The organism is Nonomuraea purpurea (assembly GCF_042650645.1).
Classification (GTDB): Bacteria; Actinomycetota; Actinomycetes; order Streptosporangiales; family Streptosporangiaceae; genus Nonomuraea; species Nonomuraea purpurea.
Genome location: NZ_JBHSBI010000033.1, coordinates 1 through 112,908, shown reverse-complemented (window position 1 = coordinate 112,908; position 112,908 = coordinate 1). Strand labels below are relative to the sequence as shown.

Genomic DNA, 112,908 nt, shown 5'->3' with positions numbered 1-112,908 from the left:
GCCCGAGCGCCTCCAGCATCCCGGCGATGTGGGCGCGCCCGATGCCCTCCTTGACCTTGCGGTGGAGCACGACCATGCGGTCGGGACGCTCCTCGTTCGCCCGCTTGGCCAGATCGTCGGCCAGCGCGCCGGTGCCGTCCGGGGAGTCGTCGTCTGCGATGATCAACCGCAGGTTCGGCAGGTCCAGCGCGAAGATCCGCTCCACCAGTTCGCCGAGGTTGCCTGCCTCGTTGTACGTCGGCACGACGACCGCGACCCGCGCCTCCCGCCACGGTGACGGCAGGAACCAGGCGCCGGCGGCTTCGTCGTTCAAAGCACTCTCCTTCTCGACCGAGCAACGACAGTCGATCATCCTGACACGGACGAGGGATCGGCGCGACGCCTCACGGTCATCGTGCGGTGCGTCGGCCGGGGTGACAGATGTCAGTGGGTTAGTAAATCGTTTCACCCCGGGTAGGGCTCGGTACGTTATGATCGCCAAGGTGACATGGTGGCGACCAGGGGTGATTCACCACTCCAGGTGTTGACACGATTCAACGCCACACGTCATGCCGCTCTGCGCACCCCAGAGGAACGGATGTCGAGCATCAAAGAGGTCGCCCGGCTGGCCGGAGTCTCCGTCGGCACCGTGAGCAACGTGCTCAACCGGCCCGACATGGTCGCGCCCGAGACCAGGATGCGGGTGCGGGCCGCGATCGCGCAACTCGGCTACGTGCGCAACGGCTCGGCCAGGCAGTTGCGCGCCGGACGCAGCCGCACCATCGGCGTGGTCGCGCTCGACCTGGGCAACCCGTTCTTCATCGACGTGCTGCGCGGCGTCGAGGCGGCCGCACAGGACGCCGGGCTCACCGTGATGGTCTTCAACAGCGACAAGGACGCCTCCCGCGAGGCCAGGCTGCTGGAGACGTTCGAGGAGCAGCGTCCCCTAGGGGTTCTGATCACGCCCGTGAACGCCGCCGGCCAGGACGAGCGGCTGGGCAGGCTTGTCGCGCGGGGCATCCCGGTGGTGGTGTTCGACAGCTCCGGCAGGCACAACCGCGGCTGCGCGGTCGCCGTCGACGACGTGCTCGGCGGCCGGCTGGCGGGCCGGCACCTGCGCGAACGCGGGCACCGCCACATCGCCTTCGCCGGCGGCCCGTTCAGCGTCCGGCAGGTGCAGGAGCGCCACGACGGGCTGGTCAGCGTGCTCACCCCCGCCGACGAACTGACCGTCATCCCCCTGCCCGACCTCACCGTCGACACCGGCCGCACCGCCGCCAAGGAGATCGCCGGCCTGCCGCCCGCCGACAGGCCCACCGCGATGTTCTGCGCGAACGACCTGGTCGCGCTCGGGGCGCTGCAGGAGCTGACGCAGCGCGGCCTGCGCGTCCCCGGTGACGTGGCGATCCTCGGCTACGACGACATCGACTACGCCGCCGCGGCCGCCGTGCCGCTGTCGTCCATCCGGCAGCCGCGCGAACAGCTCGGCAGGACGGCGGCGCTGATGCTGTTCGAGGAGGCCGACGAGTTCGCCGGACACGAGCACCGCCACGTGATCTTCCAACCCCAGTTGGTGGAACGCTCCTCCACCAACCCGCAGGGCGCCGCCGCTTTCTAAGGGGTTTCTCAGGGGGCGTCCCGGAGGTTCGCCCCGGGATCATGTTCCAGACTTGGGCGTCATGAGGATGAAGAGAACGGCCATGGCCGCAGGCATCCTGGGGCTCGCCGCGGTCTCGACCGGGTGCGGGCTGGCCGGCCCCGAGTCGGAGGACACCGTCTCCTACGACGTCACCGACAAGGTCGCGGCGGTGAAAGTCGAAGCCGACGCCGGCAGCGTCGAGGTGGTGGAGTCGGAGCGGCAGGGCATTCGCGTCACGGAGCGGCTCGTCTGGCGCAAGAACAAGCCGGAGACCAGCCACCCGGTGCAGGGCGACACGCTGGCCCTGTCCTTCAAGTGCCCCACCACGTGGGGATTGGGAGCTCCCGGGGTGTCGTGCGAGGTGAGCTACCAGGTCGAGGTCCCCAAGGGGCTGAGCGTCAAGGCGAGCACCGACTCCGGGAAGGTGACGCTGAAGAACCTCTCGGGCCCCCTTGAGGCCGAGAGCGACTCAGGGGCGATCGAGGCCAGCGGGCTGAGCGGCAAGCGGGTGGTCACGCGGACCGACTCCGGCAACATGACGGTGGCCTTCACCGGGCAGCCGGACAAGGTCGAGTCCTCCACCGACTCGGGCAGAACCGTGATCCACGTGCCGCAGGGGCCGTACCGCATCGAGGCCCAGAGCAGCTCCGGCAACCAGAACATCACCGCGGCCCGCGACCCCGCCTCCCAGCGGGTGATCGCGCTGTCCAGCGACTCCGGCGACCTGGAGGTCGTCACCCCCTAAGGGCCTCCGCCTGGCCGGGTGGTTGCGCCGCAGACGACAGGCGGGTCCACTGGTGGGGATGATATTGATCCGCCACGCCATGCCCGCCTTCGGCCCCGACGTACCGCCGCACGCATGGGACCTCGGCGCCGAAGGCCACGCCGCGGCCCGGCGCCTGATCGCCGCGCTGCCCCCGCACGCATACCTGGTGTCCAGCGCGGAGCCGAAAGCCTGGCAGAGCCTGGGCGGCGGTGACGACGTGGTACGCGACCGCCGGTTCAACGAGGTCGCCCGGGTGGAACCGTGGGACGGGGGCTTCAGGGAACTACGCCGGGCGTACGTGGAAGGCGCGGATCATCCGCAGTGGGAGCCGCGATCAGAGGTCGTCGAACGCTTCGACGCCGGGATCGCCGACCACCTCGAACGCGCCGAAGGCCGCCCCCTCGTGGTCGCCACGCACGGCATGGCGATGACGCTCTGGTTGACGACGCGGATCGGGCTGGGTGACCCGGGAGCGTTCTGGGCGGACCTTCGCTTTCCCGACAAGCTCGTCGTCGACCTGGACGCGCACACCGTCCGGCGGGCACGTTAGGGTGACCGCCGTGCCACGACACCTCGCGTTCGACAACCTGCACAACTTCCGGGACCTCGGCGGCTATCAGGGCGCCGACGGCCGCACCGTACGGTGGGGCCGCCTGTTCCGGTCCGACTCCCTGGCAGGGCTCCGGGGCGAGGACTGGGAGCGCTTCCTCGCTCTGGGCATCCGCACCGTGATCGACCTGAGGTACCCGTGGGAGATCCGGGCCAAGGGCCGGGTGCCGCACCACGACGGGCTGGCCTACGTCAACCTCAGCATCGAACACCGCCCCTACGACCAGGCCGAGATCGACCCGGACGCCGACCCCTGGCGTTTCCTCGCCGACCGGTACGCGGAGGTCGCCCTCGACGGGGTCGAAGAACTCCGGCAGACGTTGGAGACCATCGCCGCCGCAGACGGGCCGCTGGTGTTCCACTGCGCGTCGGGCAAGGACAGGACGGGGCTGGTGGCGGCCCTCGTCCTTGCCCTCCTGGAAGTATCCGAGGACGACATCGTCGCCGACTTCGCCCTCACCGAGTTGGCCACCGACCGGCTGATCGCCAAATGGAAGGCCGCCAACCCCGGCCGTGAGCTGCGCTGGCCCGGGTATGGCCGCGCTCCCGCCGAGGTCATGCGTCTCGTCCTGGCCGACCTGACGGCCGCCCACGGGTCCGTACGCTCCTACGTCACCGACGTACTCGCCATGGACGCGAAGCTGATCGCCCAGCTCCGCGACCGGCTCCTGGAGGCATAGATGGGTTCGGTGACCCGCCACCGCGGCGCGGTACTCGTGCTGATCGCCTGGTGGGTGTTCGGCAACCTCTACGAGGCGATCGTGGTGATGCCGTGGTTGTGGCGGCTGCCGCCCGGGTCGCTGCCCGCCGAATTCGAGCCGGGCAGCCCCGTGTTCTACTTCGTTCCGGCCGGCGTCGTCATGCTCGTGCTCATCTGGACGCTGGTCTTCCGCGTGCGCCGGAACGGCGCGGGGCCGGTGCTGCGTGCCGCCGTTCTCGTCACGATCGCGGCGGCGGGCACGGGCATCCTGGTCGTCGGCGTCAACCCGACGTTCCGCGATCCGGCGGCGAGCGTGGCCAGTGTCCATGACGCGGTGCTGATGTGGGAGGCGGGCAACGCGGTGCGCATGGCCCTCGCGGTCGCGGCGGCCGTCAGCCTGATCCGCTGGCGGGCCAGGCCGTCAGGCTAGGCACGACCATGCTCCTCTACGATCAGTAGTACTACTAAATGTAGAGGGTGTGGTGGGCATGCGCGTTCTCGTCGTGGGGGCCGGACTCGCCGGGGTGGCGGCCGCCAGAGGATTACTCGCCGCCGGGCACACGGTGACCGTGCTCGAACGGGCGCCCGCGCTACGCGAGAGCGGATGCGCGATCGTGCTCTGGAGCAACGGCACCACGGTGCTCAACGATCTCGGCGTGCGGACGGACGGGGCGGGGGAGCGCATCGACGCCATCGACGTCCGCAGCGCCCGAGGACGCCCGTTGATGGTCGTCGACACCGAACGGCTGGCGACCAGGTTCGGCGCCCCGGTACTGGGGATCCCGCGCCCGGTGCTGCTCACCCGCCTCGCCGAGGGGCTGCCCGAGGAGATCTTCCGCTTCGGCGCCCGCTTCACCCGCCTCCACGACGACGGCCGGTCCGTACGGATCGAGACCGAGGACGGCACGCAGTACTCCGGCGACCTGCTCATCGGCGCAGACGGCGTGAACTCCCAGGTGCGCACGGCGCTCTTCGGCCCCGGCTCGCACGCCAGGCCGACCGGTTCGGCCACCTGGCAGGGCCTGATCCCGGCGCCCTTCGACCTCGGCTCCCGCTCCCTGCTGTTCCTCGGCCGCCAGGGCGACGTCGGGCTGAACCCCGCGGGCGACGGCCTCGTGCAGTGGCTCATCGACCTGCGCCGGCGGCCGGGCGACGACTCGGAAGGACCGAACCGGGCGCTGGCCACCCTCCGGCGCCAGTACGGCTCGTGGGCCTCGCCCGTCCGCGACCTGCTGGCGGCGCTGTCGGACAAGGACCTCGAACTCTTCCCGCACCGCCGGCATCGCCCCCCGCTGCGCTGGTGGCGCGGCCGGAGCGTCCTGATCGGCGACGCCGCGCACGCGATGCCCCCCATGCTGGCGCAGGGCGCCGGCCAGGCCCTGGAAGACGTCTCGGCACTGCTGCCAACCCTCACCGACCTGCCCGCCTACGAGCGGAGTCGCAGGCGGCAGGCCATGCTGGCCTCCACGGTGGCCACTCAGGGCGTCGCGATCTCCGGGCCGCGAACCCTGTTCCAGAGCGAGGCCGCGCTGCGCGGCGCCACACTCCTGCCGCAGCACCTGGCGACCTGGTCGTTCGGGATGCTGATGCGAGGGGTCAGCGCAAGGCTGTGACGGGCCGTTGCCTCCTGCTCTTCGGACGCGGGCGTTTGGGTGAGCTCGAACGAGCGCCGCAACCGTCAGCGCACGCCGTCCAGCTCGAACGCGGCATTGCTGAAGTCGCCCGGTGGCCGGCGCGTCGGGCGGGACCATCGCCCGGTTGAACCCGTTGCCGTTCCAACCCGGGTCGGCGCCGACGATCACACCGCCGACCAAGGTGCGCCGAAACTACAGCCGCAGGCGCGCGGCCGCCGCCTCCGCGCTCGTGACGACGTCGAGGCGGCCCCAGCGGACGGGCCAGGAGAAGCGGCGGTCGACGGTCCAGGACACGACGGCGTCGAGATCGTCCAGACGTTCCTCGTCGGCGATCACCAGGGCCGCGGCAGGCCCGATGGCGGGGTCGGCGATGGCACACCACGAGGAGTCCGCCAGCGGGAAGGCGTCCGACTGGAACATCCCGTGCAGAGGTTCGTCCTCGTCGTCGAGCGGACTGCGCTCACCGTCGAAGTGACGGCCGAACACGAAGTCGCCGCTGACGGCGCCGGTCAAGGCGTCGACGAAGCGGAGCGTCTGCGCGCCGATCAGCGCGAGCACGCCGCCGGCGCCCCACAGCACCGCCTCCGTCCCCTCGGGCGTCTGGATCGAACCGGCCCTGGCCGGTTCGTCACCCAGCGACCACACCTCCGCCCGCCCGTCGGCGGTCAGACACGCGCCGAACTCTCCCGCGGGCTCCCAGGCCCAGGGGCGCTCCTGGCCGTTGTAGAAGGATCGGCCGTTGCGGTCGGTGGTGGCGATGGGCAGGTGATACCGGTGACGACCGTTCTCGTCGTAGACGTCGACGCCGCCGCCATCGTCGACCACGACCGCCAGCCGGGCCTCGGCCCCGCGCATGCCCCAGTGCAGCGTCCCCTCCGCCTGGTCCGCGGGGTCGCCCGCCGGTTGCCCGGTGCCGGCGTCGAGGACGGTCAGCCGGGGCGAGCGGCCCGACGTCAACGCTGCCGCGCGCCGGTCGTCCGGGCTCCACGCGACATCGCCGACGGTCAGCGTCAGCCAGCGCATGCGCCCGCTCGGGACGTCGACGGCGGTGGCCCATGGCCCGTTGTGCCCGAGCAGCCGCCCGCCGTCGCGGGACCACCGCACGCGGCGGAAGGCGAACTCGTCGCTCTTGAGCCTCTCCTTCATCTCCTCCGGCAGCGGAGCGGTCAGCATGTCGGGCTCGGGGCCCCTGTTGTGCAGACGGTAGTCGTTGTAAAAGACCTCGCCCTGGTCCAGCGCCGCGACGCAGCCCGCCATCTCGTGCTCGCTGCCCATCGAGATGTAGGCCCGGCGGCCGTCGGGAGCCAGGGCGAACGTCGCCGCGGCGTCGAACCCGTCCGTCACGTCCGCCCTCCCGTACGGGTTGAGGCGTGCGCCGAACGGGTCCCACAATCCGACGTTGTTCGTGCAGAACGCCAGCGCGACCCGGGTTCCGTCCACCGACCACTGCACCGTGTCGCGGTAGCCGCGCCAGCCGACACCGTACTGGACGTCGACCCCGTTGACGACGCGCCCCGTGGCCATCTCCCACACCTGCAACGGGCCTGTGCCGTCGTAATTCCCTTTCTTGGTGGCCCGGCCCGTGGCCAGGTAGCGGCCGCATGGGCTGAGCGCGTAGTCCTGGAAGTCGCCCCCGAACATGGTGTACGGGTGACGCAGCCGCGCGCCGCGCTCGCGGAGGCGGTCGGTGGCCACACGGTGCGCGCCGGTGATGCCGTGCCGCTCTTCCACCTCGGCCAGCAGGGCGCGCAGCGCAGGCAGATCCCGCTCCGGCCGGAACGCCGACCAGTCGGCGTCCTCCAGCATCGTGAGCAGGGCCCCGGGGTCATCCCGCGCCGCTTCCAGGGCGGCGCGCCCGGGAAAGTCCCCGGACCCGTTCGGCTTCCCGCGCCGCACGGCCAGCAGTTCCTCCACCGGCAGCACCGGCACGCCCAGCCGTTCCGCGGCGCGGACGTGCTCGTTCGGGTAGGAGTTGCCGTACCCGTTGAACACGGCGTCCACGGAAGGCGACACCTCATCCACGACGTTCGCCCCGGCGCCCTGAAGCCGCATCTTCAGCTTCGCGACGGGCTCGGTGCGGAAGCTGCCCGCCAGGACGATGGTTTTGCCACGAAGATCCATAGCTAGGGAGGATAGGCGTACCGTGTCTCATCCGGTGAGGGCGGCGGCGGTGGCGACCAAGCCGCCATCGATGATCAAATCCTGTCCGTTGACGTATGAGGCCTCACCTGAGGCGAGGAAGGCCACCGCGTCGGCGACGTCCTCGCTCGTACCGGTTCGAGCGGTGGGCACCGAGGCCACGACGGCGGTTTTGGCCTCGGCGGAGATGTTGTCGTGGAACATCGGGGTCTCGATGTAACCGGGACTGACGGAATTCACCCGAATCCTTCTGGGCCCCAGGTCGGCCGCGAGGGTGTGCGCCAGGTTGTGCACCGCGGCCTTGGTCGCCGCGTAGACCGAGGCCCCCGCAAGGCCACGGTGCAGCGTCCACGACGCGTTGATCACGATCGCCGCGCCCTCGGACAGCAGCGGCATCGTTTTCTGGACGGTGAAGAACACGCCCTTGAAATTGACGTCCACGATGTGGTCGAACTCGGCCTCGGTGACGTCACCGCTGTGCTGGAACGAGGCCACGCCGGCGTTGGCGAAGAGCACGTCCAGACGTCCGTGCCGGTCCCGGATCGTGGCCGTCAGCGCGTCCAGGTCGGGCAGGCTCGACACGTCACCGCGCACCGCGAGCACCCGCTGTCCGCCGTCCAGCGCTTTGACCGCCGCCTCCAGGCGGGTTCGGTCGCGTCCGGTGATGACCACCTGCGCGCCCTCGGCGAGCAACCGTCGCGCGGTGGACAGGCCCATCCCGCTCGTGCCGCCGGTGATGAGCGCGATCTTGTCGTCGAATCGGGAAATCGTCATGGGATCCAGCCTGCCGACCGGCGCCCGGACCATACAGTGCGTGCTCAACGTGGGAGTGGCACCACCACCTTGGCCGACGGTCATGCCGGGAAGGCGAGCCGGGCGGGCGAAAGGCGTTCTTCGGTTCCGGGCAGCGGGTTGTACAGCTCCAGATACCAGCCAGGGTGATCGGTCACCGTCAGGGTCGTCACGTCGAAGAACAGATCTCCCGCGTCGGGATGGCGTACCGCCTTCACCGCCTGCGCGGGAGCGCCCACCTCGTGGCGCGCCCACAACTCGGCGAACTCGGGGCTCACGGCGCTCAGACCGCCCACCACCCGGCCGAACTCCGGGTCATCGGGAGAATGCGCCGCATCAGCGCGGAAGGCGGCGACCACGGCCGGGGCGACCGAGGCCCACTGCACGTGCATGCTGCGGTAGCGGGCGTTGGTGAAGAACGAGGTCAGGCAGTTGCGGTCGGTGTCGTCGTAGCCGAACACCACCCGGGTCGCCTCGTTGATCGCGAGCAGATTCCAGTACCGGTCCCGCAGGATCGCCGGGCGCGGCATCCAGGCGTCCAGCAGGCGCCGCAGCTCCGGGGTGATCGCGTCGCCGCGCCGCCGGCCGACCTGTGGCGGCGGGTTGAGCCCCGCCAGCAGATACAGGTGCACGCGTTCTGGTTCGGTCAGACGCAGAGCCCCGCTGATCGCGTCGAGCACCTCGGACGAGACGTTGATGTCGCGGCCCTGCTCCAACCAGGTGTACCAGGACACCCCGACCCCGGCCAGCACGGCGACCTCCTCACGCCGCAGCCCCGGCGTCCTGCGCCTGCCCACCGCCGCCATGCCGACATCATCGGGCGTGAGCCTCGCCCGGCAGGCGCGCAGAAAGTCGCGCAGCTGCTCGCGCCGCCGCCGGGCTCCGAAGGGTTCGCTGGTCATACGCCATGGAACAACGACGTCGAGCCCGCGCTTCCATGGGGGGTCGGCGCCTCGTCGCAGCCTATGACCGGGACGTCCTGGCGCGGGTCCTGGAGCCTGGTCGCGCTCTCCACTATCCGCCGGTTGGGGGAAGTCGTCCGTTGTGCACCGCATGAGGTGTTCAATCAGCGCTTTGGAGGCCGAGATCTCCTGAAGCCGGTGTTCGAGCGGCGACGGCCGCTGACCCTGGCGGCGGGGACCAGCAGACCCCATGGCCTCCCAGTGGCGCAGAACGTGCGGGGCGAGGCCGAACCCGCGCTGCTCGGCGGATCGATCGTCTACCTGCCCACTTGCCTGCAGGGGGGTCTTCTCCCGAACGTGTCCCCAGCCCCAAAGTAGCTCTGGGTAATCGCCGTGACGCTTCGTGTACGAATTCCGCGCATAGATGCCATGACTGTCGTCACGGAGCCGGCGATGTCGGGGAGTGGATGCGCGATTCCAGCCCGGCCAGAACTGTGTGGAGTCCGAACTCGAACGGGTCCCCGGGCGGGGTTATGGCGGCGGAGTCGATGCGGGCCCGCAGTCGGGGGAGGGCCTGGGCGATCGCGAGCATCTCAGCGGTGATCCCATGGAACTCTTTGTCGGCGTCGGCACCGTTTCGTCGTAGGTGCGCCTGCCAGGCTGCCTGTGCCGCCTGGCCCTGCGCGGCGCCGATCACGAACATGAGCACGGTAGCGGCTGCCTGGTCGGCCTCTGCCTGGGTGAACCCCGCCGACTCGTAGATCGTCAGGGATTGTTCGTCGAAGCGGGCCTTGTTGGGGCCGTAGATGAGGTGCGTGCTCATTGCCGGGATCAACCAGTAGTGCCGCACGATCATGGAATAGGCTCCACGCGCCAGCGACGCGGCGGCGTCCTGCCACCCGGCTGTGGCGGTGTCGGGCAGCGGGATCTCGCCGAACACGTGGTCGGCAGCGAGGACTACCAACTTGTCCTTGCTCTTGACGTAGTAGTACATCGCCGATGCGGCCGACCCGAGGTGTGTGCCCAGGCGGCGGATGTTCAGCCCGTTCACGCCTTCGGCGTCGAGTACCTCGACGGCTGCCCGGACGATCTGCTCCTTGGTCAGCATGTCGCCCAGCCTAGCGAGAGTTGAACTTAGATCAAAACGTGCGTACGTTGTCGAACAAAGTTCAAAAGTCTGCTTGAGGAGATCCCTGTGTTCCTCGTTGTCGCCCTGCAAGGCCTGCTGGCCCTGACGTACCTGGTCGTCCCGTTGGCCGGCCACAGGTACGGCGCCGCCGCCCAGAAAGCAGCCGATGCCGAGATCCACCGACAGGGCCACAGCACCGCCGTATTGGCTAAGCATGGCCTCGACTTCACCGCCGGCACCGCCGGCGTGACGGTGTCCGTGGCGATCGCCGCGGGTCTGGCAGCGCTTGCCGTGCTGAATCTGTTCGATCAGCCAATGCTCACCTGGATCCTTCAGCCCATCCTGCTGATCGCCGGCGGTTTCGTCACCACCTCCCAGGTTTTCGTCATCCGCTATGTGGAGACTGCCTTGCGCAAGTCCGGCACCACCGACATCGACGCCAAGGCATTGATTGAGGCGGCGAAGGCGGCGTTCCCCGGCTGGTTCCATCCGCTCGTCCTGGCGCGGTTCCTCCTCACGACCGCGGGCTCGCTGGTCATCCTGCTCTTGCTTGCTGTTTCCTGACCGGGTTGAGGACCCTGTCATCAACCCGGGCGCTCTCGTGAACAACCAGTACGGCGACGCAAGGGTGAGGCTCTACAACGCTTCACAAGAGGAGATCGTGTCCTACGGAAACGGCAGGCACGGCATTCCTGAACCGGCCTCCTTGAAACGACGACCTACCTTCAGGATGCTCGCGGAGCGCTAAGTTGCCGGTGTCGATGGTGGTCGCGAGCCCGGGCAGCAGGTCGGCGACGAGTTGCGCCATCTGGCGGGCGTGCGGCGCCAGCGCGGTGGCCGGCACCTGGTGCCGTGCCGCGAGCGCGAACGAGTGCATCAACCCGGTGATCGAGCTCCAGAACAGGTTCAGCAGGGCCACATCGAAGCTCGCCGCTCTGCCGGGGTCCGCGCCGAGGTTCTCGGCCACGCCGCCCAGCGCGCCGAGGACCTGCCGGTGGCGGTCGAACAGAGAGGATGGCGTCGATCGCGTCGGCGTCGATGACGCACACGACGGTCAACGTACCGGCATCGAGCGCCGCCAGCGGACTGCCCGCCCAGGTGGCCCCACGTTCGAGAAGTTCATCGGCTTTGTCCGCAGTCCGATTCCACACGGTCGTCGGATGGCCTGCGGCCAGGAACGCCATGGCGATGGCGCGTCCCATGGGGCCCAATCCGATCACCGACACCTGTTCCATCATCAACACTCCCGCACGTTGTGGTCACGTCCGCCGGCTCCGATCCGGCGGACGTATGTGCCGTACGCTAAAGCTTCACGTTGACGTGAAGGTCAAGGCGGAGGTGATCAGAGGTGAGAATCGGCACGTTCGCCGACCAGGCCGGAGTGAGCACCCGCGCACTGCGCTACTACGAGGAGAAGGGCCTGCTGCATCCCGAACGGACGTCGGCCGGATACCGCCTCTACACCGACGAGGACATCGAGACGGTCCGCCGCATCCGGATCCTGCTCGCGGCCGGACTCAACTCCGACCTGGTCAGAGAGATCCTTCCCTGCATGGTCGACGACGGGGAATTCCTCGCGCCCGGATGCGACGACCTCATTGCCGCCTTCGAAGGGGAACTCCAGCGCATCGACAGTCAGATCGCCGAACTCCACAATGTCCGCTCCGCCCTCACCGGCATCATCAAGGCCGGCCGCACCCGTGATCTTCGCTCCACCGAGTCGCAGCCCAGAAGATGAGCGCCTTGTTCAGTCCGCGCGCAATCTGAGGTGGCAAACGAGGGCGCCGATCGCGAGGACGGGCACGCCCGCCAGGATCGGCGCGGTCAGTCCCCACTCGGCCGCGAGGAGCCCGCCGGCGAGTGCGCCCAAAGGTGCCGCGCCCATCACGGTGGTCATCGACGCGCTGCTGACCCGGCCGAGGAGTTCGGAAGGGGTGAGCCGTTGACGGAGGGTGCGGGCCACGACCGCCCATACCCCGAACGCGCCGCTCGTGATGGCCAGCCCCAAGGCGGCGACGAAGGCTGAGGTGGTGAGTCCGAGCATCAACTGTCCCGCCGCGGCGCACGCGAGACAACTCGTCAGCGCCGCAGCGGATCCGATCGAGCGGGTGATGCGTGCCGCGAAGTAGCCGCCGGCCAGACCTAGAACGGCGCCCACCCCCAGCAACGCGCCATAACCCCACGCGGGCAGCCCCAGAACCTGGGGGACGTAAAGGACAAGGATCGCGAACCAGGCGCTGTCCATCAGCGCGAACACACCACCGAGGATGACCAGTACGCGTAGCCGCCGGTGACGCGCCAGCCAGCGCAGACCCGCGAGCGTGTCACTCCAGATCCGCCCCTTGCGGGCAACGGGGCCGGTCTTGGGGGCGAACACGTTCGGCAAGCTGAAGATCAGGGCCGCCGCGACCGCCAGCGTGCCGCCGTTGACCGCGAACGGAAGCACCATCGCGACACCAAACAGATACCCGCCGATCGGCGGCCCCACCAGTTCGTTGCCCGCGACTTCGGCGTTGACCAAGCCGCCGTTGGCCCGGTCGAGGTCGGCGTCGCCGACCAAGGGTGGAAGGAGAGTGGCCGTGGCCGTGTCGCGCAAGGTCTCGCCTACGCCGCAGGCGAACGCCACCGCGTACACCAGCACGATTCCGGCGATGCCGAAAGACAGCGCGGCAACGAGGACGACCAGCAGCAGCACACGCACGACGTCGACGAGAACCGTCAGGCGACGCCGGTCGAAACGATCGACGACGGCTCCCGCGAACAAACCGAATATCAACCAGGGGCTCTGCCCGGCGATGGCGACGCCGGCCACCGCGACAGGATCCGACGTCATGGCCGCTGCCAGCAACGGTAAGGCCGCCATACGAATGCCATCGCCGAGATTGGACAGTGCCGTCGCCAGCCAGAGCCGTTGGTAGGCCGGTCCCAAAGAGGTCGAAGCCACCATCACCCTCCATCGCGTGATCTCTACCAACTTTTACCTGATCAGAAGAGACGACCGCCGACCAGCGGCCGCACTTCCTGGCGTTGATGGTTGGATCCGTCAGGTCGCGGGCCGACTCGCATCCCGCAACGCCGATCCATCGTGGGCGGGAGTTTCGCGGCTAGGCCATGCGATGTCGTCAACCGCCAGAAACGGCTCACCTGCCACACTCGCCGGGGTCACTCCGGTGAATGCCATGACGTCCCGATGCAGGTGCGACTGGTCGGCGTAACCACCCTCCACCGCGACTCTGGCCGCGCCCTCACCCGCGACCAGGCGGTGGGCGACATGGTCGAAGCGGACCAGCTTCGCAGCCCGCTTGGGCGGCAGTCCGAGCTGCGACCGGAACCGGGACCACAGGCGCTTACGGCTCCATCCGACCTCGGCCGCCACGCCGTCGACCCGGACCAGGCCGCGTCCGCCGACGATCCGGTGCCAGGCCCAGGCCACCTCCGGGTCTACGGGCGGCCCCGCCTCATGCAGGCGGCTGACCAGCGCGTCCGCCAACGCGAAGCGATCCTCCCAGGAGGAGGCATCGCTCAGCTGCTCACGGATCCGTGACGCCTTCCGGCCCCACAGGTCGCCCAGGGGAACTGCGGCGCCGCCGAGGTCGGCGGGGGAGGCGCCCAGAACCGCGCGTGCGATCACCGGGGACAGACGTACCTGCACGCATTCGACGTTTTCGCCCCGCGCCCAGACCGCGCCTCCGGACCCGAGCCCGGGCCCGGCGACGATGCTTCCCCGCTCCTGCCGCCCGGCGGCGTGGTCCAGGACGGGCGAACCGGTGCCGAAGTCCAGAAGCAGTGTCACGGCCGGGTGCGGGACCATCCGGAGCGCGTTCAGGTCACGGACGCGGAACCCGGCCATGGTGACACCGGCCACCCGGCTGGGCCGTCGCGGGCATGCGACGTCCCACACAGCCGCACCGTGCACGAACGTCCGCACGGCCCTCATGCTACGCGAGCCGGCTGAGGGAACATTCGTTCAAGACACTGTCGCGCACCAGCGGCAACAGTGGGTTCATGACTGTTTCTGACGGCGGCCCGCACGTGAAGATCACGCAGACGCTGCTCCTGGACGACGGCGACATCCACGTGTGCCAGGACGGCCCCCGCGACGCCCCCGCGCTCCTGCTCATCCACGGGTCCGCCTCCTCGGCCCGCTCATGGGACTCGCTGGTTCCGATGCTGACCAAATCCCATCGCGTCATCCGGATCGACCTGCTCGGGCACGGCCGATCAGCCAAACCGGACGACCGCAGCTACGCGACGCCGGACCAGGCACGCAGGGCCGGCGCAGTACTGGACCGGCTCGGCGTCGAGCACGCCATCGTCGTCGGCCACTCCAGCGGCGGCGTGGTCGCCACCGCCCTCGCCGAACAGCGACCCGACCTGGTGACCGCGCTCGTGCTCATCAACACAGGACCCAGCCTGGACGCCTTCATCGCGCAGGACTCCGCGGCGATCGACCCCTCGCAGTGGCCGCCGACCGACGAGCAGATCCGCCAGTTCGCGAGCACCGGCTTCAGCCGCCCCGGCTACCGGCTCCCACAAGAGCTCCTGGACGAGATGCGCGGCATGACCTACCACACGCTCACCACGACGATGCGGGCCACCAGCGAGTACCTGATGCGGCAGGCGCTCCCGGATCGGCTGACGACCCTCGGCAAGCCGCTGCTGGTGATCTTCGGCGAGGACGACCGCAGATGGCGGTCCTCGTCCGCCGCCGGCTACCGCGCCGTTCCTGGCGCGAAAGTCGAGTTGCTGCCCGGTCTCGGGCACACCCCCATACTCGAGGATCCGCCGCGGACCGCCGTCCCCCTCCTGGCCTTCACCGCCATCCACGCCCGGCGGGCATGACCATTCGCCGGTATCAACCCGAGAGATGCGCCCATTGCTCAGGGTTGGGCAGACTCGTCCCATGCACAATGGACGGATCTTCACCCTCGTCGGCGGGATCTTCGGTCTGATCGGACTGGTGCTGCTCTGTGTCGGCATCACGCTGGCCGCCTCCACGGCGAGCTTCCTGTCCTCGGCCGAACGGACCGACGGTACCGTGGTCGCGCTGACCGAGCGGACGACCACGACACGGAATTCCGACGGCAACGCCCGGAGCAGCACGGCCTGGTACCCGACCGTGGAGTTCACCGTCAACGGCCGGCGGTACTCGTTCCAGGGCTCCAGTGGCACCAACCCGCCCTCCTTCGAGAAAGGCGAGAGCGTACCTGTCTCGTACGACCCGGACGATCCATCCGACGCGCGAATCTCCTCATTCTGGACGGCGTTCCTCGCCCCGATGATTGTCGGCGGACTCGGCGTGGTGTTCACCCCGATCGGTGCGGTCCTGTTCGTCAAGGGACGACGAATCACCCGGCTGCGAGCCTGGCTACGGGACCAGGGTCAGCAGGTGTGGGCGGAGATCGAGCACATAGGACGCGACTTCGCCGTACGGGTGAACAACCGGCACCCCTACGTGGTCCATGCGACGTGGCAGGACGAGGGAACGGGCCGGACATACACCGCGACCAGCGACTACTTCCGCCACGATCCGGGCCCTGATCTGCACGGCCGGACCCACGTCCGCGTGCTGTACGACCCCGCGGACCCGGATCGCAACCTGGTCGACCTGGACGCTCGCCATCCCTGACGTACCGCCTGCCCGCCCGCGCCCAGTCGCCCGAGGAGCCGGTACGGCCCCACGGCGGCGGGATCGCCCTCCCGGAGGGGGTCGGCGGACGGCATGACACTCCAACGTCGGGAACTATGGATCTTCAGCACCATAGCGGGAATGTCGTTATTGCGTCCGCCATATGGTCATGGCACCCGGTCCACGAGAACCCTTCTCAACGCCGCAAAGTGGTCTCCCGCTCCATACGCGACAACTTCTCGGGATTGCGCACGGCGTAGAGCCCGGCGATGAGGCCGTCGTCGATGCGCACCGCCATGACGGTGTCGATCTCGCCGTCGCTCCGGAAAACCAGCGCCGGGTGGCCGTTGACCTGCGCCGGCCGCAGCGACCCCCTGACGGAGATCCTGCCCAGCACCTGGGCCACCTGGTCGGCCCCCACGACAGGCGCCAGCGCGGCCGGCACGACTCCGCCGCCGTCACCCAGGAGAACGACATTCGGCGCGAGGATGTCGAGCAGGCGTTGCAGATCGCCCGTTTCGACCGCCCGCTGGAACGCTTCGAGCGCGCCGCGGGTCTCGGCAGGGGAGACGACCCCGCGCGGCCGGCGCTCGGCGACGTGCGCCCGCGCCCGGTGGGCGATCTGGCGGACCGCGGCCGGGCTCTTGTCGACGGCTTCGGCGATCTCGTCGTAGGCCAGATCGAACACCTCACGCAGCACGAACACCGCCCGCTCGGTCGGCGTGAGCGTCTCCAGCACCAGCAACATCGCCATCGAGACGCTGTCGGCCAACTCGACGTCCTCGGCCACGTCGGGCGCGGTCAGCAGCGGCTCGGGCAACCAGGGGCCGACGTAGGACTCCTTGCGGCGGCCGAGCGTACGCAGCCGGACGAGCGCCTGACGCGTGGTGATCCGCACCAGGTAGGCACGCTGATCCCGCACGGTGCCCAGGTCGACCCCTGCCCACCGCAACCAGGTCTCCTGCAGGACGTCCTCGGCGTCGGCGGCCGAGCCGAGCATCTCGTAGGCGACGGTGAAAAGCAGGTTGCGGTGGGCGAGGAACGCCTCGGTGGCGGAGTCGGCGTGGCTCATCCCACCGCCGCCATCTTCGGGCGACGACGTGCCGGTCATGGACGACTCCTGTTCATGTGTCACACCCACCAGACACCGCCCCCCGCCGTTTTGTGACACCGCGACGGGTGTGGCGCAGGTCACCTGATCGCGCTGTCACAAGGATCAGGCCGTCGGCATCTTGTGTTCGTTCGGCCCAGCACACGAAGACACGAGGAAACACGTCATGGAAGCGCGTTTGAACCTCTCCGCCAGCCCGCTTGCGGCCAAGTCCATGCGCTACCTCGCCTCGGCCAGCAGAGTGATCGTCAAGGACTCGACGCTGCCGGCCACGACCCAGGACCTGGTGATGCTCCGCGCCAGCCAGATCAACGGCTGCGGCTTCTGCACCGATATGCACACCAAGGACCTCGCGCACGCGGGCGAGACCTCGGCGCGCATCAACCTGGTCGCGGCCTGGCGCGAGGCCACGGTGTTCACCGACGCCGAGCGCGCCGCCCTGGTGTCGCTCATCGCCCTCATCAACGCCGCCAACCGCCTGAACGTCATCGTCCAGCAGCCCGCCGGCGACCACCAACCCGGCCAGTTCGGATAACGAGCATTCTCCTGTGTGGAAGGAACGTCATGAATTCAGCGCTTGAAACCCTTCGCCGCGACTTCGGCGGCGACATCATCGAACCGGGCGGAGCGGAGTACGACTCGGCCAGTCGCTCGGTATTGACTTCGGGAAGTCCAGCCTATGTTCTGCGGCCCAAGAGCGTCGAGGACGTGCGGGCAGCGGTCGGATTCGCCGCCGGTGCGGGGCTGCCGCTGTCCGTGCGGGGCGGCGGCCACGGCTTTCCTGGCTTCGGCACCAACGACGACGGTGTCGTGATCGACCTCAGCGAGCTTGCGAACGTGGAGATCACCGACAAAGAACGTCATCATGTACGGATCGGCGGCGGTGCCACCTGGGGTCAGGTCGCGGCCGCCCTGGCCCCGCATGGCCTGGCCATCTCCTCAGGCGACACCAAGAGTGTCGGCGTCGGCGGGCTGACGTTGACCGGCGGCATCGGCTGGAAGGTCAGGAAGTACGGCCTGACCCTGGACAACGTGGTCGCCGCGGAGGTGGTCACGGCCAGCGGAGAGGTCGTGCGGGCGAGCGAGGGGGAGAACGCCGAGCTGTTCTGGGCGATTCGCGGTGGCGGCGGCAATTTCGGGATCGTGACCGCCTTCGAGTTCGTGGCACACCCGACGACGGACGTCTTCCACGGCAAGATCACCTTTCCGGCATCGGAGGCGGCCGGCGTGCTCCAGGGGTGGGCGGACCACCTGCGCACCGCACCCGAAGAGCTCACATCCATCGCGAACCTCGCCAACCCACTCGCCGGCGGCCCCAACGCGCCGGTCGAGATCCACATCACCTTCGACGGCGACGACCCGGAACTCGCGGCCCAGGCGATCGACCCGATCCGCCGGCTCGGCACAGTGATCGACGACGACATCGCGCTGAGACCCTATACCGACACCCTCGTCGATGGCGCTACACCGCCATCTGGCATCAAGCTCGTCACCCGGAGCGCATTCGCCGACAAGGAATCGGTGCCCGAGGTCCTTCGCATCCTCGCCGAGGTCGGGGCATCGGAGCGGCCGCCGTTCATCGCCGTTCGCAGCGTCGGCGGCGCGGTATCCCGTGTCCCCGACGACGCCACCGCCTACGCGCACCGCCAGGCGGAACTGATGTTCGTGACCACCATCGCAGGCCCGGAACCGGTGATCGAGGCCGCTCGTCCCGCCCTGGAAACGATCTGGGGGAGACTCGCGCCTCACGTCAACGGCGCCTACGCGAACTTCCTCACCTCCACCACCGAGGGGGACGTCGCCGCGGTCTATCCAACGCACACCTACAAGCGCCTCGCGGCGGTCAAACGTCAGTACGACCCCGGCAACCTGTTCGCCCGCAACCACAACGTCCGGCCCAAGTAGACCTCGCGGACAAGCAGCCGTCAGGGGGTCTGCGAAGGATTGGCGGCCCGCGGTTGACGCCCCGTACGATGCCGGTCATGGCTTGTCGCATTTCCGAACTGATAATCCCTTGCCAGGATCCGCAACGGCTGGCGGCGTTCTGGTGCGAGGTGCTGGGCTTCATCGTGCTCGACACCGAGGATGACGGGTCGGTGGAGATCGGGCCTCAGGAAGGGTTCGGCGGATTGCAGCCCACTCTGATCTTCAGCCCCACCACCGAGCCCAAGGTGGGCGAGCTGCGGCTGCACTTCGACGTCAACGCCACCGACCGCGATCAGGACGCCGAACTCGAACGCCTCATGAAGCTCGGGGCGCGCCCGGCCGACGTCGGCCAGACCGGCGAGGAGCCATGGCATGTCCTGGCCGATCCCGAAGGCAATGAATTCTGCCTTCTGCGAGCCCGCCTGAACTGACCACCGGAACCGCTGCGCGCCTGGCCTGCTCTGAGCCGGCCAGGCGCGAGGTCATTCGTCGTCTGGATCTGCCGGCGCCAGGGGCGGTGCGATCTGCAATGGTGGAGCAGCCCCACCAGCGATCTCGCGCCCGTGATTCAGCGTGTAGTCAAGCTGCCTGGCCAGGAGCGGGAGGGTCGCCGGAGGCAGATACCCATCAGCGCCGGCGTCGAGCAGACGTCGGACCGGGCCGTGATACTGAACTCCGAGCTCGTGGTCCTCGATTTCGGTGACGATGACGCGAGCTTTCGGGAACATCGACCGGAGCGCCGCAATCAGCTGCGGGCTGCCTGGGGGTACCAGCAACACATCGGTTGTCGCGGGAGCCGCATGCATGTCGAGCACTACGTAGTCCGCCCCGAGCTGTGTCGACAGCGCAACCCGAGCCGCGGTCGACAGCTCCATCGCGGTGGCCACGACTGTCACGCTCTCGTAGTCCATCGGTGCTTGATCGTCGGCCTCATCTGACGCGTCGCGATCGACGATGGCGCCTTGGACCACATCAATGGTGCTGGAGATCGTCGCTATCGACGCGCCGTCACGCGTGACGACCAAGTTCTCATCAGGTCCGAGGGCGTCGATGAGCGCCACGACGTCTTCGGGAAGGCGGGCCACATCGATTCGCCGCATCGAGCGTGGGGCGCGTTTGCGGATCACCATGCCTGGGACACGCTCACGGCTGCGAGGGCGCCCTGCGTCATGAGCAGCCCCGATCGCCTGTCGAAAGGCCCATCCGCGGTGAGGTGGTTGCCGCCTCGGAGGTGCCGTCCAACCTGATGATCACATGAGACCCTTCAGATGCTGTGATCTTGTTGGATGCCGCTGAATGCTCATTGGTTCGAGCCGCGCCGGAGATTTCTTCATCGACGTGCCCGTCACCGGCAGGCTAACTGCGATTTGAGTTCGCCTATAGGCGAACTTCTAGCGTCGGTGCCATGACAGAAAGCAACATCGAGGGCCGGCTCCGGATCGTGGACCGGCGAGATTCAGCCGCGAAGGCGAGAGGTGTGCCATGACCATCAGCGACCACCCCGGCTTCGAGACGGGCCGGGCCTCGCTCACGGTCGGGCAGGTGGCCAGGGCCGCCGGGGTGACGGCCAATGCCGTCCGCTTCTACGAGCGCTACGGTGTGATCACCGCTCACCGCAACAGCGGCAACGCCCGCCGCTTCACCGTCGACGCGATCTGCCGGATCAAACTCGCCCTCGCCGCGCAACGGGTCGGCATCACCCTCAAGGAGAGCGCCGACATTCTCGCCGGCATCCCACCGCTCTCCCACGATCTCGACCAGTGGGTCGCCGCGGGTGAAGAACTCGTCCGGATCGGCCGTGTCCGCGTCGATCAGCTTCAGGCGACCGTGAACGAACTGGCCACCCTGGACTTCCTCCAGGACACCCCGCAAGACCGGCCTCAAGCTTGATCGCCCTCCAGACCCGCACACCGCCGGCAGGCGACTTCATCTCCACCTCACACCGCAGGAAGACAGCATGCACACCCTCCATGGCAAGACCGCCCTCGTCACCGGCGCGAGCAGGGGAATCGGCCGGGCCATCGCCCAGCGCCTGGCCGGTGACGGCGCTCGCGTCGCCGTCCACTACGGCGGCAACGAGCAGGCCGCCAAGGAAACCGTCGCCGCCATCGAGGCGGCAGGCGGGCAGGCCTTCGCCCTGCAGGCCGAACTGGGCACGCCCGGCGACGCCGAACGCCTGTGGGCCGCCTTCGACACACGCGCCGACAAGCTGGACATTCTGGTCAACAACGCCGGCATCCTCAACGACGAGCCCGGCATCGAGCACGTCACCAGAGCACAGTTCGAGCGGATCTTCGCGATCAACGCCACCGCCCCGTTCTTCATCACCCAACTCGCGCTGCCCCGGCTGCGCGACGGCGGCCGGATCATCAACATCTCCACGATGCTGACCCGCGGCTCGGCCATGCCGCAGTCCATCAGCTACGCCATGTCCAAAGGCGCGCTCGACGTGCTCACCTCGACGCTCGCCAAGCAACTCGGCCCACGCGCGATCACCGTCAACACCGTGGCGCCCGGCGTCATCGACACCGACATGCACCAGGGCAGACTCGTCGGGGACGCGCTGGCCTGGCTGTCGTCCCTGTCTCCCATGGGCCGTGTGGGCACCCCTGTGGACGTGGCCGACGCGGTGGCCTTCCTGGCCGGCGACGACAGCCGCTGGGTGACCGGCCACTGGCTGGACGCCTCAGGGGGAACCCTGCTCTGACGGTCCTGAACATCCGAGCCCACGATGAGCCGTAAGAGAGGTCAGGGTGGGCTGAGGATGCCGAGGGCGATGGCGGTGGTCACGGCGGCGGTGCGGTCGGCGACTCCGAGCTTGCCGAAAATGCGCATCATGTGGCTCTTCACGGTCGCCTCGCTGATGAACAGCCCCCGGCCGATCTCCGGGTTCGACAGGCCGCGGGCCGCGCGCTCCAGCACCTGGATCTCCCGGGTCGTGAGGGCGGGAGCCTCACCTCGCATGCGGGTGGCCAGCTTGGCCGCGACCGGAGCGGCCAGCACGGTGCCACCCGCCGCAGCCGTGCGGATCCCCGCGACCAGTTCCTCTCCCGAGGCGTCCTTCAGCAGGTAACCGGTCGCTCCCGCGGCGACGGCGCGCAGGATGTCCCCGTCGGAGTCGTAGGTGGTGAGTACGACGACCGCCGTCGCGGTCCCGGCCGCGACGATCTGCTCGGTCGCCTCGACCCCGCCCAGGCCAGGCAGGCGCAGGTCCATCAGCACCACGTCGGGCACGATGGCCGCCGCCAGCGCGACCGCCTCCTCGCCGGTGCCGCATTCGGCGACGACCGTGAGGCCCGGCTGAGCGGCCAGCACGGCACACAGCCCCTGCCGGACGATGGGGTGGTCGTCGACGATGAGTACGCGGACGGTCACGACGGCAGCTCCACCTGGAGCAGAGTTCCCGAGGGCCGGGCGGGGCCGATGGTCAGGATCCCCCCGACCTCGGTGACCCGGTCGCGCATGCCGCCGATCCCGAATCCGGTGCCGGCATCGCCGGGGTCGAAGCCTTCGCCGTCGTCGCTGATCCGCAAGGTCACGCCCGCGGTCCCGTACGCCAGCACGCCCTCCAGCCGGCCTGCGCCGGACGCGTGCTTGCGGACGTTGGCCAGGGCTTCCTGGGTGACGCGCAACAGCACCACCTCCTCGTTCGGGGTGAGCCGGCGGGGCGTGCCCGTCACCGTGAAGCCGGCGTCGAGCGCGGTCTCCGCCTCGAACCGCTCGATGAGCCCGCCCAGGGCGTCCGGTAGCGAGGCGTCGCGGAGCTGGGGCGGCGGCAGCGCCGCGACCAGGGCGCGGGCCTCGGCCAGATTGTCCATGGCGGTGCGGCGGGCCTGGTCGAGGTGGGCGCGAGCGGCCTGGTCGCGCTCGCACGTACCGGCCTTGGCCGCTTCGAGCAGGAGCAGCACGCTGGTGAAACCCTGCGCGAGCGTGTCGTGGATCTCCCTGGCCAGTCGCTCGCGCTCGGCCAGCGCCCCGGCCTCCCGGCTGACCTCGGCCAGCTCGGCCCGCGTCGCGGCCAGCTCCTCGACGAGCCTGGCCCGCTGCCGGCTCTGCTCGATGATCCGGGTGATCCAGACACCGAGCACGAGGGCGGCGACCAGCGCCACTGCCGCCACGAGGATCACCGAGGGCAGCTCCTGCCCGTACGCATCGCTGCGGACGATCATGACCGCGGCCATCGACACCACGCTCGCGACCGTCACGGCGATGGCTCTGCGCAGCGGGAGCAGCGCCCAGATATGCGGATACAGCATGAACGACATGAGCGCGCCCGAAGGCGCCGCCGCGAACAGCGCCGCCGACAGGGGGACGGCGCCGGCCAGATAGACGACGCCGAGCCGGTTGTGGTCGCGATGCAGGGCGCGAGCGCCGGTGGCGCCATACCAGCCGCACAGCAGCACGAGCACGAACAGCGCGGTACGTCGCTCGGCGGTGGGAGGGCCGGCGTCGCCGGTGACGACGAGACCGGCGGTCAGCACGGCCAACGTGGCGAAGGCGAGATGCCAGCCGGGAACGGTCCGATGCCAGTCGTCCTGCCCGGCATCGACCGGGTCTGTGAGGGAACCGCCAGCCATCTCGCCAGTATGGACGGCCGTCGCGGTCGCCCGGTATCCACCTTTCGTCGGAATCAGCGTCCCATCTCCCGGTGACTGTCGCTGTGCGGTCGCGCTCGGGCAGGCTCAGCAGCCATGAACCCGAGACTCTCCGCACGAATCCTCGTCGCCCTGTCCATCGTCTACGCCCTGACGATCGGCCTCCTGTCCATCCTCAACGTCGCCCAGAACACCCTGACGACCTTCCTGATCGCCGGCGCCGTGGTGCTCGGCGGCCTGTGGGTGGTGCGCGGCCTGTTCACCGGACGCGGCTGACCGCAGCCTCTCCACTCCCTCCGGCCGATGCGTGAGGGTCCCACGCACACACCGGCCTACAAGGGCAGCCTTCGACGATGCACGGCGGTGCGGACCATGGGCGATGACAGCGCCTCGCTCGCCTGATGGCGGCGAAATACACTCGCTCGCTCTACCGGGAGGCCGTTAGTGTCGCGCGGATGAGCAACGTTTCTCTGCCTCTGCTCTGGCTGTCGGGGCCCACGGGTGTCGGAAAGTCCACGGTCGGCTGGGAGGTGTTCGAGCAGCTGAGCCGTAGTGGCGTCAAGACGGCGTTCGTCGATGCTGACCAGATCAGCCTGTGTCATCCCATGCCGGAGGGCATGACGCATCGCATCCGCGCGCGGAGCCTGGCTGCGATGTGGCCGCACTTTCGGCAGGAAGGGGTGCAGTGTCTGATCCTTGCGGGCTTTGTCGACACTGCGGAGGAGGTTCGCGAGTACACCGCTCTTGTGCCCGAGGCCGCGTTCACGTTGTGCCGACTGCGCGTCGACGATGCTGAGCTCAAGGAACGGTTCCTCGCGCGGGGGTGGCGTCCGGACCTGGTGGAGGATGCGGTCGCTGAGGCGAAGGCCCTGGACCGCAGCGACTACGCCGACGTGTGCGTGGATACCGGCGGCTTCACGGTTTCCGAGACGGCCCGGCTGGTCTGTGACCGGGCCGGAAGATGGCCGGGCACCCTTCCCGCCGCCACGCTCCAGAGTTTCGTTGACCGGCAGAGCCATCCGCCGGCACCACAGGAGGATGCGGCCGTACCCGTGCTGTGGCTCTGCGGTGCTACGGCGGTCGGGAAGTCGACGGTCGGCTACGAGATCTTCATGCAGGTCTACAGGACCGGCGTGCGAGCTGCCTACATCGATGTGAAGCAGATCGGGGCGCTGCGCCCCGTCGCGGACGACGACGTGGGCAGCCACGGCCTCAAGGCGCGCAACCTCGCGGCCATCTGGGCCGGATATCGCTCGGTGGGTGCCCAGTGCCTGGTCGTCTCCGGGGAAGCCGACTCCGACGACATCGTCCGCGACTACGCCGAGTTGCTGCCCGGAGCGGCATTGACCGTGTGTCGCCTCCATGCCGGGCCGGCAACGCTGGCCGAGCGCGTCGCGCAGCGTGGCGGGGGAGGCGGGCCGGCCATACCGGGCGATGAGCTGAGAGGGCTGGACTCGGACGTCCTGCACCGCATCGCCGAACGAGCGGCGCGCGAGGCCCAAGCGCTCGACCGCGCCGGGGCAGGCCATCTGCGCATCGACACCGACGGCCGGTCGGTGCAAGAGGTGGCCGCGGATGTCCGGGTTCGCAGCGGCAATTGGCCGGATCTCTTCGACTGAAAGCCGTCATCTTGAGCAGGGCAGCGGGAGCCACAGCCACCCCAACACCGTGCTCAAGGCCTACCGTGAGCTGGAACGCGACGGGCTGGTCGAAGGGCGGCCGGGCATGGGGACGTTCGTGCGGCAGGGCGTCACGGGTGCGACCCTCGCCGCTCACACCCGGTTGCGGCGCGACCTGGACCGGTGGGTACGCGAGGCCCGCGAGGCCGGGCTCGACCAGGAGGACTTGAGAGCGTTGTTCACCGTGGTCCTCACAGAATCCCAGAAGAGCGGCCCCGAGAAGGGCGCGAAGGAAGGAGCGGCGTGAGGCCGGCACTGGAGACAGACGGACTGGGTGTGCGGTATCGCCGCTCCTGGGCGTTGCGTGACTGCTCGCTGTCCATCCCGGCCGGACGCGTGGTCGCGCTCGTAGGGCCGAACGGCGCGGGCAAGACCACGCTCATGCACGCCGTCGTCGGCATGCTCAAACCCACGTGCGGCAGCGTCGTGGTGCACGGCGAGGCGGCGTTCGTGGCCCAGGACAGGCCGCTGTCCGAGAGGTTCACGGTCGCCGAGATGCTCACCTTCGGCCGCCAGGTGAACTCCGGATTCGACGACGGCGCCGCCCGCGACCGGCTCGGCCGGCTGGGCGTGCCGCTGGATCGGAAGGTGGGCGTTCTGTCGGGTGGGCAGCGGGCGCAGGTGGCGATCACGCTGGCGATGGCCCGGCGGACCGACCTTCTCATGCTGGACGAGCCGCTGGCCAACCTCGACCCCCTCGCCAGGCACGACGTGATGCGCTCGATCATGGTTGATCAACCAGTTCGCGCAGGAGGAAACCGACCCTGACCGGCAGCTGACAGCCTGAGGGTGCCCGGCTCCAAGCATCCATGAAACAGCACGTGCGGAAAATTCGCTACGAGACTGTCCCTGTCGTCAGCCGCTCCGCTTCATCGTGCAGGAACTCCAGAGGCAGGTCCTCCAGCTCGTTATGGCATCCGCCCCGGTCGGCGGGCCGCCGTGCTGAAAAGACCGATAGCGCCGCCCGGTTCACGAGTCGTGCACGGCGTCCCGGAAGCCCTCGAAGTCCCCTTCGACGGGATCTGCCTGCGGCATGGCCGCCAGGATCGCCTCCGTGCGGGCGGTGATGAGGTCGATGCCGGTACGGTCGGTGAGCACGTACAGGCGGTTGGCCTTGATGGCCTCGGCCACCAGCTCGCCGACGCCGTCGGCGGGGACGCCGAACCGTCTCAGCGCCGATTCGATCTTCGGCGTCAGCTCCTCGGCCCGTGCCTGGGCCCGCCGCAGCTCCGCGCCGCCCCGCTGGGCGGCGACCAGGGTGCGGGAGGAGCGGGCCATGTTCGTGGCGACGCCGCCGGGGCACAGCACAGTGACGCCGACCTTGTGGCCGGCCGCCTCCAGTTGGTGGCGCAGCGCCTCGGACAATCCGACCACGGCGAACTTGGACGAGGTGTACATCGGCCCGACCCCGGCGCCGATGAGGCCGGCGGCGGAGGCGGTGTTGACGATGTGCGCGGGCCCGCCGCGGCGCAGCATCCGGGGCAGGAAGGTCTGCACTCCGTTGACGACGCCGCCGAGGTTGATGTCCACGGCCAGGTCCCACAGTTCGTACGTCATGTCGGCGGGCTGTTCGGGGAACGCGACGCCGGCGTTGTTGCACAGCACCGAGACCGGACCCAGGCGCCGCTCGGCCTCGTCGGCGGCGCGGGCGTAGGCGTCGCGGTCGCGGACGTCGAGCGGGAACGCCGTCACCTCGGTGACCCCGGCCAGCTCGGCGGCGGCCGTGCCGAGCGCGTCCTCGTCGAGGTCGGCCAGGGCGATCCTGCTGCCCTGGCGGGCCAGCGCGCGGGCGATGCCCAGGCGAGAACAGCGCAAACTGCGCACCCGCCGCGCGCTGGTGGAGTCGGCGCTGCGGCTGTTCATGGCGAAGGGGTACGAGAGCACCACGGTGGCCGAGATCGCCGCCGCCGCCGAGGTGTCACCCGCCACGTTCTTCAACTACTTCCCCGGCAAGGAAGAGGTGATCTTCGCGGACCGCCTGGCCCAGGCCGAGGCGCTGGCCCAGGCCCTCGGCGAGAGCCGCGCCGGGGAGACCCCGGCCCAGGCGCTCCTGCGCGCGCTGCACCGGATGCTGGACTCACCGGAGTGGACGATGGATCCCGAGGCCGGTGACCTCGTGCTGGCGCGGATCCGCCTGATCGCCACCGTGCCCGCGCTCAGCGCCCGCGCGCTGCGTACCGGCGTGCCCGCGCGACCGCTGCCGGATCTCATCAGGGACGCAGCCGCGGCCGCCCTGAGCCCATCCCGCCCGGAGGCGACCTGAGCAGGACCCAGGCCAACCCGAGGTCGTCACTCAGCGGGCACGGCCTCGCCTGAACCCGCTCCCCGCCCCGTGCCCCGTGCCCTCTGGCTGCACGAAGCGGGAGCATGAGCGGCGCCCGGTTACGGACGCCCCACACTGATGTATGTGAAGCCGAGGCCGCGCATTGCGGCCGGATCGAGCAGGTTCCGGCCGTCATAAAGCACCGGCCGTCGCATCGCCGTGACGACCCGCGCCCAGTCGACCTCTTTGAGCTGCGGCCACTCCGTCACCACGATCGCCGCGTCCGCACCCTCGACGGCCAGTTCGGGGCTCACATGACGGCTCGTCGATGTCCACGGCTCGACCTCGGCAGGGCGGGCCATCGGGTCCCAGCAGCTCACCTCGGCGCCTTCGGCCAGCAGCCGGGCGGCCAACACCGTGCTCGGCGCCTCCCGCATGTCGTCCGTCCCCGGCTTGAACGTCAGTCCGAGCAGCGCCACCCGCGCACCCATCAACGTGCCGAGTTCGTCCTTGAGCTTCTGGACGGCGCGGCGCTTTTGCAGGTTGTTGACCTCGATCACCGCCGACAGCAACTGCAGGTGGTAACCGGTGTTGTTGGCAAGCTGCCGCAACGCCTCGGAGTCTTTCGGGAAGCAAGAGCCGCCCCAGCCGATCCCGGGACGCAGGAAGTGCCGGCCGAGACGGTGGTCCAGGCCGACGGCGTCCGCGACGTGCTCGATGTCGGCGCCGGTCTTCTCGCACAAGGTGGCGATCTCGTTGATGAAGCTGATCTTCGTGGCGAGCAGGGCGTTCGAGGCGAGTTTCACCATCTCGGCGGACCGCACGTCCATCACGACGACCGGTCCGTCCACACCCTCGTGCAGCTCCGAGATCAGGCGGGCGGTCGCCTCGTCTGACACCCCCACCACGACGCGATCGGGGTGGAGGAAGTCGCGCACCGCGGTCCCCTCGGCGGTGAACTCCGGATTGGAGGCGTACCCCACATGCTGGAGTCCGACCGTATCCAGCGCGGCACGCACGCGAGCGCCGGTGCCCACCGGGACGGTGGACTTGACGACCACCGCCCGCAGATACGATGCCCCCTCCAGCGACTGCACGACCGACCAGACCCGGGACAGGTCCGCATCGCCAGATGCCGACGGCGGCGTGTCCACGCACACGTAGGCGATCTCGGCGCCGTTCAGGGCCTGCTGAAGATCCAGGGTGAACGTCAGCCGCTCCTTGTTCCGGGCGATCAACTCACCCAGCCCGGGCTCGTAGATCGGCACCTCACCAGACTGCAGCAGCCTGATCTTCTCCGGGTCGATGTCCCGGACCACCACCTGGTTGCCGAGCTGGGCGAGGCAGGCACCGGTCACCAGACCGATGTAGCCGGCACCGAACACGACAATGCGCCGCTCTGGCTTGTCATCCATGCTGACGATCCATCCCCTGGTCGAACCCGGCAGAGTCCACGCCATCGGCCGACGTCAATGCCGAGCCTGGAAGAACGCACCACCTCAACGCGCCCCACCCCTTTCTGGAGTTATTTCTCCGACATGCCGGGGATCATGGTGTACTGACACGTTGAACGCAAGAGCGTGTGCGTCTACAGTCAGGTGACCTCCGCCACCGCCTCCGAGTCGCCATCATCCCTTGGCCATTGAGTCGAGCAACCAGTTGTATCTCAGGCGCAGTGCGCGCTCCCAGCCGGCCGCTGCCGCACCGAGCGTGAGCGTGAGGTTGAGCCATCCCGGCAATTGGATGGGTGAGGTGAATGTCCCGAAGCGCTGAGTTACGGGGGGAAGCTTAAAGACCACTTCGATGAGCTGCGGGATGAGGAGAAGGAGAGGGATGACGAGCAAGATCAGTGAGCAGTAACTGATCAAGCGGCTCAGTGCGGGGTGCTCGCGGTCGAGGTGCGCGCGGCGGCCTTCGCTGGAGCTCCGATCCGGGATGAGCTGGTGTTCGGCCCCCTCGGTGGTGACGTAGTGGCAGCGTTTGAGGCCGAAGGCTGTGGGTGCCACTTCGATCGTGCTGCCCCGGAGGGGAAAGGCGGCAGGGAGTTCGGACTCGGCGTGATGCTTGCCGTCGAGGTATAGGTGGGCTTTACCTTTGCCGTTTTCGGACAGAAACCGCTGCACATGGTTGACGTCGACGGCGTAGACCACCTGCCGGCCGTCATCGTTCCGCAGCGGAAGATAGAACAAAGTACGGGAAAACGGCTGCCACCAGCGGAAACGCTTGAGTGTACGCCCATTCCCGGGCTGGACTCGTTGCACGGCTCGGCGTCTCTGCCATTCCTTGAAAATCTCAGGCTCCTTATCATCATGCGGAAACGCCTTCGTCGGCATGGGCCCAATGGCTGCGCCGCACGTGGCTTTGTCCGATGCATGCGGGGCTCGGCGAGTGCGTGGCCGTCGCCAAAGCCGAGGACCGCCTCTGCGGCCAGAAGCCCGGCTCAGAGCCGCGATTCGTGGACGGCGCCGTGTCGGAGTGTGTTGTCGTTCGCGTCCGCTGCCTGTTCGAGGAGGACGTTCAGGCGCTGCAGAACGCGTAGCTGTGCGGGGTTGTAGAGCTCCACCGCCGCGTGCCCCATCACGTTTTCGGCCAGTTCCGCTCCTCGCGGCGAATCCGCCACCGGGTCGTTCGACCACGGGTGCTCTGCCCGCATTCTACGGACCAGCGGCAGAATTCGTTCGGCGATTCGCTCGACCGTGGCATCGTCGGCGTCCGGGGGAAGGGCATCGAACTCTTCACCGGCGTCGTCGCGCACGGAGACGATCCGACGGAATTCCTCCATGCCCTCCTCGCTGAAAACCGTCGAAAAGACCATGAACAAGGACTGGTGGGTGTCGGAGAGGTCGTGAGAAATGGGAGCGAATTCGGGCGGCACATGCATCGGTGCGCGATGACGCAGGATGACAGCCAGCTCCGCGCGCACGCGATTGAGCCGTTCGATCGTCGCCGCCAGTTCGGCGTCCAGCACACGGATCGCCTCGTCCGGCTCCTCATCGGCCCGACCCAGCGCCGCGATCTGCGACAGCGGCACTCCCAGATCGCGCAACCGCTTGATCTGCAGCAGCCGGATCAGATGCGCGACCTTGTACTGCTTGTAACCGTTGGCCGCGCGCTCGGGCACATCCAGCAACCCGATCTCGTGGTAATGCCGGATGGCCTTCACCGTCGAGCCCGTGAGTTCGGCAAGTTGCCGGGTGCTCCACGCCATTTCTCTGCCTCCCCCTTCGTCTGCGGCTGCGGGTGCTCCCCACCACGCGTCCCTTACTTCAAGTCCACACCATGCCCCAAGGGCACAGTCAAACGGGGGCTCGAGGCCTGTATTCCGCCCTCTGAAGGCCGACAAGGCGCCGAAGCGACCTCTCGCACCTCCAGGAGCGGCAGGCCCGCCGCGTACCGGCGGAAGAAGCCGGCTGTCGGGGTGTCCGCCGTCGCGACGGCGTCCGGGGTGCCCTCCGCGATCACCGCGCCCCCGTCCGGACCGGCTCCCGGCCCCAGGTCGATCACCCAGTCCGCGGACGCGGCGACGGGGATGTCGTGTTCGGCCACGACGACGGTGTTGCCCGAGTCGAGCAACACATCGAGCGCGTCCACCACCCGCTGGATGTCAGACGGGTGCAGGCCCGAGACGGGCTCGTCGAGAACGACGAGGCCGGCTTTGCGGCTCGCGGCACCGCGCTGGATCGCGGAGGCCAGCTTCAGCCGCTGTGCCTCGCCGCCGGACAACTCTGTGGCGCTCTGGCCGAGTTGGAGGTAGCCAAGCCCGACCTGGTTCAAGGCTCCCAGGGTCTCCGCGAGCTGCCGGGGCTCGGAGAACTGCTCCACGGCCTCGGCGACGGTCAGCTCCAGTACCTGGTCGATGGCCAGCCCTTGATACCTGATTTCCAGGGCCTCCGGCTTGTAGCGCCGCCCCTCGCACGCGTCGCAGACGACCCACACATCCGGCAGAAAGTGCATGTCAACCAGCTTGCGGCCATAACCGGTGCAGGTCTCGCAGCGGCCGCCACCCGCGGTGTTGAAGCTGAACCAGGAGGCGTTGACCCCGCGCCCGCGCGCCATGTCGGTTTCGGCGAACAGCTTGCGGACGATGTCGAATGCCTTGCTGTAGGTGGCCGGGTTGGACCGCGGAGTCCGCCCGAGCGGTTCCTGATCGACGACGGCGACCCAGCCGAATCTTTCGAGGCCGCTCACCTCCCGCACCGTGTCGGTCGCCGCCCCGTTGAGGGCGGCCTCCACGCTCGTCCCGAGCACGCCGAGCAGGCTGCTCTTGCCGCTGCCGCTCACTCCCGTCAGGCAGGTGAGCCGACCGGTGGGGAACCGCACCAGGTCCGCGGTCACGTTGTGCGCACGCAGGCCGTGCAGTTCCACCCAGCCGGTGTCGTCCCCGATCGGGCGGCGGGTCCGGCGCAGCCGCGGCCCTGCACCGGTCAGATAGCGCCCGGTCAGCGACTTCGGATGGGCGGCCGCGTCGGCGGGCGGCCCCGACACCAGAACCTCACCGCCGAGACGGCCCGCGCCCGGCCCCATATCGATCACCCAGTCGGCCCGGGCGATCAGCTCAGGGTCATGCTCGACCAGGAGCACCGTGTTGCCGGCCGCGCGTAGTTCCAGGGCGATGTCGAGCAGGTGTGCCTTGTCCGCCGGATGCAGCCCGGCCCCGGGCTCGTCCAGGACGAAGATGATGCCGCTCAGTTCGGTGCTGAGCTGCGCGGCGAGCCGGGTCCGCTGCAACTCACCTCCGGACAGCGTCGCCGCACTCCGGGACAACTGGAGATGGGCCAGGCCGAGCCGGTCAAGGATTCCAAGCCTGCGCCCCAGGTCCTGCAGCAGCGGCTCGCCCACCTCGCGCTGCCGGGAGCCCAGGTCGTCCGCCACGCGCTTCGCCCAGTTGCGAACCTCCCGTACTTCCACCTCGAGCAGGTCCGGATAGGTCAGCCCGCCGAGCCGCACGGACAGGGCCACCTGGTCGTACCCGCTGCCGCCGCAGGTGCCGCAGGGCTGCTTGCGCATGTACGGCAGGTAGCGCTGTTTGGCGTTGGAGGTCTGTGCGTTCACGAACACCCGCTCCACCTCGGCGAGCGCGCCCCGCAGCGGCTGGCTCAAGGTGTAGGTCACCAGGGCCGTCTCATTCTTGTTCGTCATGTCGACGGTCGCCTCGATCTTCTCGTCACCCGTGCCGTACAGCACGCAGTGACGGAACTCCTCAGGCAGCGACTGCCACGGCCGGCCGAGATCCGCACCCCGCTTCTCGGCAAGCGCCGGTATGAACGCGTGCTCTCCCGACCGCCACTTCGCGTACCAGGGCGAGGCCCCCTCGAACAGCGGAAGCTCCGGGTGGGTGATGATCAGGTCTTCCTGCGCCTGCCAGCGTCCGCCCACCCCGTGGCAGTCCGCACAACTCCCTTCCGGCGTATTGCGGTCGAAGTGAGCGGTCGTCAGATGCCCGTCCCCGCTCTCCGCCGCCGGGTCCGCGCCGATCCCGGGAAGGCGCGAGTACAGCAGCCCCAGGTGCCCGTCGATTCCGGTGATCGTCGCGACCGTGGAGCGGGGGTTGCGGTTCAGGCGGCGTTGGTCGACCGCGAGCGTCGCGCCGAGTCCCAGGATGCGGTCGACCTTCGGACGATTGCGCTGGGTGATGTACTGCCGTACGAACGGCGAAAGCCCTTCCAGATACCGCAGCTGGGCCTCGTTGTGCAGCGTGTCGATGGCCAGCGAGGTCTTGCCGCTGCCGCTCACTCCCGTAAAAGCGACGAGCTGCCCTTTGGGGATGCTCACCGACACGTCCCGCAGATTGTTGGTGCGAGCCCCCACCACGTCGATGGTCTCGCGCCCCATACCGGTCAACCTTCGTCCATCCTCTCGAAATGCAGCAGGCCAGCGGATCAGGACCGGGACATCGCGGTGAGCTTGGCGATGTCGGGGGCGTAGACGGTCATCCAGTGCGGATGCAGCCGGTAGTAGACCACGTCGTTGTCCCAGTCGAAGAAGTCGTCGTCGTAGAAGTCCTTGAGGTAGGCGAGCAGGTAGGGCCAGTCCTCGGCCGGCTCGCCGTCTGGGGGGTTGAGGATCTCCACCGTGCCGTGCGTGAACACGCCCAGGTCCTCACCGCGCATGTGCGCGGCGCTGACGGCGGGGCGGGCGGCCAGATGGCGTGCCTTGGCGGCCTCGCGCGCCGTTCCGAAGTGCCACTTACCGTGCAGGAAGTGCCCGTCCACTCCGCTGATCCGCGGCTCGCCCTTGGCCGTCACGGTGGAAAGGGCCAGGGTGCACATTCCGGTGAGGACGCCAGTGAGCTGCTCTGCGGTCAGCGTTCTCTCGGTATTGATGATCGAGCGGAGATGCGAGGTGGAAAGGGAGAGAGATGCATCCAGCAGGGCCTGCAGCTCTTTGAGATCTTCTGGGGTTTCGCGCATTGCGGTCCTTGTCTATCCGTAGGGCTCGGCCCACGTCCTTCATCAGCGCCTACCGGCGAAACCATGCTGACCCCAAAACCCGACATCTGCTGTCATGTTTTATCTCCGTCTGCACCGTCATCAACGTCGGCGCCGGCGCGGGCTCCTACGAATCGTCGGACATCCGTGAGTTGCCAGGCGGCAAGCAATCTCCTGATCGACGTTGGCGAGCGAGCAGCGCGGATGGTCGCGCACGGCCTATGACCAGGCCGGTTGAGGGACGGCCAGGGCCCGGACCGCGTCCTCGTCGACCTCCACGCCCAGGCCGGGGCCGGAGGGCACCTGAGCGGTGCCGTTGCTGATCACAACGTTCGGACCGCGTAGGTAAGGTGATCGGACGAGCGTGGGCGGCGACCAAGCCCCGAAGGCCCGCCGGCGCGACGATCCAGCCTCGCGGGCCAGAGCCGCCGAACTCGGCCTCGACAGCGTGGACCGGTTGCCGGGATGGTTCCTGGGCCGCATCGGCCGTCACCTGGCCGGGCACGGCCGCCGCATGCTCGGCTGGGACGACCTGCTCGAAGACGACCTGCCGGCCGGGGCGACGCTCCTGTCCTGGCGCGGCATGTCCGGCGCCGTCGTCGCGGCCCGCCGGGGCCACGACGTGATCAGCTGCCCCGACAACTACGCCTACCTCGACTACCGGCAATCCGGCCTGGACACCGAGCCGATACCGCAGTCCGTCGTCCTGGACCTCGACCGCGTCTACGCCTTCGAGCCGGTACCCGCGGAGCTTTCTCCCGAGGAAGCCGCCCATGTGGTCGGGGGCCAGGCCAACATCTGGACGGAGTACATGGACTCCGGACGTGTGGTCGACTATTTCGCCTTCCCCCGCCTGGCGGCGATCGCGGAAGTCCTGTGGACTCCGGCCTGCCTGCGTGACCTGCCCGGTTTCCGCGAGCGCATGGAAACTCACCTGCTGCGCCTGGAAGCCATGGGGATCGAGTTCCGCCGGCCGCAGGGCCCGAAACCGTGGCAACAACGACCCGGGATCGCCGGCCGCCCCAGTACCGAGGAGGAACGCGACGCCCACATCGCCCGCATCACATGGCACGCACTGTAGCGTTACCGAGGAGTAACCAGGCTTGGGCCGGGGTTGTCGCCATCACTCTAACCTTGATCAGCTCCGGGGATGGGCGTTCTCGGAAGTCAGCGCGGCACGTGCTGGACGCCCGCCGTAGTAACCCTTTTGTAGCTGTCATCCAGTTTCGTGCGGGTGGCGTCGCCGGGTGCCGTCGGCGATTATCGACGAGACGTGACCGTGCTGCGAAAGGATCGGGTATGACGTGGCATCCGTGGAGACGGGCGTTCCTCACGGCCGTGGTCGGCTTCGACCCGTCCACGCGCACGTGGGTCACCGACGCCGCCCAGTCTCAGGGGATGGTCGACCTGCCGCCGCTGAAGGGCAAGGTGGTGACCGATCCCGCCTCGCGCGGCCAGGCGGCCGACGACTTCGGGCACCTGGTCCATCGGACCCCCGGAGCCGTGCTGGAGCCCGGCGCCGTGTCGGACATCATGGTGATGATGAAGTACTGCCGGACGCACAACCTGCAGGTGGCCGCACGCGGCCAGGGACACGCCACCTTCGGTCAGGGCCAGGTCGCGGGCGGTCTGATCATCGACATGGCCCCGCTCAACGCGGTTGAGGTGCGGGGGAACACGGCCGTCGTGGAGGCGGGCGCGCTCTGGAGCAGCTTGGCGCAGGCGACCCTGGCCCACGGCCTGACCCCTCCGGTCTTCACCGACTACCTGGAGCTCTCGGTCGGCGGCACGCTCTCGGTGGGCGGTGTCGGCGGCCAGACCCACCACCACGGATCCCAGGCGGACAGCGTCGTGGAGCTGGAGGTCGTCACGGGGGAGGCCAACCTGAGGAGGTGTTCCGCGCAGCTGCACCCCGACCTCTTCCACGCGGCGCTGGCTGGAAGAGGACAGTGCGGTATCATCACCAAGGCCACCGTGCGCCTGCTGCCCGCCCCCGCGACGGTCCGCCACTACCTGCTCTCCTACCCGAGCGTCGCCGCGCTGACCGCCGACCAGCGGCGCGTGGTCAACGACGGCCGCTTCGCCTACGTGGAGGGAGAGCTCGGGCTGCCGGCCGACTCCACCGGCTGGAGTTACCAGCTTGAAGCGGCCGCCTTCTTCAACGGCACGACCCCGCCCGACGACGCCAGGCTTCTCGACGGTCTGGGCGACCAGCCCGGCGACCGGCAGATCCAGGACATGTCCTACTTCGACTTCCTCAACCGGCTCGCCGCGGGCGTCGCCTATCTGAAGTCCACAGGCGAGTGGTACCGTCCGCACCCCTGGTGGAACATGTTCCTGCCCGCGAGCCGCACCGACGCCTTCGTGGAGGCCGTCATCAAGGACCTGACCGAGACCGAGGTCGGCGCCAGCGGCGTAGTCCTGCTCTATCCCTTCCCCCGCGCCCGCCTGAACCTGCCCTTGCTGCGCATACCCGACGAGGAGACGGTCTTCCTTTTCACCCTGCTCAGAACCGCCTCGCACGGAGCCGAGAGCCCGCAGGACATGGTGGAGGCCAACCGTTCCCTCTACCTGCGCGCCCAAGCCGTCGGGGGTTACCAGTACCCGGTCGGCTCCATACCCACCACGCCTGAGGAGTGGCGCACCCACTACGGCCCCGCATGGGCCGCCTTCGAGGCGGCCCATGAACGCTACGACCCCGACGGAATCCTCACTCCGGGCCAGGGCGTCTTCCCTCCGGGACCGTGAAGTCCGCAGCCGGATCACCCGTGCCGAGTTTCGCCGCCAGGCGAAGGGCGCGGTGTCGCAGGACCTGCGCGTCCGAGTGCCCCGTTCCGCGACGCTGCTTCCTGTCCAGTGCGTGACCGGCTACAAACGATGTGTGCAGCATCTCTACTTTGACCTCGGCTCCACCGCAGGCGGCGCCTGCTTCGAGGTGGAGCTGCGTGGCTCGACCGCCCGGGTGTGTCTCATGGACGCCGAGGACTACCAGGCCTACCTCGACAACGATGAGTACGAGTTTTACGGCGGCTTCTACGACGTCAGCCCCGTCGTCCTGGAGGTGCCCTACGACGACCATTGGTATCTCGTCATCGACAGCTATCCCCGGCGGATCAAGGTCTCGATCGCCCAGGTCTTCGACTGACCGCGTCCGCAGCCACGTCATGCCTGGGAGGCCGGCACCGGCGACCCCGCGGCTCTGGCCGCGTCGGTCGCCGCGCGAGCCGCTCAGCCCTGCCGCATAAGTACCAGGAGGGCCAGGAAGATCAACTAGGGGTGTTGGGGCTGATGACGAACGGCTGCATTCTGTGGAACACGATCTACACGGCGAGGGCGCCGGAGCGGATCCGCGCCAAGGGCAAGAAGATCGCCACCGCCGACATTGCCCGCATGTTCCCGCTCGGATTCGAGTGGCTGAACTTCCTGGGCCGCTACAACTTCTCCCTGCCCGAGGCCGGACGTGAGGGGAACTTCCGGCCGCTGCGCACCCCCGGCCCTCTCGTGCGCCGCAGGTGGATGAGAGCGGCGATCGGGTCGTCGTCGATGCGCCCCTGTCCAGGTGTGTCGGCGATGACTGCGATACGGGCGAGGTCGTCGTAGCGCGGCCAGGACCTGTCCGCGGTCGGTGCGCCGTCGCGGGCGAAGGCGACCCAGTGCGCCTGGATGCGGGCTGATACCTGCTGGTCTACGTCGTCGTAGCCGTCGGTGGTCAAGGTGCCGAACAGGTAGCGCAGTTCGGCGGTGTGCTGCACCCGGACGTCGGACTTCTCGGCTCCGGGTGAGACGCGGTCGAAGCGGTAGCAGTAGAACTCGTGGCCGGACGACAGCAGGCGCTCGGTGGTGGCGAGCAACGGCTCGGCGAAGACGGCAGCGGTGTAGGCGCGGTCGAATCTGTCGTACAGGGACCCTGCGCTCGTGGCGAGCTCGGAGCGTACGGCCCGGGCCTGGGGGCCGGCGAGGGCTTTGGTGAGGACCCAGAGGAGGAGGCGGTTGTAGGGGAGCATGCCCGGCTTGATGAAGTACCTGGCCTCGTTGTGTGTGTAGCCCAGCAGCAACGGCACCGGCGCCGGCGGACGCGTGCCCGCGTCGGCGGGCACGATGTCGCCGTCGGTCACCGGCATCCACGCCAGGTTCGCCGGCGTGTGCACCCGCCCGCGTTTGGGGATTACCCCGCTGAACAGATGCGAGGCCTGCTTGACCATTTCGGTGGGTATCTGCCGTAGCTGCTGCGGACCGCCGCCGCCCAGGTGGGCGATGAATGCCTGGCTGGCGGCGTAGGTCCGCTCGCCGGGCTGCTTGGCGTCGAAGGTGAACCGCTCGCCGCCGCCGCTTTGCAGGATCGCCCGGTGGAACAGGCCCGCTGCTGATGGGCTGCTCAACAGGGTGCGTACGGAGTGAGCGCCGGCGGACTGGCCGAAGACGGTCACGCGCTCGGGGTCGCCGCCGAACTGCGTGATGTGCTGCTGCACCCACTGCAAAGCCGCGATCTGGTCCTGCAGACCGAAGTTGCTGCCGAAGTCAGGATGGGCGAGGTACCCGAACGCCCCCAACCGATAGTTGAAGCTGACGACCGTGACGCCCAGCCCGGCCAGAGCCGAGCCGTCCGTGCCGTCCTCGCAGCCGCCGCCACCGAGATACCCGCCGCCGTGAATCCAGACCATCACCGGCTGTTTGGCCTGCGGGTCCACGGTGGCGGTCCACACGTTCAGGTACAGGCAGTCCTCATCCTGCCGGGACGCGCGGGGCGTGAACACCGCACCTGCGGTCTGCGGGCAGATCGGACCGAACTCGGTCGCCTGTCTCACTCGCGTCCAGCCGGGCGCGGGATCAGGCGGGCGCCACCGCAACGCGCCCACAGGCGGCGCGGCATAAGGGATGCCGAAGAACCTGCCGATGCCGTCCTCGGCGCACCCCTGGATCGGGCCTTGCCGGGTCTCCACGATCGTGTGCATCACCGGCTATCCCTTCGCCGCCTGAGCCGGTCGAGCGTCCTCCGGCTCCGCCTGCGTCGGCGTGAGGAGAACGGTCACGTTGCCGCGCAGGACCTGCTGAACGCGGGCGATGCGGGCATCGTCGATCTCGCCCCAGCCCACATGGCGCATGAAACCCGCATGGCCGGAGCGGAGCACCACAAGCTGACCCATGATCGTGGCCGCGAGCACCCGGTTCGCGGTCTCGTCCTGGTCGACGCGCAGCCTTCGCGCCACCTTGGTGATCGCCGCGGCGATGCGGCCCATGAAGCCGTCGTACAGGGAATCGAGCGCGGATGTCGGCATCTGCTGCTCGCGCAGGATCAGTTGCATCCACTCGACCGAATCGTCGTGCAACAGCAACGCCGCCACGGCGTCGGTGAGTTCGAGAAGCGCGGGAAGCAGGCGATCTTGAAGCTCGGCCGGCTTCGTCTCCGCCCGAGTCTGCTCGAGCGCGGACTCGATGCGCCCGAGCAACGGTCCGGTGTGGGCGCCGATCTGGGTGGCGACACGTTCGACGACCGCTGCGTACAGCCCTTCCTTGCCACCGAAGTGATAACCGATCAGCGCCTGATTCACGTGCGCGAGATCGGCGATCTGCCGCGTGGTCACCGCGTGAAAGCCATCCCGTGCGAAGGCTGTCGTTGCTGCCACGAGCAGAGACTCTCGCGTCTGGTCGCCACGCGACTCAGCCGCCCGAGCTGTTGTGATGGCCATGCTTCCAGCGTACTTGATCGGGTGATTAAATCAAATGACTAAGTATTCCTCGGGGGCCGCGCAGCGACACACAGAAGACCCTTTCGCCCGGGCCCCTGTCCTCGCCGGCGGGATGCGTGGGAGTACCGCCGGGCTGGAGTCGGGAGGCCGCGGGCTTGAGCGGCTGGGAGGCGCAGAAATGCCGCAGGGCGTGCGGGGTGACAGTCCGTTAGGTGAGTTGCGGCGGCCCTGGCCAGCGCGGAGCGGATTGTCCCGTCGGCGTTTTCCGCTCAGAGGGCAGCAACGGAACACCAGGCCGGGGGTGGTCGTCACCGAGCTGGCCCCAGACGTCCTCGACGAACCAGCGCAGCGTCCCGCCCGCGTTGTTGATCAGCGGGACCATCCGTTCCCTCGGGCCCGAGCCGCGAGCACCCTTGCCGAACCGGCCGAGATCCCACTTGAGGTTCCGCCTGTCGCTGCCGCTCAGCGTCGGGGGATCGTCCGTTTGGGGCTCCAGCCGGGGGACACTCACGCCCATTGCATTAACCAGAAAGACCAAGCTACGCTTCTTGGTATAACTGGTCCATAAAGGAGTTGAGTCTGTGCGCGTGCCGCCAACCGTGTTCCCCGATCCCCAGGTTCTGGGGCGCGCCCTCGCCGCAGAGATCGCGACGGAGATCGAGGACGCCGCCCGCGACGGCCGGCCATACGTTCTCGGCTGCCCCGGCGGACGCAGCGCGCGCAGCACCTACTCGGCGCTCGCGAACGAGGTCGCGAGCCGGAGGCTGGACCTGGCTCATGTGGTGATCGTCATGATGGACGAGTACGTCGTCCGAGGCGAGCACACCGGCCTGTTCTGTCGTATCGCCCCCGACCTGCCACACAGCTGCGTGCGCTTCGGCAGGACGGAGATCGTCGAGGCGCTCAACGCGGCGGCCCCCAGCCGGGGCATCACCCCCGACAGGTTCTGGGTGCCCGATCCCGCCGACCCCGACGAGTACGACCGCCGGATCGCCGCCATCGGCGGCGTCGACCTGTTCATCCTGGCCTCCGGCTCGAGCGACGGGCACGTCGCCTTCAACCCGCCCGGCACCGGCGTGGACACGCGCACCCGCGTCGTGACGCTGGCCGAACGCACCCGCCGCGACAACCTCGTCACCTTCCCGACGTTCGGCGGGCTGGACGAGGTCCCCGCGTACGGCGTGACCGTGGGCGTCGGGACCATCCGTGAGCACTCCAAGCGCGTCGTGATGGTGGTGCACGGCGCGGACAAGGCCGAGGCGGCGCGCCGGCTCACCGCGGCCCGGAGCTACGACCCCGACTGGCCCGCCACCGTCCTGAGCGACTGCGCCCGGCCTCGCCTGCTCGCCGACGAGGCGACCGGCCTGGTGGCCGGGCAGCCCGCGTAGCAACGTCCCTGACCGGCCCCCACCCTCTATCGAGACCCTGAAGGAGACAGATGGCCCGCATCAAGATCGCGTACCTCGGCGGAGGTTCGTCGCGCGCTCCCGGGACGATGGCGTCGTTCATGCACCACGGCGCGGAGTTCGACGGCTCGGAGTTCGTGCTGATCGATCTCGACCTTGCACATCTGGAGATCGTCAAGACGATCACCGAGAAGATGGCACGCAACGCCGGTCTCGACATCACCGTGACCGCCACCACCGACCAGCGCGAAGGGCTCCGTGACGTCGACGCGGTGCTGTCCAGCTTCCGCCCGGGCGGATTCGCGGCCCGGGCGATCGACGAGCGGATCCCGCTGAAGCACGGCGTCATCGGCCAGGAGACCCAAGGACCCGGCGGAATGATGATGGCACTGCGCTCGGTGCAGGTGATCAAGGAGTTGTGCGCGAACCTCGCCGACGTCGCGCCGAAGGCGCGGATCTTCAACTACACCAACCCCGTCAACATCGTCTCCCAGGCCGTGGCCGACAACACCGGCATCCCGATCGTGTCGTTCTGCGAGGGCCCGATCGTCTTCCCGCCCGTCGTGGCCAAGGCGGCGGGTCTCGACCCGGACAAGCTGGTCGCCAACATGACCGGGGTCAACCACAACTGCTGGTCGAACGAGGCGACCTACGACGGCCAGGACGCCTTCCCGATTCTGCGCGAACGCTGGGAGGCGCTGCGGGACCGGCCGAGCGAGAACGTCAACGGCATGCGCGCGCTGCACCTCGCCGTGGCCATGGAGTCGATCCCGTCGGACTACTTCACCTACTACTACTTCAAGGACGAGATCCTGCGCGAGCGGCAGCTCGCGCCGATGACCCGCTCGGAGGTCATCATGAGCTCGCTGGACGACTACTGGGCGCACTACCGCGAGCAGGCCGAGTCCGACGCGCCGCAGCTCGACCCGGCACGCTCACGTGGCGGCATCCACGAGCTGGAACTGGCGATCGAGGCGATCAGCGCGTTCTACAACGACACCGGCGCGCGGCTGCCGTTCAACATCCCCAACACCGGCGGTGCGCTCCCCGGGTTCGACGAGCGAACGGTGGTCGAACTGTGGGGGACCGTCGACGCGAAGGGCTTCCACCCTGAGCCGCAGCAGCCGCTGCCCCGCTCTGTCCTCGGCCTCACCCGCCAACTCGCCGACTACCAGATCCTCACGGCCAAGGCGGCCTGGGACGGCACGATCGCCGACGCGGTACGCGCCATGGCCGCCAACCCGCTGGTCCCCTCGCTCACGGTCGCCGAGGCGCTTTACGGCGAGCTCGCCACGGCCCAGGCCACCTGGCTGCCCGAGCGGCTGATCCCCTGAGGTGAACGCGCTCTACCTCGGCATCGACGCGGGCAACAGCAAGACCGCCGCGCTCGTCAGCGACGCGACCGGGACGATCGCCGGGGCAGGCCGGTCCGGCTGCGGCGACATCTACGGGGCGGTCAGTCCGGAGGCGGCGGTGGCGGAGGTGCTGGCCGCGATCGACGCCGCCCTCGCCCAGGCGGGGGCGAGCCGCGCCGACGTCGCCTGGGCGGCCTTCCGGCTGGCCGGAGTCGACTGGCAGGAGGACCGGACCTACTGGGAGAAGGCCCTGGCCGGACGCTTCCCGTCCCGCTCGATCCGCAACGACGGATACGCCGCGATCCGCTGCGGTGAGCCGTCCGGCGTCGGCGTCGCGGTCGCGGCCGGCACCGCCGCGGCCATCGCGGCGCGCGGCCCCGACGGAACCCTGTGGGACATGGGCTGGTGGGGCCAGCACGCGATGGGCGCGCTCGGCCTGGCGATCGAGGCGTTCCGTGCCGTGAATCTGGCCGAGCTCGGCCTCGGCCGGGAAACGGCGCTGACGACGGCATTGCCGGCGCACTACGACCTGTCCTCGGTGGCCGAGCTGAACCACTGGTTCACCCGTCGCGAGGGTGCCGCCACCCAGACGCAGAAGGCCGGGTGCGCGCGGGTGGTCACCGCCGCGGCGACGGCCGGCGACCCGGTCGCGGTGGAGATCGTCCAGGCGCAGGGCCGTCACCTCGCCACGTACGCCGGCGTGGCCGCCCGCCGCACCGGCCTGACCGCCGCCGGAGGACCGGTGAGCGTGGTGCTGTCCGGGTCGGTGCTCATGGCCGACGCCTCTCCGGTCGCCGAGGCGATGCTGGCGGAGCTGCCCGCGCGGATCCCCGGCGCGGTGCCGCACCGCAGCACGCTCCCTCCTGTCGCCGGGGCGACTCTGGACGCTCTCGACGAGGGCGGCATATCCCTGACGGAAGCGGTCCTGGACCGCCTGGCGGGTACGCTCCCGCCAAAGACGTTCCTCGAAACCTGATCGAGGACGGGAGCGTCACCGGCGCACTGGAGCCGTGTCGGGCGGGTCAGATGGGGCGGAACAAGTCGGCCTGGAAGCGGTAGGCGTCGCTGCGATAGATCATGCGGCCGGCGAGGATGGGAGTGCCGTCGTCGGCGTAGGTGACCTCCTCGCCGACCAGCACCGGGGCGCCAGGCTCGATCTGGAGCAACCGCGCGATCTCCTCGTCGGCGGCGTCCGCGCGCACGGTGTAGGAACTGCGTGCGATGCGCAGGCCGCATTCGCGCTCAAGCGTCTCGTACAGAGAGCGGTCGGTGAGGTCGATGCCGGCCAGCGTTGCCGCCTGGGACAACACGACCACGCTCGTGTCGAGACAGACGGGCACCCCGTCGAGGCTGCGCAGCCGGCGCAACTCCAGGACACGCGCCGCCGGGGCGATGCCGAGTTGCTCGGCCTCCTCGAAGCCGGCCGGCCGCGCACGCCGCAGCAGGATCTTCGAGGTCGGGGTGAGGCCGCGGGCCCTGGCCATCTCCGAGAAGCTCTGGAGGGTGCTCGGCGGCTCACCGACGACGCTGCGGGCGACGAACCAGCCTCGCTGGGCGGAGCGCTCGAGTTTGCCCTCTTCGGCGAGGCGAGCGAGTGCATGACGCAGAGTCGAGCGGCTGACGCCGAGGCTTCCGGCCAGATCGCGTTCCCCCGGGAGCCGGCCGCCCGCAGGGAACAGGCCCCGGCGCAGAGCGTCGCTGAGCTTCCGGTAGGTCTCCATGACGGCGCTGCTGCCCGCCTCCGTATCCGCACCGGTGCTCATGGCGGTCACGGTAGCACGCGAGAGCGAACCAGACATACCGGAATAGCGGTCTAGTCCGTTTGGTGGGGTCTGGTGAACATGACGTTTCTATTCGGAAGGCCGAATAAACCATTTGATGGCATCTGGACTAACTGGTCTACCAGTCCTATGCTCGTCGATACCCGAGAGTCCGTCGGCGGCCGCCATCCTCCGACGGCGCGCGCTCCCCTTGAGGACAGGAGACACCGTGGTCACGCTCAGAAGAACAAGGCGGCTCGCCGCCGTGGCGATGCCACTCGCGGCGGCGGGGCTTCTCACGGCATGCGTGCCCGGGACCTCCGGCAAGGAGATGGCACAGACAGCGGCGGCCGGACCGGTCGTCACCGACCCGGCGAAGATGGGCCAGGCCCGCATCCGGCTGCTCGACTACTTCACCGGCGGGGCCGACCTCACCTGGATCAACGACGTCGTCGCGGCGTTCGAGAAGAAGTACCCCAACATCACGGTCGAACGCTCCTCCATGCCGTGGGACGACGTGATGAAGGCGCTGCCGCTGCGGCTGCGGTCCGCGAATCCACCAGACATCGTGCCCGCCAACAACGGGTGGCAGTCGCTCGGCACCCTGGTGCAGGGCGGGCTCGTACGCAATCTCGACGGCTACGCCAGCGCGTACGGCTGGAGCACGAAGTTCCCGGCGTCGATCCTGCGCCAGCACCAGTTCTCCGCCGACGGCAGGCAGATGGGCACCGGGTCGGTGTTCGGCGCCCCGGTGGCACGGGCGTCGGCCATCCAGGTGTACTACAACCGCACGTTGCTCAGCCGGATCGGCACGACCGTGCCGAAGACCTTCGCCGACTTCGAGGCCGCTCTGGCCAAGGCGAAGTCGGCCGGCATCACCCCGATCTCCATGGGGAACCTGGAGCAGGTGGGCATCACCGGCCCCCTGTTCGCCACGATGGACGCCCTCGGCCGGCAGAGCCGGATCTCTGACTTCGTCTACTCCCAGAACGCCGTGAAGGTGGCCGACACAGGCTTCCCCCAGGCCGGCGCCGCGATGAAGCAGTGGGCCGACAAGGATTACTTCACCAAGGACTTCTCCGCCGTCCCCGGCCAGGACGCGGCGCAGGCGTTCGTCGACGGCAAGGCGCTCTTCCGGTTCGACTACTCCGGCTCGCTGCCGCTCAAGAAAGGGCAGAGCACGAACTTCGGGTCGTTCCTGATGCCCCGCGCGGACGGCGGCCACGCGGTCGCGACCGCGTCGTCGGCCACCAACTTCTCCATCTCCGCCAAGAGCGCGCACCCGGACGCCGCCGCGGCGTTCATGAACTTCGCGGCAGGCCCGGAGGCCGCGCAGATCGCCGCGGACAACACCACGATGCCGCTGCTCGCCACCGTCAAACCGGCCGGTGACGACCCGTTGTTCGCCGACGACGTCGATGCCGCGGCCCAGCTCTCGGCCAACGACGCCTCCGTTCCGTACCTCGACTGGGCCACGCCGACCCTGCTCACCACGATCCAGACGCAGATGCAGGACATGCTCGCCGGCAAGGTAGCGCCGGACGCGGTCGTCCAATCGGCGCAGGCCGACTACGACAAGTTCCAAAAGACGCTGGGAAAGTAGCCCCGCCATGGCGACCGTGAAGCAACTCCCGGCCGGCGGCGTGTCCGCGCGGGCCACGCCACACGCGAACCCGCCGTCCAACCACCGCCGCAAGCGACGGTGGTTGGGGCTGGCCTACCTGGCGCCCGCCCTCGTCGTGTACGGGTTCGTCGTGCTCGTCCCCGCGGTCCAGGGCGTGTGGCTGTCCTTCTTCCACTGGAACGGCATCACCGCGGCGTCATGGGCGGGACTGGCCAACTACACCGGCTTCCTCCAGGACCCGGCGCTGCGGCAGGCGATCGAGCACACCCTGTTCTTCATCGTGTTCTTCTCGCTGCTGCCGATCACGCTCGGCCTGGCCAGCGCCGCGCTCACTGCCCGCAAGGACGTCAAGGGCGCCGCCGTCTACCGCTGGATCATCTTCCTGCCGCAGGTGCTCACTCCGGCGGTCACCGCGGTCGCGTGGAAGCGCGTCTACGCGCCTGACGGACCGATCAACTCGGTGCTGCGCGCCCTCGGCCTCGACTCCCTGGCCCACGGCTGGCTCGGGGACTACGACTGGGCGCTGCCCGCGATCGGCCTCGCCGGCACGTGGGCGGCGTTCGGCCTGTGCATGGTGCTGTTCGTGGCCGGCACGCAGGCCATCCCGGCCGAGTTGTACGACGCGGCGCGCGTGGACGGCGCGGGCCCGATCCGCGAGTTTCTCACCGTGACCCTTCCCGGGCTGCGGGGGCAACTCGCGATCGCCGTGACTCTCACGGTGCTCGGTGCGATCCGGGTGTTCGACATCGTGTGGCTCACCACCCGCGGCGGCCCCGGGACGTCGACCATCACCCCGACCATCGTGATGTACCAGCGCGCCTTCGCCAATCCCGACGTCGGCGCGGCGTCCGCCATCGGGGTCGTCCTGGCACTCGTCTCGCTCGTCATCGCGCTCGTCGTGGTACGGCTCTCCGAGAACGGAAACCGATGATCTCCACCCGGGAAAAGATCTTCAACTACGCGTTCCTGACGCTCCTCGCCGTCAGCGTGCTGTTCCCGATCGTGTACATCCTCGGCGTGGCGATCAGCCCGAGTACGAGCGGCACACTCGACCTCGGACATCCGCAGTGGTCCAACTTCGCCACCGCGTGGCACCAGGCCGGCTTCACCCACTACCTGCGCTCCAGCGTGATCATCACCGGCACCGTCGTGGTGGTCTCCACCGCGCTGGCGGTGATGAGCGGGTACGCCTTCGGTGTGCTCGGCGTGGTCGGGGAGAAGGCGCTCTTCCCGCTCATGCTCTTCGGGATCATGATCCCCATGGAGTCGATCATCGTGCCGCTGTACTACGACTTCCTGGCCTTCGACCTCACCGACGGCTATCAGGGCATCATCCTCGCGCACATCGGCACGGGCGTGAGCTTCGGCGCGTTCTGGATGCGTGCGGCCTTCCGCGCAGTACCGGCGAGCATCGCCGAGTCCGCCGAGATCGACGGCGCCGGCTCCTGGACGCGGCTATGGCGCATCTACCTGCCGATCTCCCGGCCGGCCATCCTGACGTTCGTCGTGCTCAGCTTCATGTGGACCTGGAACGACTACTTCCTGTCCCTTATCCTCGTGGCCGCGCCCGAACACCAGCCACTCACGCTGGGACTTGGCGCGTTCTCCGGCCGCCGCCTCGTTGAGATCAACCTGCTGGCCGCCGCGGCGGTGCTCATGTCGCTGCCCATCGTCGGGCTCTACCTGTTCTTCCAGCGGCAGTTCATCCGCGGCCTGCTCTCGGGCGCCCTCAAGGGCTGACTCCGCAGAGATCTCGGGCCACCCCGCCGACTCGGCGCCTTTACCGGAGGCGCCAACCTCGGCAACGTGGAACCCGGTCACCAGCTCAGGATGGATCCGCACGACCACATCGATCCGTTCCCCGGGCCACGGCCGCAGCCTCCGGAGGGCGTGCTCCACTTCCTCCGGGTCCTCCACCAGCCCGCCCGAGTTCGTGGTCGCCCAGCCGATAAGTTCATTGATCACATGAGGGGATTGCGAAGCCCGCCGCGATGTTCGCCCGGCACAGCCCGGCGTTACGACCCGGTGGGTGCGCTCAAGGGCTGAAAGCGTTCCACCCAGTAGCGGGTGCGGTCCAGGTACGCGGTCTGGGCGGCGGCGCCGGTCTTGCCGTAGGCGCCCTCGAAACTCTGGTATCCGGACCTGGCGACGGCGGGTTCGAGCACGCTGCCCTCGTGCCATTCGTTGAACGAGGTGATCGACACCCAGGTCGGGGCGGTGTTGACGGCGTTGGTCCACTCCTTGTCGTAGGTGGCGCCGTTGTCGCGGGTCAGGGTCGGGGTCGTGTTGCCGGGTACGGCGCGGTCATCGATGTAGCCGGGGCCGACCGAGGGCGCCCAGACCAGGTTGTGCTGCTTGGCGTAGGCGGCGGCCTGCTGCCAGCCGGGCGCGGTGGCGCCGGCGATGGCGTCGTAGGTGTACATGCCGGAGAAGTGGGCGATCTTGGAGGTGTCGGTGGTCTGGGCGAGGACGATGTTCGTGGCGGTGACCTGGTCGAGCGGAGTCCAGTCGGTGATCTTGAGGCTCTCGAAGACGTAGAAGGCGTTGCGGAAGGCCGGATGGGCGCCGTAGGTCTGGTTGAGGTACTGGATGTCGGACACGACCGAGGCGGCGGTGCGGTTCGCGTACGGCTCGATGTGCCAGGCGACCTTGATGCCCTCGCGCTGGGCGGCGTCCATGACCCGGCGGGCCAGGGCGTCCTCGTAGCCGCCGCGCCCCCACCAGCTGTAGACGAGCACGCCCGCGCCCGACTGCCTGATCCACTTCATGTGCTGGTCGATCGCGGCGGTGTCGCCCGAGTCGTAGGGGCCGAGCGCGGGGTAGAGATCGGCGCCGATGTCCGCCGGAGGGGTGTGGCCGCCCTGCTCCCAGTGCCGCCAGGCTCCGCTCACGGACGGGCTGCCGTACCAGGGGTAGTAGAAGACGTGCACGTTCGGTGAAACCCGCGCTGCGGCGTCGGTCCCCAGGGTGAGGGTGTCGATGTCGAACAGGGACCCGGCGCCGCCCGTGAAGACCAGGAACAGCGGGCCGGTCGCGGTGCCCGTCAGGGTGGTGGTGACGGTCTGGAAGTTCTCCCAGCCGCCGGTGACGGGGACCGTGACGGTGCCGAGCAGGGTGCCGGTGGCCGAGCCGGCGCGGATCTGGATCGTGCCGCCCGCTCCGGCGGAGGACACCTTGGCGGTGAAGGTCTTGGCGCCGGCCACGCTGACCTGGGAGTAGCCCGCCCAGTCGCCGTTGTCGATGTAGCCGAGCGTCTTGCCGCCGCTGGCCGGTGCGTGGTCCGCGATCTGCACGCCCTGACCCGAGGTGTAGGCCTCGCCCTCGATCGGGGCGGGGGCGGCGGTGACACCGGCCGCGTACCGGATGCCGCCGAGCAGGAGCTGCCGGAAATTGCCGTCACTGTAGGATTCGGCGGTGTGGCCGAGGCCGGTGTAGAACGACCGGCCGTTACCTTGGGCGTGGTACCAGGTGATGGGGTGGTCGGCGCCCATCGTGCCGCCGGTGTAGCTGCTCTCGTCGAGGGTCTGCAGCACCTTGACGTTGGGACGCGGGTTGGTGCGGTAGTCGTACCATTCGTCGGTGCGCGTCCAGGTCGCCCCCAGGTGCGCGGTGGCCGGGTGCGAGCGGTCCTCGTTCCTGATCACGGCCTGCTGGATGGCCGGATGGCTCTTGAACCAGGCGCCGACGAGCTGCCCGTAGTAGGGCCAGCCGTACTCGGTGTCGGCGGCGGCGTGCACGCCGACGAATCCGCCGCCGCCGTCCACGTACGACTGCAGCGCGGCCTGCTGCCCGTCGTTCAGCACGTCGCCGGTGGTGCTCAGGAACACCACCGCCCGGTAGTTCGCCAGGTTGGCCGCCGTGAAGGCGCCCGCGTCCTCGGTCGCCGTGACGGTGAAGCCGCCGGCCGCGCCGAGGCTCCTGACGGCCTCGACGCCGGCCGGGATGGAGTCGTGCCGGAAGCCTGCCGTCTTGGAGAAGACCAGCACCTGGTACGTGGCGTCCGCGCCGGCGCTCACGGGAGTGATCATGCAGAGGAGTGTGGCGAGGACGATTCCAATGAGATAACGCATACCGGTGCCTACCTCGTGAGGGTGAAGGTGTCGACGTCGAACAGGTAACCCGTGCCGCTGCCGGTGAACACCAGGAACAGCGGGCCGGTCGCGGTGCCCGTCAGGGTGGTGGAGACGGTCTGGAAGGTCTCCCAGCCGCCGGTGACCGGGACCGTGACGGTGCCGAGCAGGGTGCCGGTGGCCGAGCCCGCGCGGACCTGGATGGCGCCGCCCGACCCGGCCGAGGACACCCGGGCGCTGAAGGTCTTGGCGCCGGCCACGCTGACCTGCGCGTACCCGGCCCAGTCGCCGTTGTTGATGTAGCCCACCGTCCTGCCGCCGCTGGCCGTCGCATGGTCGGCCGGCTGTACGCCCGAGTTGGACGTGTACGCCTCGGCCTCCACCGCCGTCTCGAAGGTGAAGGCGTCCAGGTCGAGCAGGTTTCCCTGGCCGCTGACGCCCTTGAACACCAGGAAGAGGGTGGTGGTGCCGGAAGGCGCGCCGGCGAGGTTCGCCGAGACGTCGGTGAAGGTGTCCCAGCCGCCGGTGTTGGCCACGGTCATGGTGCCGAGCAGGGTGCCGGTGGCCGATCCGGCCCGCACCTCGATCGTGCCGCCGGGGCCGCCGGAGGAGACGCGGGCGGTGACCCTGGTGGCGTCGCCGAGCGCGTACGGCTGGAAGGAGATCCAGTCGCCGTTGTCGGTGAACCCGACCGTCTTGCCGCCCTCCGCGCCACCATGGTCGGCGGTCTGGATGCCCGACTGCGCGCCGAAGTGCTCGGCCTGCCGATGCCTGGGCTGCAACGTGCGGGTGCTGTGCGTGGTCAGGCCGCCCTTGTCGGTGTACTCGGCGTCGAAGACGCCGTAGATGTTGGCGGCACTGTCGTGCTCGCCGTCCACCGGCACCGCGATCGAGCCCGTGCAGCCGGTGTTCGACGTGATCGCGTGGTTGTGGCTGTCGTGCCCGAGCAGGTACGTCACCTTGACCTTGGCGCAGTCGATCGTCCCGTCCTCGGGGTCGGTGACCGTGACCGCGAACGGCACGGTGTCACCGAAGGAGAACAACCGCCCCTGCGCGGGCTGGGTGAAAGTGACCGACGGGGCCGTGTTGCCGACCGTCACCACCAGGCTGGCCGTGCCCGTCAGCCCCTGCGGGTCCCTGACCGTGAGCGTGGGCGTGTAGGTGCCGTTCGCCGCGTAGGTGTGCGACGGGTTGGGCTGGGTGGACGTGGTCCCGTCGCCGAAGCTCCACGAGTACGTCAGCGCGCCACCCTCGGGGTCGGAACTGCCCGCCGAGGAGAACGCCACGCTCAGCGGCGCCGGGCCGGAGGTCCTGTCGGCGGCGGCCTTGGCGATCGGGTTGCGGTTGGTGCCGCCGATGTACTCGATCCGGTAGAGCGCCTGGTCGCCCGCTCCGGTGCCGTAGTCGAGGACGTAGAGCGCGCCGTCGGGGCCGAAGTCGGTGTCGATGATCTGGGTGCCCGTCCACGGGAACGCCTCGATCACGCCGGGTGAGCCGTCTGTCCTGACCTCGATGGCCTTGATCCATCTGCGGCCGAACTCGGCGGCGAAGTAGCGGCCGTTCAACGCGGCGGGGAACTTGACCGGCGAGTTCAGCGCGGCGTCGTAGCGGTAGACCTCGCCGCCCATCGGCGACTCCGACCCGCTGCCGAACTCCGGCGGAGAGCCGGCGTCGCCCGCGTACCTGATCCAGCTCGGCTTGGCGGGCGGGAGGGTGCCCAGGCCGGTGTTGCGGAAGGAGTTGTTGACGGGGCCGCCGGCGCAGTCGTACCTGGCGGCCGACGGGCCGCTGGGGAAGGTGTACTCGTTGTAGGTCTCGGTGGCGGTGTTCGTCCCGGTGCAGTACGGCCAGCCGTAGTTGCCCGGCGCGGTGATCCGGTTGAACTCGACCTGCCCGCTCGGGCCCCTGTTCGGGTCGGTGGTGCCCGCGTCGGGGCCGTAGTCGCCGAGGTAGACCACGCCGGTGGGCCGGTCGACCGACATTCTGAACGGGTTGCGGAACCCCATCGCGTAGATCTCCGGCCTGGTGCCGGCTGTGTTCGGCGGGAAGAGGTTGCCCGGCGGGATCGTGTACGTGCCGTTCGCCTGCGGCTTGATGCGCAGGAGCTTGCCGCGCAGGTCGTTGGTGTTCCCGCTCGATCGCTGCGCGTCGAACTGCGGATTACGGCTGGTGCGCTCGTCGAGCGGGGAGTAGCCGCTGGACTCGAACGGGTTCGTGTCGTCGCCCGTCGTCAGGTACAGGTTGCCCGCGCTGTCGAAGTCGATGTCGCCGCCGACGTGGCAGCACTGGCCCCGGTCGTTCGGCACCTCGAGGACGACCTTCTCACTGGTCAGGTCCAGTGTGTTGTCCGCTTTCACGGTGAACCTGGAGAGGTTGAGATGGCCCTTCCAGGGCTCGAAGTCGGCGGCCGTGCCCGTGGCGGGGGCGTCGCCCGCGGGGGTGCCGAGCTTGGGGGAGTAGTAGAGGTAGACGAAGCGGTTCGTGGCGAAGGCGGGGTCCGCGGCGATGCCCTGCAGGCCCTCCTCGTCGTGGGTGTAGACGTCCAGCTTGCCGGCGATCTTCGTGTTGCCTGCCGGGTCGGTGTGCCGGACCGTGCCGTCGCGGGCCGTGTGCAGCACGCCCCGGTCCGGCAGGACGGCCAGGGACATCGCCTCGCCGATTTCCGCGGGACCGGTGGCCAACTGGACCTGCTGGTAGTCGGCCGGCGGGATGGCGGCCGCCGTGATGATCGTGATGGTGCCGGGGAGCGCCAGAAGTAAGGCCGTGAGCAGACGTGTCGCCATGGGGCTTCCTCCCTGACTTGGGGGGTGGGAGTCAAGAAGAGCTGTTTCGCCTCAGGTTCTGGACCGTCGGACGGCAGCGTTGTTGAGGTGATCAGGTGGTGACGATGTCGAACTGTTCCCAGGGGCCGATGGCCGTGCGGTTGGCGATCAGCGGCTGTGATCCGCCGCCCTCCGCGCACACGTACTTGCCGTTGACCTGGGCCTTGAGGCTGACGGTGCCGTCCGGGTTGTTGATGAGCTGGAAGGTCTCCCAGGGTCCTGCCGAGGGGCGGTTGGCGATCAGGGCCTCGGCGCCGGCGTTCTCCGCGGTCACGAACTGGTTGTTGCTCCTGGCCCGCAGCGCGACATTGCCGTTGCCCAGGTCGACGCGCTCGAACTGTTCGCCCGTCCCCGCGCTGGTCTTGTTCGCGATCAGGGGCGTGCCGGGGGCGGCGGTGACGTACAGGTTGTTGGCTCTGGAGCGCAGGCTGACCGCTGGGGTACTCGTGAGGATGCGCAGGGCGTCGACCATGCCGACGGCGGTGCTCTTGTTGACGATCCTGATCGTGTGCCGGCCGCTGGGCAGCCCGGTCTTGCCGAACACGACCTGCTGCGCCTGCCTGGCGCCTGAGACGTACAGGTTCACGTTCGTCTGGAAGACGTCATCGAGGTAGACGTCCACGTTGCCCATGTCGCCGTTGCGCTCGGAGAGGTATTCGATGCCGGTCCCGGTGAAGGTGTACTGGGCGGCGGCGCCGACGGTGTTGCTGTGGTGGGTGTCGTCGTTGTAGTCGCCGTAGCCCCGGCCGGTCGTGTGGTACCAGTTGGCGTCGTAGGTGAGCTCGGTGTCGTTCACCATCGGGTCCGGCGTCGAGCCGAGGCCGAGGGCTGAGCTGGTGCCGCTCAACGTTTTGGCGCGCTGGTTCGCCGTACCGGTCAGCCGTGCCGAGGAGTAGGAGGTGAGCGGCTTGGCCGTGCGTTCCACGACGTAGACGGTGTTCGCCGTGGTGGCGAAGGAGATCTCCGCGCTGGAGGCGGTGGCCAGGATGGCGTTGTCGGAGGTCCTGCGCACGCGTACCTGCTGGGTGCCCCAGGGGTTGATCACTGTGGCCTGCTTGCCGTACAGGCTCTTGAGCCCGACGTACTTGATCTCGCCGGCCTCGCGTTCCGAGCTGACGTGGAAGCCGTCCTTCGCCAGCAGGGTGAATTTCCCGACAAAGGATGAGTCGCCGGGCACTGCGGGAAACACCCTGATCTTGTCGTTGTAGCTCTGCATGAGTGCTTCGTTCATCGCGGACAGGTGGACGCCGAGATACTCGAAGACGCCATTGGTGTTGTTCGTCATGCCGTTGGGGTAGTTCTGGTACTTCTGCAGCATGGTCTTCATGCCCTGGTACGTCTGGTCGCCGAGGCCGAGCCGGGCCGCCTGCACCGCGTCGTTGGACCATACGTTGCCGTAGGGGAAGGGCCGCTGGTTCCACGTGTTGACCGCGGTCTGGTAATCGGGGTATCCGATGCCGGTGATGTCGTAGGGCCAGATCAGCTCGGCCGAGACGTTCTCGTTGTTCCTCGTCTGCGCGATCGGCGGCTGGTGCGGCTGGTAGGCGCCGTTGGCGACCGGGTAGGGCGCCAGGTGGTCCAGCACGTTCTGCCAGCCCGAACGCAGGCCGCCGTCCAGGCCGAGCTGCTGGCTGACCTGGATGGTCAGCGGGAAGATGCTGCGCACGGCGGCCAGGTCGGTGATGGCGTTGCGGACGTTCCAATAGGTCTCGTGGGAGTTGGAGTTGGCCATGTAGAAGGTGTTGGTGGCGCTGTCGTGGGACAACATGGCCGAGTAGAACTTCGCCGTCTCACGCATGTACGGATAGGCGACGTCGCGCAGGTAGGTCAGGTCGTTGGTGTACCGGTAACGGAGGTACATGTTGTACGCGGCCTCGTAGCCGGTCGACAGGATGTTCTTGGTGTAGTCGCTGCCGACCGTGCCGCGCGCGTTGCCGTCCCAGCCCATGGTCTCCGGCACCCACAGCCCGTCCACGCCGTACCTGGTCTGCGTGTACGCCTTCAGCGCGGTGTAGTTGCGACTGTAGAGCTTGTTGAAACCGTCCATCAGGTCGCTGTGATTGGAGGCCAGGAAGGAGTTGTAGACGTCGCGCTGGTTCCAGTACCAGTAGGCGTTGCTCCACTTGGTGGTGTCCTGGGTCGCGCGGAAGACCCCGTTGATGAAGTGGAGCGGGTAGTTGCCGTAGCCTCCGGCAGCGATCATGTACGTGCTGAGGTAGTAGACGTTCTCCATGTAGTCCGCGTCGCCGGAACCATTGGCGTACTGGACGAACGACCTGCCCCAGAAGGAGTGCCACCAGTTGCGGTAGCTGGTGTACGTGGCGGCGTACCCGGTGCCCTTGACCGAGGAGAGCTGGTTGCGAGCCTGGGACAGCGAATCGCGGTTGGGCGCGTTGATCCTGCTGGACGCGGTGATCCAGATCGTGTAGCTCGAGGTGGGCGTGATGTTCAGCCGCACCTTCCTGCCGTCCACGACCTGGGTGGTGAACCCCGCGCCCTCCACGGTGGCGGCCAGGGTGTAGCCGAAGCCGTTGGCGTCGCTCTGCCCCCGGCTCAGCCCGGCACTCGCGGCGTCGGCGTAGGTGGAGATCGTCTTCCACGTGTTGAGATCCGGCACGTCGCCGCTGTTCGTGAGGCCCGCCGGGTCCCACATGCTGAGGTCCAGGGCCACGCTGGAGACCCCGCCGCGGGTGTCGTCGACGTGGATGCCCATCACCTCGGAGTTGGGCGCTCCGAGGATGGTGACGGTCCGGTTGGAGTCGTACTTGGTGGTCAGAGTCCCGTCGTAGAGCGACAGGCGCTGCTGGTAGGTCGAGTAGCCCGTGTCCATGCCGGGATTGGAGTACAGGTTCACCAGGCCCGCCGCGAACGCGGACTGCTGTGACAGGTCGACGCCCGACACCTGCATCGTCAGCCCGTTCTGGTTCCAGACCATGGCGCCCGTGCGGCCGTTGCCCACGGTCAGGCCGTGGAGCGGATTGGTGTTGGGCCGGTTGTACACGATGTCGTGCTTGGACAGGTATCCCTGGTAGTCCACGTTGAGCACGCCGGCCGCCTGGTCGAAGGCCGCGTCGGTCGTCGAGGCGAGAGTGGGCGAAGCCACACCCGCGGTCAGGAGACCGGCGGCGAGCGTCAACGGAGGCAGTGAGCCTAACAGCTTCTTTAACATGCTGTTCCTCCGCACAACTCCCGATTTCGGGCTGTCAGGCGTAGTTAACGTTGGATGTATTCATAGGTCAATAGGCTCGATCGCCGCCTGGCCGCGCAAAATCCAGCAAATTTACTCAAATAAGCGAAGTAATTGCACAGATCTGATGGCTACCTGCGCGGACACCGCGCGAGCCCACTCATACCTCCGATGTTTTGGAGCGTGCCCGTAACGCAACGCGGATGGAGCGCGCACCGTCGAGGCGCGGGCGTATCCGATCGGGACGTCCGGGTGCCGTCAGCGGGGCGAGCCTGTGAAACACCGAATTCCAGCGGTCAGGGGAGAGGCGCGGCCTGACCCCGGGCGCGAGAGTCAGCGACGGTTTGAGGCCGATGCCCGGCAGTGGGTGATGATCTGGGCCATCGTCGTGCGGAACTGCTCACGGTCGTCGTCGGCGAGCGGCGTGATGAGGTGGCTGAGCTCGGCGCTCACCTCGGCATGGAAGGCGGTCGCCGCTTCGTGGCCGGCGTCGGTCAGGGTCACCTGCAGGGCACGCCGATCGCCCGGCACCGGTGAGCGCCGGGCCAGCCCGCGCCGCTCGGCCCGGTCCATCAGGCCGGTCAGTGCCGCCTTCTCCACGCCGAAGCAGTGGGCGAGGTCGGCCATGCCGCGGGGACCGTCGAGCAGGACGCACAAGAGCTTGGCCTGTACCGGGGTCAGGCCATGGCGTTCCGAGACGCGGGCGTAGAGGCCCTGCACCAGGGCGGTGAGCTGGACCAGGCCGGTGGCGGCGTCCATCTGGGCGGCATCCAGGCCGGCCTGCACGCCGTCGCCTGCGCAGCCGAGCCCTGCCCCCGAGTCCGTCGCCGCGCTCGATTGCCCCGTTTTTGTCACGAGCTCATCGTACAGGGTGCATATAGTTAATGTCGCGTATAGTACGCTCCGTTTACGTATTCGACCAAGGAGGTCAGGACGTGTCCTTCAGCGACGAAGAGATCGCCTACCTGCGCTCCCAGCGGCTGGCCCGCATCGCCACCGTGGGTGCCGACGGCCAGCCGGACGCGGTGCCGGTGGGCTTCGAGTTCGACGGTACGTATCTGTACGTGGGCGGCATCGACCCGGCCAGGACCCGCAAGTTCCGCAACGTGCGGGCCGGCAACACCAAGGTCGCGCTGGTCATCGACGACCTGCCGTCGACCGACCCGTGGACGCCGCGCTACCTGCGCCTCTACGGCGAGGCCGAGCTCGTGCAGCGCGAGGGCCAGTTCGGGCCGGCCGCCTACATGCGGATCACGCCCACGCTGTCGTGGAGCTTCAACCTGGAGGGGCTGCCGTTCACCCACGACCGCGAGGTCAAGGTCCGGCGCACCGTCCACACCCCCGCGCCCGAACCCGGCGCGTAGCCATCCCCCCGTCCGATCCACCCATCCCCTTCTTCAACCTGTCAGGAGAAACAGACCGTGACCCGCATCGGCATGATCTTGGGAAGCACCCGCCCGAACCGAGCCGGCGAGCAGGTGGCACGCTGGGCGTTCGAGCTGGCCGCCAAGCGCGAGGACGCCGAGTTCGAGCTCGTCGACCTGCGCGACTTCCCGCTGCCCCACCTGGATGAGGGCATGCCGCCGTCGTTCGGGCAGTACGCCGGCGAGCACACCCGCCGCTGGGCCGAGAAGGTGGCCTCCTTCGACGGGTTCGTCGTCATCACTCCGGAGTACAACCACAGCACCAGCGGCGTGCTGAAGAACGCGCTGGACTACCTGTTCGCCGAGTGGAACAACAAGGCCATCGGGTTCATCTCCTACGGTGCCCACGGTGGCGTCCGCGCCGTGGAGCACCTGCGCGTGATGGCCGGCGAGCTGATGATGGCCGACGTGCGCGCCCAGGTCGTCCTGCCGTTCGCCACCGAGTTCGAGAACTACCGCACCTTCAAGCCGGGCGACTACAACCTGCCCGCCTTCGACACCATGCTCGACCAGGTCATCGCCTGGAGCCAAGCCCTCGCGCCCCTGCGCGCCCCACAGCACGCCACCGCCTGACCGGCACGCCCTCAGCTCATGACACCGGGCGCCTGCACGCCTTCGTCCGCGCCGGTGCCCGGGTGCACCACCAGCTTGCTCGGCGGCCCCGCCGAGCATCTGAGGAAAGGACAGCACACCCATGAACGCCACCCACGACACCGGCAACACGGCCGTCGCCGACGCCTACTTCGACGCCTGGCAGGCCAACCAGCCGTCCCAGCTGGCCGACGTGCTCGCCCACGACGTCCGCGTCAACGGGCCCCTGGGCCAGATCGACGGTGCCGCCCAGTACCAGGTCTCTCTGGGCCGGATCTTCGCCATCACCGGCGAACTGGTCTTCCACAAGCGGTGGGTCGACGGCGGCGACGTCATGACGTGGTTCGACCTGCACCCCCGCGACGGCAGCGAACCGTTTCCCGTGGCCAGTTGGCTGCAGATCGAAGACGGCCGCATCACCCGCGTCCGGGTCACCTTCGACCTCGGCAAACTCCTGCGGGCCGGCGACCCGCAGGAGTTTGCCGACCAGTAGCCCGCTGACCGGAGCGCGGCGTTCGCCCGGGCATGTCGTGCCCGCGCAGCGGCCGACCCGCGAGCGTTCCGGCCCTTCCGAGTCCATGGCGCAGGCGGCGCCCCCACCACCGACCCCCTTCGGGAAGCGAGAACACCCATGAGCACGCCCCACGCCGGCACATCCCCGGTCCTCGTCGTCGGCGCGACCGGCTCCCTCGGCGGACAGGTCGTCGACGAACTGCTCAAACGCGGCAAGAACGTCCGTGCCCTGGTCCGCCCCGCCACCGACGCCGGCACGCTCCAGAACCGCGGCGTCGAGATCGCCCGCGGCGACATGCTCGACCTCGGCTCACTGGTGGCCGCCATGACCGGCGCCGATGCCGTCATCACCACCGCCGCCGGCTACACCCGCGGCGGCAAGAACGCGCACGCCATCGACACCCTCGGCAACGCCAACCTGGCCGAAGCCGCCGCCCGCGCCGGTGTGCGGCGCTTCGTTCTGACCAGCATCCTCACCAGCGACCAGACCCCCGGCGTCACGCACTTCTGGCACAAGAAACTCGCCGAGGACAAGCTCGAACTGCTCGGCGTCCCGTTCGTCGCGCTACGCCCCGGCGCCTTCCTCGACCAGATCGCCACCATGGGCGGCAACGCCCTGGACAAGGGCCGCCTGATGTGGATGGGCAAGACCAGCGTGCCGCTGACGTTCGTCCTCACCTCCGACCTGGCCGCCTACCTGGCGGCCGCGGTCGACGCCGACGTCAAACGCGGAGAGCGCATCGACATCGGCTGGGACCGACCGGTCAGCGTGCGTGAGGTGGCCGCTCTCCTCGGCCATGCGGCCGGAAAGACGATCAAAGTGCGGGCCGTGCCCTCCGCCATCACCCGCGGCGCGGGCGCCCTGGCCGGTTCCCTCCTGCCGATGGTCAAGGACATGGCGGCCATGTCCGGCTGGTTCGACAGCGGCCGCTACGTCGCCGACACCCGGCGCCAGGCACAGCTGTTCGGCCCGGTCCCCACCGCCGAAGACGCCATCACCCAGCTCACCACTCACCTGCGCAACGCGCACCGTCCATGACAGGGCTCCGGGTTTCTGCTCCCGCCGGCCAGCCGACTTCTCAGCCCGCCAATCCGCTGGAGCGGCTCGCGGAGGTTTGCGCCGCCGGCGCCACCTGGCAGATCAACGCCCCCTACGCCAGCGTGCGCCCCACCCCGCACTCAACTCGATGGCGGCGCAGGTTCTGCGCCGCCGAGGTCTCAAGGGCGCGGATCGGCTCCGACGGCCCCTTACTGGCGCAGGTCACCCGGCCTCCGAATGGGACGCAAGCCCCCGCCCCCGTCAAGCGCGCCAGCAGGAACGGCTGCGGGCAGGTGTCGCGCACTGCCCTGTGCGACACCTTGCCGCTGACGTTGTCGGCGGGTCCTGGAAAGTCGGGTTGACGTTCGGACCTGATGCGACCGGTCCCTGAGATGGGCTTGTGGAGGTTGCGGGCCAGGTCGAGTGGTCACGTGATGCGGTTCGCCTTTTCCGCCGTCCTGCGGAACTGCGTGCCGTCCCACCTGTAGGTTTCGCTGACGATCAGGTCTGGACAGCATCTGGGGGCTTGGTCGCTGAGCGCCTTGCCGTTCAGGTGCACACGCCCGCCCCGGACCGCGACCTTCAGGGATTTGAAGTAGCGGTTCTTGCCGAGTTTCCCGAGCAAGCGCGGAGCCGAGGGCTTGGAGGCTCCGTCGTAGACAAAGGCGATCAAGGGATTGCTCGACGTCGAGCTCGGGCACGACGACACGACGACGGTCTCACGCCTGCCGTCACGGGTAAGGTCGCCGACGGCCGCTACGCGGGCGCGCACGACGTACCAAGCGGCGTGCGGCCCCGGTTTGGGGCAGTTCAGAGCCGGCTCCACTACGGACGCCCAGTCGACCCGGTCGACCGCGGTGGTGGCGGTGGCCTGTGCCGCTGCACTGTCCACGGTGGCCGCGTTGGCGACACCTCCGCCGAGGACGACCGTCAGGCAGGTGGCCAGGGAGGCGGCGCCGGCCCAGGCTCCGTATCGGCGGGCTCTTGGGCGGCTCGTGTGCTCGGTAAGTGAGGTCATAGTCAGTCGGACGCGGAAAACCTCGAAGATGTTGCGGGCTGTTGGTTCATGCCGCGCACGTGGCGCTCCAGGGCCGAGCTGAAATCAACCTCAGGTAACCTGACCGCACTAGATCAACTTCACCCGTCCGAACGGGACAAGCCTCTTGCCGTCAATGCGTGAAGGTGACATCGATGCTGGACTACGGCCTAGATATGTCCGGTGTAGAGCGCGACCTTGCTCTGCCCGACTTGGTGGCTGAAGGAGATGAGCTTGACGCCCTGGTATCAGCGCAGAGTGACTGGTCCAAGCCCACGCCGGCAGCGGGGTGGACGATCGCTCACCAGATCGCTCATCTAGCTGCAGCTGACGCGAACGTCCTCATCGCCATACGGACCCCGGACGCGTTCGACGCTGTGCTGAAGCAGGCCGAAGCCGCAGGCAGCCAGTACGCCGATCTCGACGCCGCCGCGGGAGCAGCCAAGCCGCGATCAGCACTGCTGGAGCAATGGCGCGCCGGCCGAGCCGAAGTGGCAGCAGCGCTACGTGACGTTCCGCTGGACCATGGGTTTCCGTGGTACGGCTCGCAGTTGACCGCGGCGCTCATGGTGCCGCTTCGCCTGATGGAAACGTGGGCTCACGGGCAGGACATTTTCGATGCACTGGGTGTCTCGCACCCTCCGACGGGGCGGCTCCGGCATGTGGCCTCGTTGGGGGTGGCAGGACGAGAGCTGTCGTTCCATGCAGCCCAGTTGCCTGTTCCGCCAGAGCCGTTCCGTGTCGAGCTGACTGGTCCCGATGGCCAAACCTGGGTATGGGGCCCGGAAGATGCCATGCAACGGGTTCAGGGCAGTGCCCTCGACTTCTGCCTTCGAGCCACCCAACGCAGGTCCCGAGCCGAGACTGACCTCACGGCGGTCGGCAAGGACGCGCAGAAGTGGCTTGATGTTGCTCGCGTTTTCCTCTGAAGGGGCAAGCGGCGATCTGCCGATCGAGCTCCGCAACAGTACCTTCGCCGACGGGAACGCGCCCGTCTCCTGACCGCAGCCCGGGGATCACGAGCCTGACGCCGTCACATGGTGATGACCATCTTGCCGCGCGTGTGGCCCTTCGCGAGCTCGCGGACGGCTTCGGGTGTCTCCCTCAACGGGAACGTCTTGCTTATCACCGGCGTGATCTTGCCCTGCTCCGCGAGCCCGGCCAGCGTCTCAAGCAGCTCCAGCTTGGGGAAGGCGAAGACGACCCGCGGCTGGTAGCGGACGAACGGGCCCAGCAGGACCGCACGGAGCTGCCGGTCCATTCCCGCCAGCCACCGGCCGCCCTCCTCCCCGCCGACGATGACGAACGTACCGCGCGGGGTGAGTGCCCGCCGCAAGTGGGTCAGCGAGCGGTTGCTAGCCATGTCGATGATGAGGTCGTAGCGGCGCTTGCCGTCCGCGAAATCCTCGACCGTATAGTCCACGATGTCGTCCGCGCCGATCGACCGGACGAGTTCCACCTTGGACGTGCTGCACACGCCGGTGACTTCCGCGCCGAAGGCCTTGGCCAGCTGAACCGCGAACGTCCCCACGCCCCCACCGGCGCCGATGACCAGCACCCGCTGCCCGGGACGTACCTTCCCCGCGTCACGCAGCGCCGTCAGCGCGGTCATCCCGGACGTCGGCAGCGCCGCTGCCTGCTCGAACATGAGGTTCTCCGGCACCGCGGCGAGCCTGTCCTGCGGCGTGCGCACGAACTCGGCGAAGGCGGCGTCGCACGTGCCGAACACGCGGTCGCCGGGCTTGAACCTGGTGACGTTGGCGCCGACCGCCTCGACCTTCCCCGCGATGTCGTTGCCGATCAGGGGATTTTTGGGCTTGCGGAAGCCGATGGCGGGGCGCATGAGGTACGGCACCCCCTCCAGGAGATGCCAGACGCCCATGTCGACGCCGGCCGCGTGGACGCGTAACAACACGTCGTCATCGCCGGGCACCGGTTTCTTCACCTCTCCCAGCCGCAGGACATCGGCCGGACCGTACGCGTCGCGAATGATGGCTTTCACGTCATTTCTCCTGTTCACCGTGTGGATACTGGAACACGTCGTCGAGTGGCACGCCGAACACGTGCGCGATCTGAAAAGCCATTTCGAGGGGCGGTGAGTAGCGGCCCTGCTCGATGGCGATGATGGTCTGCCTGGTCACCCCGACCCGGTCGGCCAGATGCGCCTGTGCCATCTCGCCGTGCGCGAATCGAGTTCGTGACCTTCGTGGACTTCACCATGACGGGATGCCCCGCCGGTAGGAGACGATCTTGACGATCGAGCTGAGCACGGCCTGCAGGACGAACGCCAGGTAGAGCGTGTTGGCGATCCAGAAGTGGTCCAGCTCGGCCATCGCCATCAGGAAGGCCGCGATGGCGCCGGCGACCAGGAACAACTGGCCGGCGTACTCGCCGTACCAGTAGATCTCCCGGTCGCGCTGGTCCTTCTTGCCGACGTCGCCGGGCGCGACCATGCTCACCACGATCATCAGCAGGATCGACGCCACGATCGCGCCGCCGACGCACCACAGCAACGGAGCCACGTAGGGCACTTCGGTGAGGGGGGTGGTGCGCGTCCGGCTCAGGATGATCGCGAGGTACGCCCCATAGCCGCAGACCGAGACCACCAGCATGACCCACGCGCGTCTCTCTTCGGATGCCATGCATCGAATGTAAAACAGAGCAGACTTTGTGTCTAGAATCTTTTACATAAGATCGACGCTGTCCCCCTGGGGGACTGGTGGGGCTGGCCTGGGTAGTGGTGACGGAGATGATCGGGGCGGGGCTGTCTTGGACTGTTCCGTCCACCAGTCCTATGGGCCGCATGGAAAGCTGCTCATCGGAGGTCTTGAACGGGCCCTGGCACCTAGATCGTTTTAAGGGTAAACAGGCCAGTATGAGATCAATTGCGCGTCATGTCTCTTTGTTATCGCTTGTCGGAGCCGCCGTGGTGGCCCTGATCTCGGGCCCGGTTCCCGCGAACGCCGCAGAGAAGGCCGGCGGCCTGGCCTTCACCGTGCTGTCGTCCCGCCCGCAGGTCGTCTCCGGGGGAAACGCGCTGGTCCGCTTGGACGTCCCCGGCGAAGTGCGCGCCGGGGACGTAAGGGTGGATCGCGACGGGACGGAGGTGACCTCCAGCTTCCGGAGCGTGGACGGCGGACGCGCGCTGGAAGGGCTGGTGACGGACCTGCGGGCCGGGCGCAACGTCCTCACCGCGAAGGCGCGTGGTCTCCCGCCGGCGCGGATCGTTCTCGCCGACCACCCGGTGACGGGCCCGGTGTTCGCGGGGGCGCACGAACAGCCGTTCATCTGCGACACGGCGGCGTTCACGACGGTCACCGGGAGCAAGCTCGGCCCGCCTGCCGACGCCGACTGCTCGGTCGCGACCCGGGTCGACCACGTGTACCGCACCACGGCGGGGAAGTTCGCGCCGCTGCCCGCGGACCAGCCCCGGCCGGCCGATCTCGCCTGGACGACGACCAGCGCCGGCCGTCGTGTGCCGTACATCGTGCGCGTCGAGACAGGGACCATCAACCGGGCCATCTACGAGACGTCGATGCTGGACGATCCCGCCACTCCGGCGCCTGACCCGTGGCACCGCTCCGACGGCTGGAACGGCCGGCTGATCTACACCTTCGGCGGCGGCTGCCCCGGCGGATGGTACGTCCAGGGACGCAACACCGGTGGTGTGATGGACGACGTGATGCTGCGCCAGGGGTACGCCGTGGCGTCGTCGTCGCTCAACGTCTTCGGCAACAACTGCAACGACCTGCTGGCCGCCGAGACGACGAGCATGGTGAAGGAGCGCTTCGTCGAGGCGTACGGGGTTCCGGCGTTCACGATCGGTTGGGGCTGCTCGGGCGGGTCGTACCAGACGCACCAGATCGGCGACAACTATCCGGGCCTGCTCGACGGCATCGTCTCGGGGTGCAGTTTCCCCGACGTCGGCTTCGGCACGATCAACACGATCAGCGACGCGCGCCTGCTCGACCACTACTTCCGCGAGGTCGCGCCCGGCGCTCTCAGCCAGGAGCAGCAGCGGGCCGTCTCCGGCTTCGGACGGTGGGAGAGCATCGCGAACCTCGCAGGCGGCGGCGGCCGGATCGACCCTCGCATCTTCTGCCCCGCCCAGCTCCCCGCGGAGCTGCGATACCAGCCGGAGACCAATCCGACCGGCGCCAGGTGCGACGTCTACGACCACACCGTGAACGTCTACGGCCGGGACCCGCGAACCGGGTTCGCCCGGCGCCCGCTGGACAACACCGGAGTCCAGTACGGTCTCGGTGCCCTGCGGGACAAGACGATCACATTCGACCAGTTCCTCGACCTCAACGAGCGGATCGGCGGCTTCGACGCCGACGCCAACCCCGTGCCGGAGCGGACGTCGGCCGACCCGGTCGCGACGCGGGCGGCGTACCGGAGCGGTCGGATGCTCAACGGGGGAGCCGGGCTGGCACGCATGCCGATGATCGACTACCGCGCCTACACCGATGACCTGCCGGGCGGCGACATCCACATGCGCTTCCAGTCGTTCGCGACCCGGGAACGGCTGCAGAAGGCGAACGGCACGTTCGCCAACCAGGTCATGCTCGCCGAGGACAACAGGTACGGCGGGTTCTCGCTGGCCAGCCCCGTCCTGGCGGACGCGCTGACGCAGATGGACCGGTGGCTCACCGCCCTCACCGCCGACGGCCGGCCGGGCGGCGCGCTCGACAAGGTCGTGCGGAACAAGCCGCGCGAGCTGACGGACGCCTGCTGGACCCGTGACGCCGAGCCCCGGAAGATCGTGGAACCCCAGGTCGCAGGCAACGGCACGACCACGTGCGAGACGCTGTATCCGGTGTGGACGTCGCCGCGGCTCGTCGCGGGCGCTTCGATGGCCAACGACATCGTCAAGTGCCGGCTCCGTCCGATCGATCCCGCCACGTACGGTACGCCGCTGACGGCGGACCAGCTCAGCCGGCTGCGCAAGGTCTTCCGCGGTGGGGTCTGCGACTGGTCGGCCCCCGGCATCGGACAGCAGGGCCTCGCCGGGACCTGGCAGTCGTTCCCGTCGAAGACATGATCCGGCTGACGTGACGCAAGGCCGCCCACCGCGACCGCTGGAGGTCTCCTCGCTGGGTCGCACGTATCGGCCGAGGCCGGCCAGGTGCTGGTGGCGGCTCTTGGCCTGCAGTTCGGGCGCGGTGCGGCCGGCTTGCGCGAGATGTTGCAGCGCCGATAGCCCTGGCCAAAGGCGCCACACGGCGAAAGCGAGCACGCAGCCGAGCGAAGCCGTGCGTGCAGCCGGTACAGCTGACGTGGGCCAGGTCGCTGAAGCTACGGTGTGAGCAGCAAAGTAGCGGTGTGTTCTCTATCGGCTTCATAACGTAGTGATCTCAAGTAGGGCATACCAGCCGGTAGTTCGCCTGGTTCTTGATCGTGGTTATCGTCATGCTGGACCCCACACAGACTGGCTCGTTCGTTTGTCCGCCCAGAAGGTGGCCTTGTTCGTAGTTTGGTGTTGATCACATGGAGGGCGGAGGGATCGGGGCGTTGTGGTGAGAGTGCTGTCGGAACGGTATGAGCTGCTGCAGCCGTTGGGACGGGGCGGCATGGGGGTGGTGTACCGGGCGCGTGACCGGGAACTGGAGCGGATCGTGGCGGTCAAGGTGCTGCCCGCGCAGATGCTGCGCGATGAGGACTTCCGGGCCCGGTTCCGGCGGGAGGCGCGGGCGGCGGCGGGCTTGTCGCATCCCAACATCGCGACCGTCTACGACATCGGAGAGGACACCGAGGATGGGGAGCCGGTTCCGTATCTGGTGATGGAGCTGGTGGAGGGCGGGACACTGGCCGATCTGCTGCGCCAGGCTCCGCCGACCCCGAACGAGGTCGGGCGGATCGTGGCGGCGGTCTTGGAGGCGTTGGAGCACAGCCATGGGCGGGAGGTGGTGCACCGCGATATCAAGCCCGCCAACATCATGGTCCACCGCGTCGGCGGCCGGGTGCGGGTGAAGGTGATGGACTTCGGGATCGCCAAGATCTTGTCGGAGACGGCCACCCGATTGACCGCCACCGGAATACGGATCGGTACCCCGTCCTACATGTCGCCCGAACAGGCCGACGGCAAGCCCGCCGACGCCCGCTCGGATCTGTACTCCACCGGATGCGTGCTGTATGAGATGCTCACCGGTCGGCCGCCCTTCATCGGGGACTCGCTCACCGTCGTGCTTTTCGGGCACCTGCACAAGACCCCGCAGCCGCCCTCACAACTGATCCCGGCCCTGGCCCCCTTCTGGGACCAGGTGCTGGCGACCGCGCTGGCCAAAGAGCCCCAGCAGCGCCACCGGGATGCCGCGGCGATGCGACAGGCCATCGAAACCGGCTTGGCCGCCCCCACCACCCAGGCGCCTTCGCCGGCCCAGCCTCCCGCGTCCGCAGCGACTGCCCGGCTTGACACCCTCCCACCTACCGAACCGGCACCCTGCGTGTCGGCCCTCTACGCACCCGGCTCTCCCGGTCTCGGGGATCGGTCCGCGCCTGCGGCCGCGCCGCACCGGATCCTGTCCCGCCGCCGCCTGCTCACCGGGCTGGGCGTCGCAGGCCTGGCCGCCGCCCTGCCGGCCGCCTACTACACCTTCACCCGGGAAGACACCGCCACCCTCCTCGGCCGGCGCCTCGCCGGCCACAACGGCACCGCCCACTCGGTGGCCTTCAGCCCCGACGGCAAAATCCTGGCCACCGGCAGCAGTGACGACACCGTGCGGTTGTGGGACGTGGCCACCCGCGCCCTCCTCGGCCCGCCCCTCACCGGCCACACCGACGGTGTCTCCGCGGTGGCGTTCAGCCCGGACGGCAAGCTCCTGGCCACCGGCAGCTATGACGACACCGTGCGGTTGTGGGACGTGGCCACCAACACCACCATCGGCCGCCCCCTCACCGTCCACACCAACGACGTCGACTCGGTGGCCTCCATCTCCGCGGTGGCGTTCAGCCCAGACGGCAGGCTCCTGGCCGCCGACGATGACGACGACGTGCGGTTGTGGGATGTGGCCACCCGCGCCCCTATCGGCCGTCCCCTCGCCGGCCGCATCAAGCTGACGGGCTCCATCTCCTCGGTGGCGTTCAGTCCGGACGGCAGGCTCCTGGCCGCCGACGATGACGACGACGTGCGGTTGTGGGACGTGGCCACCCGCGCCCCCATCGGCCGTCCCCTCGCCGGCCACACCGGCTGGGTCGCCGCGGTGGCGTTCAGCCCGAACGGGAAAATCCTGGCCACCGGCAGCAGTGACCACACCGTGCGGTTGTGGGACGTGGCCACCCGCACCCCCATCGGCCGCCCCCTCACCGGCCACACCGGCATCGTCGGCTCGGTGGCGTTCAGCCCGAACGGCAAGCTCCTGGCCACCGGCAGCAGTGACCACACCGTGCGGTTGTGGGACGTGGCCACCCGCACCCCCATCGGCCGCCCTCTCACCGGCCACACCGACGAGGTCTTGTCGGTGGCGTTCAGCCCGGACGGCAAGCTCCTGGCCACCGGCGGCCTGGACGGCACGCGGTTGTGGCAACTGTGAAGCGATTGATGATCAAGCCTGCGGCCCGTTTCTGCCAGTGTGGCACCCGCGTCAGATCGGGAGACGGTTCAGTGGTGTGCCGTGGCCAGGTCCAGCCGGGCCGGGGTCAGCCGCCAGACGGCCAGGGCCGCGACCAGCATGAGAATCGCGCCGTACAGGCTGGTCGCCTGCAGCGATTCGGTGAAGGCGAGTGTGGCCTGGGCGACCAGGTCGGTGGCGCCGCTCTCGCGGGCCAGTGCCAGTGCGCCGCCGAGCGACTCACGGACCGCTTCGGTGGCGTTGGCGGGAAGTTCGGCACGGTAGAGGACTGCGGCCAGACTGCCCAGTACGGCGACGCCGAAGGTGCCGCCGATCTCGTAGGAGGTCTCTTCGATGGCGGCCGAGCTGCCGGCCTTCTCCGCCGGGGTGCCCGACATGATCGCGGCGGAGGCGATGGCCAGTGTTCCCATGCCAGCGCCGATCAAGGTGAGCGAAGTGGCCACCCAGGGAAAGGTCGTCGGGGCGAGCCAGAGCACCACAAAGCCGAGCGCGGCGATCACCAGCCCGCCGGCCAGCACCGGGCGCGCGCCGATCCGCGCGGCGATGGCCGGGGCTGCGGGCGAGAGCACCCCGGCGCCGACCGCCATGGGCAGCATGGCCAGACCCGTCTGCAGCGGGGAGTAGCCCTGGACCAGTTGCGCCCACTGGACCATGAGCAGCATCATGCCCGCCAGCGCGATCGAGGTGGTGAAGGCGGCCAGGGTGCCGGCGGTGAAAGCGCCGTTGCCGAACAGCCGGATCTCGAGCAGGGGATCCGGGCAGCGCAGGCACCGCCGTACGAACCAGGTCAACGTGCCCGCGGCCAGCGCGGCCGAGCCCGCGGTCCAGGCGTCCAGGCCTTCCGTGGCCAGGTGCTTGATGGCGAAGACCAGGGCGACCATGCCGACGATCGACAGCGCCGTGCCCAGCGCGTCCCAGCGACCCGGCGTGGGGTTGCGCGACTCGGGCAGCAGGAACAGCCCGGCGGCGATCGCGATGACCATCACCGGCACGTTCACCAGGAAAGCGGTGTGCCAGCTGAAGGATTCCAGCAGCAGGCCGCCCACGATCGGGCCGAGCGCGCTGCCGACCGCGGCCATCGCCGCCCAGACGCCCAGCGCGGTGGCCCGCTCGCGGGGGTCGGTGAAGATGTTGCGGATCATCGACAGGGTCGACGGCATGATCATCGCGCCACCGATGCCGAGCAGCGCGCGTACGGCGATCACGTCAATGGAGCTGTCGGCCCAGACGATGACGGCGGAGGCCAGGCCGAAGACCGCGAAGCCGCACAAGAGCATGCGCTTGCGCCCCCAGCGGTCGCCCAGCGCGCCGACGGTCACCAGCAGGCCCGCCACCACCAGGGAGTAGACGTCGATCATCCACAGCAGTTCCACCGCGCTCGGCCTCAAGTCGGCCGAGATCTGCGGCAGCGCCACGTTGAGGATGGTCATGTCCATCGTGACCAGCAACAGGCTCGCCGACAGGACGACCAGTGCCGTCCAGCGTTTGGGGTGGAGCTCGGTCACCGTATGCATCATGAGGTCCTTCCGGGGTTGTACGGCCGACCCCGGCCGGCATGTCTCATGCGAGCACGGTGATCAGCTCTTCGGTTCTATCAAGGTGTTCAGCCGGTCCCGCAGGGCCTGCGCGATCGGCTTCGGCAGGGGGGTGCCGCTGGTTGCCTGCGACAGCCACAGTCCGTCGACGGCCAGCCGGGCCAGGAGCAGGTCGATGTCGTGGGGTTCGGCCGAGGTGGGCAGCGGGGCCCAGCGGCTGATGAGCTCGTTCCACACTGTGGCGAGCTCGGGAGCGGCGGCCGATTGGAGCATGAACGCCAGGTCCGCCTTGCCCGCATGGCCATACGCGCCCACCCGCACATAGGCCGCCACGATCTCTTGCACCGACGCCTCTGACGCTGGTTTGCCCAGTTCGGCGGCGAGCCACGTCTCCCAGGCCTCGGTCAGATGTTTCTGGATCGCCATCAGCAGGTCATCGCGCGTCCTGAAGTGATACATCAGGCCGCCCTTGGTGACGCCGGCCTCTTCGGCCGCCGACTCCAGCGTCAGGCCGGTGATGCCGTCACGTTCCGTGACACGGATAGCGGCGTCCAGGATCTGGTTCTTTTGGCTCGGTCGCACCCCTATAACTATACCATCCAAAAGGCATAGTTATAGGGGCGTGCGAAGCCGGCCGGCTCATGTGATGTGGAAGTTCGCCATCATCGCCATGTCCTCATGTTCCAGGTTGTGGCAATGGAGCATGTAGTGGCCACGATAGCCCTGGAAGCGAGCCAGCACGTCCACGGTCTCGTACGGCCGCACGTCCACCGTGTCCTTCCAGCCGCGCTCATGTGCGCCGGGCGGTTGCCCGTCGCGAGCCACCACCTGGAAGTGGGCCAGGTGCAGATGCACCGGATGGTAAAAGTCGCTGGTGAACCGCCACCGTTCGACGGTTCCCAGGCGCGGTGCCGCCAGCGACCGATCGGGAGCGAAGGGGCGCCCGTTCACCGTCCAGATGGAGGAGCCGTCGGAGTTCCACGTCAGCCGGAAGTCGAAGGTCCTGGTGGCCGCGACGCGGGCTCCGGTCAGGGGCTGGACGTCCGCGAGCCGGGCCGGGACGTGCGACTCGTCACGCACCTTGCGGGTCACCCGGAACCGCATGACCTCGCGCATCCTCCCCTTGCCCAAGGTGTTGACGAGCCGGATGGCGGTGCCGGGCTTCCAGCGCGAGAAGTCGATGACGACCTCGGCCCGCTCCGCCGGAGCCAGCGTGATGGCGTCCAGTTCCTGGGGGCGGGCCATCAGTCCGGCGTCGGTGCCGATCTGGGTCAGCGGCCCGCCGGGCTCCAGGCGCAGGCGGTAGCGACGCGCATTGGAGGCGTTGAGCAGCCGGAAGCGGTAGCGGGTGGCGGTCACCTCCAGTTCGGGCCAGGGCGCGCCGTTGACCAGCATGACGTCCCCCATCACGCCGTTCATGTACGACTCTTCGACGCCGGGCCTGCCCTTGAGCGACGGGTCGAGGGAGGGGTAGCGCAAGGAGCCGTTCTCCTCGAAGGCCCGGTCGCAGAGCATCAGGGGGATGTCCCGCTCCCCGTCGGGGAGCGGGAGCGTCAGTTCCTCGTCGTCGCGCACAAGGAAGAACCCGGCCAGCCCGCGCCAGACCTGCGGGCCGCTGAAGTCCATGCGGTGGTCGTGGTACCAGAGCGTCGCCGCCTGCTGGATGAGCGGATAGACGTATTCCTTGGCCTGGTCGGAGACGCTCCAGGCGTCCGCCGCCACGTGCATGCCGCCATGGGACATGCCCGAGTCGGCCGGCGCGTGCCGCCAGCCCTTGGGGACGACGATGTCGGTCGGATACCCGTCGGAGTCGGGTGGGGTCACTCCGCCGTGCAGATGGGTGGAGGTGGGCACGGGCAGTTCGTTGCGGATGGTCACCAGGGCGTTACGCCCCGACCGCCCGGCGATCGTCGGGCCCGGGAACCGCCCGTCGTAGCCCCACACCTGGGTGCGCAGTCCGGGCAAGATCTCCGCCTCGGCAACGCGTTGCACGATCTCGTAGCGATCCACCCCGCCCGCCGTGCTCACCGGCCGGGCGACCTGCGGCACGGGCAGAGGCACCCGGAACGACTTGGGCAACGCCGCCCCGCTCCTGAGGATCCGGCCGGAGCTCTCCTGGCCTGCGGCGCGCAGGGTGGCGGCGCTGCCGGTGACCGTGGCTACCGCCAACCCTCCCGTGACGCCCAGAAACCCCCGGCGGCTCAGCCGGCGCGCGAATGTCATCGAGACTCCTTCGTGTAGTCCGCCGCGGCGGTCGTGTCGACCCAGACCGACTCGGTGAGCACGATCAGCAGGACGAGCATGGCGACGGCGGCCATCGTCACGCCGAGGAACATGTGCGGGGCCACCACACGGGCCATGCCCAGGCCGATCTGTGTCACCGCCATCGCCAGGTAGACACCGGACAGGAACGCCGGCCGCCAGGTGAGGGGCCCTCCTGTCCGCTTGCGCCACCGGCGCTCCAGCACCGCGGCCACGACCTGAACGAGCGCGACAACGCAGAGCGCAGAACCGACCGCGCTGTGAATGGTGAGCAGATGTGCATCCCCCGTCACGAACAGACCTGCCAGCAGACCCTGAGCGAGTGTTGCCAGCAGAAGAAGTGCCGAGGTCGCCCTCAGCACCCATGTCACCCATGGGACTTTGGAGATCGGATCGGCGAGCATGAGCGTCCTTTCGGCATTTGTACGGCGCAGAGGAGAGCGAAGTCTGGGTGCGATGAGTCCGTTGCGCCACATGGCACACGCCACCGGGGGAAGGCCGCTCACTCTCGAAGACCAGATTACTGCACCTTCTAGAAGGTACAGTAATTCGGCATCGCCGGTGAAGCGAGGTGCATTGCGAAGACCGCCGCCCTCGGCGGATGGGCCCGCCCTTGGCCCACGCCCGGCGACGGCCTGCTCGGTCTGCTGTTCCAGGTGCGGGCGGGTGATGGTGCCCTGCTGGGCGTAGTGCAGGTCGCGGCGCAGGGCGTGCAGGCTCTCGCCCTGGTCAAGCCGCGTCGATAGGTCGCGGTCAGTTGGGTGCCAGATCTCCGAGCAGGACGACCTTGTTGACAACGGGATCGAAGCCGAGGACCGGGTGTTCTTGGCTTCCGCCTTCCGAGGTCATCAGCACCGGCTTGCCGAGTTCGCTCCCGATCGCCCGCAGGAAGTCGCAGAGTGTGTCGACCCCTTCTTGACCTTGCAGTTCACGAAGGTCGATGTCGAAGTCGATCTCGGTCTCCGACATGAGCCGGAAGATCGCGAGCACGCCCGGGGTAGGCCAGACTCGCAGCGACACCGTCTCAGCCTCGGGTGGACGCGCGAGCACTTCGGCGGCGGCAGGCAGCGGCACTACCGTGTCCCCTTGCGAGTACTGCCACTGCCATCCACGCGTTCTGATCAAGTCCAGGACGGTCTGCCAGTCCTCGACGGTGGCGTCCGGGACGAAGAGGTCCGGCAGTGCGCCCATCAAGTCGGGATCGAAGAATTCCCTGACCTCGTCCCATCGGAGATCCGTCATGCCGTCATGGTGCCTGGTCGCGGGGCCTGCCGCAGCTCGATTACGTCGGCTTCTGATTGACAGCGATGACCGGAAGCAGCGTCGCCTGGGCCGGGACACCGATCTGGTGCGGGGTCGCACCGGACGGCGTAGGGACGTCGGCGAGACGTTCCAGAAGCTGATCAAGGGCGGCCCGGTCGATGAGGACCTCGATGGTGCGGACATTGCGGTCGAAATAGCCCGCGTCTCGGTAGGCGCTGATTCTCCGGGAACGGGCGCAGCTGCTCCAGTTGCTCCTCGGAGAACATCTTCTCTGACAACGCACCACTTCACGTGCCGTACCTGACAAAACCGGAACGAACGTACCGGCAGCGATCATCAACCCGCCACAGGAGGTCAAACTCCTACGTTGCAGCAGGTCAGAAGCTATTTCAGTGGAAATTTCTTCATTACTGCAACCCCCTCACGGAATCACGAAAGCCTCCCGACAGGTCGACGACAGCGCTTGTGAGTACCTTCGACCCGAAACGGGCTGTCGCCCGAAGAGTTTCTCTTTCCCAGGGAGGAAGTAATGCGGCGCTTATGCATCACTGTCGCGGTTCTAATCACTGCGATGATCGCGCTCATCACGAGCCCCGCCTCGGCGGCCGAACCCGCCGTCGTCACCGCGGCCGAAGCCTACAAGCAGGTCCAGCAAGCCGCTGCCGCCGGTGAGGGCGGTCGGAAGCTGGCCAACGGTGCCACCGTGTACGACTCCGCGCCTTTCCTCATGCGCGTCCGCTCCTACGGTAGCGGCTACTGCCTGGACAACTTCGCCTCCGGCGGAGGGCAGAACAACTCCCCTGTCGGCTTCTGGGCGTGCAACGGCGGCGGGACCCTGTTGTGGCGGTGGCGGGTCTTCGACAGCAACCGCTTCTACGGCGCCGAGCTGGTGAACAACGCCTCCGGACGCTGCCTGGACTACCCGGCCTCCGCCGGCGGCCAGACCGGTCGCCAGTTCAACGTCTACGACTGCCGAGACGGCGGCTGGTCCGGCCAGAACTTCCACATCTACGTCAGCGGCTCCGACCTCTGGCTCTCATCCGAGCACACCGCTGACGCCGTCTGCCTCGACGGCTACGGCAGCAGTTGGCGCGGCAACGGCAGCCCCGTGGGCCTGTGGAGCTGCAACGTCAGCAACCCCAACGCCTTGCAGCGCTGGTACTGACCGAACGCGAATGACTCCTGTCCGATCCCGAAGGGTCGGACAGGAGTCATTCGCTCGCCAACCAGATCCGTCAACTCGTCATTCTGGCCCTCCCCGCCCGCGGAGCCGCTCTTGTCACCGCTGCCTCCGCCGCGCCCGCTGGTGGACAAGGAACTCACCCAGATCCGGGAAGACGTCCGCCCTGGTCCGAGCCGTCCACCAGCACACCTTGGAGAACCAGGAGCTGCGCGCAGTTGGAACTGCCCGGACCGAACGTCACCCCCGGCACACCGTGAGCGGGACTCCGAGTGCCGCTTCGTGACGGAGACGCTCCTCGCGGCTCTCGATGACTCCGGCGAGTATCAAGCGCTCGGCACCGGCCTCCAAGAAGTTGGCGGTGACCGCACCGAGGTTGCGCAGCGTCAGAGCAGATTGGAAGGGGTCGTCGGGCGGCGCAGGCCAGGCGCGCCGGAGCCAGTCGAGGTCGATGACGGCGTTGGGCACGCCGGCGTCAGTCAGCAGATCCCCCAAAGCGTCGGCAGACGCCGTCTTGCCCGCCCCCACGGTGCCGGTGATCAGAAGAGCCGTCGCCATCAGGCGATCCTACCGAGAACAGACCAACCAGTAGTGGTTGCGCATGAGATCCAAATGATCGACGAGGTGTTCGGGGCAACCGCCTGGCCTGAACCTTTTCGCACGCTTTCATCCTGAACACGCCGCCCTGAGAGCATTCGCTCAGGCCCGGGGCCGAGCGTTTCCTTCTCGCCCTCGGTCGGACAGCCAGATGTCCTTCACCTGCGCAGCAGCATCTTGAGCAGACAGCCGCGTGACGTCCAGCCGGATGTCGCAACCCGTGAAATCGTGCTGCTGGTCGTGCAGTTCGCGGAACTCTTCCGGTGTCAGGTGCACAGGCCGGCTCTCTGCTCGTCTCTCCGTCTCACCGAAGTCCGCCTCGAGCTTCACAATCAGCACCTCGGTCAGCCGGGCTCGATAGAGTTCGGCAGTGCTGTCCGTCAGCACATCCACGATGACCACGTCGACGTCGCCGTCCAAGAAGTTCCGGGCCAACGCACAGGCGTTGAGTACCCCGAGTTGTTGTTGGCGAAGACCCTCCAGACCGTTCCAGGGCGCGGCGTGGCCGCTGACGACCAGATGGCGAACATCGTCGACGTCGATGAAGGCGGCACATGGTCGATCTTGGGCAACGAAGCGACCGATCGTGCTCTTGCCCACGGCCGGAGGTCCGGTCAAAATCAACGCTCGCACCAGGTGATCCTCTCGCCACGCTTACCGCGCCCACGGCATCCCCGATGAGGACGGTAACAGGAACTTCAACACGCTGAGCCCGGCGCGATGGAGGTCACGGCCCCGCGCGTCAACGACAAGCGCACCGACGCGTGGGCGTCAGCGAAGCGAACGCGGTAGTCATCGAGCCCGGCAAGCACGCGAGCCAGAGAGATCGGCCATGCCGGGAAAACCTATGAGCAGTGGGAGAATCCCGGCATGACGCAATCATTTGATGGGCCACCAGCGGGGCCGCCGAACGCTGTTCCGTACGTCGACTACCACATCGGGCAGAAACGCATCTTGACGATGCACTTGAGTGCGGGCGGACTGATCACGGCGAACGTCCCACCGATTGTCTCGATCGACGGCCGGCAATACATCGTCTATTGGGGGACGGTGCCGTTCGAGATCCCGGCGGACCGGCCGTGCCACATCAGCGTACACGTCGAAGGCGAGGTCGTCGGCCGGGCGGCGTCGCTGCTGCTTCCCCCTGGACCTTCGACGACCAGGACCTACACCGCTGGCGGCATGCTTGGGCACGCGACGCTGTCGGAGTGATCTGAGCGCTGGTGCCTGTTGTCGTCCAAGTTGCGGTCAACGCGCCTCACCTCGCCGCTCTGGTCCGCCCCGGGGCGAGGTTCATCAACGGCAAGCACTCACCCATCGACGCCTAAAGATCTTCATCCGAACCGGGTCCTTCATGGCGTCGCACCCCTCGTGAACCGCGGTCAGAATGTGGCGATCGGGTTGACTGGGCTGCCGGACGTACCGGCGAAGCGGACCGGCGCGACCGTGAGGTGGAAGTCCCACTGGCCGAGCTCGGCAGCCGTCGTCGCGCACGCCTCCAGGTCACAGTTGTCGAGCATCCACAGACCCATCGCGACGAGGCTCACGGCGTGAACCGGCATCAACACCTCTTCGTACCCCGACGGCTGAACGTCCTGGGGGGTGTCAGCGCCGATCAGCGCGACCCCCCGTTCATGCAGCCACGGCAGGCAGGACGCGTGCCAGCCGGCTTGCGTGAAACCGCCGGCCTCACCGGCCTCGTGCCGGACGCGGCCATAGCCGGTCCGCAGGAGTACCGCATCACCGGATCGCACCCGCACACCCTGGCGACGCTCGGCCTCCTCAAGATCGTCGGGAAACACACCCTGCCCCGGTTCCAGCCACGGCACATCGCGGACTCTCGCAATGTCCAGCAGGACACCACGCGTGATGATCCCGTTCGCCGCCGCCGTGACGGCCGCCCACGCCGATCCCGTTGCGGCGTCGACCAGCGAGTGCGACCGCCCGTTGTACATCGTGCCGTCCCAGAAGATGTGGCACGGCGAGTCGATGTGGGTGAGGGTGTTGCCGTGGAACGTGATGCCGAGTCGCTCGGACGAAAAGCCCCAGCGCCGATCGTTGTGGAATGCGGGCACCGGCATGTTCTCGGCCCCCGGCATGTCGGCGGCGCACGGGCACGTCGTCGTCGACCGCTCCATGTCTTCCGGTACGGCAACCTCCCATGCGCACGACACGCTCCTGCCGTGGCGCACGGCCCGCGCCGCCGCCAGCCGGACGTCGTCGGTGATGTGGTTCAGAGTGCCGAGTTCGTCGTCGTCGCCCCACCGTCCCCAGTTCGACAGCGTGTTGAAGTACCCGAGCACGTCGTCCTGTGTGGGCATCGGTCGCTCTGCCGTCATCCCAGCATCGGCTCCTCCGGTCACGCGGTTCGAGGCACCGAAGGCAAGATATCCCGCCCTCTCCTCTGACATGCCAAGGCCCGCTGAGCCGGCATGATACAAGATCAGCGGACCCAGAGCCCGCAACGCGGGGAACGCCTTCGAGTAGTAGATCTTGTCGAGAGCGGTGTGCTGGGACAACAGGATGATGAGGGCTGGCAAGGTGTCGGTATGACAGTTCACTCACCGTTGATCACCAGCCTGCCCTCGTCCCGTCACGAGATCCTGGACTTCGATCTCGTGACTCTCGGCGGCAAGTTGATCCTCGTCGCCGCCGCTCTCGGACACCACGTGGATGTATGCACCTGGGATCCGGTGAGCGACCACTGGGCCGAATACAAGCTTGACGGTCCGGCTTTCGACAACGATCAGCCGGACCTCGCTGTTGTCGGCGCCGCTGTGGTGGACGGCCGGATCGTTGTCGGCGGTGGTGGTGACCACCATGGCTTCGCGATATGGGACCTGGAGACCGGCAAGGTGCGGCTGGAGAACGACGCCAGTTTTCGGGGCAGTACAAATTCAACGGTCAGGGCCGACTTCGGTGGCCGCTCAGTGTTCGTCGCGGGCTATCCGGGCGGCGTGGACTTGGTGGACTCCAGGGTGACCGAATCTGACGAGGACGAGGATGATCCGGTGACAGAGCCGGGGCAGCCCTCGCCTTATGACTCTCTCGTGGACATTGAGGAGCTGGAATGCCAGTCGCGCGCCAGTAGCGCTGCCGCGGCGGGACTGCTGGCAGGCCGGCCGGTTGTGGTGGCCGGTGGCCGGCACGGTGGCGTGCTCGTGTGGGACATCGAGGAAGAGCGGCACCTCGCCAAATTTGACAACCTCGACGAGACGCCCACCGAGTTCGCCCTGGCCTCGGTGGGCGGTCGCACACGGGTCGTCGCAGCGGGCGGGCAGAGCCTCGTGCTGGGAGACCCGGAATCCAACGAGTGGGACGAACCCGTTACCGTGCCCGGCGACGAAATCAGCTGCTTGACCGCGGGCACCGTGCACGGTCGTCCGTTCGCCGTCACCGGAGCGAGGGACGGCACCATCTGCGTGTGGGACCTGGCCGAGCACCGGCTGCTGGGCCGGCCGCTTCAGGGGCACAGCAGCGAGGTGCTCGGGCTGCGGGTGGCCGATCTCGACAGCCGCCCCGTGATCATCAGTAGTGCCCACTGCGACTCAGTCCACCTCTGGGCATTTCCGTCGTAAGGTCATTTAGAGGGCGTTTGATCCTGCGAACCCGGTCGCGCGCCGTCCTCCGGGAGCTTCAGACCGAGGACGTGCGCGAGCTGGGGCGTCGGTACCGTACAGGTGGAGCAGCTGGAACGACGGTCTCAATCGCGCAGCAGGGCGCACAGCTCGTCTGTCGCGTCATCGAGCGACCCGGCGCCGTCGACCACCAGGTCGGGGTGCTCCGGCGGCTCGTAGACCTGACCGAGGCCGGTCAGGTTCGGCAGTGTGCCGGCCTTGGCCTGGGCGTACAGGCCCTTCGGATCCCGGCGCGCGCACATCTCGGCCGGCGTGTTCACCCAGACTTCGGCAAAGTCGCCCGGCTGGAACAGGCTCTTGGCCACGGCCCGGTCCGTCCGGAACGGCGAGACCAGCGCGACGATCACGATCAGCCCGGCGTCCAGCAGGATGCGGGTCAGCTCGGCGACCCGGCGCACGTTCTCCGCGCGATCCTCTGGGGTGAACCCGAGGTCCTTGTTCAGTCCACTTCGGACGTTGTCGCCGTCGAGCACGTAGGTGTGCAGCCCCAAGGCGTGGAGCCGCCGCTCCAGCGCGTTGGCGATCGTCGACTTGCCGGCGCCCGGCAGGCCGGTCAGCCACAGCACCTTGGCCCGCTGCCCCTTCAGCCGTTGCCTGGCGTCGCGATTGACGGTGTAGGCGTGCGGGACGACGTTGCGCCCGCGCCGCAGCGCGTGCCGGACCATGCCGGCCGCCATGGTCTCCTTGCCGACCCGGTCCACGAGCAGGAAGCTGCCCGTCTCCCGGCACGTTCCGTAGCTGTCCAGGCAGATCGGGGTATCGGTGGTCAGCTCGACCGTGCCGATGTCGTTGAGGCCGAGGGTACGCGCGGCGAACTGCTTGCCGGACACCACGTCCAGCCGGTCGCGCACGGTCGTGACGACGGCGGGCACGGTGCGCGACCCGGCCAGCAGCAGGTAGGAGCGGCCGTGCCGCAGCGGCTCCTCGGCGGTCCAGACCAGCGTGGCGGAGTACGCCGTGGCGGGGGAGAGCCCGTTGCCGAGGGTGCCCGGCGCGAACGCCTTGGTCGCCAGGTGCAGCAGCACCGAGGAGTCCTTGCCGATCGAGTAGAGCAGCACCGGCCGGCGGAAGGCTCCGGCGACCTCGCGCATCACGTGGATCGCCTCGGCTTCGAGCATGTCCAGGACGTCTTCTTCGGCCACGTGTCGGCCCTCCGTCGTCGCTGACTCAGATAGCCATGCCGCTCTATAGTAACCTATAAAAGCTTGATATCGGTTACGAGGCCAGATTGGCGGTGCGGTGATGAACACACGTGGCGATCAGAGCTCTCTGACCGTCAAAGAGCTGTCGAAGCAGACCTGGAGCGACTTCGAGACGGTTCTCGGAACGAACGGAGGAGCCCGCGGGTGCTGGTGCATGCACTGGCGGCTGTCCATCGCGGAGTGGATGGAAGGAAAGGGCGAGGGGAACAAGCAGGCGATGAGGCGTCTGGCCCAGCGCGAGCCGGTGCCCGGCGTCGTCGTCTACGACAACGACACGCCGGTGGCATGGTGCTCGCTCGGGCCGCGTTCCTCGTTCCCGAGACTCGAGCGTTCGCCGCTGCTGGCGAACCTCGATGACGGGCCGGTCTGCGCGATCACGTGCATCCTCGTCCAGAGAAAGCATCGTGGCTCCGGGCTGCTGTCGCCCATTCTCGAAGCCGTCTGCGCGTACGCGGCTTCCGCGGGATACACGACCGCCGAGGGCTATCCGGTCGAGCCCCGCGCCGGGAAACGCGCGGGCGCGGACACGGCGATGACCGGAATAGCCAGCGCCTTCCTCGATGCCGGATTCTCCGAGGTGGCTCGCCCGCGTGGCGATCGACCGATCATGCGGCGGGCGCTCCGGGATGCCGGATGACCGGAGAGTCAGCGGGTCCGGCTCTGGCGGTGGCGGCGCGCCTTCTCGCGATTGCCGCAGAGGTTCATGCTGCACCAGCGGCGGCGTCCGCCCCGCGAGGAATCCAGGAACAGCCAGCCGCATCTGCCGCATGCCCTGATCCGGTCGCGCGGAAGGGTGAACAGCGCATGGACCACCAGCAATGACAGGGCCGCGGGAATCGCTCCCGGCGCCGTCCAGTCCACGATGGGGTGGTCGAGCGCGGCATCGATCTGCTGGACCTGCCCGGCCCGCACGCCCGTGCCGGCCCGTTCGAGAAGCGCGCCGAACGGTTCGGCCGGCACCTCCTCGCCGTGCGCGACCGCGCTGAAGACGGCCCACGCGTGTTCGCGGACGGCCTGAACCTCTGGCACGAGCCCGCTCGCGGCCGCCTCCGTCAGGGGCGGCACCTCCTCGAACAGGCCCGCGGACGCGCACCACGTCAAGACGTCCGAGGGTGTTTTCAGCAGCTCGCCGTCCTCGGTCGGGGGCGGGCGGTCGAAGACGGTGTTCGTGAGGTCCAGGACCGGGTGGCCGCCGACGAAGTGGGCGTCCTGCCAGGGCGGTCGGACCTTCGAAGCAAAAGTAACCATTATAAGGAGTGTATACGGTTTCTCTGTCGTGGGCCAGGTCTACGTGATCTCTCCCCTGAATCGTTTCCTGAGAAGGACGGTCGCGATGACCGCCGCGACCGCGAACCCGACCGAGCACCAAAGAGACCAGCGCCAGCCTGCGAGGAGGGCATCGGGGCCAGCGGAGGCCGTGGCGAAATGGGCCGCCACCGAGGTCACGACTCCAACCCCCACGGCCAGCCCCAGCTGCTGAGAGACGTTGATCAGAGCGCCCGCCGTGGCCCGCCGCCCCTCGTCGGCGCCGTTCGTGCCGGCGATGCTCGTCGTGATCAGCGCCAGGATGTGGCCGAAGGCGTTCACGGAGGTGCCGACCAGGACGAAAGCGACTCCGTAACCTTCCGGCAGGCCCACCAGGATCAGAATGCCGAACATCTCGATGACGATCCCGGAAAGGAGAACGCGGTAAAGCCCGAAGCGCTCGACGAGTTTTCCCGCATAGATCCCGGTGACGATCGCGATCGCGCCTGAGACGGCGAATGTCAGGCCGGTCGTGAGCGCGCCCAGACGGAGATGCGTCTGAAGGTAGAGGGTGAGAATGAACAGCATTCCGCCGTAGGAGCAGATCAGCAGGACGGTGACCAGATTGGCCGCGCCGATGGCGGACGTGCGGAAGATGGAGATCGGCACGAGGGCGTTGTCCTTCCGGGACTCCACCCAGACGAACAGGGCCACGGCGGGCACCGCGATCCCGGCGGAGAGCAGGATCGGAGCCGACGACCAGCCGTACTTGCCGCCTTCGGTGAGGGCGAACACGAGCGCGGCCATTCCCATGGTCGCCAGGGCGACGCCGAGGAGATCCAGGTGGCGGGAGGCGTGCCTGTCTCGGCTCTCAACGAGACAGGCTCTCGCGAGCAGACCGGCGACCAGGACAATGGGCACGTTGATCAGGAAGACGGACCGCCAACCGGCGTACTCGGTGAGAACACCCCCGAGAACCATGCCGGAGACGAACCCCGCCGACAGCGCCGACCCGTAGATGCCGAGAGCCCGCTCGCGTTGCGCTCCTTCCGGGATGGCCGACTGGAGAAGCCCCAGACCCGCCGGGGCGATGAACGCGGCGGCGACCCCCTGCAAGGCGCGGCCCGCGATCAGGACCGCCGGCGACCACGCGAGCCCCGCAACGAGCGAAGCGAGAACGAAGCCGGCCATACTCCAGATGAACACGCGCTTTCTGCCGAACAGATCGGCGACCCTTCCCCCGAGGAGGAGGAAGCCGCAGAAGGCGAGTGGATAGGCGGAAAGAACCCAGGCGATGCCCTCTCCAGTGAATTCCATGCCCTCGCGGATGCTTGGGGCGGCGACATTGATGATCGAATAGTCGAGAGCGACCAGGAACTGGGTGCCGCAGATGACGGTGAGCTGCCAGAAATGCCGGGACTGGAATCTGCTCTCCACCCTTCCAGCCGCCTGCGACGATGCTTCGCTCATTTCACATCCCTTTCGCGGGTGTCGGGTCAAGGAACATCCGGTGAAGGTGCGTCACGGCGTCGAGTACGTCGTGCTCGGCGCAGGTGATGGAGATCCGCCGGGCATGGACGCTCATGTCCCGCACGGCGACGCCGTGGGTCTTGAGCGTGCCCAGAAGGAGCCGCGCCTGGGGGTGGTGGGTGCAGAACCCGCGGCCCACCAACGACACTTTCCCGATGGGCCCGGACCAGTGGCATCCGGTGAAGGCATCGGCCGCGCGCAGGCCGGCGAGCACCCCCTCGGCCTGGTCCCGGTCGCCGGCGTTGACGACGAACCGCAGCGAACAAGCCGCGGCGGGGCTGTCAGCGGTCAGGTAGCCGAGCATGTCCACGTGCAGCAACGAATCGGCCAGTGCGGCGGCGATCGTGGTCAGGGCGGTGGGGGAGACCCCGTCGAGCCGGCAGCGGAGTTGACCGGTCCGGTGCGCGACGCCGACGGCGGTGAACCGCTCGCTGTCGAGCGGGGCGGCCGGGCGCAAGCCGGTCACCCAGGTGCCGGACGTCTCGGTCGCGCTGGATCGGACGTGAACGGGAACGCGATGGGTGCTGGCGTACTCCACGCTGGAGTGGGCGAGCACCGCAGCTCCGCCAGCGGCCAGCTCCGCCATGTCCTCGTAGGAGAGGTGGTCCAGCTTACGGGCTTCGGCGACGAGTCGCGGATCGGCGGTGAACACGCCCTCGACGTCGGTGAATATCTCGCAGGCCGCGGCCCGTAGCGCCGCGGCCAGAGCCACAGCGGTGGTGTCGGAGCCGCCTCGGCTCAGGGTGGTGAGCTCGCCGCTGTCCGCGGCGATGCCCTGGAAACCAGTCACCACGGGGACGTGGCCGCTCGCGACGCATTCGCGGATCCGTACCGGGTCGATGCTGACGATCCGGGCGCAACCATGCACTCCGTCGGTGATGATGCCGCCGTCGCGGGCGCTGAACGAGCGGGCGGGCACGCCCAGCTCGTTCAGCGCCAGGGCGAGGGCGGCCGCGGAGGCTTGCTCACCGGTGCTGAGCAGCAGGTCCAGTTCCCGGGCGTGTGGCGTGGCCGTGAGGTTGCGTGCCAGGTCGAGCATGGTGTCGGTGGCGCTGCCCATCGCGGAGACCACGGCGACCACGCACCCGTCCGCAGCGGCTATGCGCTTGGCCGCGTGACTGATCTTGCTCACGTCACCCAGTGATGTTCCGCCGTACTTCTGTATCACCAGGTTCATCGGTTTACTCCCGCGCCACGTAGTCGGCCGCCGCGGCTTCCGTCATCGCGTCTCCCGGCCTTCACATCGCAGCTGCGACGGCGTTCCGAGCCGCACCGATTCGGCCGCCGCCCGCCTGTAGTACAACTGGGCGTCGTTGTCGGACCGCATGCCCGCGGCACCGTGGACCTGCATGGTCCGCGTCGTGACGGTGCGGGCCAGGTCCGAGGCCGCCGCGAGGTTGGCCGCCGCGTGCGCGGCCGCGTCGCGGTCGTGCACCAGCAGACGCGTCGCGTCGATGTGCATGGACAGCTCGCTGAGCCGGAACGCCAGGGCCTGGAACTTGCCGATGGGCTGGCCGAACTGGCGGCGCGTCTTGGCGTGGTCGACGGCGTGATCGAGCGCCGCCTGGGCGAGGCCCACCAGATACGCCGCCTGCCGCACCCGCGCGTTGGCCAGCGCCGCCTCCCACTCGGCGGAGGAGCCGGCCCACGCGGCCACGGGCGTGCCCGCGAACTCGACCTCGTACGCCTCGCCGCGGCTCGTCTCCTCGTACCGGCGCATCGTGATGGACGGATGGTCCGCACGTACGAGCGCCAGGCGCAGTCCGGCGGTGCCGACGCCGCCCACGATGAAGTGGTCCACTTCCGCCGCGAACCCGACGAAGGCCCGCCGCGCGGAGATCGCACCGTCCTGGTCGGTCCAGGGCTCGGTCGCGACCGCCAGCGCCACCGGCGCCTGGCCGAGGTCGTGGTCCCGCAGCAGCTCTCGAGCGGTGAGCGTGTCGAGCAGCGGCCCCTGGTACAGCACCGATCCGAGCAGCTCGGCCAGCCTTACGGTGTGGGAGGCGCGCAGGGCGCCGAGCCCGACCAGCCCCTCCCACACCATCGCGCGGATCTCGCGGCTGTCATCGTCGCCGCCCCCGCCCTCGGAGCGCGGGCGATCGGCCATCCGCCGCACCAGCGGCGCCAGATCCTCGTCGAAGAAGTCGGCGATCGCCGTGGTCTCCACCGCGGTCATGACGGCAACCCCAATTTCGATGTGGCGACGAAGAAGAGCATGATCTCCGAAGAACCCTGGGCGAGCGTGAGCCCCGGAGCCTCCCGGAGCGCGGCGTCGAAGACGCCCTCGGCGATCGCCCCGGGATCGCGTGCGTCCAGCAGCGCCCGCGGCCCGAGCAACTCGACCGCCGCCACCGACACTTCCTTGGCCGTCTCCGACGTGTACCACTTGGCGGTCGCCGAGTGCACCTCGTCGGGCCGCCCCTCCCGCAGGTTGGCCACGCACCGCCACGCCAGCAGCCGCGCCGCGCGCACCCGCGTCTCCAGCTGCACCAGCCGCTGCTCGCACCCGGGCGGCGCGTGCTCACGCAGCGCGGCCAGGGTGCGCTCCGCCTTGGCGGAGTGGTCCAATCCGGTGCGCTCCAGCGGCAGCACCCTGCCCAGCACCTGCCAGCCGTCGTCGACCTCGCCGAGCACGTCCTCGCGCCCGACCCGGATCCCGTCGAGCGTCACCAGGTCGAACCGCTCCTCGGACAGATTCCACACCGGCTCGATGACCACGCCCATGCTCTGCAGCGGCACCAGGAACAGCGTGATCCCGAAGAAGTTCACCGGACCGGTCGAGGTGCGGGCCGCGCACAGCGCGAAATCGCTGTGCTGCGCCTTCATGTTGTAGATCTTCCGGCCGTACAGGCGCCAGCCGTCGCCGTCCGGCTCGGCGCGCGTGGTCAGCGACGCCAGGTCGGAGCCGACGTCCGGCTCGCTGAACAGCACGTTGGCGGTGATCTCGCCGCGCGCCAGGCTCGGCAGGAACCGTTCCTTCTGTTCCTGCGTGCCGAACAGATGGATGGCCATCCCGACGATGTCGATGCCCAGCGAGTGCACGTTGTCGGGCACGCCGTGGCGGATCATCTCCTCGGTGAGGATCGCCTTGTCCACGATCGTGGCGTCCGCTCCGCCGTAACGCCCGGGCCAGTTGACCGCGAGCCAGCCGAGCTTGCCCAGCCGCCGGTGCACCTCGAGCAGCCCGCTTTCCTGCCCGTACGGCATCCGCCGGCACTGTGCGATCTCCGCGCGCACCGCGTCCTCGCACAGCAGCTTGCAGACTTCCTCCCGGAAGCCGTCCTGTTCCGGCGTGAAGGCCGGCATCATCGGACACCCACCTCCCTCAGCCTGTCGCGCATCGCTTCCGCCAGCGCTTCGATGTGTGGGGGTCGGAGCATGGTGTAGTGGTCGCCCCGCACCACCTGGATCTCGTCGGCATAGGCACGCCATCCGTCGAGCCTTCCTGGCCCCGAGCCCTCGGCGCACAGCAGCACCACGCGGCTGTCCACCCGCGACGGACGGAACGTCAGGAGCGCACGCACGTTCGCGGCGAACACCGGGAATCGCTCGGCCAGCTCGGCCTCGGCCGGTTCGGCGCCCATCGCCGCGACGTCGGCGGCGAACCACGCGCTCAGCTCGTCATCGCCGGGACGGGACGGCGCCTCGTCCGGGATGGCGGTGTCGAGCACGAACGTCAACGCGACATCGCCGTCCTGGCGCGCCATTTCGAGCGCCACCGCTCCGCCGACCGACCAGCCACCCACATGCAGCGGCCCGTCGGGCTGGGCCGCGCGGACCGCGGCCAGATAGGTGGCCGCGAGGGCGGGCAGCCGCCGTTCCCCGATCGTGGCGCCGTGCAGGCCCGGATCCTCCAGCGCGTAGACGGGCCGGTCGTCGCCCAGCAGCGCGGCCAGCGCCGCGTAGGGCGCCACCGATCCGCCCGCCGCGTGCACGAGGAACAGCGGTGGCTTCGTGCCCGCGGGACTGAGCGGCACCAGCGGGGACACCGGCTGCCGATCGGAGCCCATCAGTGCGAGGGCCTCCTCCCGCTTGCGCCGTAACCGGAGCCGCAGCAGCTCGCGTCGTTTCTCCTCCAGCGTGGAGGGATGCGAAGCGGCCATCAGCCCGACTCCTTCAGCAGCCGATCGAGTTCCTCTTCGGGCAGATCGGCGACCTGAGCCTCCAGCCGCGCCACCTCGTCATCGCCCAGCAGCGCGCGCTGCGCATCGTCGATCTGGGCGGCGAACTGGCTGAGCAGCGGATAGCTGAACAGCCGCCGCGGGTCGAGCGTCACCTGAAAGGCGTCGCGCACCCGCGAGATCATCTGCGTCACCTGCAGGGAGTTGCCGCCGAGGACGAAGAAGTTGTCCTGCGCGCCGATGCGGCCGGCGTCGAGGCTCAGCAGGCCCTGCCAGATCTCGGCCAGCCGGCGCTGCGTCTCGGTGGTCAGCTCGACCTGTCCCGCCTCGCTGTCGGGGCGCGGATCGGGCAACCGCGCGTGGTCCACCTTTCCTGTCGAGGTCAGCGGGAGCTGCTCCAGCTGAACGTAGTCGGTGGGCACCATGTGCAGCGGCAGCCGCCCGGCCAGGTGTTCGCGCAGCGCGTCCGGCTCGAACTCACCGACCACGTAGGCGGCCAGCCAGGCCGATGCCGTGCCCGGGTCGCGCACGGTCACGACGCACTGCCGTACGCCGTTGAAACTCTCGACGGCGTGCTCGATCTCGCCGAGCTCCACGCGCAGCCCGCGCAGCTTCACCTGGCGGTCGACCCGGCCCAGGAACTCCAGATTGCCGTCGGCGTTCCAGCGCACCAGGTCGCCGGTGGCATACATGCGCTCGCCCGGCGTGACGGCGAACGGGTCGGGCAGGAACTTCTCGGCGGTCTGGTCGGGCCGGCCGAGGTAGCCGACGGCCAGACCGGCGCCCGCCATGTAGAGCTCCCCGGGAACGCCGGCAGGCACGGGCCGCAGTCGCTTGTCCAGCACGTAGGCCCGCTGATTGGCCATCGCCCGGCCGATCGGCGGCGTCCCGTCCAACGGCTCCGGCGGGCAGAGGTAGTCCACGCACGTCACGGTGACCTCCGTGGGCCCGTACCCGTTGTGGAATTCGCGTCCCGGCTTGCTCCAGCGGTTGACGAGATCGGGGCCGAACGGCTCCATGCCGATGAAGCAGACCCTCAGATCGTCCAGAGCGGACGGATCGAGCAGGCCCAACACCGCGGGCGGGATGTCCACCATCGTCACCCGCTCACGGGCCAGCAGCCCCTGCAACGCCTCCGGGTCGAGCAGTTCGGAGCGCGGCGCGCCCACGATGGTCCCGCCGGCGGTCAGCGTGGAGAACACGTCCGACACGCTCACGTCGAAGGCGGGGTTGGAGAACTGCAGGATCCGGTCGTCCGGCGTCACCGAGAACATCCGCTGGAAGCTGGTGCAGAAGTTGACCACTGCCCGGTGGGGGACCATGACGCCCTTGGGGGTGCCGGTCGAGCCCGAGGTGTAGATGACGTACGCCGTGTCCTCCTGTGCCACCCGCACCGCAGGCGGCGTAGTCGCCCGCCCGTCGAGCGCGTCGGTGTCCAGCAGGATTCGTTCCATGTCAGCGGGCACGCGGTCGGCGAGATCCGACGTCGTCACCACCGTCGCCACGTCGGCGTCGCCGAGCTGGTAGGCCAGCCGCTCCGGCGGATACTGCGGGTCGAGCGGCAGCCACGCCCCGCCCGCCTTGAGCACGCCGAGCTCGGCGGCCGGCAGGTCGAAGCCGCGCTCCAGCAGTACCCCGACCACGCTCCCCGGCGCCACCTTGAACTCCTCGACGAGCGCGTGCGCCAGCCGGTTGGACCGCTCGTCCAGTTGCGCGTAGGTCAGGTCCTGGTCCGCGAAACGCATCGCGACCGCGTCGGGCGCCCCGGCCACGCGCGCCGCGAACAGCTCGTGCAGCAGGCGCTCGTCGTGCTCGCCTGGCGCGGGATTCCATTCGGTGAGCACGCGCAGATATTCGCTGTTGGGCATGACGTCCAGCGCGTCCACCCGGGCGTCCGGCCTGGACAGCGCGTCGGCCATGACCGTGGCGAAGTGTTCCACCAGCCGCTCGACCCGCTCGGCGTCGAACAGCTCGGAGGAGTACTCGATCCACACGCCCAACCCGCCGTCCGGCAGGTCGTTGATCTGGAAGGTGAGGTCGAACCGGGTCGTGCCCGGTTGCGGGGTCAGCATCTCGACCTCCACGCCGGGCAGGCGCCAGCGCGCGATCATCGGCTCGGGCAGAAGCGTGAACAGGTGCGCGACCAGCGGATTCCGCCCTGGCAGCCGCTCCGGTTCGAGCTCCTCCACCATGCGGCCGAACGGCACGTCCTGGCGGGCCATCGCCTCCAGGATGGAGTCGTTGGTGGCGTGCGCCAGGTCGCGGAAGACGGGATCGCCCTCGAGGTTGCCGCGGACGGCCACCGTGTTGGCGAAGAACCCCATCATGGGTTCGGTTTCCGAGCGCGTCCGTCCGGAAAGGACCGAGCCGAGCGCGATGTCGTGCTGGCCGGTGTAGCGGTTCAGCACGACCTGGTATCCGGCCATCGTCAAGGCGAGCAGGGAGACGTTCTCGGCCCTGGCCAGGTCGCGGATCCCCCTCGCGAGGTCCTCGGGCAGGCGGGTCTCGTAGATGCGGCCGGCCCCGGTGGGCGCCGACGGGCGCTGCCGGTCGGCGCGCAGCTCCAGCGGCTCCATCCCGTCCAGCGCGGAGCGCCAGTATTCGATCTGCTTGGCCGGTTCCTCGCTGAGCAGCCAGAGCCGCTGCCACGCCGCGAAGTCGGCGGGCTGCAGGGTCAGCGCGGGGAACTCCGGGCCGCTCGGATCGGTGTAGCGGGCCGTCAGCTCCTCGGCGAACTGGCGCGAGGACCATCCGTCGATGACGATGTGATGCCAGACGATGGACAGCACGTGGTCCTCGGGGCCCAGGCGCAGCAGGGCGAACCTGTACGGCGGGCTGTTGCGCAGGTCGAACTCCTCGCGCACCTGCCCGTCGATCCAGTCCTGGACGGACTCCTCGGTCCCGTCGGTCACCGGCAGATCCCACGTCTCGGGCGGCGGATCGACGCTCTGGAAGGGCACGCCGTGCTCGTCGCCGAACCGGGTGCGCAGGCTCTCGTGCCGCGCGACTATCCCGCGCAGCGCCTCGGTGAGGGCGGCCACGTCGAGCGGCCCGCGCAGGCGCATGGCGAACGGCACGTTGTAGACCGGTGCGCCCACGACCATCTGGTGCAGGAACCACAGGAACCGCTGCTGCTCGGCGATGGCCATCTTGCCCGTGCGCGGGACGGCGACGATCCGCTCCCGCTCGGCCTTCTCCGCCACGCGCTGGCGGACCTTCATCTCCAGCAAGGCGCGCCTGATGTCGGCGACGTTGCGTTCCTTCGGGGTGGACATGATCTCGGTCTCCTCCTCACCGTCGCACGCTCAACGGGCGCAGATCCATCCACACCCGCGCGATGTGTGCCAGGCAGTCGCTCTTGCCGCCCTCGACTCCGGTCTCGCGCCAGCCGTTCGGTGTCTCCCGGCCGGCGGGCCAGATCGAGTACTGCTCCTCGTGGTTGATCACCACGACGAATTCGTCTTTCACTGCGCTTACCTTTCTTGAGGTGCGAAGGCGGGAATGTCGGTCAGCTCGCTGAGGTAGCGATCGAGCGCCTTGAGCCCGTCCGCCGTCGGCCGCGCCAGCGAGAGCGCGTGCCGGCTGAACCGCCGGGCGTCGAAGCGCCGGGAGCCGTCGGTGAACATCTGGTCGAACTCGATCGGCGCCGCGTCGCAACCGGCGTCCGGAGGCGGCAGCAGCAGGCGCAGCCTGGCGAGCCTGTCGTCGGGTTCGGCGACGGCCTCCAGCCGATCGTGGAACTGCGCGTAGCCGACCCGGTCGAGCCGGCACCGGTCGGCGAGCACCTCGAACGCCTCGGCGAAGCGCAGCCTGGCCGGCCACAGCACGTGCATCGCGCCGTCGGGCACCTTGAGGTCGCCGGTGGCGGCGCGGGCCACGAACCGGCCGACCACGTCCACCGGCGTCACGTCGGTCTCGGCTTCGGTCCTGAACACGCATCCGGTGCGCGCGCACGCGTACAGCAGGTTGTGCGCCAGCGAATCCGGGTTGGCCACGCCTGTCGCCTGGTGCGGCCAGACCTCGCCGAGGCGGTACACCACCGAGCTGACGCCCTGGCGGTGCGCGCCGGTGAGCAGGCTTTCCGCGACGTACTTCGATCGGTTGTAGCCGTCCGGGGCGACCTGGTCCGCCTCCGGGATCTGATCCTCGGTGATGCGCGGGGCGGCCGGGCCGGCGGGCGGGAAGATGCTCAGGGTGGACAGGGCGTGCACCCGGGCACCGCCCGAGGCGAGCTTGATGAGCTCCTGCACGCCGAGCACATTGGCCGGGCGGTGGTCCAGATAGCCGGACAGGAAGTTCACCGCGCCCGCGGCGTTGACGACACCGGACACGGCCGACGCGATCGCGTCGAATCGCCACTGCGGCAGGCCGAGCAGATCGCTGCCCAGGTCGCCGGGGACCACCTCGACCCGTCCGGTCTTGAGCGCCATGGGCAGCAACTGCCAGGCGGACGTCAGCCCGTACTGCTCAAGGGCTTCGGTCAGCCGCCGGGCGCCGTCTGGGGGATCGGAGCACCGTACCAGGCAGATCAGCTCGGCGTTGGAATGCATCAGCAACTCGGCGAAGATGTGCGCTCCGACGAACCCCGTCGCGCCGGTGAGCAGCAGTGCCCGCGGCGGGCGCCACGCCAGGTCGTGCCTGATGTAGGCCAGTTCGGCGCTGTCGTCGTCGATGCCCTGGGCCAGCCGCGCCGCCTGCGCGCGCACGGTCGACGCGACAAGCAGGTCCCTGGGACGCACCGGCCTTCCCAGCCGCCGGCTGACCGCGGTGGTGAGCCGGTAGGCGATCAGCGAGGTGCCCCCGTAGTCGGAGAACGGGACGGCCACCGAGACCTGCTCCCGCTCGAGCACTTCGCGCCACGCCGAGCAGACCAGCTCCTCCATCGGGTTGGCAGGCGGCTCGACGCGCTCTTCCTGGCCCTCCTGCCGCGCGGACTCGGCCACGATGAGCGCGGCCAATGCCTTGCGGTCCGCCTTGCCGTTGCGGTTGAGGGGGAGCGCGTCGAGCACCGCGATCTGTTGCGGGACCTGCTCGGCCGGCAGTTTCTCCGCCGCGTACCCGCGAAGCTGCTCCGCGGACGGCGAATCGTCCGGCGAGCGCGGCGTGACGCAGCAGACCAGAGTGGACTCGGGCGCCTCACCGAGCACGACCGCCACCGCGCTGCCCACGAGCGGATGGTTGGCCAGGGCCGAGGCGACATCGCCGAGCTCCACGCGTACCCCACCGAGCTTGACCTGCTCGTCGAGCCGGCCGATGAAGTACAGCAGCCCGTCGTCGCCGACCCGCGCCAGGTCGCCCGTCCGGTAGAGCTTCCGGCCGGGGATCTGGGGGAACGGGTTGGCCACGAACACCCGCGCGGTGCGCTCGGGGTCGTTGAGGTAGCCCGCGCCGATGCATTCACCGCCGAGGTACAGTTCGCCGGGCGTGTTCACCGGGACAGGCTTGAGATCGTCGTCGAGCACGATGGCGGCGGTGTTGTCGATGGCGCGCCCGAGGGGGATCCGGTCCAGGTCGTCGTCTGTGACCTCGTGGAACACCGACCCGATCGAACACTCCGTCGGTCCGAACGTGTTGGTGATCTTGAGCTCGGGCAGCAGGGTGCGCAGCCGGTGCACCACGCCGGGGCCGGCCGCCTCCCCGCCGATCAGCATGCGCCGCAGGCTGGACGTCGCCTCGCGCAGGTCCTCGCGCACCTCCAGCAGCGACACGAACGCCGCGAGCACGGACGGCACGAAGTCGGTCATCGTGATGCCGTAGCGGCCGATCGTCACCGCGGTCTCCTCGAGGTCGAGGATCCCGTCGCGGTGCGGCAACACGACCTGCCCACCGGACACCAGGGGCCACAACACCTGCCACATCGAGGAGTCGAACGTGGACCGGCTGTTCTGCAGCGTCACGTGATCGGCCCCGTCACCGAACCGGCGCGACATCGTGGTCAACCTGTTGACCAGGCCGCGGTGGTGGTTGAGCGCGCATTTGGGCGTGCCCGTCGAGCCGGAGGTGTAGAACCCGTAGATCAGGTCTTCGGGTCCGGACCTACGGTCGGCGGGCGGGGGTGTCCGTTCGGCGGGATCGTACGGCTCCGCGCAGTCGACGATCACTGTCGGGAGGGCTGACTCCAGTTCGGCGACGGTCTCCAGGGTCGCCGGCGAGGCCACGATGGCGGGGGGCGACAGTTCGGCGAGGATCGCGCCGATCCGGTCGATCGGCCAGGCCGGATCCAGCGGCACGAACGCCGAGCCCGTTTTCATCACCCCGAAGAGCGACGCCGGAAATTCGGGGCCGTCCGCCGCCAGCACGGGTATCAATTGTCGTTCGAGTACGCCGTTGCCGATCAGCCGATTTGCCGTCACATTGGCCGCGACATCGAGGTCGGCGTAGGTCATCATGGTGTCCCGGTAGCGGACGGCGGGACGGTCCGGTGCGTTCTCTTTCTGTTCGCAGAACAGGTCGAGGACGGTGCTTTGCCGGGGGAACGCGTTGGGTGGCCCCAGGGATAAGCGAATGGCTTCTTCGGTCAGGTGCGTCGGCTGATGGCGTGGCATCGTGCTCCCATATTCTCGACCGGCAACAGATCCTCGTGTCAGGCAGATCTGTCTCTATTCAGGTCTGCGAATTTCAGGTGGCCAGGTGTTTTACCGGGTCAGGCGGCCGTGAATAGGTGGCTGAGTGTCGCGCGAATTGTCAGGCTTCGGAAAATGTGCGCGGGCGGTCGGATATTCCTGGCTCGGCGTGCCGCTGAGCGGTCCCGAGTCGCCAGCTGCCGCAGTAGCACCGATGCTGACCGGCTGATCAGGCCGTCCCAGCGTCGGAGACGCGCGTCCCGTACAGCGCCGGGTTGTCACACCCTCCGGTGCCGTGCCGCCGGTGATGGCTCCGCAACAACGATTGCTCCTCCGCGAATAGCTCGCTGAAGTGCCGAAACGCGCGGGAATCGGGAAGCTGACGCGAGCATGCGTGCGGTGAACACGTGGTCCTCCCTTCGCCAGACGACTGAGTGCTGCACGGCATATCGAGTAACCGATATTGAGCGCTTAAAGGGTTACGTCCATACTGGGATACGCGGCCGGGATCCGCAACCCCGGGTGTCGCCGCAGCCGTCGTGGCCCGTCGCGGATGTCGCCATGGCCTGCGAAAATGAAGGATTGATCCGCGCTGAATTCGGCTGCGGCCCGGCGGCGGGCGTGCGGAATGCGGCGCGAAAGCTGCGGCGCCGGCTTGGCGAAGGCCTGAGTGGCATACCCGGCCTTACCCGGCTCGGCTCCGGCCAATCCACGCATGCTTTTTGGACAATCCCTGAGGACATATCCGGCGGACCGCAGTGGCATGACACGGGCGGACGACTGCGAATTCGAGATCATCGGTGCGCGGGGCGTGAATGCTCGCCTTCCGTGGGTAGGGTCGGTGGCGGTCGGCGTATTGAGCGCCGGCATCGCCCCGTCCACCAGCGTAAAGGGGAAGGTTGTGCCGCAAGCCAATGGCAACGCACCCGTCGGATTATTCCAATCGGGAGGACTTTCCGCCCTGGCCGTCGGAGTCTGGCTTCATGAACGGTCCGCTCCGACGCGGCACTATATCGCCGACATCGGCCAATCAGATCGCGCGGAGATGGACGCGCTCGCCTCTTCGCTGCGAAGATCGGGAAACGATGTCGTCGTCATAGATCTACGACCGTCGATGGCCGCCGTGGCGTCGGACCTGCTGCGCTACCGGGCCCGCCACGACGGCGGCTACTGGAACACGACCGGTGCGGCGCGCTTCGTGCTCGTCAGCGAGGTCGCGCCGCTGATGCGGGCCGACGGATGCCGCACGTTCGCTCACGGCTGTGTCGGCGGGGGCAACGACCAGCGCCGCTTCGCGCGTTACGGCGCCCACGTCACACCGGAGCTGTCCGTCATCGAGCCGTGGACGGATCCGCGGGCGCTTGAGCGCTTCCCCGATCGCGGGGCCATGCTCGCGGCCGTCGCCGAGCACGGGCTGCATCTCGACCTGGGCAGCGGCGCCGGGCGGTCCACCGATGCCAACCTCGCCGGCATCTCGCACGAGTCGGCCGAGCTGGAAGACCTCGAAACGCCCGTCACCCGGCTCCAGCCGCGGTGGAGCGGCTGGCCCGGGCAGACCTCGGCCGAGCCCGAGACCGTCACGGTCACCTTCCACGAGGGGCGGGTCGCCGACGTCAACGGCAGCGGCCCCGACCCGGTCGAGTGGATGACGCTGGCCAACGACATCGGCGCACGGCACGGCATCTGGCTTCGCGACGTGGTCGAGCGACGCATCATCGGCACGGTCTGCCGGGGCATCTACGAGGCGCCCGGCCTGGAACTGCTCGAACGCGCGTGGACCCGCATCCTGCAGGCCGGCCTCGATGCGGCAGGCCGCGAACTCTACGATCGGCTGGCCGCCGTACTGGGCGCCGCGATGTACGAGGCGCGGTGGCTCGAACCCGCCGCGCAGGCCGCGCGAGACGGCATCGACCGGCTCGTCGGCGAGGCCGGCGGCAGGGTGACCCTGTCCGTCCACCGGGGCATCGTCCAGGTCGAGCGGATGAAGGTCGCCAGCCCCGTGGCGCAGCAGACTCGGTTCGGCTCGGGCGGTAACCGCTGGAGCTAGGAAATCGCCGTTTCAGGCGTGAAAGGAGAAAACGATGCGTGAGCGTCGATTCGGCCGGCTGGGCTGGATGGTCAGCGACGTCGGCTACGGGATGTGGGGCATAGCCGGCGGCGAGGGCGGATGGACCGGCGCCGACGACGAGACCGGCGACACCGCGCTGGACGAAGCCGTGCGGCTCGGGTGCGACTACTTCGACACCGCGTGGATCTACGGTCGCGGACACAGCGAAAGGATGCTCGGGCAGTCGGTCAAGCGGCACCCGGATCGCCGCCTCCACATCGCGACCAAACCCCCGCCGAAGGATCGCAACTGGCCATCGACCCGCGACTCCAAACTGTCCGAGGTGTACCCGCCGGATCATCTCTGGGAGTACCTGCACCGCAGCCTCGAAGGGCTGGGCACGCCGTCCGTCGACCTGTTCCAGTTCCATGTCTGGGAGGACGCCTGGGCGCACGACGCGGCTTGGCAGGACACCGTCATCGAGATGAAGGAACGCGGGCTGATCAAAGGCGTCGGCATCAGCGTCAACCGATGGGAGCCTTGGAACGTCCTGCAAACCCTGAGCACCGGACTGATCGACGCGGTGCAGGTCATCTACAACATCTTCGACCAGGCCCCCGAGGACGAGTTGTTCCCGGCATGCCGCGAGTCGGATGTCGCGGTGATCGCGCGGGTGCCCTTCGACGAAGGCACCCTCACCGGCACCCTCACCCGCGACACCCGCTGGCCTGAAGGCGACTGGCGCAACACCTACTTCGTACCGGAGAACCTCCTCCCGAGCGTGGAGCGCGCCGAGCGGCTGGCGCGGATCGTGCCCGAGGGCATGACCATGCCCGAACTCGCACTGCGCTTCATCCTCCAGAACCCCGACGTCGCGACCGTCATCCCCGGCATGCGCAAGCTCACCCACGTCCGCGCCAACCTCGCCACCAGCGACGCCGAGCCGCTGAGCGAAGAGCTGATGGCGCGGCTGCGCGAACACCGCTGGGACCGCCGGCCCACTGCGTGGTCGCAATGAGTGCCGCGCCGAAGCCCATTGTGCTGTGGGCCGTGCCCCGGTCGCGCTCCACCGCGTTCCTGCGCATCATGCTCGAGCGCGGCGACCTCGAGGTGGTCCACGAGCCGTTCTCCTACCTGCAGGCCGACGGCCATTTCGAACTCGGGGGCAGGCGCGTCACGTCGGCGGTCGAGCTGCTCGACGTGATGCTCGACGTCAACGCCAACGAGCGCCGGGTGTTCGCCAAGGACACCTCCGACTACACCTACACGCCGCTGCTTGAGGACGAGCGCCTGTTCTGCGACGTCATCAACACGTTCATGATCCGGGAACCGCACGACGCCATCTCCTCGCACTACGCCATGAACCCCGAGGCCACCCTGGACGAGTACGGATTCGAATACCTGCACGCCATCTTCGACGCCGTGCGGTCGGTCACCGGCGAAGTCCCCCTGGTGATCGACGGCGACGATCTCGTGGCCGATCCGGAGGCGACGATCCGGGCATACTGCGAGCGGGTCGGGCTGGAGTTCATGCCCGAGGCGATGCGCTGGGATCCCGGTCAGTGGGCGAACTGGCAGCGTACGGACCGGTGGCACGCGGAGGTGGCCGAGAGCAGCGGGCTGGTGGCCCAGACGCCCAAGCAGCGCGAGACGCCCGACACCAACGAGCACCTGCGCCGCATCGCCGAGCACCACCAGCCGTTCCACGATGCGCTCGCGCGCCACCGCCTCTCTCCCCGCCGATGATGTGCAGGTCGTCCCTTGAGTCAGGAGCTTTTCGGCCCTGACCTCAAGGGCCGGCAGGAGAGCGGCCATCACGAACGCGTCGGTGCCGGCCTGCTGGGACAGGCTGAACTCCACGCCCTGATCGTCTGTGCAGTGGGCGTAGGCCCCGGAAGGGATGCTGACCGGATCTTCTGCCGTGCCACCGAGTTCACGTACCCGAGCGACGGCGAAGAAGATGCGCGGGTGTCGTGACGAATCGTCGTGCGGCGATCCGCCCATCGGTTCGGGCCCCTGGATCACGGGGCCGCCAAGCCCTGTCGGGGCGGGGTGTTAGTGTCGCCGCGTGTCCCACTCGCACGAGTACCTGGCGCAGGCGTTGGCCGAGGCTGAGGAGGCGGTAGGCGAATACCGGCGACTCGTCGTGGGCGATCCCGACCTGCATCTGCCCGGTCTGGGGATCGCGCTGGACCACTACGCACTCGTCCTCGGCCTGTCAGGGAGAAGGGCTGAGGCCGTTCCGATCGCTGAAGAGGCCATCGACGTCTTGCGCGATCTGAGCGGCCGCCGCCCGGACATGCACGCCATGAGCCTCGCCTCATCACTGATGAACCTCGGCAACCAACTGGCCGAGCTTCGCCACCACGACCAGGCCCTCGTCTCGATTCGTGCGGCCGTGCAACTGTGCCGCCGTCACGGCTCCAGCCTGGAGCTGGCCTCATCCCTGGAGCACCTCGGCATCAAGCTGGGCGAAATGGGTCTTTCCGGCGAGGCGCTCGACGCGCATACCGAAGCGATGGAGCTGCGCCGTCCGCTCATCGAAGCGGGCTCGACGGAAGATGCCATCGACCACTGGGGCGGGCTCCTCGCGCTCATCCACCAGTTGCACCAGATGGGCCGCGACGACGAGGCCCAGCCGTACCAGGACATGGCCACCCGCTACCACCGCCACGTCCGCGAAACTCAGCCCGGCTTCATCGGCTTCATGGATGACCTGCTGGCGCAGCGTGGCTACACCGTGACCACGACCGGCTTCCGTCGCAACGGCGGATCGAGGGCGGATCGCGTGCACGAGTTCAACGAGGAAGGCCTGCGCCTGATGGGGGAGGGGCGCCTCGATGCCGCCGTTGCGCAGTTCCAGCAGGTGATCGACCTCCTGGAGGAAGAGTCCACCGACGCCATGCTGGCCTCTCCGCTCCATAACCTCGCCGTGGTGCTGTCCAAACTCGGCAGGTACGGCGAAGCCGTCGAACCCCTCGAACGCGCTGTGAACCTCCATCGCATCGCGGCGAGAACCGACGACCGCCGCCGGCCCCAACTCGCCTCCTCCCTGAACAACCTCGGCTGGGCGCTGCTGGCAGTCAAGAGATTCACGGACGCTTTGACTCCACTGAACGAGGCGATCGATCTCCACCGCCGAGGCGTCGATTCGCCCGCCGGGCTCGCCCGCAGTCTCTACAACCGCGGCGTTGCCCTGGGGCACCTGCGCCGCCACAGTGAGTCCCTGACCTCGACGGAGGAAGCCATAGCTCTGCTCCGTCCGCTGTACGTCCGCGAGCCCGACGCCCATCGCGACGGCTTCTACGACGCGTTGATGTGGCTCGCCAGGCAGCTCAGACACCTCGGCCGCCCCCGCGAAGCCCGCGCCGCCGCAGGCGAGGCCAAACGCCTTTAGAGGGGCGCCCTGCTGCGCCTCGGCTGTCACGTCCCGCCCCTGACGCGGGAGGTCCTCCGCCAAGTCGAGCCCTACCTGTCGCGCACGCAGGAATGCCTTCGCACAGTGCATGTACAGCTCTTCGACCTCGACGAGGACCGCCAGCCGCGGCCGCTTACCCTGGACCGTGAGGTCGTCGAAGAACGGCGCGTCCGACACGAGCGTCGCGCGCCCGTTCACCCGCAGGGTCTCGTTCATCCCCGGCACGAGGAACAGCAACCCCACGCGGGGGTTGTCCAGCACGTTGCGGAAACTGTCGAGCCGGGCGTTGCCGGGCCGGTCGGCCAGCGCCAGCCGATGGTCGTCGAGGACGAGCACCGACCCGGCGGGGTCCCCTCGGGGCGAAACGTCGCAGGTCCCGTCCGAGTTCGAGCTGGCGGAGATCAACGCGGCGTTGACCGAGGCAGCACCCGACGACTCCAGGTCTACGTCAGCTGACAGCTGAAGGACGCTGCAGTGTCCTGCCGGTCGCGTAGCGGTAGGAGGCAGCGACGACGCTCTTGGCGACCTCCAGTTCCTCCTCGGTGCGAGGCCCGTAGAGCATCACCACGTTGATCGTCGGTGAGTACAGGGGGTGGCGCTCGCCCCAGCCCTTGACGATGAGTTCCTGCTGGTCCTCCTGAGACAGGGCCAGGTGCAGGCTGCCGTCGGTGTGGACGTGAGCGAACTCGGCGATCAGGCGGGGCGGCAGAAGCACCGCTCCCTCGGGTGGCTTGGTGTCGCCTTCCAGGAAGAAGGCGGTCGCGCCTGGCTCGGAGATCTCGCTGGGCCTGATCTCGGTCGCGGGGAGCGCGGTGCTCATCCACCTCGTCAGCTGTTCGCGGATCTCGTCGGGGCTGAGCTGGCTGAGCTGGACGTGCGGCACGGACGGTCCTGTCTTGGGACGGTCGCCCGCGCGGGTGGGCAGGGTCATCATTGTGGTCTCCTCAGAAAGTGATCACGATCTTGCCGCGCGCGTACAAGGTCGAGATCAGCCGTCCACCCTGCCGGACGAGCGCTGCCGTCGAGGCGAGTTCGGGGCCGGCGTTGATCAGGTCGACGACTGAAGCCGGCGGGCGCTCGGGCGCATCGGACACGCGAAGCTGGTCAACAGCGCCATAACCCGGCGCGACAAGGGCTTTCATGGGAACAAGCCTGCGGGTGAGACGTGAGCTGACGCACTGCCCGCTCGGCTGGTATCCGCTGCCCGAACGAGCGGCCCTAGCATGAGGCCATGCGCCTGCCTGACCCCGCCGTCGCACTCGCCGCCGCCGCTTCCGTGCTCCGGGCCCCGGTCGGCGGCATTCTGGAGCCCCTGTCGGCAGCGCTGTCGGAGTACCTGCCGCACCGGGCGCTCGCCATGCTGACCGGTGACTGCGCCAGACACCCCATGAAGGCGTATGGCGAAGCAGCGCTGACCGAGCAGATCACCAGCACCGAGCTGGCCAGGGTGGGCGGGACGGTGGAGCTGGGCAGGCCATGGTTCGGCCAGGCCCACCTGGCGGGCGAACTCATTCCCGCGCTCGCCGTCGCATCCCAGCCACCCGGTGCCGACGGCGCCCTGCTCGTGGTGATGACCGGCGATGAACCCGCCGATGAGGTGCGCGTGCTGGTGCAGGCGCTGTGGGATCTGGTGGCGCTGCACCTGTCGCACCGGGCCGTCAATCTCCGACCGGCCGACCTCAGCGGGAACCGGGTCGCGGCCAGCGAGCGCGCCCGTGCCATCACCGAACTCACCAACGCTCACGCGGCCACGCTCCAGTCGCTGCTCAGCACGTTGCGCAGCCGTACACTCGACGACGCGGCAGCTCGGCGCACCGCAACCGATCTGGCGGTCTCCGCGCTCATCGAACTGCGCGCGGCGGCCGACCTCGACTCCACCCTGAGCGAGGAGCGGGCAGGAGTCGCCTTCAACCGGCTCGCCGGGAAGCTGGCGCCGCTCACCCGCTACAGCGAGGTGTCGCTGGAGCTCAACGGCCCGCGCGAGCCGGATCACGTCCTGCCTGGTGACATCGCCAACGCGGCCCGGGCCCTGGCCAGGAACACCGTCGTCACCATGCTCGACTACGCAGGGCTGAGCAGGATCCGCGTGACCTGGGAGGTATCCGGGGCCGAGCTCCACGTGGCGATCCGCGACGACGGGCCGGGGGTGCTGACCGTCGACGCCCTGCCGGTGCGCCGCCTCACCGAGTTGGCAGCGGCCGTAGGCGGCCGCCTCTCGCTCGACGCGGTTCCAGGCTGGGGCACCACGGTGACCGCGGCGCTGCCGCTCACGCCACCTGTCACGGAGGTTCCTGACGATGCCCTGGCCGTGCTCAAACCGCGCGAGTTGGAAGTGCTCGAACGGCTGGCGCGCGGCTTGCGTAACCGGCAGATCGCCGAGGACCTGCTGATCAGCCAGCACACGGTGAAGTTCCACGTCGCCAACATCCTCGACAAGCTGGGAGTCGCCACCCGTACCGAGGCCGCGGCTCTCGCCCACATCCATGGCCTGAGTGTCTGACCGAGGGCAACGATGATCACACGCGTCTCGGCTGTGTAAAGGCACGGGCCGCGTGACCGCCAGCGCCGTCTCGCGGCTTCCGCTGCGCGGTCCACCGGGCACCGGGCTCCCATGTTGTCGTCGATCTTCACTAGGGTGCTGTCAGGAGTGCGTCCAGGTCTGTCGTCTCACACGGATATTGGACGCCCTCTGCCCGCTCCGGAGGCCACACCGCAGAGCCTCGCGCCGTTGCGCTCGGCGCGACTGCGTGGCGATTGCAGAATCGAGGTCGGTACCCAGGTGGAAGCCGAAGCGAAGTGTCCTGACATGTCGCGCGATGCGCGTCTTACCGCCCATAGTGCCGTCTCCACATCCCTGGCCTTGTGCAGTGACCGCGCCTTGAGCGAACTCGTGGACACGGCCGTGCCGCTGGGATCCGGCATCGGCGGGAAGTCGGCACTGCTGGAGGTTGCCGGAACCCCGGTCTTTGTCAAGCGGGTGCCTCTCACCGATCTGGAGAGGCAGTCTGAGCATGTCCGATCCACGGCGAATCTGTTCGACCTGCCTGTCTTCTGTCACTACGGCGTCGGCGCCATCGGCGGGCCGGGCTTCGGAGTCTGGAGGGAGCTCGCCGTGCACACCATGACGACAAATTGGGTGCTCGCGGCGCAATATGAGGGCTTTCCACTGACGTACCACTGGCGGGTGCTGCCGGACTCGACGCCTCTGCCCGAAGAACTGGCCGACATCGACCGGGCGGTCGCCTACTGGGGCGGCGGATCGCAGGTACGCCGCCGGATCCAGGCTCTTCAGCAGTCCTCGGCGAGCGTCGCGCTGTTCCTGGAGTACATTCCGCAGAACCTGCACCAGTGGCTGGGTGCCCAGGTCGAGGCAGGCGACCAAGCCGCCAACCGAGCCTGCGCCATGGTGGAGAGGGAACTGGCAGCCGGCATCTCGTTCATGAACAGCCGTGGGCTCCTGCACTTCGACGCGCACTTTGAGAACATCCTGACCGACGGCCGGCGCCTCTACTTCGCCGACTACGGCCTCGCGATTTCGTCCGGGTTCGAGCTGTCGCAGGACGAGGCCGACTTCTTCGGCCGACACCAGACCTACGACCGCTGTTATTCCGCCAAGTATCGGGTGGACTGGCTGGTCACCGCTCTGTACGGACTGCGGAGAGAAGACGGGGAAGGCCGCTACAAGCGGGTGCGCGCCTACGCGGAGGGCGAGCGCCCCACAGGAATCCCGGAGGAGGCCGCAGCGATCATCGCCCGGCACGCGCCGATCGCCGCCGTGATGTCCGACTTCTACCGCACGTTCCAGCGCCGGAGCAGACAGGCCACCTACCCGCTGGAGAAGATTCGCCAGCTTGCGGGATCTAGGCCTTCGATACTTACCCACATCGGAACGCCGGATTACATTCCGCGTCCTCGTTTCGGTCCGGGGTTTCATCGGGCCTGACATCCCGGGGTGCTGTGTCGTCGGTCTGGTGAAAAGCCGAGATTCCACACCGATGGGAAGTGATGGGTAGCGATGCCTGCGCACCGCGAGGTAGAGGAAGCCAAGATCAAGCAGCAGGTGGCGAAGATCGTCGAAGGAATCCGCGCCAAGGACCTCGACGGCCTGAGACGGCTTTACGCGACAGACGTCGTCTCCTTCGACGTCGAGCCGCCGCTGCAGCACGTGGGGATAGAGGCGAAGATGGAGAACTGGACGAGGGCGTTCACGTTCTTCCAGGACGTGAACTATGAGATTCGCGACCTGACCGTCACCGTGGGCGGTGACGTGGCATTCGGCCACGGTTTCGGTCGGCTCAGCGGCACGCTGCGGAACGGGACGGCGACGAGTGGCATGTGGGTCCGGGCCACGTACTGCTTCCGGAAGAGCGACGACCATTGGTTGATCGCGCACGACCAGGCCTCTGTGCCGTTCGACTTCGCGAGCGGCAAGGGCGTGGCCGACCTCGAGCCCTGACGAGTCGCCGACGTTCGGGGGCGTCCGTCGTTGAGACCCGGCCACGGGTCCAGAGTGCCCGGCACCGGTGTGGTGCCGGGCACTCTCCGAGGTTCAGCGACGGCCTGCGGCAACGGCTTTCGGACGTGGATGTCTGCGTGCCGGACCGGCGAACGGTGATGCCGGCATTGAGGTAGTCATGATGTCTCTGAGCTTCCTGTTCGCTGGATGATGATGTGTTCGTCTGGGCAGTCCGACGACACAAACGCGCGGAATGTCAGGCGACGCGCCGACCTCACAGGTCGGCGCGCTATCTCGTCGAACAGGTGAAGGCAGAAACGACCTAGGGAGCCATCGACACCATGACCACCCGATCCGAGTCAGGACACGGCCTGAGTGCGATCATGAGCGAGCGGCGCCAGCTGATCAATTTCGCCTACCGGCTCCTCGGCTCCCTGGCCGAGGCCGAGGATGTCGTGCAGGAGGCCTACGCCCGCTGGTATGCCATGTCCCGGCAGCAGCAGGACGTCATCGAGTCCCCCGGCGCCTGGCTGACGAGGGTCGCCGGGCGCATCTGCCTGGACGTGCTCGGCTCGGCGCGCGCGAGGCGGGAGCGGTATGTGGGGGAGTGGATCCCCGAGCCGCTGCCCGAGCGCACGGAGTGGATCAGCGCGCGACCGGGCGGTGCGACGATCGACCCGGCCGACTGGGTCACCCTGGACGAGTCGGTCAACATGGCCTTCCTGGTCGTGCTCGAATCGATGACCCCGGCCGAACGCGTCGCATTCATCCTGCACGATGTCTTCTGCCACTCCTTCGCCGAAGTGGCCGAGATCGTCGGCCGGACTCCGGCGGCATGCCGCCAGCTGGCCTCCTCGGCCCGCCGCCGCATTCGCGAATCGCAGAGCCCCGCGAGTCCGACAGCCCAGCAGGCCCGCATCGTCCGGGACTTCAAGCAGGCATGGGAGGCCAAGGACATCGACGCCCTGATCGTCCTGCTCGACCCCGACGCCACGGCGATCGCCGACGGCGGCGGCCTCGCCATCACCTTCCTGCGCCCCATCGAGGGCGGCGAGCAGATCGCGCGCGCCTGGGTCGAGATCGCCGAGCAGAGGCCCGGCAACATGACGTTCCTGGAGCGTACGGTCAACGGTCAGCCCGGTCTGGTGGCTCAGCAGGACGGCGTCACCGTGACGGTGTTCGCGTTCGAGGTCGCGGGCGATCGAATCAAGCGCATCTGGGCGGTACGCAACCCCGACAAACTCCGTCGCTGGACGACGGGCTGAGGCGTGTCTCCGGACGCCCTCGCCGCCGACCTAGTCATGCCTGAAGCACGCCGCGTGTTCACGGAACTCACCGCGCTCGGCCTGGTCGACGAGGCCATGACCGCGCTCACGCCGGCCGACGCGATCGACCTGCTCGTACGACGGCGCCTGGAGCAGACCCAGCGCCGGCTCACCGACTGAACATGGCCTGGGACGTGCTCACCGAACTGACCGAAGCACCCGCGCTGACGCGGTCTGACCAGCTCGTTGGGCCACTGCAGGTGTGTGTCCTTCACCATGTCATGCACCTGGTGCTCAACCGATGTGATGTCGTCCGTGGCGTCGGCCGGCGGAGCCGTGACCCGTATCACACCGGGGCCTGTCACGTTCCCGGCGCTCATCTCGTCCGTGTAGCGCGCAACTGGCCTATCGCTCTCACGGACAAGGGGACCATCGTGTTCGCCGCCTACCTCGTGATCACTCTCCTCGCCTCGGCCGTCGTCGGCTTGGCCGCCATCGCCAACGTCATCGGCCATGAATACCCCAAGAAGCAGGCGGACCAGCTTCGCGTGCCCCGTTCATGGACGCTCCCGCTGGGCGTGATGCTGGCGGCGGGCTCGCTGGGACTGCTGGCCGGGTTCGCCGTTCCGGTGCTGGGCCTGCTCGCCGCCGCCGGCCTCGTGTTGTACTTCCTCGGCGCGTTCTGCGTTCACCTGCGGGCCCGTGACCACCACTTCGGCGCATGGTCGGTGTTCTTCACGCTGGCGGCGGCCGCTCTGGCCGTGAACGTGGCCTACTACTGAGTTCCGGCCCGAGCCGAGATCAGGTCGTCCGCGACGCCTCAGCCCGCAACCTTCTGACCTGCGGCGGAGGCTTATCGTTCAACTCCGGCCGGATAGTCCCAAGACCCCGAGCAAAAGCGGCGGGGTCGGCGCGCGCATCACGACAGTCACCCATTGTTATTGGCCGCAACTCTCGGTGTCGTACACCGGGTCTCGCTACCGGGCGGGCGGGTTTGCGACGCGCTGGGCGTTGACCCCCCACCTTTGCCGGCCCCAGGCTGCGCCGTCGGGTTGCTCCGGAACGCACAGTCGGCCCTCGCGGCCGCGCGTGCACGCGGGTGATCGGTGCACGTCGCCATTGGAACGTGCGCTCAGGGATAACCCCATGGTGGACGTTTCAGCAGCCCAGAATGATGGCTTCGCCCGCCCACGGAGGAGGCGGCCGATCGTAGGAAGGCGCGGTCGCCGGGCGGCTCAGTCCAAGATCGACGAAAGGGCCGCAACATGACGATCAAGATTGCAGCGATGGAGGTCGGTTTAGCCGTGAGGGCTTCTCCAGCGCGTCGCTTGATCGCGGCGTCGGCGGGCGGCGCGGATCTGCGGTTTCTCCTGAACGGGTTCCCAGCCGCCAGATACGAGGTCGGGGAGGATCCGCGCCCGAAGCGAGAAGAGCAGACCACGGTCGCAGGATGGAAGCGGCCGGCAGCCGACAACACGATGAGCGGGCAGCATCCCGTGCTCTACTGCGTGTTTCCCGATTCAAAGGAGCGCAGGCCTTCGACGGCAAGGCGAAGTAGTGACCCCTGGTTTCTCCCGGTCTCCCCAGCGCGGAGATGATCAACAAGGATCATAGTCTGAACGACTTCTGCAGCCGACGTCCGCTATGGGCAGGCGGCGAGGAGGGCCTGGCGGAAGTCGGTCGCCGTTTGAAAGCCGATGGCGGGGCGCTCGCCGAGGGCATGGTCGATGACGTCGGCGAGGGGACTCGGGATGGAGGGGTCACGTCGGCGGATGGGGACCGCAGGTGATTGGAGCACGGTCTGCCAGACGTCCTTGGCAGGGGTGAAGTCGCGCGGGTAGGCGCCGGTGAGGCAGTGGTAGAGGGTGGCGGCGACAGCCCACACGTCGACCGCCGGGTCGGCGTTCTTGAATTGGACGACCTGCTGGCGGGGCATGAAGAAGGGTTTGCCCGCAGCGGCTCCGGTACGGGTGAGGCCGCTGAGGCCGTTCTGGTCGAAGGACTTGGCCAGGCCGAAGTCCGCGATCTTGGGGACGTCGGCGAGCAGGATGTTGTGCGGGCTGAGATCGCGGTGGACGACGGTGTTGGCGTGCGCGTGGGCCAGGCCGTCCAGGGCTTGGACGATCAGCGGGACGGTCTCGCCCACGGGCAGGGTTCCACCACGCTGCCTCAGCAACTGGTCCAGGCTGCCGCCGGGACAGTATTCAAGGGTGAAGAAGAACGCTCCGTCGGCGTAGCCGTAGTCGTAGAGCGCGGCGATGTTGGGATGGCGCAGCGTGGCGCTGAACGCGGCCTCCTGAAGGAAACGCAGGCGTGCCTCCGCCTGCGCCGCCACCTTCGGCAGCATGAGCTTCAAGGCGACCTGCCGCTCGGCTCTGGGGTCGTAGACCAGGTAGACCGCGCCCATGCCACCGCGGCCGAGCGTGCGCAGGAGTTCGTATCCGGCGATCGAGGCCAGGCCGCTCTCGCCGCCGGGGGCCAGATCGATGAGGGAGCGGACCTTGGCGTCCGGGTCGTCTCCGGACAGGGTGCCGACCGGCATGATCGCGGTGGCCGGCCGAGGGGCGGGCGCCGGAGCGTGCACATCGACGCGGAAGACCGTCTCTCCGAGCTGAATCTCGTCACCGTCGACAAGATCGTGTTCGGGGAACCGCAGCGTGGCCGCCTCCTCGGGCGACAGGCCCTTGTCTCGCTGCCCGATCTTGTTGCCGTTGACGTAGGTGCCGTTCAGACTGCCGAAGTCGCGGATGCGGATCTCCGGCGGATTGATGTCGAGCATGCAGTGGTGCCGCGAGACGGTGCCGTCGTCGGGCAGGCGGGGTGAGCACGGGTCCAGCCGAGATACGGGTAAAACCGGCCATGAGTCGATCTTGATGCCCTTTTCCGCAGGCAGGCATGCGGTCAGCGGTCAACTGTGATCAATTTGAGGGCGTCTTCCTTGTCCTTGTCGGAGGGCAAGCTGTATCGGCGGGTGGTCTCCAGGCGGGCGTGGCCAAGGATCTCGGCGACCAGGACCAGGTCGGTCTTGCCGCGAACCAGCGTGGTGGCGAGCGTGTGGCGCAGGACGTGCGCCGTGGTGGGATCGTCCAGCTCGGCGGTCTGGGCGATCTCGGCGATGATGCCGCCTGCAGCGCGGGCGGTCAGCCGCCCGCCCTTGGCGTTGAGGAACAGGGCCCGGTTGTCGTCGGCATGAGGCCAGTTGGGGCGTTCGTCGAGCCAGAGCTGCAGTTCGGTGCGGAGTTTGGGGTGGATGTCGACCTCGCGGAACTTGTCGCCCTTGCCGTACAGGCGCAGCCGGCCCTTGCGGGCCGACATCTGGATGTCGTCGACGTCGAGGCGGACGACCTCGCTGATGCGGGCGCCGGCGTAGTAGGGGATCAGTGCGATGCACCGGCCACGGGGGGACAGATGCGCCTCCACGGCGCGCAGCCAGCGGATGCGGGCGCGCTCCTCCAGGGCGCGCGGTGCGCTTTTGGGCAGGTCTTCGCGGGCGACGTCGGCCTTGCCCAAGCCTCGGCGAACGTGGAAATCGTCCAATGCGGTGAGGGCGGAGTTGACGTAGACGCGGCTGCGCTTGGCGGGGCCGTCGCGCAGCAGCCACATGCGGTAGTCGCGCACCGCCAGTCCCGCGCCTGCCGATCGGCGAGGGGATCGGCGGAATAGGTGGCGGCGTGATCGGCCAGCCAGGCCAGGAACATGCGCACCCGGGAGCGGTAGGTGCGCCGGGTCTCATCCGACAGCGGCGCGCGCTCCAGCGCCGCGGCGTACTCGCCGAAGACGCCGTCATAGGCGGTCGGGAGCCGGGTGGGGCGGGTGCCCGGACGGCGCCTCGTAATCTCGGAAGTGGATCCGAACCCCTGTGAGGGTTCGGAGCGCGTAATCTCGGAACTCACATCTCGGAGTGTACTTCCGAGATTGAGCTAATCTCGGAAGTCTTCAGCACGGAGCCCTCCCGCGCCTGGCCGCGCAGCGGCGAATCTTGGCGCGTGCGCTCTCTTGGCCTTCACCCGAGCCTTCCGGGCGGTAGGCAGCGTCCCGTGAACTCGTTTCCTCACTCGTGTGAAAGACGGGCGACACTACTTCCTTGAAAAGGCCCAACCACATGCCGCTCAGTACGACCCTGTCTGACGCCGCCCTGATCGAACGGTCGTGGCGAGATCCCGAGGATTTCGCCTTGTTGTTCGACAGGCACGCAGGACACATCCACCGTTATGTGGCCCGCCGGCTCGGCGACGACACGGCCGACGACGTCGTCTCCGAGACGTTCCTCGCTGCGTTCAGGCAGCGCCGCGACTACGACACCGCCCGTCCGGAGGCCCTTCCCTGGTTGTACGGCTTCGCGACCAACTTCATCCGCCAGCATCGGCGCGCCGAGATACACCGCTATAAGGCGTACTCGAAAGTGGGCGTGCTTCCCGACGCCGACGACGCCGCGGAACAAGCTCTTGAGCGGGCGAGCGCGCATGCCGTACGCCGACCTCTCGCCCAGGCGCTCGCCTCGCTCAAGGGCCGTGACCGTGACGTCCTCTTACTCGTGGCCTGGGCCGACCTCACCTACGAGGAAGTCGCCAACGCCCTGTCCATCCCGATCGGAACAGTCCGTTCCCGCCTCAACCGTGCGCGGGCCATCGTCCGCAACGCCCTTGGCAGCACAGACCCCACGACGGAGCAGACCTCATGAATGAACTGAACGACCTGACCGAACTGCGGGACCTGTTCGCCGACAAGCCGCACCCCACGGCGGACCGCCTCTCCTCCGCCCGTACCGCCCTCCTGGCCGAAGCCCGCACGAAGCACCGGCCCCGGACCCAGGCCGGCCTGCGGCGTCTGGTGCTGGCGGGCGGCCTGGTCGCGGCGATGACCGCAGGAGTGATCGCCGTCCAGACGTTCAACCCTTCCGCGCCCGCGAGCGCCGCCGAGGTCCTGAGGATGGCGGCCGACGCCGCGACCGCCACCCCGTGGCCGCAACCCCGCGACGACCAGTACCTCCGCTACGAGCGGATCGCGGAGACGCGCAGCGAAAACGGGGTTCCCAACGTCGGTCCGCGCCACATCACGGGCGAGGTCTGGGAGTCCGTCGACGGCTCCCGCCCAGGACTCCTCTGGCACAAGCCGTCGAAATCCAGGCCACAAGACCACGAGTACAAGGAACTCCTGACCCGGTGCCCCGAACGTGGCGCGGGGCGCCCCACCTACGCCGACCTCCAAAAGTGGCCGACCGACCAAGAGCAGCTCCGGCACAAGCTGGCCGAACGCGGGAACGAAATGGTCCCCAACAAGGACACAGCGACCCAGACCTGGAACGGCGTCCTCAACATCCTCGGCAGCCCGGTCCCGCCCAAGCAGCAGGCAGCCATCTTCAAGATCGCCGCGACCCTGCCAGGCATCGAGACGGAAGAGCTCAAGGATGCCACCGGCAAATCAGGCATCGCCGTGACCCGGGTGGACAACCGAGGCCGCGGGGGCGCCATCTCCCGCGAATCCCTCATCTTCGACAAGACCTCCTACCTCCTCCTGGGCGGCCAGGAACTCGTGCCGGGGCAAGGGCGTGAACTCTGGTCCGTCACCCGTCCGCAGACCACCGACGTACTCCCGGCCTGGTCCAAGTCCTTGAAGCGGAGAGGCTGCCTCTGAGTCTGCGTCCGCCGGACGACGGGCGGGCCGCGCTGGCCGCTTGACTGCGTGCCATAATCCAGCAGCCGGGCGGCCGGCGGACGCCCCCAGCACCGCCCGAGTCGAACGCCTCATGCGAGGTCAGCGACGGGTCCGCATCGTGAAAGTTCGACGTGGAACGTCCCGGTGGCTGGGGCCACGCACATCCGATCAGACCGCCTCAGGCCGGTCATGACGTGCTTGTGGCGATGTCGGTCTCCTCCCCAAGGTTGAGATGCACCTCCATGTTCTCCAGCGGCGCAGTCAGGTCGTAGATGTAGTCGCCGAAGCGGCGCACGTTGTCTTCCTGGTAGGGGGACATGATGGCCACGTCGGCCCGTTGCACCGTCTCGCCCTCGCTGCGCAGCTGGTTGAGCACCAAGGACATGTCCAGCGTGGTCTGGTACATGACCAGGTCGGCGACCAGGATGTTGAACTTGATCGCCTTCTCCTGTTCCTCCGGGTCGTTCTCGGCGATCACTCCGTTGTTGCCGAACCCGATCCACTTGGAGAAGTTGTTGTAGGACTCGACCATGTTGGTGGCCCGGGTGATGTTCTCCCGTAGCGCGGCGTCGGAGACGTACCGAAGAAGCACCATGGTGCGGATCACGCGGCCCAGCTCGCGGAAGGCGCGGTAGATCTTGTTGCGCTTGGAGTCGTGCCGCAGCCGCCGCAGCAGCGTGATCGACGACAGCTCACCTTCGCGGATGAAGATGGCCACCTTCATCAGGTCCTGCCAGTGATCCTCGATCAGCTGCCAGTTGATCGGCTCGCCGAACAGCGCGTCGATATGCCGATAGCGCACGCCCCGGCTCGGGCCGGTGGAAGGTCAGGTCCCGGAAGTTGCGGATACACGGCAGCAGCTCGAACCCGAACAAGTGCGCCAGCCCGAAGACAGGGAACGACTGGCCTTGCGTGTCGGCATGGATCTCCTTGGGGGCAGCCTCGCTCTCCTGCTCCAGCAGCCCTTCGATGATGTAGACCGCCTCCCACACCCCGCACGGCACAAATCTTGAAAACAGCGCGATGTAATTGTCGGCGATGTGGTGGTAGGCAACGCCGCCGTAGCCTCCATACCGTATGTGGAACTCGGCGATCAGGTTGTCCACGTAGATGTCGTACTTGGTGCCGTCGGCGGCCACCGCGTTTCCCTCCCCCCACAACCTGGGCAGATCCAGCCGCAGGTAGGCGTTGACCACATCGGCGATCGCCTTGTTCAAACTGGTCAGCGTGACATGCTTACGCACCGTGTAGGACAGCTCGTGCGCGCTGATGCGGCCGCCCAGGTGCCGGGCAGCCTGGGCGGCGCCCAGGTTGCAGCCGTAGGCAAAAGCGACCAGCAGGTAGCGCTCCAGCGGGTCGGCCAGCTTGGCCTCCGACCCCGACAGCGGCCCGAAATGCCGGAACCAGCGCAGGTGCCGAGTGGTCCGGGTCAGAATCTCCAGCAGAGAGCGTTCCGGCAGCCGATCCTTGACGACCGTGGCCAGCTTGAGCGCCTCGGCGCTGTGCCCGGCGGACTTGCGGGCCTTGAGCGAGGGCCGGCCCTGTTCGTCGATGAGAAGGTCGGCGTTGTCCGGATAGCCGGCGTCCACGGCCGCGGCCACGTTCTTCATACGGGTCTTCAGCTGCGCCACGAACTCCGAGGCCGTGTCGGTGGCCGCTCCGCAGTCCGCACCCGTAGAAGGCGTTGCGCTCGTGGGCGCCCCCGGCCAGCGGACCCCACTCGGCGGCGGTGAGCACGTTGTAGTGCGCGCACCGGTCATCGCGGGTGTGCCGTCGCAGGCCGATGGTCAGCCTGGCCGCCAGCCCGGCCGCGGCGAAGACCCGGTGAACGGCGTCGGTGACGTGCTCGGCGTCGTCGGCGCTCAGCCGCGCCTCGCCGAGCTGGTCGGCCAGCAGGCTCACATGGGTGGCGAAGTGCCGGCAGGCGTCGACCAGCGCGATCACCGGGTCGGCGCCTTCGGGTGACGGGGCGGCTGTCACGTCCTGGTGTGTCACGACGATGACGGTACGCCGAGACCAGCCCCGCGCGTGTCAGGATTGGCGGCAATCACTCGCCGCACACGTAAGACTGTCGGCGGCTCAGCCCGCTGCGCCGGCCGGGGATGCCGCAGCGGGTGCTCACGCCGGATCGTGCGTGTGCAGGGGGACAGCCGGTTGGTCGCCCCAGGCTTATCACCCAACCGGCTGCCCCCACACCGAGGCCGGCGCCGCGCCGGGCACCAGGCACGGAGCTTGTCGACGGGCGCCAGCCGTGGGACCCGCAGGGGGTGGTGCTACGGCAGAGCGCCAGCCTGCGTCAGCTACACGTGGGGAGGTGGGAATGCGTCAGGTTGGTGCTCGTGGGGGCCACGTATCCGGTGCGACCGAGCTGGTGGTGGCGAACGTAGTACATCCACCCTATGTTGCCCCACCGCTTGCAGGTGGCCAGGGCGGTGGTGCTGTACGGGCCGGTCGGCGTCGCCCGCAGATCGGCTGTGTTCGGGCTGGCCCAGAGCCACGAATTCGGGGCGACGGCGATGGTGTGGCTGCCGACATGAGCCGGGCCGATGGTGTCGGCTTGTGCGGCCGAGGCGACGGCTGTGATCAGGAGCGCTGATGCGCACAGAACCGCCGCTGCAGAGGCCTTCTTTGCCAGTGTCATGGATCCTTCTTCCAAGAAACGATCACGGACTTCCGATCCCTTCACCAGACCGACGATCTGGTTTGCACCAGATCGACAAGACAAAACCTCAGAAAGTGAGCTTTTGCCGCGTCTCGGCCGCGTGGCTGGAATTGATGGCGTACTCCCCAGGTCCCTGGTGTGACACAGTCATCAGCCCTCAGCCCCCGCCCTCTCTGTCAGACTCTCGTGAGACCTGGGGACGAAGTAGTCTTCTGTGACTCAATCAGGGCGAGAACAGGATCTTTCAGACAGTGACCTTGACCG

111 protein-coding genes and 3 pseudogenes (1 of these 114 only partly in view) are annotated in these 112,908 nt (G+C 68.5%); 57 read left to right on the top strand and 57 right to left on the bottom strand.

All coding sequences use genetic code 11. The features are described from left to right. On the bottom strand, window positions 1-313 hold the 5' end (the start) of the coding sequence (locus ACFOY2_RS44185; RefSeq protein ID WP_379534131.1) for a polyprenol monophosphomannose synthase. Its footprint begins 476 nt before the window's first position; 313 of the gene's 789 nt are visible here — the first part of the coding sequence; the start codon lies at window positions 311-313; its stop codon lies off the left edge, out of view. Between the two features lie 264 nt (window positions 314-577). Here ACFOY2_RS44185 and ACFOY2_RS44180 point away from each other — a divergent pair, with 264 nt between their 5' ends. From ACFOY2_RS44180 to ACFOY2_RS44155, 6 genes are all read left to right on the top strand, one after another. Then, window positions 578-1,597, top strand: coding sequence for a LacI family DNA-binding transcriptional regulator (locus ACFOY2_RS44180; protein WP_379534130.1), 1,020 nt, complete (start codon window positions 578-580; stop codon window positions 1,595-1,597). A 61-nt stretch (window positions 1,598-1,658) separates the two neighbouring features. After that, window positions 1,659-2,363: a DUF4097 family beta strand repeat-containing protein gene (locus tag ACFOY2_RS44175; protein WP_379534129.1), complete on the top strand. Its 705-nt coding sequence runs from the start codon at window positions 1,659-1,661 to the stop codon at window positions 2,361-2,363. A 58-nt stretch (window positions 2,364-2,421) separates the two neighbouring features. Continuing rightward, on the top strand, window positions 2,422-2,934 hold the full coding sequence (locus tag ACFOY2_RS44170) for a histidine phosphatase family protein (RefSeq protein WP_379534128.1): 513 nt from the start codon (window positions 2,422-2,424) through the stop codon (window positions 2,932-2,934). Between the two features lie 10 nt (window positions 2,935-2,944). Continuing rightward, a complete protein-coding gene (locus ACFOY2_RS44165; protein ID WP_379534127.1) occupies window positions 2,945-3,673 on the top strand; it encodes a tyrosine-protein phosphatase in 729 nt (242 codons plus the stop codon). Beyond that, window positions 3,674-4,123, top strand: a complete 450-nt coding sequence (locus ACFOY2_RS44160; protein ID WP_379534126.1) for a hypothetical protein — start codon at window positions 3,674-3,676, stop codon at window positions 4,121-4,123. Window positions 4,124-4,181: 58 nt separating this feature from the next. Continuing rightward, complete coding sequence (locus ACFOY2_RS44155; RefSeq protein WP_379534125.1) at window positions 4,182-5,306, top strand: FAD-dependent oxidoreductase; 1,125 nt, start codon at window positions 4,182-4,184, stop codon at window positions 5,304-5,306. A gap of 213 nt (window positions 5,307-5,519) precedes the next feature. Here ACFOY2_RS44155 and ACFOY2_RS44150 read toward each other — a convergent pair whose 3' ends face one another. The 4 genes from ACFOY2_RS44150 to ACFOY2_RS44135 all read right to left on the bottom strand — a co-directional run bounded on the left by ACFOY2_RS44150 (window position 5,520) and on the right by ACFOY2_RS44135 (window position 10,268). Next, window positions 5,520-7,448, bottom strand: a complete 1,929-nt coding sequence (locus tag ACFOY2_RS44150) for a hypothetical protein (protein ID WP_379534124.1) — start codon at window positions 7,446-7,448, stop codon at window positions 5,520-5,522. A 27-nt stretch (window positions 7,449-7,475) separates the two neighbouring features. After that, window positions 7,476-8,240 (bottom strand): glucose 1-dehydrogenase, encoded by a 765-nt coding sequence (locus ACFOY2_RS44145; protein ID WP_379534123.1) that lies wholly within the window; start codon window positions 8,238-8,240, stop codon window positions 7,476-7,478. Between the two features lie 80 nt (window positions 8,241-8,320). Further along, entirely contained in the window at window positions 8,321-9,160 is an 840-nt protein-coding gene (locus tag ACFOY2_RS44140) for a helix-turn-helix transcriptional regulator (RefSeq protein WP_379534122.1), read from the bottom strand. A gap of 439 nt (window positions 9,161-9,599) precedes the next feature. Beyond that, entirely contained in the window at window positions 9,600-10,268 is a 669-nt protein-coding gene (locus ACFOY2_RS44135; protein WP_379534121.1) for a TetR/AcrR family transcriptional regulator C-terminal domain-containing protein, read from the bottom strand. Window positions 10,269-10,355: 87 nt separating this feature from the next. Here ACFOY2_RS44135 and ACFOY2_RS44130 point away from each other — a divergent pair, with 87 nt between their 5' ends. After that, entirely contained in the window at window positions 10,356-10,853 is a 498-nt protein-coding gene (locus ACFOY2_RS44130) for a hypothetical protein (RefSeq protein ID WP_379534120.1), read from the top strand. 82 nt (window positions 10,854-10,935) lie between these two features. On the opposite strand, the gene ACFOY2_RS44125 is transcribed toward ACFOY2_RS44130, so the two are convergent. After that, window positions 10,936-11,256: an imine reductase family protein gene (locus tag ACFOY2_RS44125; RefSeq protein WP_379534119.1), complete on the bottom strand. Its 321-nt coding sequence runs from the start codon at window positions 11,254-11,256 to the stop codon at window positions 10,936-10,938. A 55-nt stretch (window positions 11,257-11,311) separates the two neighbouring features. Then, window positions 11,312-11,524, bottom strand: a pseudogene (locus tag ACFOY2_RS44120) (NAD(P)-binding domain-containing protein); the annotation flags it as partial. Between the two features lie 113 nt (window positions 11,525-11,637). Here ACFOY2_RS44120 and ACFOY2_RS44115 point away from each other — a divergent pair. Further along, the gene (locus tag ACFOY2_RS44115; RefSeq protein ID WP_379534118.1) at window positions 11,638-12,027 is read left to right on the top strand and encodes a MerR family transcriptional regulator; all 390 of its coding nucleotides are present in this window, start codon (window positions 11,638-11,640) and stop codon (window positions 12,025-12,027) included. Between the two features lie 9 nt (window positions 12,028-12,036). Here ACFOY2_RS44115 and ACFOY2_RS44110 read toward each other — a convergent pair whose 3' ends face one another. Further along, a complete protein-coding gene (locus tag ACFOY2_RS44110) occupies window positions 12,037-13,236 on the bottom strand; it encodes an MFS transporter (protein ID WP_379534117.1) in 1,200 nt (399 codons plus the stop codon). Window positions 13,237-13,332: 96 nt separating this feature from the next. Next, a complete protein-coding gene (locus ACFOY2_RS44105; RefSeq protein ID WP_379534116.1) occupies window positions 13,333-14,217 on the bottom strand; it encodes an AraC family transcriptional regulator in 885 nt (294 codons plus the stop codon). Between the two features lie 77 nt (window positions 14,218-14,294). Here ACFOY2_RS44105 and ACFOY2_RS44100 point away from each other — a divergent pair, with 77 nt between their 5' ends. Further along, window positions 14,295-15,131 (top strand): alpha/beta fold hydrolase, encoded by an 837-nt coding sequence (locus ACFOY2_RS44100; protein ID WP_379534115.1) that lies wholly within the window; start codon window positions 14,295-14,297, stop codon window positions 15,129-15,131. 61 nt (window positions 15,132-15,192) lie between these two features. Next, window positions 15,193-15,918 (top strand): DUF3592 domain-containing protein, encoded by a 726-nt coding sequence (locus tag ACFOY2_RS44095; protein ID WP_379534114.1) that lies wholly within the window; start codon window positions 15,193-15,195, stop codon window positions 15,916-15,918. A gap of 196 nt (window positions 15,919-16,114) precedes the next feature. On the opposite strand, the gene ACFOY2_RS44090 is transcribed toward ACFOY2_RS44095, so the two are convergent. After that, window positions 16,115-17,029, bottom strand: a complete 915-nt coding sequence (locus ACFOY2_RS44090) for an RNA polymerase sigma-70 factor (RefSeq protein ID WP_379534113.1) — start codon at window positions 17,027-17,029, stop codon at window positions 16,115-16,117. 166 nt (window positions 17,030-17,195) lie between these two features. Between ACFOY2_RS44090 and ACFOY2_RS44085 the strand changes: the two genes are divergently transcribed. The 3 genes from ACFOY2_RS44085 to ACFOY2_RS44075 all read left to right on the top strand — a co-directional run bounded on the left by ACFOY2_RS44085 (window position 17,196) and on the right by ACFOY2_RS44075 (window position 19,386). Beyond that, on the top strand, window positions 17,196-17,564 hold the full coding sequence (locus tag ACFOY2_RS44085; RefSeq protein ID WP_379534112.1) for a carboxymuconolactone decarboxylase family protein: 369 nt from the start codon (window positions 17,196-17,198) through the stop codon (window positions 17,562-17,564). Between the two features lie 29 nt (window positions 17,565-17,593). Further along, window positions 17,594-18,934 (top strand): FAD-binding oxidoreductase, encoded by a 1,341-nt coding sequence (locus tag ACFOY2_RS44080; protein WP_379534111.1) that lies wholly within the window; start codon window positions 17,594-17,596, stop codon window positions 18,932-18,934. Window positions 18,935-19,011: 77 nt separating this feature from the next. Beyond that, window positions 19,012-19,386, top strand: coding sequence for a VOC family protein (locus ACFOY2_RS44075; protein ID WP_379534174.1), 375 nt, complete (start codon window positions 19,012-19,014; stop codon window positions 19,384-19,386). Between the two features lie 51 nt (window positions 19,387-19,437). Here the strand turns inward: ACFOY2_RS44075 and ACFOY2_RS44070 are convergent, their stop codons facing one another. Next, window positions 19,438-20,085 carry a hypothetical protein gene (locus tag ACFOY2_RS44070; protein WP_379534110.1) on the bottom strand — a complete coding sequence of 216 codons (648 nt, stop codon included), beginning with the start codon at window positions 20,083-20,085 and terminating at the stop codon, window positions 19,438-19,440. Window positions 20,086-20,437: 352 nt separating this feature from the next. On the opposite strand from ACFOY2_RS44070, the gene ACFOY2_RS44065 reads away from it, so the two are divergent. Both ACFOY2_RS44065 and ACFOY2_RS44060 read left to right on the top strand, forming a co-directional pair. Continuing rightward, a complete protein-coding gene (locus ACFOY2_RS44065; RefSeq protein ID WP_379534109.1) occupies window positions 20,438-20,845 on the top strand; it encodes a MerR family transcriptional regulator in 408 nt (135 codons plus the stop codon). A gap of 67 nt (window positions 20,846-20,912) precedes the next feature. Next, entirely contained in the window at window positions 20,913-21,662 is a 750-nt protein-coding gene (locus tag ACFOY2_RS44060; protein ID WP_379534108.1) for an SDR family oxidoreductase, read from the top strand. A 41-nt stretch (window positions 21,663-21,703) separates the two neighbouring features. Here the strand turns inward: ACFOY2_RS44060 and ACFOY2_RS44055 are convergent, their stop codons facing one another. Both ACFOY2_RS44055 and ACFOY2_RS44050 read right to left on the bottom strand, forming a co-directional pair. Beyond that, on the bottom strand, window positions 21,704-22,330 hold the full coding sequence (locus tag ACFOY2_RS44055; RefSeq protein WP_379534107.1) for a response regulator: 627 nt from the start codon (window positions 22,328-22,330) through the stop codon (window positions 21,704-21,706). Next, window positions 22,327-23,532: a sensor histidine kinase gene (locus ACFOY2_RS44050; protein ID WP_379534106.1), complete on the bottom strand. Its 1,206-nt coding sequence runs from the start codon at window positions 23,530-23,532 to the stop codon at window positions 22,327-22,329. Before ACFOY2_RS44050 ends, ACFOY2_RS44055 begins: the two co-directional genes overlap by 4 nt. Before the next feature lie 114 nt (window positions 23,533-23,646). On the opposite strand from ACFOY2_RS44050, the gene ACFOY2_RS44045 reads away from it, so the two are divergent. From ACFOY2_RS44045 to ACFOY2_RS44030, 4 genes are all read left to right on the top strand, one after another. Beyond that, window positions 23,647-23,826 carry a hypothetical protein gene (locus ACFOY2_RS44045; protein WP_379534105.1) on the top strand — a complete coding sequence of 60 codons (180 nt, stop codon included), beginning with the start codon at window positions 23,647-23,649 and terminating at the stop codon, window positions 23,824-23,826. Between the two features lie 179 nt (window positions 23,827-24,005). Then, window positions 24,006-25,169 (top strand): adenylyl-sulfate kinase, encoded by a 1,164-nt coding sequence (locus ACFOY2_RS44040; RefSeq protein ID WP_379534104.1) that lies wholly within the window; start codon window positions 24,006-24,008, stop codon window positions 25,167-25,169. 49 nt (window positions 25,170-25,218) lie between these two features. Further along, complete coding sequence (locus tag ACFOY2_RS44035; RefSeq protein ID WP_379534103.1) at window positions 25,219-25,476, top strand: hypothetical protein; 258 nt, start codon at window positions 25,219-25,221, stop codon at window positions 25,474-25,476. Next, window positions 25,473-25,997: an ATP-binding cassette domain-containing protein gene (locus ACFOY2_RS44030; RefSeq protein WP_379534102.1), complete on the top strand. Its 525-nt coding sequence runs from the start codon at window positions 25,473-25,475 to the stop codon at window positions 25,995-25,997. The genes ACFOY2_RS44035 and ACFOY2_RS44030 overlap by 4 nt, the downstream gene beginning before the upstream one ends. Before the next feature lie 201 nt (window positions 25,998-26,198). On the opposite strand, the gene ACFOY2_RS44025 is transcribed toward ACFOY2_RS44030, so the two are convergent. Beyond that, the gene (locus tag ACFOY2_RS44025; RefSeq protein ID WP_379534101.1) at window positions 26,199-27,044 is read right to left on the bottom strand and encodes an SDR family NAD(P)-dependent oxidoreductase; all 846 of its coding nucleotides are present in this window, start codon (window positions 27,042-27,044) and stop codon (window positions 26,199-26,201) included. On the opposite strand from ACFOY2_RS44025, the gene ACFOY2_RS44020 reads away from it, so the two are divergent. Then, window positions 27,022-27,492: a TetR/AcrR family transcriptional regulator gene (locus ACFOY2_RS44020; RefSeq protein WP_379534100.1), complete on the top strand. Its 471-nt coding sequence runs from the start codon at window positions 27,022-27,024 to the stop codon at window positions 27,490-27,492. The two genes, ACFOY2_RS44025 and ACFOY2_RS44020, sit on opposite strands and share 23 nt — an antisense overlap. A gap of 119 nt (window positions 27,493-27,611) precedes the next feature. Here ACFOY2_RS44020 and ACFOY2_RS44015 read toward each other — a convergent pair whose 3' ends face one another. The 5 genes from ACFOY2_RS44015 to ACFOY2_RS43995 form a co-directional block, all read right to left on the bottom strand. After that, entirely contained in the window at window positions 27,612-28,907 is a 1,296-nt protein-coding gene (locus ACFOY2_RS44015) for a UDP-glucose dehydrogenase family protein (RefSeq protein WP_379534099.1), read from the bottom strand. Between the two features lie 213 nt (window positions 28,908-29,120). Beyond that, window positions 29,121-29,783, bottom strand: a complete 663-nt coding sequence (locus ACFOY2_RS44010) for a hypothetical protein (RefSeq protein WP_379534173.1) — start codon at window positions 29,781-29,783, stop codon at window positions 29,121-29,123. Between the two features lie 149 nt (window positions 29,784-29,932). Next, window positions 29,933-30,700 (bottom strand): MerR family transcriptional regulator, encoded by a 768-nt coding sequence (locus ACFOY2_RS44005; RefSeq protein ID WP_379534098.1) that lies wholly within the window; start codon window positions 30,698-30,700, stop codon window positions 29,933-29,935. Window positions 30,701-30,753: 53 nt separating this feature from the next. Continuing rightward, window positions 30,754-33,324 (bottom strand): excinuclease ABC subunit UvrA, encoded by a 2,571-nt coding sequence (locus ACFOY2_RS44000; protein WP_379534097.1) that lies wholly within the window; start codon window positions 33,322-33,324, stop codon window positions 30,754-30,756. 47 nt (window positions 33,325-33,371) lie between these two features. Next, window positions 33,372-33,902 (bottom strand): pyridoxamine 5'-phosphate oxidase family protein, encoded by a 531-nt coding sequence (locus ACFOY2_RS43995; protein WP_379534096.1) that lies wholly within the window; start codon window positions 33,900-33,902, stop codon window positions 33,372-33,374. Window positions 33,903-34,284: 382 nt separating this feature from the next. On the opposite strand from ACFOY2_RS43995, the gene ACFOY2_RS43990 reads away from it, so the two are divergent. The 4 genes and pseudogenes from ACFOY2_RS43990 to ACFOY2_RS43975 all read left to right on the top strand — a co-directional run. Then, window positions 34,285-35,001 (top strand): family 20 glycosylhydrolase, encoded by a 717-nt coding sequence (locus ACFOY2_RS43990; protein ID WP_379534095.1) that lies wholly within the window; start codon window positions 34,285-34,287, stop codon window positions 34,999-35,001. Between the two features lie 218 nt (window positions 35,002-35,219). Then, on the top strand, window positions 35,220-36,668 hold the full coding sequence (locus tag ACFOY2_RS43985) for an FAD-binding protein (RefSeq protein ID WP_379534094.1): 1,449 nt from the start codon (window positions 35,220-35,222) through the stop codon (window positions 36,666-36,668). Between the two features lie 133 nt (window positions 36,669-36,801). Then, window positions 36,802-37,065, top strand: coding sequence for a DUF1883 domain-containing protein (locus tag ACFOY2_RS43980; RefSeq protein WP_379534093.1), 264 nt, complete (start codon window positions 36,802-36,804; stop codon window positions 37,063-37,065). 143 nt (window positions 37,066-37,208) lie between these two features. Further along, a pseudogene (locus tag ACFOY2_RS43975) lies at window positions 37,209-37,295 on the top strand (hypothetical protein); the annotation flags it as partial. A gap of 56 nt (window positions 37,296-37,351) precedes the next feature. Here ACFOY2_RS43975 and ACFOY2_RS43970 read toward each other — a convergent pair. The 3 genes from ACFOY2_RS43970 to ACFOY2_RS43960 form a co-directional block, all read right to left on the bottom strand. Then, complete coding sequence (locus ACFOY2_RS43970) at window positions 37,352-38,872, bottom strand: carboxylesterase/lipase family protein (RefSeq protein WP_379534172.1); 1,521 nt, start codon at window positions 38,870-38,872, stop codon at window positions 37,352-37,354. Between the two features lie 6 nt (window positions 38,873-38,878). Further along, window positions 38,879-39,607: a CerR family C-terminal domain-containing protein gene (locus ACFOY2_RS43965; RefSeq protein ID WP_379534092.1), complete on the bottom strand. Its 729-nt coding sequence runs from the start codon at window positions 39,605-39,607 to the stop codon at window positions 38,879-38,881. Window positions 39,608-39,815: 208 nt separating this feature from the next. Further along, on the bottom strand, window positions 39,816-40,118 hold the full coding sequence (locus ACFOY2_RS43960) for a hypothetical protein (RefSeq protein WP_379534091.1): 303 nt from the start codon (window positions 40,116-40,118) through the stop codon (window positions 39,816-39,818). Between the two features lie 70 nt (window positions 40,119-40,188). On the opposite strand from ACFOY2_RS43960, the gene ACFOY2_RS43955 reads away from it, so the two are divergent. From ACFOY2_RS43955 to ACFOY2_RS43945, 3 genes are read left to right on the top strand one after another with little or no spacing between them, the layout of a single operon-like run. Next, a complete protein-coding gene (locus ACFOY2_RS43955) occupies window positions 40,189-40,995 on the top strand; it encodes a 6-phosphogluconolactonase (protein WP_379534090.1) in 807 nt (268 codons plus the stop codon). A 50-nt stretch (window positions 40,996-41,045) separates the two neighbouring features. Continuing rightward, window positions 41,046-42,347, top strand: a complete 1,302-nt coding sequence (locus ACFOY2_RS43950) for a family 4 glycosyl hydrolase (RefSeq protein WP_379534089.1) — start codon at window positions 41,046-41,048, stop codon at window positions 42,345-42,347. Between the two features lies 1 nt (window position 42,348). Continuing rightward, entirely contained in the window at window positions 42,349-43,344 is a 996-nt protein-coding gene (locus ACFOY2_RS43945) for a BadF/BadG/BcrA/BcrD ATPase family protein (protein WP_379534088.1), read from the top strand. 46 nt (window positions 43,345-43,390) lie between these two features. Here the strand turns inward: ACFOY2_RS43945 and ACFOY2_RS43940 are convergent, their stop codons facing one another. Then, window positions 43,391-44,131 (bottom strand): GntR family transcriptional regulator, encoded by a 741-nt coding sequence (locus ACFOY2_RS43940; RefSeq protein WP_379534087.1) that lies wholly within the window; start codon window positions 44,129-44,131, stop codon window positions 43,391-43,393. A gap of 226 nt (window positions 44,132-44,357) precedes the next feature. Here ACFOY2_RS43940 and ACFOY2_RS43935 point away from each other — a divergent pair, with 226 nt between their 5' ends. The 3 genes from ACFOY2_RS43935 to ACFOY2_RS43925 are packed head-to-tail and all read left to right on the top strand — an operon-like array spanning window position 44,358 to window position 47,492. After that, window positions 44,358-45,731, top strand: coding sequence for an extracellular solute-binding protein (locus ACFOY2_RS43935; RefSeq protein ID WP_379534086.1), 1,374 nt, complete (start codon window positions 44,358-44,360; stop codon window positions 45,729-45,731). A gap of 7 nt (window positions 45,732-45,738) precedes the next feature. After that, window positions 45,739-46,683 (top strand): carbohydrate ABC transporter permease, encoded by a 945-nt coding sequence (locus ACFOY2_RS43930; RefSeq protein WP_379534085.1) that lies wholly within the window; start codon window positions 45,739-45,741, stop codon window positions 46,681-46,683. Beyond that, window positions 46,680-47,492, top strand: coding sequence for a carbohydrate ABC transporter permease (locus ACFOY2_RS43925; RefSeq protein WP_379534084.1), 813 nt, complete (start codon window positions 46,680-46,682; stop codon window positions 47,490-47,492). Before ACFOY2_RS43930 ends, ACFOY2_RS43925 begins: the two co-directional genes overlap by 4 nt. Before the next feature lie 275 nt (window positions 47,493-47,767). Here the strand turns inward: ACFOY2_RS43925 and ACFOY2_RS43920 are convergent, their stop codons facing one another. From ACFOY2_RS43920 to ACFOY2_RS43905, 4 genes are all read right to left on the bottom strand, one after another. Beyond that, entirely contained in the window at window positions 47,768-49,780 is a 2,013-nt protein-coding gene (locus ACFOY2_RS43920) for a ThuA domain-containing protein (protein WP_379534083.1), read from the bottom strand. Between the two features lie 50 nt (window positions 49,781-49,830). Further along, complete coding sequence (locus tag ACFOY2_RS43915; RefSeq protein ID WP_379534082.1) at window positions 49,831-52,605, bottom strand: carbohydrate-binding protein; 2,775 nt, start codon at window positions 52,603-52,605, stop codon at window positions 49,831-49,833. Window positions 52,606-52,696: 91 nt separating this feature from the next. Further along, on the bottom strand, window positions 52,697-55,813 hold the full coding sequence (locus ACFOY2_RS43910; RefSeq protein ID WP_379534081.1) for a fascin domain-containing protein: 3,117 nt from the start codon (window positions 55,811-55,813) through the stop codon (window positions 52,697-52,699). Window positions 55,814-56,164: 351 nt separating this feature from the next. Continuing rightward, complete coding sequence (locus tag ACFOY2_RS43905; RefSeq protein ID WP_379534080.1) at window positions 56,165-56,686, bottom strand: MarR family winged helix-turn-helix transcriptional regulator; 522 nt, start codon at window positions 56,684-56,686, stop codon at window positions 56,165-56,167. Window positions 56,687-56,766: 80 nt separating this feature from the next. Here ACFOY2_RS43905 and ACFOY2_RS43900 point away from each other — a divergent pair, with 80 nt between their 5' ends. The 5 genes from ACFOY2_RS43900 to ACFOY2_RS43880 all read left to right on the top strand — a co-directional run bounded on the left by ACFOY2_RS43900 (window position 56,767) and on the right by ACFOY2_RS43880 (window position 59,760). Further along, complete coding sequence (locus ACFOY2_RS43900) at window positions 56,767-57,195, top strand: PPOX class F420-dependent oxidoreductase (RefSeq protein ID WP_379534079.1); 429 nt, start codon at window positions 56,767-56,769, stop codon at window positions 57,193-57,195. A gap of 57 nt (window positions 57,196-57,252) precedes the next feature. Beyond that, window positions 57,253-57,828 carry an NADPH-dependent FMN reductase gene (locus ACFOY2_RS43895; protein WP_379534078.1) on the top strand — a complete coding sequence of 192 codons (576 nt, stop codon included), beginning with the start codon at window positions 57,253-57,255 and terminating at the stop codon, window positions 57,826-57,828. Between the two features lie 121 nt (window positions 57,829-57,949). After that, entirely contained in the window at window positions 57,950-58,339 is a 390-nt protein-coding gene (locus ACFOY2_RS43890) for a nuclear transport factor 2 family protein (protein ID WP_379534077.1), read from the top strand. Window positions 58,340-58,477: 138 nt separating this feature from the next. Then, window positions 58,478-59,398, top strand: a complete 921-nt coding sequence (locus tag ACFOY2_RS43885) for an NmrA family NAD(P)-binding protein (RefSeq protein ID WP_379534076.1) — start codon at window positions 58,478-58,480, stop codon at window positions 59,396-59,398. Next, window positions 59,395-59,760 carry a hypothetical protein gene (locus ACFOY2_RS43880; RefSeq protein WP_379534075.1) on the top strand — a complete coding sequence of 122 codons (366 nt, stop codon included), beginning with the start codon at window positions 59,395-59,397 and terminating at the stop codon, window positions 59,758-59,760. The genes ACFOY2_RS43885 and ACFOY2_RS43880 overlap by 4 nt, the downstream gene beginning before the upstream one ends. A 65-nt stretch (window positions 59,761-59,825) precedes the next feature. Here ACFOY2_RS43880 and ACFOY2_RS43875 read toward each other — a convergent pair whose 3' ends face one another. Then, window positions 59,826-60,416, bottom strand: coding sequence for a hypothetical protein (locus ACFOY2_RS43875; protein ID WP_379534074.1), 591 nt, complete (start codon window positions 60,414-60,416; stop codon window positions 59,826-59,828). Window positions 60,417-60,589: 173 nt separating this feature from the next. Between ACFOY2_RS43875 and ACFOY2_RS43870 the strand changes: the two genes are divergently transcribed. Then, a complete protein-coding gene (locus tag ACFOY2_RS43870; RefSeq protein WP_379534073.1) occupies window positions 60,590-61,363 on the top strand; it encodes a TIGR03084 family metal-binding protein in 774 nt (257 codons plus the stop codon). 104 nt (window positions 61,364-61,467) lie between these two features. Here the strand turns inward: ACFOY2_RS43870 and ACFOY2_RS43865 are convergent, their stop codons facing one another. The 3 genes from ACFOY2_RS43865 to ACFOY2_RS43855 are packed head-to-tail and all read right to left on the bottom strand — an operon-like array spanning window position 61,468 to window position 63,076. Further along, on the bottom strand, window positions 61,468-62,436 hold the full coding sequence (locus ACFOY2_RS43865) for an NAD(P)-dependent alcohol dehydrogenase (protein WP_379534072.1): 969 nt from the start codon (window positions 62,434-62,436) through the stop codon (window positions 61,468-61,470). A gap of 1 nt (window position 62,437) precedes the next feature. After that, window positions 62,438-62,608, bottom strand: a complete 171-nt coding sequence (locus ACFOY2_RS43860; RefSeq protein WP_449290158.1) for a helix-turn-helix transcriptional regulator — start codon at window positions 62,606-62,608, stop codon at window positions 62,438-62,440. A gap of 39 nt (window positions 62,609-62,647) precedes the next feature. Next, window positions 62,648-63,076, bottom strand: coding sequence for a hypothetical protein (locus ACFOY2_RS43855; protein WP_379534071.1), 429 nt, complete (start codon window positions 63,074-63,076; stop codon window positions 62,648-62,650). A gap of 284 nt (window positions 63,077-63,360) precedes the next feature. On the opposite strand from ACFOY2_RS43855, the gene ACFOY2_RS43850 reads away from it, so the two are divergent. Continuing rightward, window positions 63,361-65,478, top strand: a complete 2,118-nt coding sequence (locus ACFOY2_RS43850) for a DUF6351 family protein (RefSeq protein ID WP_379534070.1) — start codon at window positions 63,361-63,363, stop codon at window positions 65,476-65,478. 472 nt (window positions 65,479-65,950) lie between these two features. After that, the gene (locus tag ACFOY2_RS43845) at window positions 65,951-67,966 is read left to right on the top strand and encodes a protein kinase domain-containing protein (protein WP_379534069.1); all 2,016 of its coding nucleotides are present in this window, start codon (window positions 65,951-65,953) and stop codon (window positions 67,964-67,966) included. Between the two features lie 68 nt (window positions 67,967-68,034). On the opposite strand, the gene ACFOY2_RS43840 is transcribed toward ACFOY2_RS43845, so the two are convergent. The 6 genes from ACFOY2_RS43840 to ACFOY2_RS43815 form a co-directional block, all read right to left on the bottom strand. Then, on the bottom strand, window positions 68,035-69,510 hold the full coding sequence (locus ACFOY2_RS43840; RefSeq protein WP_379534068.1) for an MFS transporter: 1,476 nt from the start codon (window positions 69,508-69,510) through the stop codon (window positions 68,035-68,037). A gap of 72 nt (window positions 69,511-69,582) precedes the next feature. Further along, on the bottom strand, window positions 69,583-70,122 hold the full coding sequence (locus tag ACFOY2_RS43835; protein ID WP_379534067.1) for a TetR/AcrR family transcriptional regulator: 540 nt from the start codon (window positions 70,120-70,122) through the stop codon (window positions 69,583-69,585). A gap of 57 nt (window positions 70,123-70,179) precedes the next feature. After that, entirely contained in the window at window positions 70,180-71,763 is a 1,584-nt protein-coding gene (locus tag ACFOY2_RS43830) for a multicopper oxidase family protein (protein ID WP_379534066.1), read from the bottom strand. Then, a complete protein-coding gene (locus ACFOY2_RS43825; protein ID WP_379534065.1) occupies window positions 71,760-72,173 on the bottom strand; it encodes a hypothetical protein in 414 nt (137 codons plus the stop codon). The genes ACFOY2_RS43830 and ACFOY2_RS43825 overlap by 4 nt, the downstream gene beginning before the upstream one ends. A gap of 382 nt (window positions 72,174-72,555) precedes the next feature. Next, window positions 72,556-73,044 carry a hypothetical protein gene (locus tag ACFOY2_RS43820; protein ID WP_379534064.1) on the bottom strand — a complete coding sequence of 163 codons (489 nt, stop codon included), beginning with the start codon at window positions 73,042-73,044 and terminating at the stop codon, window positions 72,556-72,558. A 40-nt stretch (window positions 73,045-73,084) separates the two neighbouring features. Then, window positions 73,085-73,402, bottom strand: a complete 318-nt coding sequence (locus ACFOY2_RS43815) for a hypothetical protein (RefSeq protein ID WP_379534063.1) — start codon at window positions 73,400-73,402, stop codon at window positions 73,085-73,087. Window positions 73,403-73,636: 234 nt separating this feature from the next. Here ACFOY2_RS43815 and ACFOY2_RS43810 point away from each other — a divergent pair, with 234 nt between their 5' ends. Then, a complete protein-coding gene (locus ACFOY2_RS43810; RefSeq protein ID WP_379534062.1) occupies window positions 73,637-74,230 on the top strand; it encodes an RICIN domain-containing protein in 594 nt (197 codons plus the stop codon). A 255-nt stretch (window positions 74,231-74,485) separates the two neighbouring features. Here ACFOY2_RS43810 and ACFOY2_RS43805 read toward each other — a convergent pair whose 3' ends face one another. Together ACFOY2_RS43805 and ACFOY2_RS43800 are read right to left on the bottom strand one after the other, a co-directional pair. Continuing rightward, complete coding sequence (locus ACFOY2_RS43805; RefSeq protein WP_379534061.1) at window positions 74,486-74,803, bottom strand: hypothetical protein; 318 nt, start codon at window positions 74,801-74,803, stop codon at window positions 74,486-74,488. 141 nt (window positions 74,804-74,944) lie between these two features. Then, window positions 74,945-75,475 carry a hypothetical protein gene (locus ACFOY2_RS43800; RefSeq protein WP_379534060.1) on the bottom strand — a complete coding sequence of 177 codons (531 nt, stop codon included), beginning with the start codon at window positions 75,473-75,475 and terminating at the stop codon, window positions 74,945-74,947. A gap of 237 nt (window positions 75,476-75,712) precedes the next feature. On the opposite strand from ACFOY2_RS43800, the gene ACFOY2_RS43795 reads away from it, so the two are divergent. Next, window positions 75,713-76,054, top strand: a complete 342-nt coding sequence (locus ACFOY2_RS43795) for a hypothetical protein (RefSeq protein WP_379534059.1) — start codon at window positions 75,713-75,715, stop codon at window positions 76,052-76,054. A gap of 170 nt (window positions 76,055-76,224) precedes the next feature. Here the strand turns inward: ACFOY2_RS43795 and ACFOY2_RS43790 are convergent, their stop codons facing one another. Beyond that, window positions 76,225-77,403, bottom strand: coding sequence for a cyclase family protein (locus tag ACFOY2_RS43790; RefSeq protein WP_379534058.1), 1,179 nt, complete (start codon window positions 77,401-77,403; stop codon window positions 76,225-76,227). On the opposite strand from ACFOY2_RS43790, the gene ACFOY2_RS43785 reads away from it, so the two are divergent. Next, a complete protein-coding gene (locus ACFOY2_RS43785) occupies window positions 77,392-78,420 on the top strand; it encodes a hypothetical protein (RefSeq protein ID WP_379534057.1) in 1,029 nt (342 codons plus the stop codon). The genes ACFOY2_RS43790 and ACFOY2_RS43785 overlap by 12 nt on opposite strands. 125 nt (window positions 78,421-78,545) lie before the next feature. On the opposite strand, the gene cysC is transcribed toward ACFOY2_RS43785, so the two are convergent. Continuing rightward, entirely contained in the window at window positions 78,546-79,598 is a 1,053-nt protein-coding gene (gene cysC / locus ACFOY2_RS43780; protein WP_449290159.1) for an adenylyl-sulfate kinase, read from the bottom strand. Window positions 79,599-79,836: 238 nt separating this feature from the next. Between cysC and ACFOY2_RS43770 the strand changes: the two genes are divergently transcribed. After that, window positions 79,837-80,319: a GNAT family N-acetyltransferase gene (locus ACFOY2_RS43770; RefSeq protein ID WP_379534056.1), complete on the top strand. Its 483-nt coding sequence runs from the start codon at window positions 79,837-79,839 to the stop codon at window positions 80,317-80,319. An 8-nt stretch (window positions 80,320-80,327) separates the two neighbouring features. Here ACFOY2_RS43770 and ACFOY2_RS43765 read toward each other — a convergent pair whose 3' ends face one another. From ACFOY2_RS43765 to ACFOY2_RS43725, 9 genes are read right to left on the bottom strand one after another with little or no spacing between them, the layout of a single operon-like run. Further along, window positions 80,328-80,930 (bottom strand): CGNR zinc finger domain-containing protein, encoded by a 603-nt coding sequence (locus tag ACFOY2_RS43765; protein ID WP_379534055.1) that lies wholly within the window; start codon window positions 80,928-80,930, stop codon window positions 80,328-80,330. 39 nt (window positions 80,931-80,969) lie between these two features. Further along, window positions 80,970-82,397, bottom strand: coding sequence for an MFS transporter (locus ACFOY2_RS43760; protein ID WP_379534054.1), 1,428 nt, complete (start codon window positions 82,395-82,397; stop codon window positions 80,970-80,972). A gap of 1 nt (window position 82,398) precedes the next feature. Next, entirely contained in the window at window positions 82,399-83,634 is a 1,236-nt protein-coding gene (locus ACFOY2_RS43755) for an aspartate kinase (RefSeq protein WP_379534053.1), read from the bottom strand. A 42-nt stretch (window positions 83,635-83,676) separates the two neighbouring features. Continuing rightward, window positions 83,677-84,633 carry an acyl-CoA dehydrogenase family protein gene (locus ACFOY2_RS43750; protein WP_379534052.1) on the bottom strand — a complete coding sequence of 319 codons (957 nt, stop codon included), beginning with the start codon at window positions 84,631-84,633 and terminating at the stop codon, window positions 83,677-83,679. Then, complete coding sequence (locus ACFOY2_RS43745; protein ID WP_379534051.1) at window positions 84,630-85,766, bottom strand: acyl-CoA dehydrogenase family protein; 1,137 nt, start codon at window positions 85,764-85,766, stop codon at window positions 84,630-84,632. The genes ACFOY2_RS43750 and ACFOY2_RS43745 overlap by 4 nt, the downstream gene beginning before the upstream one ends. Continuing rightward, window positions 85,763-86,560: a thioesterase domain-containing protein gene (locus ACFOY2_RS43740; RefSeq protein WP_379534050.1), complete on the bottom strand. Its 798-nt coding sequence runs from the start codon at window positions 86,558-86,560 to the stop codon at window positions 85,763-85,765. The genes ACFOY2_RS43745 and ACFOY2_RS43740 overlap by 4 nt, the downstream gene beginning before the upstream one ends. After that, window positions 86,560-89,853: a non-ribosomal peptide synthetase gene (locus ACFOY2_RS43735; RefSeq protein ID WP_379534049.1), complete on the bottom strand. Its 3,294-nt coding sequence runs from the start codon at window positions 89,851-89,853 to the stop codon at window positions 86,560-86,562. Before ACFOY2_RS43735 ends, ACFOY2_RS43740 begins: the two co-directional genes overlap by 1 nt. Before the next feature lie 16 nt (window positions 89,854-89,869). Beyond that, the gene (locus ACFOY2_RS43730; protein WP_379534048.1) at window positions 89,870-90,046 is read right to left on the bottom strand and encodes an MbtH family protein; all 177 of its coding nucleotides are present in this window, start codon (window positions 90,044-90,046) and stop codon (window positions 89,870-89,872) included. A gap of 5 nt (window positions 90,047-90,051) precedes the next feature. Next, entirely contained in the window at window positions 90,052-93,123 is a 3,072-nt protein-coding gene (locus tag ACFOY2_RS43725) for a non-ribosomal peptide synthetase (RefSeq protein WP_379534047.1), read from the bottom strand. 733 nt (window positions 93,124-93,856) lie between these two features. Here ACFOY2_RS43725 and ACFOY2_RS43720 point away from each other — a divergent pair. The 5 genes from ACFOY2_RS43720 to ACFOY2_RS43700 all read left to right on the top strand — a co-directional run bounded on the left by ACFOY2_RS43720 (window position 93,857) and on the right by ACFOY2_RS43700 (window position 98,585). Next, complete coding sequence (locus tag ACFOY2_RS43720) at window positions 93,857-95,188, top strand: argininosuccinate synthase domain-containing protein (protein WP_379534170.1); 1,332 nt, start codon at window positions 93,857-93,859, stop codon at window positions 95,186-95,188. 34 nt (window positions 95,189-95,222) lie between these two features. After that, the gene (locus tag ACFOY2_RS43715) at window positions 95,223-96,206 is read left to right on the top strand and encodes an aldo/keto reductase (RefSeq protein WP_379534046.1); all 984 of its coding nucleotides are present in this window, start codon (window positions 95,223-95,225) and stop codon (window positions 96,204-96,206) included. Next, the gene (locus tag ACFOY2_RS43710) at window positions 96,203-96,934 is read left to right on the top strand and encodes a sulfotransferase-like domain-containing protein (RefSeq protein WP_379534045.1); all 732 of its coding nucleotides are present in this window, start codon (window positions 96,203-96,205) and stop codon (window positions 96,932-96,934) included. The genes ACFOY2_RS43715 and ACFOY2_RS43710 overlap by 4 nt, the downstream gene beginning before the upstream one ends. A 15-nt stretch (window positions 96,935-96,949) precedes the next feature. Next, window positions 96,950-97,165, top strand: a complete 216-nt coding sequence (locus tag ACFOY2_RS43705) for a hypothetical protein (protein WP_379534044.1) — start codon at window positions 96,950-96,952, stop codon at window positions 97,163-97,165. Window positions 97,166-97,289: 124 nt separating this feature from the next. Continuing rightward, window positions 97,290-98,585: a tetratricopeptide repeat protein gene (locus tag ACFOY2_RS43700; protein WP_379534043.1), complete on the top strand. Its 1,296-nt coding sequence runs from the start codon at window positions 97,290-97,292 to the stop codon at window positions 98,583-98,585. 162 nt (window positions 98,586-98,747) lie between these two features. Here the strand turns inward: ACFOY2_RS43700 and ACFOY2_RS54760 are convergent. The 3 genes and pseudogenes from ACFOY2_RS54760 to ACFOY2_RS43685 form a co-directional block, all read right to left on the bottom strand. Further along, window positions 98,748-98,942, bottom strand: a pseudogene (locus ACFOY2_RS54760) (pyridoxamine 5'-phosphate oxidase family protein); the annotation flags it as partial. A 112-nt stretch (window positions 98,943-99,054) separates the two neighbouring features. Continuing rightward, window positions 99,055-99,540 carry a luciferase domain-containing protein gene (locus tag ACFOY2_RS43690; RefSeq protein WP_379534042.1) on the bottom strand — a complete coding sequence of 162 codons (486 nt, stop codon included), beginning with the start codon at window positions 99,538-99,540 and terminating at the stop codon, window positions 99,055-99,057. 10 nt (window positions 99,541-99,550) lie between these two features. Beyond that, on the bottom strand, window positions 99,551-99,748 hold the full coding sequence (locus tag ACFOY2_RS43685) for a hypothetical protein (RefSeq protein WP_379534041.1): 198 nt from the start codon (window positions 99,746-99,748) through the stop codon (window positions 99,551-99,553). Window positions 99,749-99,837: 89 nt separating this feature from the next. On the opposite strand from ACFOY2_RS43685, the gene ACFOY2_RS43680 reads away from it, so the two are divergent. From ACFOY2_RS43680 to ACFOY2_RS43655, 6 genes are all read left to right on the top strand, one after another. Beyond that, window positions 99,838-101,106, top strand: a complete 1,269-nt coding sequence (locus tag ACFOY2_RS43680; RefSeq protein ID WP_379534040.1) for a helix-turn-helix transcriptional regulator — start codon at window positions 99,838-99,840, stop codon at window positions 101,104-101,106. Between the two features lie 378 nt (window positions 101,107-101,484). Further along, complete coding sequence (locus ACFOY2_RS43675) at window positions 101,485-102,549, top strand: protein kinase family protein (RefSeq protein WP_379534039.1); 1,065 nt, start codon at window positions 101,485-101,487, stop codon at window positions 102,547-102,549. A gap of 72 nt (window positions 102,550-102,621) precedes the next feature. Continuing rightward, a complete protein-coding gene (locus tag ACFOY2_RS43670) occupies window positions 102,622-103,062 on the top strand; it encodes a YybH family protein (protein WP_379534038.1) in 441 nt (146 codons plus the stop codon). 341 nt (window positions 103,063-103,403) lie between these two features. Next, window positions 103,404-104,327: an RNA polymerase sigma factor SigJ gene (sigJ, locus tag ACFOY2_RS43665; protein WP_379534037.1), complete on the top strand. Its 924-nt coding sequence runs from the start codon at window positions 103,404-103,406 to the stop codon at window positions 104,325-104,327. 54 nt (window positions 104,328-104,381) lie between these two features. After that, window positions 104,382-104,507: a hypothetical protein gene (locus ACFOY2_RS43660; protein ID WP_379534036.1), complete on the top strand. Its 126-nt coding sequence runs from the start codon at window positions 104,382-104,384 to the stop codon at window positions 104,505-104,507. Between the two features lie 254 nt (window positions 104,508-104,761). Then, window positions 104,762-105,109: a DoxX family protein gene (locus ACFOY2_RS43655; protein ID WP_379534035.1), complete on the top strand. Its 348-nt coding sequence runs from the start codon at window positions 104,762-104,764 to the stop codon at window positions 105,107-105,109. An 860-nt stretch (window positions 105,110-105,969) separates the two neighbouring features. Here the strand turns inward: ACFOY2_RS43655 and ACFOY2_RS43650 are convergent. Both ACFOY2_RS43650 and ACFOY2_RS43645 read right to left on the bottom strand, forming a co-directional pair. Then, window positions 105,970-107,163 carry a protein kinase domain-containing protein gene (locus ACFOY2_RS43650; protein WP_379534169.1) on the bottom strand — a complete coding sequence of 398 codons (1,194 nt, stop codon included), beginning with the start codon at window positions 107,161-107,163 and terminating at the stop codon, window positions 105,970-105,972. A 65-nt stretch (window positions 107,164-107,228) separates the two neighbouring features. Further along, entirely contained in the window at window positions 107,229-107,945 is a 717-nt protein-coding gene (locus tag ACFOY2_RS43645; protein ID WP_379534034.1) for a tyrosine-type recombinase/integrase, read from the bottom strand. A gap of 484 nt (window positions 107,946-108,429) precedes the next feature. Between ACFOY2_RS43645 and ACFOY2_RS43640 the strand changes: the two genes are divergently transcribed. Then, a complete protein-coding gene (locus tag ACFOY2_RS43640) occupies window positions 108,430-109,008 on the top strand; it encodes an RNA polymerase sigma factor (RefSeq protein WP_379534033.1) in 579 nt (192 codons plus the stop codon). Further along, window positions 109,005-109,961, top strand: coding sequence for a CU044_5270 family protein (locus ACFOY2_RS43635; RefSeq protein ID WP_379534032.1), 957 nt, complete (start codon window positions 109,005-109,007; stop codon window positions 109,959-109,961). Before ACFOY2_RS43640 ends, ACFOY2_RS43635 begins: the two co-directional genes overlap by 4 nt. 208 nt (window positions 109,962-110,169) lie before the next feature. On the opposite strand, the gene ACFOY2_RS43630 is transcribed toward ACFOY2_RS43635, so the two are convergent. Both ACFOY2_RS43630 and ACFOY2_RS43625 read right to left on the bottom strand, forming a co-directional pair. Beyond that, a complete protein-coding gene (locus ACFOY2_RS43630) occupies window positions 110,170-110,784 on the bottom strand; it encodes a Tn3 family transposase (protein ID WP_379534031.1) in 615 nt (204 codons plus the stop codon). Beyond that, the gene (locus tag ACFOY2_RS43625) at window positions 110,675-111,613 is read right to left on the bottom strand and encodes a Tn3 family transposase (RefSeq protein ID WP_379534030.1); all 939 of its coding nucleotides are present in this window, start codon (window positions 111,611-111,613) and stop codon (window positions 110,675-110,677) included. Before ACFOY2_RS43625 ends, ACFOY2_RS43630 begins: the two co-directional genes overlap by 110 nt. Before the next feature lie 112 nt (window positions 111,614-111,725). Here ACFOY2_RS43625 and ACFOY2_RS43620 point away from each other — a divergent pair, with 112 nt between their 5' ends. Further along, a complete protein-coding gene (locus tag ACFOY2_RS43620; RefSeq protein ID WP_379534029.1) occupies window positions 111,726-111,947 on the top strand; it encodes a hypothetical protein in 222 nt (73 codons plus the stop codon). Window positions 111,948-112,381: 434 nt separating this feature from the next. Beyond that, complete coding sequence (locus ACFOY2_RS43615) at window positions 112,382-112,519, top strand: hypothetical protein (protein WP_379534028.1); 138 nt, start codon at window positions 112,382-112,384, stop codon at window positions 112,517-112,519. The last annotated feature ends 389 nt before the right edge of the window (window positions 112,520-112,908 follow it).

Coding starts and splice junctions, on each gene's coding strand:
- ACFOY2_RS44180 (WP_379534130.1), top strand. CDS start 578: ATGTCGAGCATCAAAGAGGTCGCCCGGCTGGCCGGAGTCTCCGTCGGC.
- ACFOY2_RS44175 (WP_379534129.1), top strand. CDS start 1,659: ATGAGGATGAAGAGAACGGCCATGGCCGCAGGCATCCTGGGGCTCGCC.
- ACFOY2_RS44170 (WP_379534128.1), top strand. CDS start 2,422: ATGATATTGATCCGCCACGCCATGCCCGCCTTCGGCCCCGACGTACCG.
- ACFOY2_RS44160 (WP_379534126.1), top strand. CDS start 3,674: ATGGGTTCGGTGACCCGCCACCGCGGCGCGGTACTCGTGCTGATCGCC.
- ACFOY2_RS44155 (WP_379534125.1), top strand. CDS start 4,182: ATGCGCGTTCTCGTCGTGGGGGCCGGACTCGCCGGGGTGGCGGCCGCC.
- ACFOY2_RS44150 (WP_379534124.1), bottom strand. CDS start 7,448: ATGGATCTTCGTGGCAAAACCATCGTCCTGGCGGGCAGCTTCCGCACC.
- ACFOY2_RS44145 (WP_379534123.1), bottom strand. CDS start 8,240: ATGACGATTTCCCGATTCGACGACAAGATCGCGCTCATCACCGGCGGC.
- ACFOY2_RS44140 (WP_379534122.1), bottom strand. CDS start 9,160: ATGACCAGCGAACCCTTCGGAGCCCGGCGGCGGCGCGAGCAGCTGCGC.
- ACFOY2_RS44135 (WP_379534121.1), bottom strand. CDS start 10,268: ATGCTGACCAAGGAGCAGATCGTCCGGGCAGCCGTCGAGGTACTCGAC.
- ACFOY2_RS44110 (WP_379534117.1), bottom strand. CDS start 13,236: ATGGTGGCTTCGACCTCTTTGGGACCGGCCTACCAACGGCTCTGGCTG.
- ACFOY2_RS44100 (WP_379534115.1), top strand. CDS start 14,295: ATGACTGTTTCTGACGGCGGCCCGCACGTGAAGATCACGCAGACGCTG.
- ACFOY2_RS44095 (WP_379534114.1), top strand. CDS start 15,193: ATGCACAATGGACGGATCTTCACCCTCGTCGGCGGGATCTTCGGTCTG.
- ACFOY2_RS44090 (WP_379534113.1), bottom strand. CDS start 17,029: ATGACCGGCACGTCGTCGCCCGAAGATGGCGGCGGTGGGATGAGCCAC.
- ACFOY2_RS44085 (WP_379534112.1), top strand. CDS start 17,196: ATGGAAGCGCGTTTGAACCTCTCCGCCAGCCCGCTTGCGGCCAAGTCC.
- ACFOY2_RS44080 (WP_379534111.1), top strand. CDS start 17,594: ATGAATTCAGCGCTTGAAACCCTTCGCCGCGACTTCGGCGGCGACATC.
- ACFOY2_RS44075 (WP_379534174.1), top strand. CDS start 19,012: ATGGCTTGTCGCATTTCCGAACTGATAATCCCTTGCCAGGATCCGCAA.
- ACFOY2_RS44070 (WP_379534110.1), bottom strand. CDS start 20,085: ATGGTGATCCGCAAACGCGCCCCACGCTCGATGCGGCGAATCGATGTG.
- ACFOY2_RS44065 (WP_379534109.1), top strand. CDS start 20,438: ATGACCATCAGCGACCACCCCGGCTTCGAGACGGGCCGGGCCTCGCTC.
- ACFOY2_RS44060 (WP_379534108.1), top strand. CDS start 20,913: ATGCACACCCTCCATGGCAAGACCGCCCTCGTCACCGGCGCGAGCAGG.
- ACFOY2_RS44050 (WP_379534106.1), bottom strand. CDS start 23,532: ATGGCTGGCGGTTCCCTCACAGACCCGGTCGATGCCGGGCAGGACGAC.
- ACFOY2_RS44045 (WP_379534105.1), top strand. CDS start 23,647: ATGAACCCGAGACTCTCCGCACGAATCCTCGTCGCCCTGTCCATCGTC.
- ACFOY2_RS44040 (WP_379534104.1), top strand. CDS start 24,006: ATGAGCAACGTTTCTCTGCCTCTGCTCTGGCTGTCGGGGCCCACGGGT.
- ACFOY2_RS44020 (WP_379534100.1), top strand. CDS start 27,022: ATGCCCAGGCGAGAACAGCGCAAACTGCGCACCCGCCGCGCGCTGGTG.
- ACFOY2_RS44015 (WP_379534099.1), bottom strand. CDS start 28,907: ATGGATGACAAGCCAGAGCGGCGCATTGTCGTGTTCGGTGCCGGCTAC.
- ACFOY2_RS44005 (WP_379534098.1), bottom strand. CDS start 30,700: ATGGCGTGGAGCACCCGGCAACTTGCCGAACTCACGGGCTCGACGGTG.
- ACFOY2_RS44000 (WP_379534097.1), bottom strand. CDS start 33,324: ATGGGGCGCGAGACCATCGACGTGGTGGGGGCTCGCACCAACAATCTG.
- ACFOY2_RS43995 (WP_379534096.1), bottom strand. CDS start 33,902: ATGCGCGAAACCCCAGAAGATCTCAAAGAGCTGCAGGCCCTGCTGGAT.
- ACFOY2_RS43985 (WP_379534094.1), top strand. CDS start 35,220: ATGACGTGGCATCCGTGGAGACGGGCGTTCCTCACGGCCGTGGTCGGC.
- ACFOY2_RS43970 (WP_379534172.1), bottom strand. CDS start 38,872: ATGCACACGATCGTGGAGACCCGGCAAGGCCCGATCCAGGGGTGCGCC.
- ACFOY2_RS43965 (WP_379534092.1), bottom strand. CDS start 39,607: ATGGCCATCACAACAGCTCGGGCGGCTGAGTCGCGTGGCGACCAGACG.
- ACFOY2_RS43950 (WP_379534089.1), top strand. CDS start 41,046: ATGGCCCGCATCAAGATCGCGTACCTCGGCGGAGGTTCGTCGCGCGCT.
- ACFOY2_RS43940 (WP_379534087.1), bottom strand. CDS start 44,131: ATGAGCACCGGTGCGGATACGGAGGCGGGCAGCAGCGCCGTCATGGAG.
- ACFOY2_RS43930 (WP_379534085.1), top strand. CDS start 45,739: ATGGCGACCGTGAAGCAACTCCCGGCCGGCGGCGTGTCCGCGCGGGCC.
- ACFOY2_RS43925 (WP_379534084.1), top strand. CDS start 46,680: ATGATCTCCACCCGGGAAAAGATCTTCAACTACGCGTTCCTGACGCTC.
- ACFOY2_RS43920 (WP_379534083.1), bottom strand. CDS start 49,780: ATGATCACTCCCGTGAGCGCCGGCGCGGACGCCACGTACCAGGTGCTG.
- ACFOY2_RS43915 (WP_379534082.1), bottom strand. CDS start 52,605: ATGGCGACACGTCTGCTCACGGCCTTACTTCTGGCGCTCCCCGGCACC.
- ACFOY2_RS43910 (WP_379534081.1), bottom strand. CDS start 55,813: ATGTTAAAGAAGCTGTTAGGCTCACTGCCTCCGTTGACGCTCGCCGCC.
- ACFOY2_RS43890 (WP_379534077.1), top strand. CDS start 57,950: ATGAACGCCACCCACGACACCGGCAACACGGCCGTCGCCGACGCCTAC.
- ACFOY2_RS43885 (WP_379534076.1), top strand. CDS start 58,478: ATGAGCACGCCCCACGCCGGCACATCCCCGGTCCTCGTCGTCGGCGCG.
- ACFOY2_RS43880 (WP_379534075.1), top strand. CDS start 59,395: ATGACAGGGCTCCGGGTTTCTGCTCCCGCCGGCCAGCCGACTTCTCAG.
- ACFOY2_RS43875 (WP_379534074.1), bottom strand. CDS start 60,416: ATGACCTCACTTACCGAGCACACGAGCCGCCCAAGAGCCCGCCGATAC.
- ACFOY2_RS43870 (WP_379534073.1), top strand. CDS start 60,590: ATGCTGGACTACGGCCTAGATATGTCCGGTGTAGAGCGCGACCTTGCT.
- ACFOY2_RS43860 (WP_449290158.1), bottom strand. CDS start 62,608: ATGGCACAGGCGCATCTGGCCGACCGGGTCGGGGTGACCAGGCAGACC.
- ACFOY2_RS43855 (WP_379534071.1), bottom strand. CDS start 63,076: ATGGCATCCGAAGAGAGACGCGCGTGGGTCATGCTGGTGGTCTCGGTC.
- ACFOY2_RS43830 (WP_379534066.1), bottom strand. CDS start 71,763: ATGACATTCGCGCGCCGGCTGAGCCGCCGGGGGTTTCTGGGCGTCACG.
- ACFOY2_RS43820 (WP_379534064.1), bottom strand. CDS start 73,044: ATGACGGATCTCCGATGGGACGAGGTCAGGGAATTCTTCGATCCCGAC.
- ACFOY2_RS43815 (WP_379534063.1), bottom strand. CDS start 73,402: ATGATCGCTGCCGGTACGTTCGTTCCGGTTTTGTCAGGTACGGCACGT.
- ACFOY2_RS43810 (WP_379534062.1), top strand. CDS start 73,637: ATGATCGCGCTCATCACGAGCCCCGCCTCGGCGGCCGAACCCGCCGTC.
- ACFOY2_RS43805 (WP_379534061.1), bottom strand. CDS start 74,803: ATGGCGACGGCTCTTCTGATCACCGGCACCGTGGGGGCGGGCAAGACG.
- ACFOY2_RS43795 (WP_379534059.1), top strand. CDS start 75,713: ATGACGCAATCATTTGATGGGCCACCAGCGGGGCCGCCGAACGCTGTT.
- ACFOY2_RS43785 (WP_379534057.1), top strand. CDS start 77,392: ATGACAGTTCACTCACCGTTGATCACCAGCCTGCCCTCGTCCCGTCAC.
- cysC (WP_449290159.1), bottom strand. CDS start 79,598: ATGCTCGAAGCCGAGGCGATCCACGTGATGCGCGAGGTCGCCGGAGCC.
- ACFOY2_RS43770 (WP_379534056.1), top strand. CDS start 79,837: ATGCACTGGCGGCTGTCCATCGCGGAGTGGATGGAAGGAAAGGGCGAG.
- ACFOY2_RS43765 (WP_379534055.1), bottom strand. CDS start 80,930: ATGGTTACTTTTGCTTCGAAGGTCCGACCGCCCTGGCAGGACGCCCAC.
- ACFOY2_RS43760 (WP_379534054.1), bottom strand. CDS start 82,397: ATGAGCGAAGCATCGTCGCAGGCGGCTGGAAGGGTGGAGAGCAGATTC.
- ACFOY2_RS43755 (WP_379534053.1), bottom strand. CDS start 83,634: ATGAACCTGGTGATACAGAAGTACGGCGGAACATCACTGGGTGACGTG.
- ACFOY2_RS43750 (WP_379534052.1), bottom strand. CDS start 84,633: ATGACCGCGGTGGAGACCACGGCGATCGCCGACTTCTTCGACGAGGAT.
- ACFOY2_RS43745 (WP_379534051.1), bottom strand. CDS start 85,766: ATGATGCCGGCCTTCACGCCGGAACAGGACGGCTTCCGGGAGGAAGTC.
- ACFOY2_RS43740 (WP_379534050.1), bottom strand. CDS start 86,560: ATGGCCGCTTCGCATCCCTCCACGCTGGAGGAGAAACGACGCGAGCTG.
- ACFOY2_RS43735 (WP_379534049.1), bottom strand. CDS start 89,853: ATGTCCACCCCGAAGGAACGCAACGTCGCCGACATCAGGCGCGCCTTG.
- ACFOY2_RS43725 (WP_379534047.1), bottom strand. CDS start 93,123: ATGCCACGCCATCAGCCGACGCACCTGACCGAAGAAGCCATTCGCTTA.
- ACFOY2_RS43720 (WP_379534170.1), top strand. CDS start 93,857: ATGCTTTTTGGACAATCCCTGAGGACATATCCGGCGGACCGCAGTGGC.
- ACFOY2_RS43715 (WP_379534046.1), top strand. CDS start 95,223: ATGCGTGAGCGTCGATTCGGCCGGCTGGGCTGGATGGTCAGCGACGTC.
- ACFOY2_RS43710 (WP_379534045.1), top strand. CDS start 96,203: ATGAGTGCCGCGCCGAAGCCCATTGTGCTGTGGGCCGTGCCCCGGTCG.
- ACFOY2_RS43690 (WP_379534042.1), bottom strand. CDS start 99,540: ATGATGACCCTGCCCACCCGCGCGGGCGACCGTCCCAAGACAGGACCG.
- ACFOY2_RS43685 (WP_379534041.1), bottom strand. CDS start 99,748: ATGAAAGCCCTTGTCGCGCCGGGTTATGGCGCTGTTGACCAGCTTCGC.
- ACFOY2_RS43680 (WP_379534040.1), top strand. CDS start 99,838: ATGCGCCTGCCTGACCCCGCCGTCGCACTCGCCGCCGCCGCTTCCGTG.
- ACFOY2_RS43670 (WP_379534038.1), top strand. CDS start 102,622: ATGCCTGCGCACCGCGAGGTAGAGGAAGCCAAGATCAAGCAGCAGGTG.
- sigJ (WP_379534037.1), top strand. CDS start 103,404: ATGACCACCCGATCCGAGTCAGGACACGGCCTGAGTGCGATCATGAGC.
- ACFOY2_RS43640 (WP_379534033.1), top strand. CDS start 108,430: ATGCCGCTCAGTACGACCCTGTCTGACGCCGCCCTGATCGAACGGTCG.
- ACFOY2_RS43635 (WP_379534032.1), top strand. CDS start 109,005: ATGAATGAACTGAACGACCTGACCGAACTGCGGGACCTGTTCGCCGAC.
- ACFOY2_RS43615 (WP_379534028.1), top strand. CDS start 112,382: ATGTTGCCCCACCGCTTGCAGGTGGCCAGGGCGGTGGTGCTGTACGGG.